Origin of the sequence: Flavobacterium sp. KMS (assembly GCF_000813005.1) — a bacterium.
GTDB lineage: Bacteria > Bacteroidota > Bacteroidia > Flavobacteriales > Flavobacteriaceae > Flavobacterium.
In genome coordinates this window covers 1-115,218 of sequence record NZ_JSYP01000013.1, presented here as the reverse complement: position 1 = coordinate 115,218, position 115,218 = coordinate 1, and the positions used below count along the sequence as shown (strand labels likewise).

Annotated in this window: 96 protein-coding genes; 42 read left to right on the top strand and 54 right to left on the bottom strand. The window is 32.5% G+C overall.

Going from position 1 to position 115,218, the window contains the following annotated elements:
* The first annotated feature begins 156 nt into the window (after positions 1-156).
* A complete protein-coding gene (locus OA93_RS14580; RefSeq protein ID WP_039114105.1) occupies positions 157-1,152 on the top strand; it encodes a metal-dependent hydrolase in 996 nt (331 codons plus the stop codon).
* A gap of 401 nt (positions 1,153-1,553) precedes the next feature.
* Positions 1,554-2,771, top strand: coding sequence for an erythromycin esterase family protein (locus tag OA93_RS14575; protein WP_039114104.1), 1,218 nt, complete (start codon positions 1,554-1,556; stop codon positions 2,769-2,771).
* Positions 2,772-2,887: 116 nt separating this feature from the next.
* Here OA93_RS14575 and OA93_RS14570 read toward each other — a convergent pair whose 3' ends face one another.
* The 7 genes from OA93_RS14570 to OA93_RS14540 all read right to left on the bottom strand — a co-directional run bounded on the left by OA93_RS14570 (position 2,888) and on the right by OA93_RS14540 (position 10,571).
* Positions 2,888-3,592: a hypothetical protein gene (locus OA93_RS14570; RefSeq protein ID WP_039114102.1), complete on the bottom strand. Its 705-nt coding sequence runs from the start codon at positions 3,590-3,592 to the stop codon at positions 2,888-2,890.
* A gap of 412 nt (positions 3,593-4,004) precedes the next feature.
* Positions 4,005-5,462 (bottom strand): glycosyltransferase family 2 protein, encoded by a 1,458-nt coding sequence (locus OA93_RS14565; protein ID WP_039114121.1) that lies wholly within the window; start codon positions 5,460-5,462, stop codon positions 4,005-4,007.
* A gap of 304 nt (positions 5,463-5,766) precedes the next feature.
* Positions 5,767-6,750: an AraC family transcriptional regulator gene (locus OA93_RS14560; RefSeq protein WP_131474480.1), complete on the bottom strand. Its 984-nt coding sequence runs from the start codon at positions 6,748-6,750 to the stop codon at positions 5,767-5,769.
* 197 nt (positions 6,751-6,947) lie between these two features.
* A complete protein-coding gene (locus OA93_RS14555; RefSeq protein WP_039114100.1) occupies positions 6,948-7,418 on the bottom strand; it encodes a helix-turn-helix domain-containing protein in 471 nt (156 codons plus the stop codon).
* Positions 7,419-7,771: 353 nt separating this feature from the next.
* A complete protein-coding gene (locus OA93_RS14550) occupies positions 7,772-8,266 on the bottom strand; it encodes a TlpA disulfide reductase family protein (RefSeq protein WP_039114098.1) in 495 nt (164 codons plus the stop codon).
* A gap of 461 nt (positions 8,267-8,727) precedes the next feature.
* Positions 8,728-10,320: a malate dehydrogenase (quinone) gene (gene mqo / locus OA93_RS14545; protein WP_039114096.1), complete on the bottom strand. Its 1,593-nt coding sequence runs from the start codon at positions 10,318-10,320 to the stop codon at positions 8,728-8,730.
* Positions 10,317-10,571 carry a hypothetical protein gene (locus tag OA93_RS14540; RefSeq protein WP_039114095.1) on the bottom strand — a complete coding sequence of 85 codons (255 nt, stop codon included), beginning with the start codon at positions 10,569-10,571 and terminating at the stop codon, positions 10,317-10,319. Before OA93_RS14540 ends, mqo begins: the two co-directional genes overlap by 4 nt.
* 370 nt (positions 10,572-10,941) lie before the next feature.
* On the opposite strand from OA93_RS14540, the gene nagA reads away from it, so the two are divergent.
* Positions 10,942-12,075: an N-acetylglucosamine-6-phosphate deacetylase gene (gene nagA / locus OA93_RS14535; RefSeq protein WP_039114094.1), complete on the top strand. Its 1,134-nt coding sequence runs from the start codon at positions 10,942-10,944 to the stop codon at positions 12,073-12,075.
* 354 nt (positions 12,076-12,429) lie between these two features.
* On the opposite strand, the gene OA93_RS14530 is transcribed toward nagA, so the two are convergent.
* Positions 12,430-12,798, bottom strand: coding sequence for a helix-turn-helix domain-containing protein (locus OA93_RS14530; protein ID WP_039114092.1), 369 nt, complete (start codon positions 12,796-12,798; stop codon positions 12,430-12,432).
* Between the two features lie 163 nt (positions 12,799-12,961).
* Here OA93_RS14530 and OA93_RS14525 point away from each other — a divergent pair, with 163 nt between their 5' ends.
* The gene (locus OA93_RS14525) at positions 12,962-13,492 is read left to right on the top strand and encodes an NAD(P)H-dependent oxidoreductase (RefSeq protein ID WP_039114091.1); all 531 of its coding nucleotides are present in this window, start codon (positions 12,962-12,964) and stop codon (positions 13,490-13,492) included.
* A gap of 180 nt (positions 13,493-13,672) precedes the next feature.
* On the opposite strand, the gene OA93_RS14520 is transcribed toward OA93_RS14525, so the two are convergent.
* Together OA93_RS14520 and OA93_RS14515 are read right to left on the bottom strand one after the other, a co-directional pair.
* Positions 13,673-14,155, bottom strand: a complete 483-nt coding sequence (locus OA93_RS14520) for a MarR family transcriptional regulator (protein WP_039114120.1) — start codon at positions 14,153-14,155, stop codon at positions 13,673-13,675.
* A gap of 5 nt (positions 14,156-14,160) precedes the next feature.
* Positions 14,161-14,649: a GNAT family N-acetyltransferase gene (locus OA93_RS14515; RefSeq protein WP_039114090.1), complete on the bottom strand. Its 489-nt coding sequence runs from the start codon at positions 14,647-14,649 to the stop codon at positions 14,161-14,163.
* Positions 14,650-15,047: 398 nt separating this feature from the next.
* Between OA93_RS14515 and OA93_RS14510 the strand changes: the two genes are divergently transcribed.
* The 11 genes from OA93_RS14510 (at position 15,048) to OA93_RS14460 (ending at position 23,561) form a co-directional block, all read left to right on the top strand.
* Entirely contained in the window at positions 15,048-15,425 is a 378-nt protein-coding gene (locus OA93_RS14510; RefSeq protein ID WP_039114089.1) for a hypothetical protein, read from the top strand.
* Between the two features lie 272 nt (positions 15,426-15,697).
* Positions 15,698-16,000, top strand: a complete 303-nt coding sequence (ureA, locus tag OA93_RS14505) for an urease subunit gamma (RefSeq protein ID WP_039114087.1) — start codon at positions 15,698-15,700, stop codon at positions 15,998-16,000.
* A gap of 17 nt (positions 16,001-16,017) precedes the next feature.
* Positions 16,018-16,398, top strand: a complete 381-nt coding sequence (gene ureB, locus OA93_RS14500) for an urease subunit beta (RefSeq protein WP_039114086.1) — start codon at positions 16,018-16,020, stop codon at positions 16,396-16,398.
* Positions 16,388-18,103 carry an urease subunit alpha gene (ureC, locus tag OA93_RS14495; protein WP_039114084.1) on the top strand — a complete coding sequence of 572 codons (1,716 nt, stop codon included), beginning with the start codon at positions 16,388-16,390 and terminating at the stop codon, positions 18,101-18,103. Before ureB ends, ureC begins: the two co-directional genes overlap by 11 nt.
* Before the next feature lie 35 nt (positions 18,104-18,138).
* On the top strand, positions 18,139-18,648 hold the full coding sequence (ureE, locus tag OA93_RS14490) for an urease accessory protein UreE (protein WP_039114083.1): 510 nt from the start codon (positions 18,139-18,141) through the stop codon (positions 18,646-18,648).
* Complete coding sequence (locus tag OA93_RS14485) at positions 18,638-19,327, top strand: urease accessory protein UreF (RefSeq protein ID WP_039114082.1); 690 nt, start codon at positions 18,638-18,640, stop codon at positions 19,325-19,327. The genes ureE and OA93_RS14485 overlap by 11 nt, the downstream gene beginning before the upstream one ends.
* A gap of 22 nt (positions 19,328-19,349) precedes the next feature.
* The gene (gene ureG, locus OA93_RS14480; RefSeq protein ID WP_039114119.1) at positions 19,350-19,988 is read left to right on the top strand and encodes an urease accessory protein UreG; all 639 of its coding nucleotides are present in this window, start codon (positions 19,350-19,352) and stop codon (positions 19,986-19,988) included.
* Positions 19,988-20,788, top strand: a complete 801-nt coding sequence (locus OA93_RS14475; protein WP_039114081.1) for an urease accessory protein UreD — start codon at positions 19,988-19,990, stop codon at positions 20,786-20,788. The genes ureG and OA93_RS14475 overlap by 1 nt, the downstream gene beginning before the upstream one ends.
* Positions 20,785-21,483, top strand: coding sequence for a sulfite exporter TauE/SafE family protein (locus tag OA93_RS14470; protein WP_039114079.1), 699 nt, complete (start codon positions 20,785-20,787; stop codon positions 21,481-21,483). Before OA93_RS14475 ends, OA93_RS14470 begins: the two co-directional genes overlap by 4 nt.
* Positions 21,484-21,559: 76 nt before the next feature.
* Positions 21,560-22,474 (top strand): urea transporter, encoded by a 915-nt coding sequence (locus OA93_RS14465; RefSeq protein ID WP_039114078.1) that lies wholly within the window; start codon positions 21,560-21,562, stop codon positions 22,472-22,474.
* A gap of 241 nt (positions 22,475-22,715) precedes the next feature.
* Complete coding sequence (locus OA93_RS14460; RefSeq protein ID WP_039114076.1) at positions 22,716-23,561, top strand: DMT family transporter; 846 nt, start codon at positions 22,716-22,718, stop codon at positions 23,559-23,561.
* 234 nt (positions 23,562-23,795) lie between these two features.
* On the opposite strand, the gene OA93_RS14455 is transcribed toward OA93_RS14460, so the two are convergent.
* Both OA93_RS14455 and OA93_RS14450 read right to left on the bottom strand, forming a co-directional pair.
* Entirely contained in the window at positions 23,796-25,112 is a 1,317-nt protein-coding gene (locus tag OA93_RS14455) for a hypothetical protein (protein ID WP_039114075.1), read from the bottom strand.
* A gap of 9 nt (positions 25,113-25,121) precedes the next feature.
* Entirely contained in the window at positions 25,122-27,707 is a 2,586-nt protein-coding gene (locus OA93_RS14450) for a TonB-dependent receptor (RefSeq protein ID WP_052259460.1), read from the bottom strand.
* Between the two features lie 170 nt (positions 27,708-27,877).
* Between OA93_RS14450 and OA93_RS14445 the strand changes: the two genes are divergently transcribed.
* Complete coding sequence (locus OA93_RS14445; protein WP_039114074.1) at positions 27,878-28,927, top strand: AraC family transcriptional regulator; 1,050 nt, start codon at positions 27,878-27,880, stop codon at positions 28,925-28,927.
* A gap of 201 nt (positions 28,928-29,128) precedes the next feature.
* Here the strand turns inward: OA93_RS14445 and OA93_RS14440 are convergent, their stop codons facing one another.
* The 5 genes from OA93_RS14440 to OA93_RS14415 all read right to left on the bottom strand — a co-directional run bounded on the left by OA93_RS14440 (position 29,129) and on the right by OA93_RS14415 (position 36,040).
* Positions 29,129-31,708, bottom strand: coding sequence for a CotH kinase family protein (locus OA93_RS14440; protein ID WP_039114073.1), 2,580 nt, complete (start codon positions 31,706-31,708; stop codon positions 29,129-29,131).
* Positions 31,709-31,861: 153 nt separating this feature from the next.
* Entirely contained in the window at positions 31,862-32,773 is a 912-nt protein-coding gene (locus tag OA93_RS14435; RefSeq protein WP_039114072.1) for a hypothetical protein, read from the bottom strand.
* Positions 32,774-32,856: 83 nt separating this feature from the next.
* Positions 32,857-33,327: an Mpo1-like protein gene (locus tag OA93_RS14430; protein ID WP_039114071.1), complete on the bottom strand. Its 471-nt coding sequence runs from the start codon at positions 33,325-33,327 to the stop codon at positions 32,857-32,859.
* 233 nt (positions 33,328-33,560) lie between these two features.
* The gene (locus OA93_RS14425; protein WP_039114070.1) at positions 33,561-34,043 is read right to left on the bottom strand and encodes a hypothetical protein; all 483 of its coding nucleotides are present in this window, start codon (positions 34,041-34,043) and stop codon (positions 33,561-33,563) included.
* Between the two features lie 761 nt (positions 34,044-34,804).
* Entirely contained in the window at positions 34,805-36,040 is a 1,236-nt protein-coding gene (locus OA93_RS14415; protein ID WP_039114068.1) for a TMEM143 family protein, read from the bottom strand.
* A 447-nt stretch (positions 36,041-36,487) separates the two neighbouring features.
* Here OA93_RS14415 and OA93_RS14410 point away from each other — a divergent pair, with 447 nt between their 5' ends.
* Complete coding sequence (locus tag OA93_RS14410; RefSeq protein ID WP_039114067.1) at positions 36,488-37,096, top strand: YkgJ family cysteine cluster protein; 609 nt, start codon at positions 36,488-36,490, stop codon at positions 37,094-37,096.
* A 104-nt stretch (positions 37,097-37,200) separates the two neighbouring features.
* On the opposite strand, the gene OA93_RS14405 is transcribed toward OA93_RS14410, so the two are convergent.
* Complete coding sequence (locus OA93_RS14405; RefSeq protein ID WP_039114065.1) at positions 37,201-37,725, bottom strand: hypothetical protein; 525 nt, start codon at positions 37,723-37,725, stop codon at positions 37,201-37,203.
* Between the two features lie 321 nt (positions 37,726-38,046).
* On the opposite strand from OA93_RS14405, the gene OA93_RS14400 reads away from it, so the two are divergent.
* Both OA93_RS14400 and OA93_RS14395 read left to right on the top strand, forming a co-directional pair.
* Positions 38,047-39,513: a glycoside hydrolase family 130 protein gene (locus OA93_RS14400; RefSeq protein WP_039114064.1), complete on the top strand. Its 1,467-nt coding sequence runs from the start codon at positions 38,047-38,049 to the stop codon at positions 39,511-39,513.
* Positions 39,514-39,729: 216 nt separating this feature from the next.
* The gene (locus OA93_RS14395) at positions 39,730-40,044 is read left to right on the top strand and encodes a GIY-YIG nuclease family protein (RefSeq protein WP_039114063.1); all 315 of its coding nucleotides are present in this window, start codon (positions 39,730-39,732) and stop codon (positions 40,042-40,044) included.
* Positions 40,045-40,426: 382 nt separating this feature from the next.
* Here the strand turns inward: OA93_RS14395 and OA93_RS14390 are convergent, their stop codons facing one another.
* The 11 genes from OA93_RS14390 to OA93_RS14340 form a co-directional block, all read right to left on the bottom strand.
* Entirely contained in the window at positions 40,427-41,428 is a 1,002-nt protein-coding gene (locus OA93_RS14390) for a N(4)-(beta-N-acetylglucosaminyl)-L-asparaginase (protein ID WP_039114117.1), read from the bottom strand.
* Positions 41,429-41,614: 186 nt separating this feature from the next.
* Positions 41,615-42,517 carry an ROK family protein gene (locus OA93_RS14385; protein ID WP_039114116.1) on the bottom strand — a complete coding sequence of 301 codons (903 nt, stop codon included), beginning with the start codon at positions 42,515-42,517 and terminating at the stop codon, positions 41,615-41,617.
* Between the two features lie 177 nt (positions 42,518-42,694).
* Positions 42,695-44,155, bottom strand: coding sequence for a glycoside hydrolase family 125 protein (locus OA93_RS14380; protein ID WP_039114115.1), 1,461 nt, complete (start codon positions 44,153-44,155; stop codon positions 42,695-42,697).
* 4 nt (positions 44,156-44,159) lie between these two features.
* The gene (locus OA93_RS14375; RefSeq protein ID WP_039114062.1) at positions 44,160-46,445 is read right to left on the bottom strand and encodes a GH92 family glycosyl hydrolase; all 2,286 of its coding nucleotides are present in this window, start codon (positions 46,443-46,445) and stop codon (positions 44,160-44,162) included.
* Positions 46,446-46,628: 183 nt separating this feature from the next.
* Positions 46,629-48,905: a GH92 family glycosyl hydrolase gene (locus tag OA93_RS14370; protein WP_039114061.1), complete on the bottom strand. Its 2,277-nt coding sequence runs from the start codon at positions 48,903-48,905 to the stop codon at positions 46,629-46,631.
* Positions 48,906-49,161: 256 nt separating this feature from the next.
* Positions 49,162-51,150 carry a glycoside hydrolase family 2 protein gene (locus tag OA93_RS14365; protein WP_039114060.1) on the bottom strand — a complete coding sequence of 663 codons (1,989 nt, stop codon included), beginning with the start codon at positions 51,148-51,150 and terminating at the stop codon, positions 49,162-49,164.
* A 647-nt stretch (positions 51,151-51,797) separates the two neighbouring features.
* On the bottom strand, positions 51,798-53,312 hold the full coding sequence (locus OA93_RS14360; RefSeq protein WP_039114114.1) for a SusD/RagB family nutrient-binding outer membrane lipoprotein: 1,515 nt from the start codon (positions 53,310-53,312) through the stop codon (positions 51,798-51,800).
* Between the two features lie 16 nt (positions 53,313-53,328).
* Complete coding sequence (locus OA93_RS14355) at positions 53,329-56,418, bottom strand: SusC/RagA family TonB-linked outer membrane protein (protein ID WP_240474734.1); 3,090 nt, start codon at positions 56,416-56,418, stop codon at positions 53,329-53,331.
* Between the two features lie 309 nt (positions 56,419-56,727).
* Positions 56,728-57,738, bottom strand: a complete 1,011-nt coding sequence (locus OA93_RS14350) for a LacI family DNA-binding transcriptional regulator (protein WP_039114058.1) — start codon at positions 57,736-57,738, stop codon at positions 56,728-56,730.
* 348 nt (positions 57,739-58,086) lie between these two features.
* Complete coding sequence (locus tag OA93_RS14345; protein WP_039114057.1) at positions 58,087-59,052, bottom strand: type I phosphomannose isomerase catalytic subunit; 966 nt, start codon at positions 59,050-59,052, stop codon at positions 58,087-58,089.
* 391 nt (positions 59,053-59,443) lie between these two features.
* Positions 59,444-61,546 carry a glycoside hydrolase family 97 protein gene (locus OA93_RS14340; protein WP_039114055.1) on the bottom strand — a complete coding sequence of 701 codons (2,103 nt, stop codon included), beginning with the start codon at positions 61,544-61,546 and terminating at the stop codon, positions 59,444-59,446.
* 268 nt (positions 61,547-61,814) lie between these two features.
* Between OA93_RS14340 and OA93_RS14335 the strand changes: the two genes are divergently transcribed.
* The 14 genes from OA93_RS14335 to OA93_RS14270 all read left to right on the top strand — a co-directional run bounded on the left by OA93_RS14335 (position 61,815) and on the right by OA93_RS14270 (position 77,914).
* Positions 61,815-62,171, top strand: a complete 357-nt coding sequence (locus tag OA93_RS14335; protein WP_039114054.1) for a DUF6769 family protein — start codon at positions 61,815-61,817, stop codon at positions 62,169-62,171.
* A gap of 164 nt (positions 62,172-62,335) precedes the next feature.
* Positions 62,336-62,698, top strand: coding sequence for a cation transporter (locus OA93_RS14330; protein WP_039114053.1), 363 nt, complete (start codon positions 62,336-62,338; stop codon positions 62,696-62,698).
* A 159-nt stretch (positions 62,699-62,857) separates the two neighbouring features.
* Positions 62,858-63,346 carry a TlpA disulfide reductase family protein gene (locus OA93_RS14325; RefSeq protein WP_240474733.1) on the top strand — a complete coding sequence of 163 codons (489 nt, stop codon included), beginning with the start codon at positions 62,858-62,860 and terminating at the stop codon, positions 63,344-63,346.
* A gap of 1 nt (position 63,347) precedes the next feature.
* The gene (locus OA93_RS14320; RefSeq protein ID WP_240474732.1) at positions 63,348-63,875 is read left to right on the top strand and encodes a heavy metal-associated domain-containing protein; all 528 of its coding nucleotides are present in this window, start codon (positions 63,348-63,350) and stop codon (positions 63,873-63,875) included.
* Positions 63,876-63,877: 2 nt separating this feature from the next.
* Entirely contained in the window at positions 63,878-64,684 is an 807-nt protein-coding gene (locus OA93_RS14315) for a hypothetical protein (protein ID WP_039114049.1), read from the top strand.
* A 348-nt stretch (positions 64,685-65,032) separates the two neighbouring features.
* A complete protein-coding gene (locus OA93_RS14310) occupies positions 65,033-65,392 on the top strand; it encodes a hypothetical protein (protein WP_039114048.1) in 360 nt (119 codons plus the stop codon).
* Positions 65,393-65,547: 155 nt separating this feature from the next.
* Positions 65,548-66,030, top strand: coding sequence for a TlpA disulfide reductase family protein (locus tag OA93_RS14305; protein WP_039114047.1), 483 nt, complete (start codon positions 65,548-65,550; stop codon positions 66,028-66,030).
* A gap of 72 nt (positions 66,031-66,102) precedes the next feature.
* A complete protein-coding gene (locus tag OA93_RS14300) occupies positions 66,103-68,073 on the top strand; it encodes a thioredoxin family protein (protein WP_039114046.1) in 1,971 nt (656 codons plus the stop codon).
* A 408-nt stretch (positions 68,074-68,481) separates the two neighbouring features.
* The gene (locus OA93_RS14295; protein ID WP_039114045.1) at positions 68,482-69,162 is read left to right on the top strand and encodes a response regulator transcription factor; all 681 of its coding nucleotides are present in this window, start codon (positions 68,482-68,484) and stop codon (positions 69,160-69,162) included.
* Entirely contained in the window at positions 69,159-70,544 is a 1,386-nt protein-coding gene (locus OA93_RS14290; RefSeq protein ID WP_039114044.1) for a HAMP domain-containing sensor histidine kinase, read from the top strand. Before OA93_RS14295 ends, OA93_RS14290 begins: the two co-directional genes overlap by 4 nt.
* A gap of 694 nt (positions 70,545-71,238) precedes the next feature.
* Positions 71,239-72,411 (top strand): efflux RND transporter periplasmic adaptor subunit, encoded by a 1,173-nt coding sequence (locus OA93_RS14285; protein ID WP_052259458.1) that lies wholly within the window; start codon positions 71,239-71,241, stop codon positions 72,409-72,411.
* Positions 72,412-72,820: 409 nt separating this feature from the next.
* On the top strand, positions 72,821-75,919 hold the full coding sequence (locus tag OA93_RS14280; RefSeq protein ID WP_039114043.1) for a CusA/CzcA family heavy metal efflux RND transporter: 3,099 nt from the start codon (positions 72,821-72,823) through the stop codon (positions 75,917-75,919).
* Positions 75,920-75,945: 26 nt separating this feature from the next.
* Complete coding sequence (locus OA93_RS14275) at positions 75,946-77,238, top strand: TolC family protein (protein WP_039114042.1); 1,293 nt, start codon at positions 75,946-75,948, stop codon at positions 77,236-77,238.
* Positions 77,239-77,254: 16 nt separating this feature from the next.
* Positions 77,255-77,914, top strand: a complete 660-nt coding sequence (locus OA93_RS14270; protein WP_082001822.1) for an outer membrane beta-barrel protein — start codon at positions 77,255-77,257, stop codon at positions 77,912-77,914.
* Between the two features lie 476 nt (positions 77,915-78,390).
* Here the strand turns inward: OA93_RS14270 and OA93_RS14265 are convergent, their stop codons facing one another.
* The 3 genes from OA93_RS14265 to OA93_RS14255 form a co-directional block, all read right to left on the bottom strand.
* Positions 78,391-79,773, bottom strand: a complete 1,383-nt coding sequence (locus OA93_RS14265) for a PepSY-associated TM helix domain-containing protein (RefSeq protein ID WP_039114041.1) — start codon at positions 79,771-79,773, stop codon at positions 78,391-78,393.
* 280 nt (positions 79,774-80,053) lie between these two features.
* Complete coding sequence (locus OA93_RS14260; protein ID WP_039114040.1) at positions 80,054-81,286, bottom strand: DUF4374 domain-containing protein; 1,233 nt, start codon at positions 81,284-81,286, stop codon at positions 80,054-80,056.
* A gap of 26 nt (positions 81,287-81,312) precedes the next feature.
* Positions 81,313-83,709 carry a TonB-dependent receptor gene (locus tag OA93_RS14255; protein ID WP_052259456.1) on the bottom strand — a complete coding sequence of 799 codons (2,397 nt, stop codon included), beginning with the start codon at positions 83,707-83,709 and terminating at the stop codon, positions 81,313-81,315.
* A gap of 108 nt (positions 83,710-83,817) precedes the next feature.
* Between OA93_RS14255 and OA93_RS14250 the strand changes: the two genes are divergently transcribed.
* The gene (locus tag OA93_RS14250; protein ID WP_039114039.1) at positions 83,818-84,849 is read left to right on the top strand and encodes an AraC family transcriptional regulator; all 1,032 of its coding nucleotides are present in this window, start codon (positions 83,818-83,820) and stop codon (positions 84,847-84,849) included.
* 299 nt (positions 84,850-85,148) lie between these two features.
* Here the strand turns inward: OA93_RS14250 and rclC are convergent, their stop codons facing one another.
* The 13 genes from rclC to OA93_RS14185 all read right to left on the bottom strand — a co-directional run bounded on the left by rclC (position 85,149) and on the right by OA93_RS14185 (position 98,695).
* Positions 85,149-85,706, bottom strand: a complete 558-nt coding sequence (gene rclC / locus OA93_RS14245) for a reactive chlorine resistance membrane protein RclC (protein WP_052259455.1) — start codon at positions 85,704-85,706, stop codon at positions 85,149-85,151.
* 82 nt (positions 85,707-85,788) lie between these two features.
* Positions 85,789-86,637, bottom strand: coding sequence for a helix-turn-helix domain-containing protein (locus tag OA93_RS14240; RefSeq protein WP_039114037.1), 849 nt, complete (start codon positions 86,635-86,637; stop codon positions 85,789-85,791).
* A gap of 7 nt (positions 86,638-86,644) precedes the next feature.
* Positions 86,645-86,992, bottom strand: a complete 348-nt coding sequence (locus OA93_RS14235) for a hypothetical protein (RefSeq protein WP_039114036.1) — start codon at positions 86,990-86,992, stop codon at positions 86,645-86,647.
* Between the two features lie 104 nt (positions 86,993-87,096).
* Entirely contained in the window at positions 87,097-87,336 is a 240-nt protein-coding gene (locus OA93_RS14230; RefSeq protein ID WP_039114035.1) for a hypothetical protein, read from the bottom strand.
* Between the two features lie 88 nt (positions 87,337-87,424).
* Positions 87,425-87,667: a hypothetical protein gene (locus OA93_RS14225; RefSeq protein WP_039114033.1), complete on the bottom strand. Its 243-nt coding sequence runs from the start codon at positions 87,665-87,667 to the stop codon at positions 87,425-87,427.
* A gap of 282 nt (positions 87,668-87,949) precedes the next feature.
* Positions 87,950-88,732 (bottom strand): hypothetical protein, encoded by a 783-nt coding sequence (locus OA93_RS14220; RefSeq protein WP_039114032.1) that lies wholly within the window; start codon positions 88,730-88,732, stop codon positions 87,950-87,952.
* Between the two features lie 198 nt (positions 88,733-88,930).
* Complete coding sequence (locus OA93_RS14215; RefSeq protein WP_039114031.1) at positions 88,931-89,143, bottom strand: DUF5808 domain-containing protein; 213 nt, start codon at positions 89,141-89,143, stop codon at positions 88,931-88,933.
* An 87-nt stretch (positions 89,144-89,230) separates the two neighbouring features.
* Entirely contained in the window at positions 89,231-90,580 is a 1,350-nt protein-coding gene (locus OA93_RS14210; RefSeq protein ID WP_039114030.1) for a DUF4302 domain-containing protein, read from the bottom strand.
* A gap of 44 nt (positions 90,581-90,624) precedes the next feature.
* A complete protein-coding gene (locus OA93_RS14205) occupies positions 90,625-91,491 on the bottom strand; it encodes a putative zinc-binding metallopeptidase (protein WP_039114029.1) in 867 nt (288 codons plus the stop codon).
* 19 nt (positions 91,492-91,510) lie between these two features.
* Positions 91,511-92,986 carry a RagB/SusD family nutrient uptake outer membrane protein gene (locus OA93_RS14200; protein ID WP_039114028.1) on the bottom strand — a complete coding sequence of 492 codons (1,476 nt, stop codon included), beginning with the start codon at positions 92,984-92,986 and terminating at the stop codon, positions 91,511-91,513.
* A gap of 12 nt (positions 92,987-92,998) precedes the next feature.
* A complete protein-coding gene (locus tag OA93_RS14195) occupies positions 92,999-96,706 on the bottom strand; it encodes a SusC/RagA family TonB-linked outer membrane protein (protein WP_082001821.1) in 3,708 nt (1,235 codons plus the stop codon).
* A gap of 154 nt (positions 96,707-96,860) precedes the next feature.
* The gene (locus tag OA93_RS14190) at positions 96,861-97,994 is read right to left on the bottom strand and encodes a FecR family protein (protein ID WP_039114027.1); all 1,134 of its coding nucleotides are present in this window, start codon (positions 97,992-97,994) and stop codon (positions 96,861-96,863) included.
* Positions 97,995-98,083: 89 nt separating this feature from the next.
* The gene (locus tag OA93_RS14185; RefSeq protein WP_039114026.1) at positions 98,084-98,695 is read right to left on the bottom strand and encodes a sigma-70 family RNA polymerase sigma factor; all 612 of its coding nucleotides are present in this window, start codon (positions 98,693-98,695) and stop codon (positions 98,084-98,086) included.
* Positions 98,696-99,449: 754 nt separating this feature from the next.
* On the opposite strand from OA93_RS14185, the gene OA93_RS14175 reads away from it, so the two are divergent.
* The gene (locus OA93_RS14175) at positions 99,450-100,319 is read left to right on the top strand and encodes a cupin-like domain-containing protein (RefSeq protein WP_039114023.1); all 870 of its coding nucleotides are present in this window, start codon (positions 99,450-99,452) and stop codon (positions 100,317-100,319) included.
* A 325-nt stretch (positions 100,320-100,644) separates the two neighbouring features.
* Here OA93_RS14175 and OA93_RS14170 read toward each other — a convergent pair whose 3' ends face one another.
* Positions 100,645-101,271 carry an alpha-ketoglutarate-dependent dioxygenase AlkB gene (locus OA93_RS14170; protein WP_039114022.1) on the bottom strand — a complete coding sequence of 209 codons (627 nt, stop codon included), beginning with the start codon at positions 101,269-101,271 and terminating at the stop codon, positions 100,645-100,647.
* A 119-nt stretch (positions 101,272-101,390) separates the two neighbouring features.
* Here OA93_RS14170 and OA93_RS14165 point away from each other — a divergent pair, with 119 nt between their 5' ends.
* Entirely contained in the window at positions 101,391-102,152 is a 762-nt protein-coding gene (locus OA93_RS14165; protein ID WP_039114021.1) for a LexA family transcriptional regulator, read from the top strand.
* Positions 102,153-102,159: 7 nt separating this feature from the next.
* Here the strand turns inward: OA93_RS14165 and OA93_RS14160 are convergent, their stop codons facing one another.
* Together OA93_RS14160 and OA93_RS14155 are read right to left on the bottom strand one after the other, a co-directional pair.
* Positions 102,160-102,573, bottom strand: a complete 414-nt coding sequence (locus tag OA93_RS14160) for a response regulator (RefSeq protein WP_039114019.1) — start codon at positions 102,571-102,573, stop codon at positions 102,160-102,162.
* 65 nt (positions 102,574-102,638) lie between these two features.
* Positions 102,639-104,054: a HAMP domain-containing sensor histidine kinase gene (locus tag OA93_RS14155; protein ID WP_039114018.1), complete on the bottom strand. Its 1,416-nt coding sequence runs from the start codon at positions 104,052-104,054 to the stop codon at positions 102,639-102,641.
* Between the two features lie 386 nt (positions 104,055-104,440).
* Here OA93_RS14155 and metN point away from each other — a divergent pair, with 386 nt between their 5' ends.
* Genes metN through metQ form a run of 3 tightly spaced genes read left to right on the top strand, consistent with a single transcriptional unit; the run spans position 104,441 to position 106,966 of the window.
* Entirely contained in the window at positions 104,441-105,472 is a 1,032-nt protein-coding gene (gene metN / locus OA93_RS14150; protein ID WP_039114017.1) for a methionine ABC transporter ATP-binding protein MetN, read from the top strand.
* Positions 105,465-106,118: a methionine ABC transporter permease MetI gene (gene metI / locus OA93_RS14145; RefSeq protein ID WP_039114016.1), complete on the top strand. Its 654-nt coding sequence runs from the start codon at positions 105,465-105,467 to the stop codon at positions 106,116-106,118. The genes metN and metI overlap by 8 nt, the downstream gene beginning before the upstream one ends.
* 29 nt (positions 106,119-106,147) lie before the next feature.
* Positions 106,148-106,966 carry a methionine ABC transporter substrate-binding lipoprotein MetQ gene (gene metQ, locus OA93_RS14140; protein WP_039114015.1) on the top strand — a complete coding sequence of 273 codons (819 nt, stop codon included), beginning with the start codon at positions 106,148-106,150 and terminating at the stop codon, positions 106,964-106,966.
* Positions 106,967-107,282: 316 nt separating this feature from the next.
* On the opposite strand, the gene OA93_RS14135 is transcribed toward metQ, so the two are convergent.
* Positions 107,283-108,278: an NADP-dependent oxidoreductase gene (locus OA93_RS14135; RefSeq protein ID WP_039114014.1), complete on the bottom strand. Its 996-nt coding sequence runs from the start codon at positions 108,276-108,278 to the stop codon at positions 107,283-107,285.
* Between the two features lie 92 nt (positions 108,279-108,370).
* Between OA93_RS14135 and OA93_RS14130 the strand changes: the two genes are divergently transcribed.
* Positions 108,371-108,745: a helix-turn-helix domain-containing protein gene (locus OA93_RS14130; protein WP_039114107.1), complete on the top strand. Its 375-nt coding sequence runs from the start codon at positions 108,371-108,373 to the stop codon at positions 108,743-108,745.
* On the opposite strand, the gene OA93_RS14125 is transcribed toward OA93_RS14130, so the two are convergent.
* The 4 genes from OA93_RS14125 to OA93_RS14110 form a co-directional block, all read right to left on the bottom strand.
* Positions 108,742-109,041: a hypothetical protein gene (locus tag OA93_RS14125; protein ID WP_039114013.1), complete on the bottom strand. Its 300-nt coding sequence runs from the start codon at positions 109,039-109,041 to the stop codon at positions 108,742-108,744. The genes OA93_RS14130 and OA93_RS14125 overlap by 4 nt on opposite strands.
* Positions 109,042-109,471: 430 nt before the next feature.
* Positions 109,472-110,830, bottom strand: coding sequence for an amidohydrolase (locus OA93_RS14120; RefSeq protein ID WP_039114012.1), 1,359 nt, complete (start codon positions 110,828-110,830; stop codon positions 109,472-109,474).
* Between the two features lie 10 nt (positions 110,831-110,840).
* Complete coding sequence (locus tag OA93_RS14115; protein ID WP_039114010.1) at positions 110,841-111,542, bottom strand: ankyrin repeat domain-containing protein; 702 nt, start codon at positions 111,540-111,542, stop codon at positions 110,841-110,843.
* A gap of 87 nt (positions 111,543-111,629) precedes the next feature.
* Positions 111,630-112,502 (bottom strand): AraC family transcriptional regulator, encoded by an 873-nt coding sequence (locus OA93_RS14110; protein ID WP_052259454.1) that lies wholly within the window; start codon positions 112,500-112,502, stop codon positions 111,630-111,632.
* Positions 112,503-112,899: 397 nt separating this feature from the next.
* Here OA93_RS14110 and OA93_RS14105 point away from each other — a divergent pair, with 397 nt between their 5' ends.
* Complete coding sequence (locus tag OA93_RS14105) at positions 112,900-113,484, top strand: hypothetical protein (RefSeq protein ID WP_039114009.1); 585 nt, start codon at positions 112,900-112,902, stop codon at positions 113,482-113,484.
* A gap of 4 nt (positions 113,485-113,488) precedes the next feature.
* Complete coding sequence (locus OA93_RS14100) at positions 113,489-114,313, top strand: hypothetical protein (RefSeq protein ID WP_039114008.1); 825 nt, start codon at positions 113,489-113,491, stop codon at positions 114,311-114,313.
* 92 nt (positions 114,314-114,405) lie between these two features.
* Here the strand turns inward: OA93_RS14100 and OA93_RS14095 are convergent.
* Positions 114,406-115,218, bottom strand: an 813-nt coding sequence (locus OA93_RS14095) for an OmpA family protein (RefSeq protein ID WP_039114007.1), incomplete at its 5' end; no start/stop codon positions are given.

The following is a 115,218-nucleotide window of genomic DNA, read 5'->3' as shown; positions in this document are numbered from 1 at the left end:
AAATCCGTTTTGATCCGCGTCTTTACTTTTGTAAATCCGTATCATCTGTGTCCCATTATAGACAATATTTGCTATAAACATTCCACTCCGATACAGTTGAAAAACATTTTAATACTTTAGATCTTTCTGTTTAAATTTGCTGTTCAACTACAACTCATGGATTCTTTTACTCAAATTGTGTTAGGAATTGCAACTGCCGAATTATGTGCAGGTGAAAAATTGCAACGCAAAACGATTTTATATGGTGCAATTCTAGGAACTATACCTGACTTAGATGTTTTGTTTGGGCAGTTTTTAAACCCAGTAGATGGTGTAGCAATTCATCGGGGATTAAGTCATTCCTTATTATTTTTTGGTTTACTATCGCCCATTTTAGGTTGGCTTATTTCTAAGATCGAACAAGAGAAAATTAATTTTCGTAGTGCTACTATTTTAGTATTTTGGTGTTTATTTACCCATGTATTACTGGATATGTTTACATCTTGGGGAACACAAATTTTCTGGCCTCTACCCGACCGAATTGCCTTAAAAACTATATTTGTAATTGATCCTTTATATACGCTTCCGTTGCTTATTTGTTTAATTATAGGATTGCGCAAACCTACTTTCGCTTTGCGAAAAAAATATGTTTTACGCGGAATATATATTAGTTCGTTTTATCTCTTGGTAACTTGTAGTTTAAAATTATATGCTTTACAACAATTTAAAAATGCATTGCAAGAACAACATATATCTTATAGTGATCTTATTGTAAAACCTACTGCCTTTAATTGCATTTTATGGAATGCTAATGTGGCTACAAAAGAAGCGTATCTATTAGGTGATTATTCCTTATTTGATAGCCAGCCGATAACTTTTGAACGTTATGAAAAAAACAATGCCTTATCGCAGCAGCTTACTGGCAATCCCGATTTTGAAACCTTAAAAAAAGTGAGCGAAGGATGGTTTATTGTAACCAAAAAAGATAACGAGTATTACTTTAATGATTTGCGCTTTGGCTTGCTTACTAAAGATCCCAAACAGCCTCAATTTGCCTTTAGCTATATTTTTAAGGATGAAAACGGAAAACTAAAGGCTCAAGAAGTTCCTAAGCAAAAACGTGATGGAAAAGCCTTAATGCAAGGAATCTTAAATCGGATAAAAGGAAATTAAAAAAGGAACTATTCCATTTTGAGAAATATAATATCATTTTGATAGTATTCATTTTATAAAAAAAACATTAAAAAAAACCATAAAACACTAACAAACAATCGTTTAATTCATTACAAAATTTACAGGTATTATGTTTGCTTCAATAATGAAAATCTAAATCATTATGAACAACTATCCTGAACAAAAAAGACTACTGCATCGTAATAAATTAAAGAGACTGGCTCGAATAAGAATGAAAATGACCACAACCCATTTGCTATTCATCACTTATGCTGTTGTGTTAGTTTTTATTGCAATTTTCAAGTTAACAGGTCAATAGCATAAATAATTATTAAAGTACAAAAGGTATTGCATTACATCATATAATTATTATTTGTATTTTAGTAATCAAAAACTACTATATGACCAAAAACTTCCTTTACTCCGTTTTGTTCAGTTGCTTTTTTTCTGTTTGTACTTTTGCTCAAGGACAATCCCTAAGCTGGATAAATTCTCATGCATTACCCATTACCGACAATGAGAATGACAATAAGGCTTATTACTCGCAGTTAACCAATCTGCTCAAGGATAACAAAATTTGTGGCCTGGGAGAAGCTTCTCACGGAACTCATGAATTTTATACCGAGAAGAATCGCATTATCAAATATCTAATCACAAATGCCCAATATAAATCGATTGGTTTTGAGTTTGGATATTCGGCGATAGAACCAATTAATGTTTATTTATTAACTGGAAAAGGAGATTTAAAACAACTCATGAAACCATTACGATTGTTTAATACAAAAGAAATATATGATTTATTTGAATGGGTAAAGACATATAATACCTCCAAAACTCCTAAGGATAAAGTTAATCTTTTTGGTTTTGACACTAATTATATCAAATCTGATATTGATGCGTCTGCCAACTTTTGTTCTGCTTATTTAACAAAAAATGCGTCTCTTTATACTAATGGATCAGCTGCAATACCAGTTTTAAAAAAGATAACAACTCCAGATTTTCCTCTATATGAATTATCTGATGATGAAACGGGAATTATTTCTCGCTTAAATACCGAAGTAAAACTTAAAGGCACATCGACAATTAAAGGTTTTAATGAATTTAAAAAATACATATCCCTTTTATACCAAGGCACATTATTATCTAATCCTTTGGCCAGAGATCAATTTATGGCCGAAAATCTTATCGATTTCCAACAAGAAACTAAAACCAAAACCATTATTTGGGGACACAATATCCATTTTGCAAAAGATACCAATATGCCTAAAGCAAAAGGAATGGGATATCATGTAAAAGAGAAATACGGCAATGAATATTACGCAATAGGTTTTGATACTTTTAAAGGAAAAGTGACTGTATTAGACGGCAATGATTATGTAGAACACAGTTTTGAAGCGCAACCAAAATCTTATTCGGCATTGTTTGCAGAAGCTAAGTTCCCTACTTTCTTTGTAGCCTTTGATACTGCCGAAGAAAGTCCTTTTTATAATGCAAATGGCAACATAACCAATATATACTCTAACTGGACTAATGTAATAGCATTACCTATGAAGCCCGGTATCGATTTTGATGCGTTGATTTTTATACGAGAAACTACTCCATCGATTATATTAAAGTAATTAATTTAACCATATAAGTGATGTAAGTAAATATAAGCTGGTCTTTTCTGCAAAACTTAAATGAACTTACATCACTTATATGGTTCGAGAAATAGTTATTTTCTTTTTATAAAATATTACTTTAAATCATCAAATTCCAGATACAATTGTTTTAAAAGAGTAATAGAATAATTCGTTCCATTTGCATCAACCTGAATATCATTTCCAGCTACTCCAATTGGACTATTTCCAGATTTATTCACATTGATTAAACTATATTTTTCATTTTTTATAAGTGTAGTCAAATCTATTTTTACTTCTAAAATCTGCTCGAAATCGGGTTTATTTATAAGCTCATGAACCATAAATTGTTCTTTTGCATTACCAAAAATTATAAAATTAGTTGCACTTGACTTTACTTCATCCGGATTAAACTTTTTATAAAAAATCACTTGTTTGATAGATACCACAACATCCGAAGCTATTTTCTTCCCTCCTCTTTCAAAATGACCTCTGTAAAGATTTGCTTTAAATGATTTAGGATTGTTAATCATATCTGGCAAAACAAACTTTTCGGGCTCAATCATATAAGTGTTATAATCCGGGTTCTTTTCCTGATCCTCTACAAATAGTTTCTTTGTTTTACTATCCAATTCTAGTTCCAAAATAATTTGATAATTATGTGGAGAATGAAACATTGGTAAGTGCGAAGCATAAATTTTTTCTTTCCCAAAAATCAACATTCCATGTGTCGACGGTTTATCTGTACTACTATTATGATGTTGCGCATTTGACAATGTAATGAAAAAGAAAAAAAGCAATGAAATTGAATAATATCTCATAATCTAAATTTAAAATATTTTTTGGCGAAGATAAAAAACACTCTAAAAAGTAATTGTTAACTAGTTGGTAAAAGATGAAATTAACTCTTTCGGATGCAATTACTGTTAAAAAATAGAGCGCAAGGTTTTATGCAAGGTGCACAAAGTTCTTCCTCAATATTGTCACCCTGAGGTACGAAGGGTCTTCGCAAGAAACTAACACAAACTTGTCTTACATTATCGAGCTACTAGTGGTGACCCTTCGTGCCTCAGGGTGACAAGTTTGAGAGTATATTGAGTATATGTTCTACAAAGCTGTTATCAGTTTTGTAGAATCGTTTTTACCCCAACGACACATCATAAAAAAAACGAGTTAAAATATTTTTATAAATATTTTAACTCGTTTGAGTTTATAAAATCACAATCGTTTTATCTATTTAACTTCAGATAAACCACGTGTTAACCAACCTCTTTTATTTGCTGTAATAATTGCATAAGGGGTAATCCAGAATAAACCAAAGGTGTAAAACACGCTATAAGAATATGCCCAGAATGACTCTGATACATTATGTCTTTTGGCATAAAATAAAGCCGAGAAACTAGATACAATCAATATACTTAAAAGCGTAGATCCTAAAAACAATAATGGATGTACTACTATAAAAAACAGCATAAATAACATGAATGGATATGCCATAACAATTTTAAGCGATTGATCTATAAATAATAATCTTGTACCAAATTTAGATCCTTTTCTAAAATCTTTAAAAACATATTGTGCCATCATTAAGTTCTCACGCACATTACTTCTTCCCCATCTGATGAACATTTTATATAAACCAGTATAATTTTCGGGTACGTTTGTTAATACGTATGAATTTCTTTGAAACAATACTTCATGTCCTTGTTTTAAGATCATGTTTGTCATTGCACGGTCTTCGCCAATGTCTGATGGTTGTCCCATAAAAGTTTGATCAATCCATTCCGGAAGGCATGCAAATACGGCATCACTACGATAAGCTGCTAAAGCTCCAGGAGTACAAAGTACAGATCCTAATACACTTTCGGCAGAACGCATGAATTCAAAACTCATTACGAAACTTACATTTAACATTTTAGGAAGTATTGCTTTTTTATTATTTAAAACAAGTACATTTCCTGCAACGGCTCCACAATTTTTATTTGTAATAAACGGACTTACTAAGTTTCTTACTGTATCTTTTTTTACTACTGAATCACTATCTACAGTCACAAAAATTTCTCCGTTACCAAGATTAAATCCACGGTGTAATGCATGACGTTTTCCTTGGTTTTTAGGCTGCTGATAGATAGATAAACGATCTCCTAATTTTACTTTTGCTTGTTGCATCCAGTACCAAGTATCATCTTTACTACCATCATCAATAGCAAGTATTTGCATTTTTTGCTCTGGATAATCGCTATCTGCTAAACTTACTAAAGTATCCCAAACCAGTTTACCTTCGTTGTAAGCAGGAACAATTATGGTACAAGTTGGCAATAACTCATCTGTAACAGATTCTATTGGTTTATATTTAAAATAAAGAAATAAATTAAATAAAAAAACACCCGTTTTAAAAAGAAAAAAGACTGTTGTTATAACCAAAAATGGATATCCCCACGTAGAATTTATTCTGTCTATATGAAATTGGTCAAAGTCTGATTGAAATTTATATACTAAGAAAGCTCCAGCAATCATTAATAAAAAAGTACTGATAAGTACCATAATCCCTAACGGACTTGATGTTTCTTTTATCGCTTTTGCGAATGATTTATCGTTAATACGAAAAAAAGAACCTGTTAATGAATCTCCGCTATTACCTGTATTGCTGCTTGTAGAGAATAATTGTTTTGAAATTGTTTCAGTTTTCATGCTTGTATTACTATCGTTTTCTATATTAAGGCTTTTATCTAAATGCCATCCTTTTTCGTTTCTTGTTCTCGTTTGTAAAGAATGGACAAATCCCAATTTAGCAAGCCCCGTGCCATTGTCCTTTTAAATAGAAATTGAGACGATTACGATAGTTTTTGTATATTAACTGTGTATAATTAGTATACAACTTGTGTAAAAATTATACACATTGTATCCATTTTTATAAAAATAGAAGTCCCTTTTTACGAAAGAATCAGGAATAAACCCTCTTGTATTTTGCAAAGATGATTATACGATTTTCATCTCATAATTGCTTGATAAAAGTACTGGGAGATATCCCAAAAAACTTTTTAAATTTTGCCCCAAAATAGGACGTATTTCCAAAATGCAATCTATCCGAAATTTGTAATATCGTTAGTTGTCTACCTTCAAGGAGTTCTTTTGCTCTATGCAATTTATTATTCATAAAGAACAAATTTGGCGTAGTTCCTGTTATTTCTTTAAAAAGAACTTTAAATTTTGATAGAGACATATTTGCATTAAAAGCCAGTTTTTTAATCGTGGGAAAATTACTTTCTACGTTATCCATTAAATACATTTGGCTAGAAATGATAGCATTAAAATCATTTCTATTAACTTCTTCGAGGATGATTCTTTTTTTTGATAATTTATTTAAATAGTTTGAAAGTAATAACTGAACACTTCCTTTTAGATTTAAATCAAATATTGCTCCTCCAACTTTTAGTTTGCGTAAATCGTTCAGAATATGATAACTCTCGTTGCTCATTCGGTCAAATTTTACAATCTCCCTATCTTCGTGATTCCTCTTTTTTTTAATACTATCAAAAGGAATATTATTCTTTTGAGCAAAAAATTGTAAGATATTTTTTTTTATAAAAACACAAAGCATATAAATTTTACTTCCTGCCTTAGCGTAAAAATCTGACTGTAAGGCACCATCCATAATTAGTAAATTATATTTCCAAAGCCCTAAGTCGTATACAATATCATCTTTTAAAATAGAAACTTCTCCTTCTGTCAGATTATAATACATCGCAACGAAATCATCTTTTACATTTTTCTGCGTTACCTGAAAATCAATATTATGAACCACATCTACATAAAACGCAACAATACCTTCATTACATTCTAGAAAATAACATGTTCCGGAATAATGACACTTCTTAGGAATAACTATAAAATTCCCTTCTATTTTAGCTCCAAGTTGCGCTGCAAAATGAGCAACCCAATCTAGATCTGCGCTACAAAAATGTTCAAATGTTTTCATAAAAACACCCGTTTTATAATTTAATTCATCTGAACAATTTAACCTCAACTATTTAATTTAAATAACAAATCAAAAAGAAACAATCGTACCAAAAGTGAATACTTAACTAAAACATCTAATATAAGCAATTGATTTTTCTTACATAATTTTCTAATGAAGAATACTCTGAATATTTATAATACAGAAATAAAATCTTCTTAACAACAACTCTTTTTTATAAATTTAATGTAGTCTGAAGGAGATTTTCCTGTATGTTTTATAAATGCCCTAAAACAAGTTGTTCTGGATTTAAATCCCGAATTCCAAGCCATTCCTTCAATAGTCAAATTATGATCAAAGTTGTCTATAAAATAACTTACTCTTTTTCTATTAATATAATCCTGAAAACGAAGGTTATATTGTGTATTAATCAAAATAGAAAGTTGATGTACAGGAATACTCGTTTTTTTAGATAAATCGCGAATAACAAGATTTCTATTCAAAAAAATCTTTTCTTTTATTACAACTTCGTTCAAAGCCAAAAGATATTCTTGCCTTTTCTGCTCATCAAATAAACTTAATGTTTGCAAAGTATTTTTTATAGATGTTTTTATAATCTTATTTTTATACTTCGCAAAAAGGAATAATCTATCAATAACTTTAGCACTATAAATCTGGAGTTTACGCATTTTTTTTAATCAACATTAAGAACTTTCTATTATTTATAACACGGCATATATAATAACAAACCTTAAATAAATAACCATACACAACTGTATCACAAACAAATACAGTTGCGTTTTTAGGCTTAGAAAATAAAATTATATTAGGAAGTAAAGGTCTAGAGTATTCTTTTATACATTGTTCACTAAAAAGCAATAATGTCTTGCGTTAAGCCATTTTTGATTTAAAACATAGGCAAAACTCAAAAAAATAAAGGCATAAAGGAGCTGTAATATTGCTTTACATTAGGAACTAGAAATACTAATCCTGAGCAATATAATGGAAAGGGAATTTGATAAAGAAGAAAATAAAAAGAAAACTAGTTAGCAGTTGTTAACGTTTTAATAAGCTCATCTAATTTACTACCATGAATATTTTTGGCAAGAATGATTCCGTTTTTATCAATTAAAAAATTAAGCGGAATTGCTTGAATTTTATAGTTTAATACAACAGGAGAATCCCAAAGTTTTAAATCACTTACTTGTATCCATGGTTGTTTTATTTTTGCCATTGCGCCTAACCAAGCCTGTTTTTTAGAGTCTAAAGAAACACCATAAATCAAAAACTTATTAGGATATTTTTGGTACAATTTTATTAATTCAGGTTGTTCCTTAACACAAGGTCCACACCATGATGCCCAAAAATCAACAAATACCAAAGATCCTCTTAAAGAGGAAAGAGTTACTACATTGCCTTTTGTATCCGGAAGATCTATATCTGGAATTATGTCTCCTACATCAAGACCTTCGGTTTGTGCATTGATACTCGTAAATGAGCAAATTAAAAATGTAAGCGTAAAAAATAAATTCTTCATAGGTTATAATATTTTCAGGGCATTGAAACAAAACAGTCTATCTAAAAAGAAATAGCACGATTAATAATAGTAGAATCGTTTTTATTTCTTGTGGCGAATTTATAAATATTTTTTTCCTTAACCTACATTAAAAAGTTCCTTCAATTATTAATTACTATGATTAATAATCGAAGGAACTCAATACTTTTTAAAACTAAATTCATGGCCACATTATAAAACAAAATAAGCATCTCAAATCTTAAAACAGCTTTTTTTGTTATTATAAAACTGACGTATTTAACATATAATTACGAACCAAAACCTTCTAATTTATTTTAGAAACACATTTTACCTACATTTTGTAATCTATTATTTCACTAAATAATAACGTAATACATTCTTTTTACGGCTATTTAAATTGCAAAAAAAATCCATACATCTTTTATAACGTATGGATAGATTCTTTAAAAATCAGAAATCAATTAAGGAGTCTCCGTTTTTGGAGCAACTGTATGGATTTCTTTCCAAACAATTCCGAGTTTCTCACTATTGTTTTTCCTTATTTTATTAGCGAGAGGAATATTATCTGATAATTTTAGTCCGTATGACGGAATCATCTCTTTTATTTTCTCTTGCCATTTTGGTGTCTTAAGTTCATTTTTAAAACATTTTTCTATTACCTTGAGCATAATCGAAACCGAGGTTGATGCTCCTGGCGATGCACCGAGTAAAGCAGCAACACTTCCGTCTGACGCTGTTACGACTTCGGTACCAAATTGTAAAATCCCCCTTTGTGTTGTATTGTCAATTTTTATAACCTGAACCCTTTGCCCTGCAATTTTTAAATCCCAATCTTCCATCTTGGCTTTAGGAAAATATTCCTGCAATGCCGCCAATCTTTGTTCGGGTGTAAGTACAACTTGTTCTACCAAATACTTTGTAAGCGGAACATTGTCAAGACCAGCTTCTAGCATAGGCCTTATATTATAGAAATTAAATGATGCAGGCAAATCTGCCCAAGTTCCGTTTTTAAGAAATTTGGATGAAAATCCTGCAAAAGGTCCAAATAAAAGTTCTTTTTTACCATCGATAACTCGCGTATCAAGATGCGGAACCGACATTGGTGGTGAACCTACCGAAGCTTTTCCATATACTTTGGCTTGATGCTGCGCTATTATTTTAGGATTATTACACACCAACCACTCCCCGCTTACAGGAAAACCTCCATAACCTTTTGCTTCAGGAATATGTGTTTTTTCTAGTAATGGGAGCGTTGCTCCTCCTGCTCCTATAAAAACAAACTTCGCATTAATGGTTTTGGTTATATTATTTTTTAAGTCTTTAATATACACTTTCCAAGTACCATCTTCATTCCTTTTAAAATTGGTTACTTCATGATTTACTTCCAACTTCATTTTTCCAGATTTTACAAGATTAGAAGTCAACTCATTAGTAAGTGCTCCATAATTAACATCGGTTCCAATATCAATTTTTGTAGCAGCAACTTTTTGCGAAGGATCTCTTCCGTTCATTACAAGCGGAATCCAATTATTGATTTGTTTTTGATCATCAGAAAATTCCATACCAGTAAAAAGGGGTTCTTTCTGCAATGCCAGGAATCTTTTCTTAAGGTATTTTACATTGTCTTCTCCTATCACAAAACTCATATGTGGCGTTGGATTAATGAAGGTTTTTGGTGGACCAATTTTATTATTTCCTACCAAATACGACCAAAACTCTTTTGAGATTTCAAAGGATTCATTTATCTCAACCGCTTTATGAGTATCAATACTACCATCTTTTAGTTCGGGTGTATAGTTGAGTTCGCATAGTGCAGAATGTCCTGTTCCGGCATTATTCCATGCCGATGAACTTTCCAGACCTACAGCATCAAGCCTTTCGTAGGCAACCATGGTCATGTCTGGATCAAGCTCATTTAGCATATTTGCCAAAGTCACACTCATGATTCCACCACCAACCAAAACTACATCTACTGTTTCGCCTTCGCTACTTTTCTTATCAGCGCATGATCCTAATATTAGAATGCATAACAAACAGATGAAATTCTTTTTCATTTGCTACTGATTTCAATTAGAATATTTATAATTTTTGAAAAAGAGAATAAAAATAAAAACAGAATAAATCCTGAAAAAAAAGTAGATGCTGGCAAAATCCATCCCCCAATTCCTCTTGGAGTCGCAATAAGATACACTGTCCCTATTAGTGTTACTAAACCAACAACATAAGCCAAAAACTGGAATATAGATGCTAGCGTTTTAAGTGTTTTTTGCTGTTTTAAAATGGTAATAGAAGTAGCTGTAGTCATAATTATTACATTTATAAGTTATTAATAATAAGATACTTAATTCCTATTAAAGATAAAAAAAATATCATTACCTCTAAAAATTAATAATGCTAATCGCCTAATTACTAACTATTAGCCAAACCCTAATGTGCATATTCGACTTTTATAAAATTGAAGTTTCCCATTTTGTATTCACAAATTATCTGTGAAATTTTGCTACTCTGGTGCCTTACGAAAATATATTTTTGATAAAAAAAACAATCTAATATTGAAAATCAAATCCTTATCATTGTTTAAGAAATATGCTAAGTTTGTATTACAAGATTAAATATAAAAAGTAGTGCAATTAATGTAAAATACTTAATTAAACATTAGCAATAAAATTATAAAAATGAAACAAGCCATTATCAATACAACTATACATACTGGTGACGAAATAATTAATAACGGTGTCATTATTATCGAAAACGGAACGATTCTTTCTGTTCAAAATGATATTCCAAATGATATTGAAACGATTGATTTACAAGGAAACCATATTGCGGCAGGATTTATCGATATTCAGATAAACGGTGGCGAAAAGCATTATTTTAGTCAGACACCAACCGAAGAAACAATTCAGGATATATATGATTCAAGTCTTAAATACGGAACAACTCATGTGCTTCCGTGTTTAATATCATCATCTAACGAAACGATTCTTAAAGGAATTGAAGCTGTGCGTAGTTACAGAAAAAAGCATAACAATGGCGTAATTGGAATGCATCTGGAAGGTTCTTTTTTAAATCCTTTAAAGCGTGGAGCACATAGTATTGACCAAGTGCGTAAACCAACTAATTCTGAGCTTGAAGAAATTATACGACATGGAAAAGATGTTATAAAAGTAATCACGATTGCCCCAGAATGTTTTACCGATGAACAACTGAATATGTTATTAGAAAGCGGAATTACAATTTCGATAGGACATTCGACCATTACCCACAAAGAAGCACAGGTTTACTTTTCGAAAGGGATAAAACTCGTTACCCATTTATTTAATGCCATGACACAATTTGGTCATCGCGAACCTGGTTTAGTTGGAGCAACTCTCGAAAATGAAAATGTTTATGCACCCGTGATTCTGGATGGCGCACATTGTGATTATGCTGCAGCAAAATTGGCTTATAAACTAAAACAAGATAAATTCTTCTTAATTAGTGATGCTACATTTCTTGGGCGTAAAGTTTCCTCTTTTGTATGGGATAATTTTAATGCTCATCTTGAAGATGGTTTTTATAGAAACGAAGAAGGGAGTCTTGCCGGAGCAAGTATATCGATGCTAGATGCAGTACAGAATGCTTATAATCATTTAGATGTTTCTGCAGATGAAGCGATAAAAATGGCAACTTCACACGTGGCAAATGCCATTGGCATGGGAGATAAACTTGGTAAAATAAAAACTGGATTCCCTGCAAGCTTTGTACAATTTAATACTGATTTATCGGTAATAGAAACATTGAATTTTGATACTGTTACGGTTATTTAACCGCAAAGGTCGCAAGGATTTACGCAAAGAACGCAAAGCTTTAAAATCTGTGGCAAAAAATTAAACGCAAAGGGCGCAAAGCTTTACCTCAATATTGTCACCCTGAGGAACGAAGGGTCTCCACGAGAAACTCCATAATCTTTGTCGAGTCACTAACAGAGACCCTTCCTGCGTCAGGGTGACAAGTTTGGGGTTACGTTGTGTGTTGAGTTTAAATACTACGTATATAGTTTTTATACTCAATAAAAATTCGTGGCAATTTGTGTAAAAAAAAATTAACCGCAAAGAACGCAATCCCGCCCCTTCGGGATACGCAAAGTTCGCTAAGCTTTATGTTGAAAAAAATTCGTGCCATTAATGCAACTCAAGGCTAACTTCTTTTTCTAATATTGTTTGTAACTGAGGTGCAAAACCTAGTCCCCACTTATCGAGTGCTACAATTAATGGCAAAAGAGATTCTCCTGTTTCGGTAAGATAATATTCTACTCGTAGCGGAACTTCTGTGTAAACTGTTTTACTTAAAAGTCCATGAAATTCCAGTTCTTTTAATTGGTTTTGTAATACGCGCTTGCTAATACCACTGATTTCTTTTACTAAATCTTTAGGGCGCTTTATCCCTTTAGAAATTTCATCTAGTAAACAAAACTTCCACTTAGAACCTACCACTTCCATTGCAACAGTAAGACCACAATTATAATCTATTGGAATTTTTCGTTGATACATATCTTTAGTTTCATTTGTTAATTTACAAAAGTAAAGATAAAATAGAGTTCTTACTTCAGTTTTCAATGGTGATTAATTTATCACTACATGATTAATTCGCCCCTTATTGATTAATCCCTCTATGTATTTGACCTTTGCAGTAGCAAATTTTAAAATTCATAACATGAAAACTTTAGTAATTATTATACATCCCGATTTAAAGAATTCGATTATAAACAAACGATGGATTGAGGAACTAAAAAAACATCCCGAAAAGTATCTCTTGCATGATTTACATAGTGAGTATCCAGATGAGAAAATTGATATTGAAAGAGAAAAACAGCTCTTAGAAACCCATGATTCAATTATATTTCAATTCCCTTTTTACTGGTTTAATTCACCGCCTTTATTCAAGAAATGGCTGGATGAAGTATTAACACACGGATGGGCATATGGCTCCAAAAGTGGATATAAACTAAGCAATAAAAAAATTGCTTTAAGCATCGCCGCAGGAATTAATGAAGAAGACTACAGTATAACAGGTAGATACAAATACACATTAGAGCAACTAACTGCTCCGTTTGAAGTTACTTTTAATTATATAAAAGCCGATTATAAACCGCTATTCGCTTTTTATGGTGCAGAAAATAATGCTACTCCAGAAAGGATAGAAAAAAGCGCACATGATTATATTTCATTTATAGAGCAATTATAAAATGATGATTTAACCTCTTGTTAGACGCACTGCGGTGCGTCTCTACGTTATATTGTAATCACACAAAGGTACATGCGTAAACAAAAATAAAATAACCTGTTGTTAGACGCACTACGGTGCGTCTCTACTTTATATTGTAATCGCACAAAAATATATGTGTAAAAACAATCATAAAACAGATTACAATTTACTTTCCTTTAATTGTAATGCTCTTTGTAAAAAACTCTGATTGGCAATTTTACTTTCAGCTTCATTAATAGCCTTCAATAAATTATTCTCATTATCGGTAATTTCATTGAGAACTTCTGAGATAATATCCCAAACAGGTTTCATTTTTAAAATAAGATCTTGTCCTTTTGGCGTAAGCACAATTAAACGTTTACGCTCATCTTCTTTATCTTTTTTGGAACGAATAAGTTTCTGTTTTTCTAATTCTTTTAGTAAACTAATTGTAGATGGATGCGTGTAACCAATCTCATTGGCAATTTCTACAATACTCAATACGCCTTTATTGTAAAGCGTGTAAATTACTGGAAACCATTTAGGTTCAAACTCAATATCAAATGATTTGTAGAGCAAAGCGCCGTCTTTACGCAATTGTTCGCTAAGGCGTTGTAGCCTTGTAGATAGTGCTAAAATCCCCGATTCGTCTATAATATTCATCATATCTAGTTTAATTTTAAATGACAAAACACATTATCGGCTCCCATTACAGGAAATGCCTCTGGAAGTGTTTTTTTCTCAATTCTTATAAAATTATTTCTCTCATAAAAACGTAAAGCTGCTTCTAATATCGAAACTGTTCCCAAATATAAATCAAGTATGTCATTTTCTTTGCTAAAAGCAATTAAAGTATCCAATAGCTGTTGGGCAATGAATAACTCTTTGCCTCTGAACTCTTTTTTTACAAACATCTTTCTTATTGCGCCTTCCCTATCATCATATCTTACCAAGGCTATAGTACCAACCAATTCTCCATCTACAAATGCTCCCCAAAAACAACCTCCTTTTTCATGATAAAAACTATTTATTTCAAGAAGATCAGGCTGATCTTGTAAAGTTATAGGAACATTAAATTCTTTTTGCTGAATGCTTAATATTAAATCAACTACTGCTTCTGAATAGTCATTATTGATAGGAACAATTATTGTTTTCATAGCCAAAATATTTTACAATTCAAAACTACGTAGTTAAATACATAAAACAAAATTATTCTAAAAAAAATATACTATTTGTAAAAATATAAACAATGATTTATCATCATAAAAAAAGAAACAACCAGAAATCATAATACCAATTATAAACGTCAATCAATATCAGTCATCTTTTATAGAAAATAGTTTACTCAAGTTTTTTTCAATCAAAACGGATAATCTAAACCCTATTTAAAAATCACATAAAACACTACAAATAAGATACTTACAGCGAAAATAAATCCTTTAAACAAAGACAATTTATTTTTTTAGTATTATATTTAACAAATCTTTAGCAGGTAGAGCAGCCTACAAATTACTAAAAACAGTAATTTTGTAAAGCAATTTCTACAAAAAAATAAATGCATAATCTAAAAAGCGAGATTTTAAAAATTAAGAATAAGACAAGATTTGTCCTATTCTTCTATTTTATATTTTTCCTGTTTTTTGGACAAAATTTGTTAGCAGATAATAACAAAGCAATACCATTATTTAAGAGTAGTCACAAAAAAGAAGTGTCTATTCAAAAAACCTTATCAGGAATAAATAATGATATTGATTCAATAATTTCAAATGAAGATTTAGATATAGAAAACCCATATTTCATTCCTTATGAAATTCTGGTTTACTTACAAACTAACTCATTTGATAATAGATTCTCACTTCTAAAAGAGAGTCCAAATAGTACGCAGTATAATTTACCGTTATTCTTACAATACCACGCAATAAAAATACCATAAACCTTCGGGTTAACTATTTTTAATACACAGAAACATAACTTCCAAAAGTGTAGAAAAGGTATTCTTATCAAAAAAACGCATAACTCTATGTGCTAACTTTTTGATGTTTTAAAATTGCCTGAAACTTAATTTCGGAATCTATCTCCCTGTGTATCAAGTGCCATTTTTACGAATTACACACAACAAATTACTTTACTGTTTTCCCCACTTTCGATGTACTCAAATTCGAAAGTAATTCACCGTATTCTTTAAACAATTTAAAAACAAAAAATATGCACTTAACTCCAAGAGAGACCGAGAAATTATTGGTCTTTTTAGCGTCCGAGGTCGCTTTAAAAAGAAAAGCTAGAGGATTAAAACTTAATTATCCCGAAACTATTGCAATCATAACAGCTTTTGTTATGGAAGGTGCCAGAGATGGCAATACTGTTGCCGAACTTATGCAAAGTGGTGCCAAAGTACTAACACGAGACGATGTAATGCCGGGTGTCCCAGAAATGATTCATGACATACAAGTAGAAGCAACTTTCCCAGACGGAACTAAACTGGTAACTGTTCACAACCCAATTCGTTAATCTAAAAAAAACAAAAAATGATACCAGGAGAAATATTTATAAAAGAAGGCGATATCATCTTAAATGAAGGTCGTGAAACAACTAGTATAAAAGTAATTAATACAGGAGACAGACCAATACAAATAGGTTCGCATTTTCACTTTTTTGAAGTAAACAGAGCCATGGAATTTGATAGAGAAAAAGCATTTTGTATGCGTTTAAACATTCCATCTGGCACTGCGGTTCGTTTTGAACCAGGCGAAGAAAAAGAAGTTAGCCTTGTAAAAATAGGTGGAAATCGCAGAATTATGGGACTAAATAATCTTGTAAACGGTGATGCCAATTCATCTCATAATAAAGACATGGCATTAAAATTAGCTGAGCAATTAAATTTTAAAAATACATCAAATGAGTCTTAAAATAAGTAGAGATAAATATGCTAATCTAGCAGGACCAACAACTGGAGACAAAATTAGATTAGGAGATACCGATTTAATAATAGAAATCGAAAAAGATTATGCGGTATATGGTGACGAAGTAATTTTTGGTGGAGGAAAAACAGTACGTGATGGTATGGGACAATCCACAACTTCTATCCGTGAGCAAGGTTCGTTAGACCTTTGTATTACAGGAGTTATTATTATTGATCACTGGGGAATTGTAAAAGCCGATGTAGGTGTTCGCGATGGTAAAATCGTAGGTATTGGTAAAGCTGGAAATCCAGATATTATGGATGGTGTAGATTCTAATCTTATCATTAGTGCCTCTACCGAAGTTCATGGTGGTAGCGGTTATATCCTTACTGCTGGCGGAATCGATACACACATTCATTTTATTTGTCCGCAACAAATAGAAACTGCTTTGTATAGTGGTATTACAACAATGATTGGTGGTGGAACCGGACCAAATGACGGAACTAATGCTACAACAATTACTCCTGGAAAATGGAATCTTGAAAAAATGCTTCAGGCTGCAGAAGAATATCCTATGAATTTAGGTTTCTTCGGAAAAGGAAACTGTTCTACATCTAAACCGTTAGTAGAACAAATTGAAGCTGGTGCATTAGGATTAAAAATTCATGAAGACTGGGGAGCAACTCCTGCAGTTATTGATGCATCTCTTACTGTAGCTGATGAATATGATGTGCAAGTTGCAATACATACAGATACCTTAAACGAAGCTGGTTTTCTAGAAGATACTATGACTGCGATTAATGGTCGTGTTATACATACTTTTCATACTGAAGGTGCTGGAGGCGGACACGCACCAGATATTATTAAAGCTGCAATGTATAAAAATGTTTTGCCAGCATCAACAAATCCTACAAGACCATTTACAGTAAATACTATAGATGAGCACATGGATATGTTAATGGTTTGTCATCACCTAAGTAAAAACATTCCTGAAGATGTTGCTTTTGCAGATTCTAGAATTCGTCCAGAAACTATTGCTGCCGAAGATATTCTACAAGATATGGGAGTATTTAGTATCATGAGTTCTGACTCGCAAGCTATGGGGCGTGTAGGTGAAGTCGTTACCAGAACTTGGCAAACGGCTAGCAAAATGCGTTCTCAAAGAGGATATTTAGAGCCAGATACTGAAAATGATAATTTCCGTGTAAAAAGATACATCTCTAAATACACTATTAACCCAGCAATTGCTCACGGTATTTCTGATTATGTAGGATCTATAGAAATAGGTAAAATAGCCGATTTTGTACTTTGGAAACCAGCATTATTTGGTGTAAAACCAGAAATAATTTATAAAGGAGGATTTATCGCTGCTGCAAAAATGGGAGATCCAAATGCTTCTATCCCTACTCCACAGCCTATTGTTTACAGAACAATGTTTGGTGCTCACGGAAAAGCTAAATACGGTACTTGTGCCACTTTTGTATCTCAAATTTCTATCGAAAAAGGAATTGTTGAAGAATATGGTTTACAAAAAATGGTTTTACCAGTAAGAAACTGCCGTAACATCTCTAAAGCAAATATGATTCATAATGATGGAACTCCTGATATTGAAGTAAATCCTGAGAATTACAAAGTATTGGTAGATGGTGTACATATTACGTGTGAACCTGCTACTAAATTGCCTTTGGCTCAATTGTATTTTATGTTTTAAGAGCTTAGCTAAAACTAAATTAAAAAAGTTATCACATGCTTATTAAAGAAATATTAGGTAATACTGCCCAGCAACCTTTAGGTAAACTAAAGGTTGACTTACTGGAAATAGAATGGTATGAATCTACCAAGCGCATCCAGCGAAAAACTAGCAATGGCGGTACCGAATTGTCTATAAAGTTCTTAAAAGAAGGACAACGATTACGTGATGGCGATATCCTTTATCAAGATAATGATACAGCTATTGTTGTGTACATAAAACCTTGCGAAGCTCTTGTAATAAAGCCTACTACGATGTTGCAAATGGGAACTGTTTGTTATGAAATTGGCAATAAACATATGCCACTTTTTATACAAGACGATAAAGTATTAATGCCTTTTGAAATGCCCATGTTTAGATGGTTAGAAGCCGCAGGTTACCAACCTACAAAGGAAGAACATCAATTACTGAATTTATTAAAATCAAACGTAGAACCTCACGGTCATGCGGGAAGTACCTCTTTATTCAGCAAAATTATTAATATCGCCTCAAAAAATGACCAGTAAATTTTTAGGCAGTTTACTGCATATAGCCGATCCCACATTGCCCATAGGAGGATTTTCACATTCTAATGGATTGGAAACTTATGTGCAAAACAATATCGTAAAAGATACCCCATCGGCAGAAATTTTCATTGAAAATATGCTTAAATACAACATCAAATTCAATGATGCTTCTTTTATGCGAATGGCTTATGAAAAAACGCTAAACAATGATTTGCAAGCCCTGATTCTTCTGGATCAGGAATGTACTGCATTAAAATCTTCCAGAGAAATGCGAGACGCCAGCCAAAAATTAGGGCTGCGATTCATTAAAATTTTCAGGCGACATAAAGAATTTGATCTGGCTTTGCAATACGAGCAAAGCATTTATAAAGGTGATACAACGGGACATTATGCTATTGCTTTTGGGATGTATGCCTGCTTAATGGAAATCCCTCTGGAAGAATCTTTGTTTGCCTTTTTTTACAACAGTTGCATCGGAATGATTACCAATAGTGTAAAATTAGTACCTCTGAGTCAGCTAGACGGACAAGATATGATGTTTCGCTTTCAGCCCAAAATAGCGCAATTGGTAGCAGAAACCCTTTGTTTAGATAAAAACTTAATCGGAATGTGCAGCATTGCTTTTGATATAAGAGCCATGCAACATGAGAGATTATATTCAAGACTATATATGTCTTAAAACAATAATATTTAGAATAAAAATGGAAGATAGAAAATATGTAAAAATAGGTGTCGCTGGTCCTGTAGGATCTGGAAAGACAGCACTTTTGGAAAGACTTTCCAGAAAAATAATGGACGATTATAATATCGGGGTAATTACCAATGATATCTATACTAAAGAAGATGCCGAATTTATGGCTAAAAACAGTCTTTTGCCAAAAGAAAAAATCATCGGAGTAGAAACTGGTGGATGCCCACACACGGCCATTCGCGAAGACGCAAGTATGAATTTAGAGGCTGTAGATGAACTGGCAAAACGCTTTCCTAATATCGAAATTATTTTAATCGAAAGTGGTGGTGATAACCTTTCGGCAACCTTTAGTCCAGATTTAGCCGATGTAACCATTTTTGTTATTGATGTATCTGGAGGTGAAAAAATTCCAAGAAAAGGTGGTCCTGGAATTACACGTTCTGATCTATTACTGATTAATAAAATTGACCTTGCTCCTATGGTTGGTGCAAGCTTAGAAGTAATGGAAAATGATGCTCGCAGAATGCGTCAGGGAAAACCATTTGTTTTTAGTAATCTTAAAACGGATGAAGGTCTTGACAGTATTATAGGATGGATTAAAAAATATGCCCTTTTAGAAGATGTCGAAGAACCAAAGTTATACCGCTAATGGATTCTAAATTAAGCATCGTAACAGGCTGTAGAGATGGAAACTCTTACATGAAAGATGTATATGTAACACCTCCTTTTCGCGTTGTTCCTGTGGGACAATTAAAAAAGGATGGTGGCGCATACTTAATGATAACCAGTTCGTCACCAGGAATTTTAAATGGTGATAATTATTATATTGATGTTCTGGTAGAAGAAAATGCCCGTTTGCAGCTATTATCACAATCCTACCAGCGTTTATTTAATATGGATGGTCATGCAACGCAAAATCTTGTTGCAAAAATGGAAGCAAACACTTCTTTCTTTTATGTACCACATCCGATTGTACCACATGAAAATTCAACATTTATAAGTACAAATACAATTTACATCGAAGATGATTGTGATCTTATGATGGGTGAAATAATTACTTGTGGAAGAAAACACCATGGAGAAGTTTTTAAATATTCTCATTTTCAGAATAAAACTGAAGTCTTCCATAAACAAAAATTAATTTTTAAAGACAATATTTTATTACGCCCCCAAATAATCCCATTAGATTCTATAGGCTGCTTAGAAACATTTACTCATCAAGGCACTTTAGTTTATCTGAATACTAAAAACATTAAAACTGATGATTTTATAGAAGAGATTTACGAAATGATGTCAACTGAAAAGGAGTTGGAATTCGGAATTTCATCTTTACAAAATGATGGTTTTGTTCTAAGATTATTAGGCCACGGAGGAGAACAAATGTTTAATTGCTTCCAGAAAATACAGAAAAAAGTATGGGCTTTTAAAACCGAAAATATTTTATCATGACAGAGACATTATGGGCATTATCGCTCACCGCCATATCCATTAGTTCCATACATACCATGTCGGGACCAGATCATTATTTACCTTTTATTGTATTATCACGTTCAAGAAAATGGTCTGCTTTTAAAACCTATATGCTCACAATAGTTTGTGGTTTTGGTCATGTTTTAAGTTCTGTAGTTCTTGGTCTGATTGCTGTGTTTTTAGGCTGGCAAATGAATAAAATAAGCTGGTTTCAGGATATACGCGGAAACATTTCTGGCTGGGCTTTATTGATTTTTGGACTCATTTATTTAATCTATGGAGTTTGGCAAGCTTATAAAAACAAACCTCATAAACATTTTGATGTTCTAGGTGAAGATGTTTATGTTTTTGAACACAAACATGGCGAAATTGTAATGCCTGATAAAAGAGTAAAAGTAACACCTTTGGTTCTATTTGCAATTTTTGTTATGGGTCCAAGCGAACCGTTGATTCCTCTACTCTTTTTCTCAGGAACACAGCGTTCTGTAACCGAAATCGTGGTACTTATTAGTGTCTTTACAATTTCTACCGTTCTAACCATGTTACTTATGGTAATCTTAGGTCGTTATGGATACAGCCTTATCAAGACTGAAAAACTAGAGCGCTACTCTAACGCAATAGGTGGTTTTGTAATTACAACTTGCGCATTCGGGATGGTATTCTTAGGATGGTAAACTGTTATAATTTCTTTATAAATAATTACAATTATAGCAAACAAAAAATCTACAAATTAGATAAAAAAAGAAAAAGATGAACAAAATAATAGAACAAAAATTTCCCCTTGCAAGTGAAGTTTTAAAAGGTGTTGGACAAATAATGCTGCAAGAAAACATCTATACTGGATTGCTTTTTACCATTGGACTTTTTGCAGGATCTGCATCAATGGGTATTGCAGTACTTCTTGCATCTTTAACAGGTACACTTACCGCTAAGGTTTTAAAATATGACAAAGAAGAAATTAAAATGGGATTATACGGATTCAGTCCGTCATTAGTAGGTGTTGCATTGGTTTTTTTATTCAAAAATGAAGTCATTATTTGGCTACTCGTTATTCTGGGATCTATTGCTGCTGCAATGCTTCAGCATTTCTTTATCAAAAGAAAAATTCCTGTTTTTACTTTCCCATTTATTTTTGTTACCTGGATTATAGTATCATTACTTCATCACTTTTCGAATATTCCTCCATCACCAGAATACCTAACCGTTCCTGATTTAACAGATATTGACGCTTTTTCTTCTGAGGTAAATGGTTTTGGAGAAGTAATTTTTCAGGCAAGTATTTGGGCAGGGCTTCTTTTCTTTATTGGAGTTTATATAAATTCGCCTATTGCTGCTTTATATGGTTTAATGGCTTCTGCAATAAGTTCGGCGCTTTCTTTTCATGGACACGAGCCTATTAATGAAATTCATATGGGATTATTTAGTTTTAATGCAGTACTGTGTGCCATTGTTTTTGCTGGAAATAAAAAAATAGATGGTGCTCTGGTTTTAATTTCAGTAGTAATCTGTGTCATAATCAATATCGGATTAGTAAATGCTAAAATTGAAATTCTTCAAAATGCTGGTGGTGCATTTACGCTACCATTTGTTTTGGCAACTTGCTTGGTTTTACCTCTTAAAAATTATATTTCAAGGAATGATTTTTTCGCCAAACTAGAGGATTAATTCTTGAGTTATATCATTAAACTAAAAAGTTAACCATATAAGAATATAACTTTCATGTAAACGAAACTTAAGTTTTCTTAAATGACTTATATGGTTAAAAAATCACCGAAAAACGCTTAAAAATATTGTAGTGTTTTTCCTGTAAAATATTCAAGAAAAGATTACAAATCATTTAACTTTTATTACAAAATTTTAAGTTAGTTTTTTTGTAATTTCGCGCCCTCATATTTTGAATCTTTCCATGAAAAACAAACTAATAAATATCCCTCCATTACCAGCAATTATCTTAGCAATTTTAAGTGTACAATGTGGAGCGGCCATTGCAAAAAGTCTATTCCCTGTTCTTGGTGCAGCTGGAACTGCATCGTTACGTATAGGAATTTCTGCAATAATATTATTATTAGTTTATAGACCAAACTTACGTATGATTACTCCTCCTCAATGGAAACTTGTAATTCCTTATGGTTTGTCTTTGGGAGCAATGAACTTAATTTTCTATCTAGCTATAGAACGAATTCCGGTAGGTCTTGGTGTTACATTAGAGTTTGTAGGACCTTTATTAGTAGCCGTTTTTGGTTCTAAGCGTTTAGTCGATTACTTATGGGTATTACTTGCTGCAATAGGAATTGCTCTTATTGCGCCGTGGTCTAGCAATGGTATCGATCTTGTTGGTGTTTTATTTGCATTATTAGCAGGTGTTTTCTGGGCAACATATATCATATTAGGAGGAAAAGTTTCCAGAGTTATGAAAGATGGTGATGCAGTATCAACAGGAATGTTATTTGCCTCTATACTTATCGTCCCTTTTGGAATCATGGAAAACGGATTAAGTAATCTTACACCTGGTTTATTAGGAATGGGTATTGCACTTGCACTTTTATCTAGCGCAATTCCGTTTACATTAGAAATGAAAGCACTAGGACAACTACCTCCGCGTACCTTTAGTATTTTAATGAGTTTAGAACCAGCTGCAGCCTCGATTTGTGCCTTTTTCTTTTTGCAAGAACACCTTACTATTAGCCAAATACTAGCTGTTGCCTTGGTAGTTATAGCTTCTGCTGGCGCAACAATGACTGCAAAAAAATAGAAATTTTAGTCCCGAGGCTCAAGGTAGATTTTAGATTACTTTGTGCCCTCTGTCCCTTTGCCTCTTAGAACCTCTGAACCTTTGCATCTTAGTGCCTTAGTGCCTTTTCAAAAAAAACCTTAGCACCTTACAAATAAACAAAGGTTCAAAAGTTACTCAGTTTATACATAAACCAAACAACCTTTGAACCTTTGCTTCTTAGTTCCTCTGTACCTTTCTTAAAATCTCAGAACCTTAAAAAATTCCAATATAATATTGATCTGCACCTGCTGTTATTCTTGCACCCAAAGTACCATTAGCATCTGTAGAATTTACATCAAACATATATATGTTACCCGGAGTTCCTACTGGAGTTAATGCAATATAAAATTTACCATTTTTAACAACTGAAAATTGGTATTGAGTTAACCATAATCCAGCAGGTACATTTAAGTCTACAATCCTATTGTTTTTAAGGTCGATTCTAGCCAATCCCCAAGGAGCAGAATAGCTTGGATCACCATTTTTATCAACACCAATCTGAATTTTTGTGTCACCTTTCTTTTCGTAAGGCATATATCCAATTCCGTTACCAGCATAGAACCAACCATTACTAGAAGCATCTCTACCTAACAATCCGCTTACGCTATATTTATAGGTTTCATCATATTTACCATTTATAATTTTCACGATATTTAAATCCTTACCGTTACTTACCATTTGCATGATTTCACCAGCTTCATTAAAGTGTTGTGTTGGTGTACGGTAACCATTTGTAGCTCCTTTAACTTGCGAAGTACTAATTACAGTAGCATTAGCTAAACTTGGATAGTCTAATACAAGAGTAAATGTTTTATCAGTTGCATCATTAGCACCAGTTGATGCATTAAATTTACTTACAGATGTACCGTAATACAATTTATTACCAGAAATAACCGGGCAATCAATACGATCAATATAATACCCCTCACTTGCCAAAGTTCCAGGAAGAACTACATCAATATCTTTCTTAAAGTTACTACCAAAATTCATGGCTTCTAAATCAAGAAGACCGATACTTGCAGTTATCTTATGTTTTAAAAACTCTGTATTATTAGCTCCTCCAAATACTTTAACAGAAGCAATACTATGAACAGATCCAACTTTATCAGTCATTTTTGTAAAACGTACTGCCTTAACCCCTAATGGAATAGAAGCATCAAAAGTTACTATTTTATTATAATTATCTCCACCATGGTACGTTAACTTATCAATAGTACCAATTGTATAATTAAGACTGTAAACAAGCGAACCATCTGTAGATGTAAATACTCTTGCTGTACGAGATGAAGTCATTGAATATCCTTTTTTAGAATATGAAATTTCACCTTGAGAAAGATCTGTAACCCCCTGAAGATAAGTACCAGAAATACTACCAGAACCACTAGCAAAAGCCAATTGAAAATCAGTTTTTACCTCTGGCGATGTAGGAGTGTCTCCATTATTATCATTACTACTACATGAGCCTAGTAGTGCTATTGCACAAGCACCTGATAGTAATGTACTTTTTAAATTTCTAAATTTAATTTTCATTGCGATTATTTATTTTGAAGTTAATGAATACGTTAATTTGGCAAAAAATGCCCTGCCTGGTTTTTGCAAACCAAAATTGTCAAATATCTGTTGATCAAATATGTTTTTCGCATCTACACTAATCGTAAATCTATTAGAAGGAAAAGTATAAGCGATTCCTAAACTATTAGAAAATTGTGTTGGAATATAGTCTAAGTTCTTACCTCCAACATTTGCCCAATTCCTAAGAAATTCATCTACATAACTGATGTTATAATAAATAGAAGCCTTAGCGTTTTTTGCAAATAAATCATCCTGATAATAAACTGCATTAATATTAAATTTAAACGAAGGCTCGTTTCTTATTTGCATACGATAAAATAAATATGGAGCACCATTGGCATCAAATTGAGTATTAAATAAAGACTCAAACTTGGACACATTAAATGAGAGATTAAACTTCTTGGCATAATCATAAATAATCTCAGCATCTATACCACGAGACATAACATTCTCAAGGTTTTCAAATTGCGAGTAAGTAAAACTTCCTGCCCTTATAGATTCCCTAATCATTCCTTTAGTGTCTCTATAAAAAAGAGAGGTATTTAGTCTAATAGAATGATCGCCAAATTTTAATCCAGACCAATTTACTCCAATGTTTACATTGTAACTCGTTTCAGGCTTAAGCTCTCCTGCCGGAGCAAGTAAATTATCATTAACATTACCAAACAATTCGTTAGGACTAGGTAATCGCATCGCTTTCTCTGCAGATCCTAACAAATACAAATTAGGATTTAATTCATAAGATAAAGTAATACCATATCCGCTAAAATCAGATTTTTTGGTAAATACTCTCATTTCGTAATTAGGCACTCCTGTAACAATATCTTTCCTATAAGGTTCATTTGAAGTTGCCTTTTGAAAATAATGCTTGTAAAAAATATTAGTTCTCAATTTCTGCGAAAAGGCCAAATTCTCATACGTAAACGAAACGATATTTTTTTCTAAATCCCTGGTATTCTCTAGTAATTGCAGACCCAAAGGTTGTAATTCATCCGATATACCACGTATAAAATTATTATACATATAATTGGCATATATCGTATTATTGCTATTTATTGTATATCCTAAGTTCGTACGAACAAACAAAGTCTTATCAGTATTAATACCTAGAGTTTTAGCACTTGCTACCTCTGCCCCACTACTATATTTTACATAAGTTCCGTCAGGATACATTATTGGTTTTCCTGTCCAATCATACATAACACCTACAGTATCTATAGCCTGCCTTTTTAAATAAGAATAACTTGCATCAACTTTTAGCGAAAATCCTTTTGTAAATAAATCACTCTTACTATAAGTTAATGTTGCAATGCTAGAATTACGTCTGGTATGGCGGTCACCATATACATTATCCATTGTAATACCATGCTGAACCTCTTTATAATCCTTAGATAAAATACCACCAATCATAAACCTATCTGCCCATTTAACATCTGTAAAACCAGCTTCAAACTTTACTCCAGATGATTTATAAGCATCATGAAAACGTTTTGCACGTTGATCAGTCTTCGTTTGTCCTGTGTAATCCTTAAAAGCGATACTTTTTCCCCAAACTTCATAATTATTATCGCTATAATTGTAAAATGCAGAAGCATCAACTGTTAACCCATTTTCTTTTCGGTAATTACCCGCTATATTCCATTGATGAGTATTAAAAGAACCCAATGAATAAGATGTAACAAGCGTGTTTCTAGTTTTCTTTTTAAGAATAATATTAATCGCTCCACCCAATGCATCTTCAGAAAGATTGGCAGGAACAACTCCTTTATAAACCTCGATACGGTCAATTAATGCTGGAGGAATGCTATTTAATGAATATGAAGAACCAAAGTTAGAAGCAGGAACACCATCAATAAAAACCTTTACAGCATTACCCGATAAACCATTAATATTATAATCAATCTTAGAACCCAATCCACCATCTTGCCTAATACGAACCCCTGCCGAACGATCCAGCAACTCATTAGTTTGTATAGACTGCAAAGCCATCTTTTGAGTATCAATAACATTTACAGCAAAACCCTTAGTTTCAACCTCTTTTTTCTCAGTCTTTACATTAATAACAACCTCTTTTAAGCCTAAACTTTCTGAAGGTTCAACAACCAGAATAATCCTTTCGTTGCTGCCTTTAAATTCTACATTAATGCTTTTTCTGGTAATCTCGATAGAACTTACCTCAATCTCATACTGCCCAAAAGCAAGACCTCTAAATTCAAACTTACCTTCATCATCTGTAATTACCTGATTCTTTGTGTTTTTAACAGCAACAGCTGCATAACTAATTGGTGTACCATTTTCTAGTTTTAAAACTCCCGAAAGAGTTCCGTTTTGAGCAAATGCCCCTGAAGGCAGAAAAAACATACCAACAAATAACAAACTATATTTTAGAGATTGTAATAAAGAGTTTTTCTCTTTTAAAGGCTGAATATTTGTATTGGTTACAAAAAAAAGTTTTTCTTTTAACCCAAATACATCATCGCATCCATTTGTAATACAATCAGTTATTATATTCTTGATTGCTATAAAACAATCGATGTAGTTTTTGAAACGCATTAAAAAGTAAAATTGGCATTGTTAATTTGCCTGCAAAATTACCTCTAGTCTCTCGGGTCAAGGGTGTCAATAAGGGATTATAACATACACAAAAAGGATTGTTTTTATTTAGACTCAATACAGATATTAAATATAAACGTATCTTTGTAACCAACATAGTAAGAATTAGAATGCAACTTAAAACCACGATAAAAGACATAGATTACAAGCTCTGTGACCAGACTTTTTTTGAAGAAAAAGATCACGCTTACGAAATTATTGAAGATATTATTACATTCAGTGATTCCAAATATGGCAGCATAAAAGATAGCCAAACTTTAGCAGGATCGTTTTTTATAAACTTTATCGAGGTGGATTTATTACAACCTATAAAAATTGAATATTTTACAGACGAACCAGTCATGCAGATGTTCTTTTTTATGAAAGGATGTACCAACATGATGCATCACCAAATACATTACTTACCCGCAGGTACAAAACTGGCTAAACTTCCCGCTACACCTACAGCAATAGAATACCTCTCGATATTAATCCCGCAAGATACCTACAACACACTAGTAGATTCTTTAGATCTGGATTTTGAATTCATCTCAACATATTCTAATGAAAATCCAGTAAAACAAGTAAAATATAGCGAGATTATGACGCCAGAGATTTTGGCTGTAGTAAGAGACATAAGCTCTTGCGAAAGAACTGGTCATTTTCGTAGAATGTACATGGAAACAAAAGTTTCTGAATTATTATTATTACAAGTAGAGCAATTAACTCAAGCACAAAAGATTTTACATTCAATTCCGAAAATTGATGTCGAAAGAATGCACCATGCCAGAGAAATAGTTACTCAAAACATTATGGCACCCTGCTCATTAATAGATCTTGCCCGAAAAGTAGGAACTAATGAATTTAAGCTAAAAAAATACTTTAAAGAAATATTTGGCACAACCGTTTTTGGTTATCTAAACGAACTAAAAATGACTGAAGCCAAACAAAAATTACTAAAAAGTGAACTAAATATATATCAAATAGCAGAATCGTTAGGTTATAAATCTCCTAATCATTTTAGTACAGCATTCCGTAAATATTTTGGGTATCCACCTAGTCAAATCAAGAATCAAAATAATTGCATAGGTTCAGGACTTATGAAAATAAAAGAAGTGGTAATAAGTATGTTCTGCCCTTTTGTAACAGAATTATCGGCACTAGACCTATTAATTATCTAGGTTTATTATTACCCTGAATATTTTTATAAGGAGCTAATTCCAGCTATCCACTCTATCTTTTCTTTGTTAAAGAAACAAAGAAAAGGATGCCGTTACTATCTGGGCTAAAAAACAATAAACTCAAAAAATATTCAAAAAAAGCGCAAAGTCATAGACAATGCGCTTTTTTAAAACCTTTTGTTTAGTAAAATTAATTAGTTTTTATTTAATAATCTTTTTAACTACTACTCCATTATCCGTGTAAATACGCAACAAGTAAACACCTTTACTTAAAAAAGAAACATCAAGAGGCATTTCCTCTGGTACAACTCTCTTTACTAAAGAACCATTTATAGCGTAAAATTCGACTGCTAATATCGTATTTCCATCAGCAGTAATCGTAAGGATATCTTCCGTAATTGGCACAGGATATATTCTAACATCGCTTGCTACCAACTGTTTATTTAATTCCTCGATAACAACTTTGTTCTCAGATAAATTCACATCCGAGGATTTCATTACATTCTCATCTGCATCTGCAGTACTATCTTCATCATTCTTTTTAGTTTCAGAACTTACAGTATCATTATCATAAACAGCAGTAATAACAACATTTGTTGCTTTAGCAGGAATTACTCCAGAATAAGTAACACCAAATTCTTGACTACTTACATTATCTATTTTAATATCCCAATATCTAAAAGTATGACCTGCTTTAGGTTTAACCTCCAAAGAATAAGAAAGACTTTGCAAATATTTTCCTTTAAAATTATTCAACAATTTAATAGTATTTAACAATACATCCCCTTTAGAAAAATCATTATTTACATTCAATGCCATCTCATTACCACTCAAACCAAAAGAAGATTTTACGTGTTTAGTAGCATAGGGTTGTCTTTTAATCCAATAATCTTTCATCGTTTGGATATTTTTTTTCCAAGTTGCTAAAGTCGGAACCGAAGAATGAACATCATGTGTATAACCTATTTCATTTTCAATCTTTTTTGCAAGACTATCAGTAATAGGTGTTGTTCTGGTAGGATCAAATGTTTGATATGCATGAACAATATACTGACCTGCAAATTTTTGCTTAAACGTTGCATTTTTGCACAGACTATAAAAAACATAACCCATTGAGCTTGTAGAACTCTTTTGTGTACGATTTATGTTATTATCCGCAGATGAATAAACTATTAAAGCCAAATCGGCATCATGCAATATATAACGCCATTTTGTTTTATTAGCATAAGGTCTCCATGCTTTAATGTTATTATCAGGCTGATCCCTATTATTAATATAAGTTTGTACTAAAAAATAATTTAGTACTTCTGGCTCATCAATATACTTCTCTACATATTTAAGATAATTTGCTTCAGTTTTAAGATCATTTGCTTTAAGATAACTTACCATTTCATTCCACTGATTCATGTTTCCCTGAGAAGCACGAATAGTAGAATAATCGTTATGTTTACCTAACAAATCGTATTCGTTAGTCTCCAAACCATAATTAGATTCCAGATAATCCTTTTGAGTTCTTTCTCTAATATTCATCAAGCCATTATAATTACCATTAATATACACAACAGCAGGCTCATAAGCTCTACGGTCTATATCCATTTGATCTTTTATCAAAACATGAACTAATGCATCCTGCAGCATCGTTTTTTTTCCATCCTGTCCCGAAGTTCTTAATGTAACCGACTTTCTTTTTTGACCTTTCTTTTCATTAAAAAAGTCATATTTCATTCGATTATTTCCCTGAAATCTTTTGTCTGCTATAATATTAAATTGTTTGTGCTCTTTTGCACGCTGACTAGCTGCAAATATCTCAACATTCATTTGATAGTTAAAATTAGACGCTCCATTTTGAGTTGGAAAAAACTCAACATTAGAAGGTCTTTTCATAACCTTATTATTATAATTTCTCCATATTCCCAACGTTCCATCATTTCGATATTTTTCATTCAAAGAAACCGAAAAAACAGGCAAATCAATATTTCGTTTATTTTGCAAATAAGATTGAGTAACAACAGTACTTGGTAAATAACCAGGTGCATAAACTTTTGCTCTAATAACAGCATTAGTAACAGAGATTGCGCCATTATAAAGCAACGCTTTTCCAGTAAGCATTTTAGATGCATCAGTTACCTGAGTTGTTGCATCAAAAGGTTCGTCACCATTTAATGTATAATAAATTAAAGCTCCAGGAGTTTTACTCGTTAATGTAATTTGTTTCGTCCCACTAATAAATCCTCCCGCTTCACTAAACAAAGGTTGTTCAGCCTGTTTACTTGCAGGAAAACCTTTAGCATTAGTTGTTTTAGGGGTAGGATAACTCATAAGACTCCATTCACTACCACCATCAGTAGTTCTGCCATACGATATATTACCGTTATTTAAAGGAGGATAAGTTATTTTATCTACAAGATTTTTACTGGCATCAAACATATAGATAGTTCCACCTTTAGGCTCCAACCTAAAACTTGCATTTGTGCTTGTATTAGTTTCATCAAAATAAACTAGCAAATATCCTACTTTAGAAATACTAGCCTTAGAGCTTGTAATTTGCCATTTAGTAGGCAAATTGATATCATCAGAAAAATAATAATTTCGAAAGCTAACTGTAGTATTCGCTGGATTATATAATTCTATCCAATCCGAAAAGTTGTATTGTGTAGGATCATAACTCATGGTATTACTCGCCATGACCTCATTTATTTTAATCTGTGCAGTTGTAGAAATTGATACTAAAACTATCAATAAAAAAAAACGCTTAAAAATTTGGTGTAAAGTTCTATTCATAAAGGTTTATTTAAGTTAAAAAATTTAACTCCAAAAATGCCTTTATTTTTTTTCCTCTTTAACTATAAAAAGTTTTATAATTAATAAATTAGGACAATTATTTAATCATTAAAATATAGATTCTTTAAACTTTTTCTTCATTTACTCTCAATATTATTTAAATACTACATTATGAGCTATTTCTTTAAAACCAATTAGCTCATTATCAAAATCAGAATAAGCAACTCCTTCTAAAGCCAAAGCCTTATTTTCATTTCTTAATACAAGTAGATAAACTAAAACTTTTTTCCCCTTTAGAAAACCATAAACTTCAATTTCATATGCGTCATACCCATTCACGCGTTCCGTTTTAATATTCTTTTCTTCAAGAACTATAAAGCTATTTTGTATCAAACCATTAAATATACTTTCCGACAATTCTTTTTTAGTCAAACCCGAATCACCAGGGAGAGGTGTAATTAAGAACATAGGCTCATTTTCATAAGACTTCTTAACTACTCCACCAGTAGAATAGGTAAACATATTCCCTGATGCTTGCGCAAATTTAAATTTTGATTTATTATTATTTACTTTAAAAAAAGCTAAATTCAAGTAATCTACCTTAAGCTCTTTGTTATATTTTATAGAAAAAATAGCTTTTTTTATTTGATCAGCTGTTGTTTTATCATTTGCAGGAAATATTGCCATAACCATATCACAAAATGTAGAATCTCCAAAAACTACATTCATAGCTTCCTGATTATCCTGACCTTGCATATGAATATATTTAGCCTGATAGCCATCGAGTTTAAATTCTTTATACTCAAAAACTTTAACTCCTCTATCTTCAAATCCTTTTTTAGAAAAATCTCTTGAATTACTATCGAAGTTCCCTCCTACCAAATCTGATATCTGAATCATCGCATTAGTACCTTTTTCAAGTCCGATGATACTTTTGGATAGTTTAAAATCTTGAGGTGCTTCAATAGAAACTTTTGTTGAAGGAATACTTATCCTTTTTTTCTCTTCTTCCTTACAGCTAATCAAGGTAAGAGTAAAAAGGAATAATACGTAAATTTTGTTCATGGAGTATTTATAAAATTCAAATAATTTTGTTCATAAACTAAGTAGCCTTTGCCTCTCTGTACCTTTGAACCTCAGCACCTTTTTTAAACCCTTTTCTTCGAGAATAAATTCTCAACCACCCAAGCTGGACCAATCATTAAAAACTGAAGATCTTTTAAGAAAGAAGGCTTTTTACCCTCTATATTGTGTCCATAAAACTGCCCAATCCACGCAATAACGAAAACACCAATAGAAAATATCCATAACGGAAAAACTTGTCCTATATAATAATTTACAACCAGACAAATAGCCGAGAAAATTGCAATCTTAAAAGCCATTGCAACCGACAATCGAATATAGAAAACGAGTACAAAAAGTAACACAACCACAGCCCAATTTTCGATTATTGGAGCATTCAATTTTAGAGTATTTGCAATTAAACCACTCGGAATACTCATTAATAAACCTACAATCGAAAAGAAAATTGCAGGAACACATACATAATGTATCGCTTTATTCTTTGGGTTTTGGTGACTTACTGCATATTCATCAAACCATTGTTCTAACGTTCTCATATTTCAGGATTTAGGTATACGTAAATCTAATAAAATTTATGAAAGATACAAAAAAGGTTTTTTAAAGAAGGTACTAAGGTTCTAAGAGGCAAAGGTACAAAGGTTTTTTTGAGAAAGGTTCTGAGGTACTAAGGTTTTGAGGTGCTAAGGCTTTTAGTTTGCGGATAAAATGATTATGATACTATCACCCTATAAAAGTTCTTAAACTTATACAAGATAACTACCGCATTTCTTTATTCTTTAAAAAAGTGTTTATACCTTAAACAATCCTTTTTTAAATAAATATTTTTATCAGAAAGAAAACTTGTAAAACAATACTTGTTGCATAAAAAGTCAAATTTAGCAACACCTATTAACTCTTTCTTGTTGTAAAAAATCAAAATATCTTGATAACAGTTTAAACATCTATAGTCAGGGAAATATTTTCCAGGATTTTTATCTGTCAGAAAATCTTTTATATTGGCCTCAAAATCGTTACTTATTTCTCTTTTTAAAAATCCATACTGAGCTAATTTTGTATAATTGAATTTATTTTTTTCCTGCACAAAATCAGAATAATAAATATCAAACCTATCTGTATTATCTGGTGGACCAGCCAATTTATAAAAGCTACTGTGATAATACTCTACCTCATCAAATATTAATACATTATTTTTATCTTTTTGACAACTCAAAAAAAGTACACCTGCTAACATTAATAGAATCTTTTTTGTCATGATTGATTTCATATTTATCATTCCTTTTTTTTCACAATTATTTACTCATTCTTAAATATTAGTACCAAATTGAATATAAACAAATACCCAAAATAAAAGCGGAATTAAGCTAAAAATAATCCAGATGAATTTATATTTCGTTTTCAAATTAATATCTCTTTTTAAAAATAAAATCAAAACAATAAAGGATAAAACTAAAGAAAGCAACTCAAAGGAAAAACATAAAATCCCTCCCGTTTGATAAATCCATCTGAACTCATCAATAAACCTAAATTGCTGTGTGAATTTGAGAATAGCAAATCCCGATAAAAACAATGTTATTATAAAAACAGAAATAGGTTTGAGATTATTCATCAGATATATTACTAATCTTTTTAAATTTAATACTTAAACGAAATATACATAAAAGTTAGAACCAATAAATTAAGAATAAATCTATTCGATATTATAAAGGCATCCCCTTAATTTTAAATCAATGCTGAAAAATACAATTATACCTAAAGTTGTTTGAATGAGACAAAAAAGTTTCTGAAGCTCTAAGTTTCAAAAATTAATTTGTTTGCGGATAAAATAAACGATAGCAAACTAGTAAAATAATATTCACGAGTAGATTGACAAACAAATTCTCCAATCTTGTCTTTCTGAACGGAGTGAAGAATCTCCATAAGCAGTTCCTCAAACTATGTCGAGTTACTTATGTATCACAATCCTTTTACTCGCAAACTAAGCAACCTTTGTACCTCAGTACCTTAGTACCTTTTCTAAAAAACCTCTGTACCTTTCCTAAAAACACTATTCCACAATTCATCAATCTTAATGAGCGCTTTGTCAAGCGAGATAACTTCCCATTTTCCATTTGCTTCTATACCAAGACCAATATTTTTTAATTTCAACAAAGCATCATTTACATCAAAATCTAAATCAGTATTTAGCTTTGTCATAAACCAAGATTCAATTTGATAATCGAGTTCATCTGCAGTTAAAGGATTCTTATTTCTTTCTAAAAATGCATAAGCCAAGATAGTTTCCTTAAGTACTTCCTCCTCTGATGAGTTTAATAAAGAGTAAAAAGCACCGCTATTATTTCCTAGATTCTTAAAGTAAAGACTATCAGAAAGCATCTTAGAATATTTTATCTTCTTATTCACAAAATTGCTATACTGTCTAAATAAATATGCAGATAAAATCCCTAATGCAATTAAACCCTGATTTAGCGAAGCTTTACTATTTAGCAAGTCGAGAGTTTCTCCCGATTTGTATGCAGCATACATACGAATCAATGCCGGAATTACGGTAGTACTTAATAACGAAACTCCACCAAAAATACCAGGAACCCACAACAATAGTTTGTCTGTAGTAGACATCTTGGGGATTGCATTTGGAAATATCGTTTCGAGGTCATTTTTAGGAACGCGCTTAAAGATTTTTAAAACCACAGAACCAGGCTCAATAGACATTTTTCCTAATTTTACTTTTTTCTCTCTAAGATAATCGGCATCATTATAATTAAGATAAATCATGACACGATCATAATATTCTATCTCAATTTCTTTCTTCCAGAAGATAAATCTAGTTACCTTTTCTTTTGCCTTATGATTGCCTCTAACATATAATTCGTAATCTTTAAAAGCATTAAAATCTATTGCTAAATTTAGACCTATTAAATCTGAATCTTTAAAAGCCTTATCTAATGTTTCCTTATCAATGCGACTATAATTACCATGTTCCAAAACTGTAACAAGGGTTTCTTTAAAAACAGAAAAATCACTCTTGCCTATAAAACTTTCACGTTCTTTCGGGCTTAAATCAGGATCGAATAGAGCATAATTTTGTTTTAAATTTCGGTTAAGATTAAAAGCTTCATAATGATAATAGTGCTCTATAATATCGAATAATTTTATAAAATCATCGACCTTTTTTTGGTCTTCACTAAAAGTTGCAATTTGTTGTTCGAGTAAGAACTCCTTGTTAAAGGGAATATAATGTTCTCGGTTCATATAAAATTTGGGGGCTTATTTTAAAGGTTCAAAGGTACAAAGGATTTTAGTTTCTGAGGTACAAAGGTTCTAAGAAACAGAGGAACAAAGACTATTTAGTTTGCGGATAAAGTATAATGCTAAAGAGCTTTCTCTACACAAACTAAATAGTCTTTGTTCCTCAGAACCTTTGACCCTTTCTAAATTAAAAAAAACCTCTGAGAGTAACTTGAGAAGCTACTTATACAGATTCTAAGACTATTTCTTTTAGAAACAAATATAATAACTAAAAAAAAACTATTTTATTCATAAACGAAGCTGCCTTTGTTCCTCTGTTTCTTAGTACCTTAGTACCTTTCCTAAAAAACCTTTGTTCCTTTGCTTCTCTGCTCCTTTGAACCTTTCTAAATTAAAAAAAACACCTAATGTAGCATGAGCCATTTCTATTAGCCTACCTTACACAAAAAAATGGCAATAGAACATAAAGTTCGGCTCGTAGAAGCATTGTTTGACCGCCTTGAAATTGAAATTACAGCTTTTCAATCTGAAACACATATATTTTGTAACGCTGGTTGTGGAAAATGTTGTTCTAAACCTAATATAGAAGCTTCACCCCTAGAATTTTTGCCCTGGGCATTTCATTTGTTTTTAAATGGTTTGGCTGAAGAAACTTTAGCAGAATTAAACAATACATCCAACAAAAATTGCCACTTATACCGCCCACTTTCTGTTTTGGAACATCATAAAGGAAAATGTAGCAATTATCGTTATCGCGGCTTAATATGTCGCCTTTTTGGTTATGCCGCAAATACCGATAAATACGGAAAACTGCGATTGGCAACCTGCAAAATCATAAAAGAAGAACAACAAGATAACTTTAATACAGCCGAAGAATTGATTAATAAAGGACAGTACGTGCCTATTTTTACTGATTATTATATGCAATTAGCACAAATAGACCTCAAAATGGGAATTACATTGCTCCCTATAAATGAGGCTTTAAAAATGGCCATCGAAGAAGTCTTACATTATTATGCCTACAGACCATTTCCTGGTGGATTAGAGAATATTGCTTAGTTTTTTTTAGGTACAGAGGTTCTGAGGGACTAAGGTTCAAAGATTCAGAGATACAAATCTTCTTTTAAAAGATTAAACCTTAGTTTTTATCTCTTACTAACATATTATGGTCTTGCTTTTTGAAAAATTCTATATACTTCTAACCAATAGAAAATAATCAATGAAAAGACCATCAAGCCTATATTTAACTGAATTGATAAAATACGATCTAAAAAAATCCAGTTATCTTTAATTGATTTTTCATTCGGATTAGCAATAAAACCTTTCTTCTTCTCTTTATTAACCCAAGCGTAATAATAAACATTTGATCCATTAAGAGAATCCCTAACAAATTCAACAGGAATATCATTCTCAAAAAGAGCGCTTCCGTCAGGATTGTTTAAATCAAAAGTAGTTTTATAATTATCAAATTTCTTAGAAAAACCATAAGTAAGATATGTCCGTGTTTTACGTCTTAGCTTTTTGGAATAAATAGAGTCTATCAAAACATATTCTTTAGTATATTTTTTAGAATCAGAATACATTTCTTTATTCTTAAAATAAAATGACAAATTCTTTCCTGTTAATGCTATTGCTATTATAAATGTAAAAGTCGAAAAAAGTAATAAAATAAGTTTGATTCTGTCCATAAATAAGCAATCTAGAAGATGAATTTTTGAGGTTTATTAATTTCAAACTGCAAGGTAAAATTTTATCTTTCGCTTTAACTTTTTTAAAATCCTTTTTCGGAAACAGATGAAAAGAATTCTATTTTCTACAACAGCATTGACCCTCTAAACCATTCCTTTTGTAAACCAAACACTTACCCTAATTTTATTTATTATTTTTTCGTAAATTTGGAATAATCCCTTTATCAGAAGTTTATACTTCCTAAGATTCCTAGATTTTTAAAGTTGATTTGTTCCAAAATAAATAGCGTTCCTATTTTATTCTAATTAAAACATAAAACTATGCGAGTACCTGTCATCCGAAAAAATATACGATTTATCCCAGATTCCAAAAGAGTTGTTGCCCGATATTTTATGAATGGTGATGAACGGACAATCCAAATGGTTGCGCGCATAATGACACTCGATGAAAAACAAGTTGTAGAAACCTTAGAACATACACTTCGTGAATTTGCAAGACGTCACCGAAATATTTCAAGCATCTTTCTTAAACATTCCGGAAAAATAAGAGGTATAATCGAAGGCATGAAAATAGACTATGAAACCATGTCTCTCGACCGAAAAATGCTTATAGGTTCTTACTGCACGATGGAATATGCTATTGAATCGGCTGCTATTTTCAACCCATCTATTGTCGAAGATTTAGATCAATCGGATCTTCAAATAGGCGAAAAACGAGTTATTATTTCATTCCGTGCCACAGGCGAAGGACATATTTCGTCAATTGTTTTTAGGAGAGGAATTCTCGATAAAGATAACAACCTCCAAGTAATGAAAATTGGGCATAATATCGATAAAGCCGAGATTGAGCACAAAAGCCTATACAACAAAGAACGATTCCTCTTAAAATTGTCCGAAATGCATACGCATGACAAATACATAGCGCAAATTATGCAGGATTTGCCTAATGAATTTGAATATGCTGTATTAAAAAGTATGGTAAATATCGCATTAAGCGATCCATCAATTCGTCAGGAAAGGAGAACAGCGCTCGAAGAAATAATTTGGTTAGCCGATTCTTTTTATGATTTACAATTCAAACACGACTCCGATATTACCGAACGCGTTATATTCCCAATATCTGACTCTGAAAGCAAAGGAATCGAAGATGCTCGTTTTGTACGTTTTGTAGATGATGATGGCTCCAATCGGGTTATGGCAACTTATACAGCTTATAATGGGCATACCATACTCCCAAAACTTATTTCTACCGAAGACTTTTATACCTTCAGGGTAATGCCACTGCATGGCGCAGGTGCGCAAAATAAAAACCTGGCGTTATTTCCCCGAAAAATAAAAGGCAAATATGCCATGCTTTCCCGTATCGATGGCGTAAACAATTACATCATGTATTCCGACAGAGCCACACAATGGGACAATCCTATCCTACTCCAAGAACCACGTTATACTTGGGAATTTACACAAATAGGAAACTGCGGATCTCCACTCTGGACTCAAGAAGGCTGGCTCGTAATAACCCACGGCGTAGGTGCTATGCGACGCTATTGCATAGGCGCATCACTATTTGACCTTGATGACCCTTCCAAAGAAATCGGAAGACTTAAAGAACCACTACTTTCGCCACTCGAAGATGAGCGAGAAGGTTATGTACCAAATGTGGTGTATTCCTGTGGCGCAATTATCCACAACAACAGCCTAATATTACCCTACGCCGTATCCGATTATTCATCGACCTACGCCATCGTCGATATGGTAGAATTAATAACTGCTTTAAAAGACAGTAAATAATAATCTGAATTTGGAACAGCACGATTGTTCTCAGTCTTGTCTCCCTGAGGTACGAAGGGTCTCCATTAGTGACTCGACAAACATTATGGAGTTTCTTGTGGAGATTGCTTCGCCAGTTCGCTATCGCTCGTGTCTTCCTGCGTCAAAAAGACAAGATTGAGGGAATAAAAAAATAAGTTTTAACTTACTTAAACTTAAAAACATTAATTTCGTTTAATGCAACCAAATGAAGGATACCACACTTATTATATCTACATAATTACAAACAAAGCAAAAACTGTTTTGTATACTGGAGTCACAAATAATTTAAAAATTAGATTAGGACAACATAAAGAAAATATTTTAGTGGGTAATAAAACTTTTGCGTCTAAATATGATGTCCATTTTTTACTTTATTTTGAGAAATTTACTTGGATTCAGGAAGCAATTGCAAGAGAAAAAGAAATAAAAGGATGGAAAAGAGATAAAAAAATACAACTTATAAAATCAATAAATCCTGATTTGAATTTCTTAGATTACTTATTTGAATAGTTTTAAATCTACAAGATTGTCAATTATACAATTACGCAAAACAACCACAATCTTGTCTCCCTGACGAAGGGTCTCCGCTAGTAGTTCGACAAAGATTATGGAATTTCTTGTGGAGATTCTTCGTTCCTCAGAAAGACAAGATTGAGCGTAAAACAAAGGGTCTCCACTAGTGACTCGACAAACATTATGGAGATTCTTGTGGAGATTGCTTCGCCAGTTCGCTATCGCTCGTGTCTTCCTTCGTCAGAAAGACAAGATTGGGGGCAAAACAATATTATTAACATCACAATTACACAAAATAACCACAAACTTGTCACCCTGAGGTACGAAGGGGCTCCGTGAGTAACTCGCCAAAGATTGGGGTAAAATAAGTTCGTAAATTCTACTTCAAAAAATAATCGGCATCGATTAATCGGTTGCCAGTATCGTCATAAACAGCATAATTAAAACCGCCCTGAATACAATACGAGCCGTACTCTCCTGCTTTATTCAAAGCGATAAAACCTACTTGAATATCTTTTAAATCTTTGTTTCTATTCTTCGTTAGTTTTACGATTCTGGCTACGGCTTCTTCGCAGGCTTTTTGAGGTGATTTTCCTTGACGCATTAATTCAACAACAAGGTGACAACCCGAAATCCTTATTACTTCTTCGCCGTGTCCTGTGGCAGTTGCAGCGCCAATTTCGTTATCAACATATAAACCCGCTCCTATAATTGGCGAATCTCCTAAGCGTCCATGCATTTTAAAAGCCATTCCGCTTGTAGTACACGCACCCGAAAGATTTCCATTGGCATCCAGAGCAATCATCCCGATTGTATCGTGATTTTCGATATTGGCAATTGGTTTGTATTTACTGTCTTTCAGCCACTCTTTCCATTCTTTTTCGGACTCTTCTGTTAGCAGATTTTCTTTTTTGAAACCTTGTGCTAATGCAAATTGCAAAGCTCCATCCCCAACCAACATTACGTGTGGTGTTTTTTCCATTACAGCTCTTGCAACAGATATAGGATGTTTTATAAACTCTAAACAACCAACTGAACCTATGTTGGCATTTTCATCCATAATACAAGCATCTAGTGTTACACGACCATCTCTATCAGGGCGTCCACCATAACCTACGCTTCGCTCTTTTGGATCGCCTTCGGGAATTTTAACTCCGGCTTCTACAGCATCCAGAGCAGTTCCTTTATTTTTTAGAACTTCCCAAGCAGCTTCGTTTGCAGGAATTCCAAACTTCCAAGTAGAAAGTACAATTGGTTTCTTTACTTTTTTAGATACCAATATCTTTTCTTCTTCTTGGTCTGTATTAAAAGATTGCAATGCTACAGCAACTGAAGCTATTGCTGCTGTTTTTATAAAATTTCTGCGGTTTGAGTTTGTCATATTAAATATTTTTAAACTATATAAGTTATATAAGATCATTTAAGTGGGCTGTTTATAGCAACTCAAAATTAAATCATATAAGTAATATTTAGAACATTTACAGTTATTTATAGCTACTAAAAAATTTAAACCAAGTTATCAAAAATTCTTTTACATGAACTTATATAACTTATATGGTTTAACTTATTAAGCTTTATAAAGCAAACTTGTCGCTCCTAATAAAGCTGCAATTTCATTATCTGTAGAAATAGAAACATCGACTTTACTTCCTGCTTCTTTTATTTTTTTAATGAAAGTAGGCAAGAAAAACTCACTTGCATTTGCAATTTTCCCTCCAATAATAAAACTATCAGCAGAGAATTTTTCTAACCACGGAATAACAATCGCAGCTAAATCTTCTCCCATTTCTTCGAATACTTTTATTGCCATTTCATCTTCGGCTTTAGCCAAATTAAAAAGCTCTAATCCGTTGTTGAGTTTTTTTCCGCTTAAAGCGAAATAACCAACTATAAGTCCTCGTGCCGAAACATAATCTTCTGCTATTCCATCTTTATATGGTTGGTCATATATTTCGCCATCTTTAGGAACTAAATCCCCTGTACAAATCGATTCTCCTTTATCTATAAAACAAGCTCCAAGTCCTGTACCAAGTGTGATTGCCATTACTTTTTTAGAAAGATTATCTGAATCTTTAAAGACTTCGCCTTTACCAAAACATACCGCATCATTTTCAAAAAGAATTGGAAAATCTGTCGAAAGATTTAATTTATCCTGAAATAAATTACGAACGTTTAATCCGTAAAAATGCTCGTATTTAGATTGTCCTTTTATCCAACAAACTCCATTAATATAATCAAACGGACCTGGCATACAAACTGCTAATCCTGTCGGTTTTTCTACTTTAGAATTTTCTATAGAAGTTCTAATTGCTTTTTCCCAAATAGTCATCACTTCTTCTACCGGCAAATTAGAGTCAAATGATTCTTTATGCAGCGAAAAATCAATCACTTTCATGCTTACTATATCTATAATTGCTGCGGTAATATGTGTGCCCCCAATGTCTAATCCAACGGCATATTCTTTATTCATTCTTGTTTTTTTTTGGAATTGAACCATTAAGAGATTAAGATTTTTTTACCATTAAGGGATTAAGTTTATTAAGTATTGTTGCTTAATTTTTCTTAATTTCTTAATGGTAAATATTCTCTCGATTTAAAAAAATAAGTTTTTTTTAAATCTCTTAATGGTAAATATATTTTTAGTTTTTTAAATGTTTTTGTCTTTTAAAATTTGTGGATAATGGATGCTTGTATGTACTATCATTTCTCCAAATAATGTATTCGCCCATGCAAACCATTTTCGAGTAAACTTAGTAACATCGTCTTTATGAAATGACTCGTGCATAAATCCTGTATCGGCATTTGTTTTTATCAAATTACTAATACACGCTTTTATCTCTTTTTCGTCGACACTAGTAATGGCTCTCAAAACAATACTCATAGGCCAGATGGTATCTGTTCCTGTATGTGGTCCTCCTACTCCTTCGCCTGCTTTTCCTTTATAGAAAAACGGATTGTTTTCTGAAAGTACCACTTTACGCGTATTCAAATATAACGGACTATCTGGTTCTATGGCTCCTAAATATGGTAATGATAATAAGGATGGAACATTGGCATCATCCATCATGTGGAAACTTCCGTAACCATTAACTTCAAAAGCAATAATTTTTCCGAATTTTGGATGTTCGATTATTCCGTTTTCTTCTAATCCTTTCTGAACTTGTCCTTGTAATTCTTTGGCTTTAGCCACTAAATCATTGTCTTTTAATGCTGGCAAAGAGAATATTTCCTGAAGATATCCAAGTACTTCAATCGCAAACATATTACTCGGAATTAAATATCCAAACAATGTACTGTCATCACTTGGTCTGAAAGTTGAAACGATTAATCCGCATGGTTTTACAGGATACCCGTAACCGCTTAATGGTACACCATCGGTAGCCCAAGCTGTTACTCTCTGAAAATTGTATGGTCCTTTATCTGTCCAACGTTGTTGCTCTTTAAAAGTTTGTAATACCAAAAGCATGGCTTCTTTCCACTTACTGTCAAATAAACTAATATCTCCAGTTTCTTTCCAATATCCGTGCGCCAATCGTATTGGGTAACATAAACTGTCAATCTCCCATTTGCGCTCATGGATTCCAGGTTGCATTTTGGTCATATCATTTTTCCACTCACTTACCTGATTAAAATCTTTGTAAAAAGCATTTGCATAAGGATCAAGCAAAATACATTTTGTCTGACGGTTGATTACTCCTTTTACTAATTCTGCCAGTTTTTTATCTTCTTTTACAAAAGGAATATACGGCCATATTTGCGCTGTACTATCACGCAACCACATAGCATCAATATCTCCTGTGATAACATACGTATCTGGTTTTCCGTCGATGATTTCAAAATCGACAGTTGTGTCTAATGTATTTGGAAAACAATTTTCAAACAACCAAGCCAATTCTGGGTTTGCAATTTGTTTTTTGATTCTTACAATTGCTGCTTCAACAGCTTTACTTGTAAATTTTCTTTCTGCTAAAGGTGGTCTTTTGGTAATAAAATCTTTTAATGCAAAATTGAAAGCATCCGACTGCATTCCGAAAACATCAGATTGAAGTGCCAATAATCCTGCTGAAAAAATCCCTGTGTTTTTTATAAATTTTCTACGTGATTGCATAGTATTATTTTGAAGTTGAATAAGAATATGGATAGGCACTTGCTGAAGTTCCTCTTTGTAAATTAGGTTTACTGGTCATGTCAAAATTTAATTCACCGCCTTTTAAAATATCAAAATGATTGATATAATTTTTGGTGTGAGTTGCATTATTCCATTTTAAATCCTGAACATATTTATTAGTTTCAGAATTATTTGGAGCATTTATAATAAGCTCCTTTCCGTTTTCTAACTGTAATGTTACTTTCTTAAATAATGGTGCTCCCAGAACATATTCGTCTGTTCCCGGGCAAACTGGATAGAATCCCATTGCTGAGAAAACATACCAAGCCGAAGTTTGTCCGTTATCCTCGTCTCCGCAATATCCATCTGGAGTTGGTTTATACAAACGGTTCATTACTTCTCTTGACCAATATTGTGTTTTCCAAGGTTCGCCAGCATAATTATACAAATAAATCATGTGCTGAATTGGTTGGTTTCCGTGTGCATATTGTCCCATATTCATAATTTGCATTTCGCGAATTTCATGAATAACTGCCCCATAATAACTATCATCAAAAACTGGTGGAGTGGTGAAAACTGCGTCTAATTTGGCTGTAAATTTTTTCTCGCCTCCAATTAAATCAATTAAACCATTTATGTCGTGAAATACACTCCAGCTGTAATGCCACGCATTTCCTTCGGTAAAAGCATCTCCCCATTTAAACGGATTGAAATTTTTAGGGAAACTTCCGTCTTTATTTCTACCGCTCATTAATCCGATTTCTGGATTATAAAGTTTTTTATAATTCATCATTCGTTTTTCGAATAAACTAATTTCTTTTTTCGGGCGGTTTAGGGCTTTCGCCAATTTCCAAATCGTGAAATCATCATAAGCATATTCTAGTGTTCTGGCTGCATTTTCGTTGATTTTTACATCATAAGGAACATACCCTAAAGTGTTGTAATACTCCACTCCTTTTCTTCCCACAGCTTCTAACGGACCTTCGTTATTGGCTCCATGCAACAAGGCTTCGTATAATTTATTGATGTCATATCCTCGTAATCCTTTTATATAAGCATCAGAAACTACAGAAGCCGAATTGTTTCCTACCATTACGTTTCTAAACCCTGGACTTGACCATTCTGGCAAGAATCCGCCTTCTTTATAATCGTTGATTAATCCTTCTTGCATTTCTTTGTTTATAGAAGGATAAACTAAATTAAGCAAAGGATATAAAGCACGGAATGTATCCCAAAACCCTGTTCCTGCGTACATATAACCCGGCAATACTTTGCCATTATAAGGACTATAGTGTACAATTTCTCCCTTAGCGTCTATTTCGTATTGTTTTTGAGGAAAACAAACAGTACGGTATAAACAAGAGTAGAATGTTTTTAATTGTTCATCACTTCCGCCTTCAGCAGTTAATTTTCCCAGAACTTTATTCCATTCTTGCTTAGATTCGGCTACTGTTTCATCAAAAGATGCTTTTCCTAACTCGCTATTCAAATTTAATTCGGCTTGCTCTATACTGATAAAAGATGATGATACTTTTACATTTACTTTCTCGCCTTTTTTGGTTTTAAATCCAACTATTGCGCCTACATGATTATCTTTTAATTCTAGTTTGTCTTTTTCCAGAACTTTATCATGCCATGTATAATTTGTTGCAAATGGTTTATCGAATTGTAATACAAAATAATTTTTGAAATTCTCAGGAACTCCTCCACTATTACGAGTTGTATATCCTATGATTTTATTTTCTGACGGAATTATTTTGATATAAGAACCTTTGTCAAATGCATCGATTACAATAGAAGATTGCTCGTTTTCTGGGAATGTAATCTGAAAATGTGCTGCTCTTTCGGTTGCTGTAATTTCGGTTGTAACATCATAATCGGCTAGATATACGCTGTAATAATAGGGCTTTGAAACCTCGGCTTTGTGGCTAAACCAACTTCCTCTTTCGTCTTCTGTAAAAGCTAATTTTCCTGTTACTGGCATGATCGAAAACTGCCCGTAATCATTCATCCAAGGCGAAGGCTGATGTGTTTGTTTGAATCCTCTAATCTTTTCGGCGGTGTAAACATACGCCCATCCGTCACCCATTTTTCCTGTTTGTGGTGTCCAGAAATTCATTCCCCAAGGTCGGCAAATTGCAGGATAGGTATTTCCGTTAGAAAGACTGTGTAAAGATTGTGTTCCCATTAAAGGATTAACATATTCTACCGGATCTAACGTTTTAACTTGGGCATTTACGAAAACGCAACATTGCATTATCCCTAAAAAAATTAAACTCTTTATTTTCATATTTTATTTTTTTTGCTTTAGGCTTTAAGCTATAGGCTTTAGGCTAAAAACTGTGACTATAAACTGCAACTGAACTCTTCTTATTCCTTTAGTCTAAATCTCGATTTGCTAAGCTTTGTCAAAGTTTAAAACTTTGACAAAGCTATCGTAAGTCTGAAAACTGCGACTAAAAACTGAAAACTCCTAAAGTGGTCTATCTTCTTTCTTTACTCCAAAAGTCGTTGAAGGTTTACTTCCCATATACAATTTTAATTCTCCTCCTTTTACAATCATATCGTGTGTGATGTATGATTTTGTGTATGGTTTTCCGTTGTACTCGGCTTTTTTGATATAGATATTGGTTTTACTATTATCTATTGCTTTTAATGTAAATGAAATTCCTTCTTTGTGATGGATTGTCGCTGTGTTTACTAATGGACTTCCTAAAACGTAAATTCCATTTGCTGGATTAACGGAATAGAATCCCATTGATGAGAATACATACCAAGCCGACATTTGTCCTAAATCCTCATTCCCGCATAATCCATCTGGTTTTGTCGAGTAGAATTTATCATCGATTTCACGGATTAATTTGGCTGTTTTCCAAGGTTGTCCTGCGTATGCATACAAATACGGAATATGGTGATTTGGCTCGTTTCCTTGCGCATATTGACCAATTAATCCGCTGATATCTGGTGAAATTTCTTCGCCTTCTACTTTATCTGTTATCAGGAAAAGTGAATCTAATTTGGCTAAAAATTTATCTTCGCTTCCAAATAATTCGATTAAACCGTAAGGGTCTTGTGGAACTAACCATGTGTATTGCCAAGCATTTCCCTCTACATAATCGTCTTTACGATGTGCTGATGAAAGTGGGTTGAATGGCGTTCTCCAATTTCCATCGGTTAATTTTCCTCTCATAAATGTAGTTTCTTTATCGAAATACAATTTGTACAAATTGGCTCTTTTTGAGAAATAATTATAGTCATCGGTTTTGCCTAATGATTTTGCCATTAATGCTACACAATAATCATCAATAGCATATTCTAGAGCATTACCAACTGATTCTAATATTTTATCGGCTGGAATATATTCTAGTTTTTGAACATAATCCATTCCGTCACGAGTTTGCATCGCAGTTTTTTTGATGGCTTCATACGCTAATGTGGTATCGTAATCTCTATACCCTTTCATGTAAGCATCTACAATAACTGCAATCGAATGATTCCCATTCATTGTATTGGTTTCATTCCCCATTAAATGCCAAACTGGTAATCGCCCTTGTTGCTCGTAGATTGCTAAAAATGATTTAACAATATCATTGATTTTATCTGGCTGCGTAATGGTATATAATGGATGTAAACCACGGTAGGTATCCCAAAGTGAAAAAGTCGTATAATTGGTAAAACCTGCTTTTTCGTATACTTTTTTATCTGTTCCTCTGTAATCTCCGTTTACATCATTAAAAATTGATGGTGCAAACATAGTATGATATAAAGCTGTGTAAAAAACTTTTGTTGTTTTATCGTCTGCTTTTATCTGAATTTTATTTAGCTCTTTATTCCATTTTGAAGTCGCTTCTTTTGCTACAGCATTAAAATCCCAACCCGGAATCTCCGCTTTGATATTCGCGGAAGCGTTCTCATAACTTACCGGAGAAATCCCAACTTTTACTAAAACTTGTTTGTTTTTTAAAGCTTTAAAATCCAAAACTGCTTTCATACGTACTGCTTCGCCTTCGCTTCCTGCAACAGCGGTAGTATTATCATACAATGCCATACTTGTAATTGGCTCAGAGAATTCCATCGTAAAGAAAATGCGCTGATCTGCAGCCCAACCCGCAGAATATCTATATCCTACAAGTGTTGTTTCGTTTATTTTTTTGATGAACGTTTTTACTGGTTTGTCCCAACCCACACCATCGGCTAGATCTAATAAAACGTGATTATCTGTAGCAGTATTAAATGTGTATTTATGAAATCCTACTCTTTCACTTGCTGTTAGCTCTGCTTTAATTTTGTATTTATCAAGAATAACGCTGTAATACCCTGCTTTGGTTACTTCGTTTTTATGAGAGAAATATGAGCCATAACCTGTTGCCATATCTTCTTTTGTTCCTTTGGTAAGTGGAACTTTTCCTGATACTGGCAACAACAGAATATCGTTTAAATCTCCAATTCCTGTTCCGCTTAAATGTGTGTGCGTGAATCCTAATATGGTATTACTTGCGTAGTTGTATCCGCTACACCAATCCCAACCCTCAAAAACATTTACGGGTCCTAATTGCACTGCTCCAAAAGGAACATTGGCACCAACAAATACGTGTCCGTGCCCCGCTGATCCTATCAATGGATTTACATATTGGGTGTAATCTATACTAGTTTGTTTTGCTTTCTTTTCCTGTGAAATTACAGGATTAGCAAAAAATAGATTTAAAGCGATAATACCACTAAAAGCTATTTTGTTATATATTTTAAACATATTTTATTTTTTTATTTGACTTGTGTAATGGCACGCGGATGACACGGATTAAACAGATTTACGCGGATATTTTTTTAATCTTTGAACATAAAAATTTAACCGCAAAGTTCGCAATCCCGAAGCGTCGGGATACGCAAAGCTCGCAAAGTTTCCCCTTTGAACCTTTAGACGCACTGCGGTGCGTCTCTACAGAAAACCTATGAACCTCTTTTTATTCACAATAAAAGAAACCTTTGCACCTCAGAACCTCAGAACCTTAGTACCTTTTAAGAACATCATAAAGAGAATAAACCTTAACCTCTGGCTTAGCTATTTTCCCTTCGAACGTAATTGTTCTTTCTTCTCCTGCTTTTAAGTCGATGTAGTTATCGCTCCATTTGCCTGTGTATCCTTTTATGGAAACATTTACATATTTAGCAAATTTTGATGCTTTTAGAGTCAGTTTGTTTCCTTGTACTTTCCAAGTGATTTTTGGGTCTTCGAGTTTTAAATCTATCGGACGTGTCAAATCAATTGTCGCAGTTATATCATCTCTGTAAGCTTCTTTCATGGCGTACCAAGCAGCTTTGGGTTGTCGATCATAATAATCGGTTACACTCCAACTTGCTACTGGCCAACAATCGTTAAGTTGCCAAACCAATGTTCCCATATTGTAAGGGGCTTTAGAACGGTGAATTCCGATAATGTTTTTAAGCGAATAATATTGTAAACACTGTGTGAGGTACGTATAATCCTCGACATTCATTTTCTTTATTTTGGTCGAATCAATAAAATATCTATTCAAATAAGAATCTAATTTCATAAATCCTTTTCCTGCCTTTTGGTGTGCTTGCAGAATATCTGAATATAAATATCGGTCTTCTGGTTTTGTAAATCTTTCAATAGAAGAATAATTTGGCATCGCCTGCATTCCGTATTCACTCACAAAACGACCAGTTTTTTTCTGTACTGCTTCTATATCTTCTAATCCCCACCAAGTTCCCCAATAATGGCTATCTCCTTCAGTAATACTTTTTTCTTTAGACCAATGAAATAATGGTGATGAACTAATGTATGGTCTTTTATTATCGACTTCTTTTACCCATTTTGGGATGCTATCCTGAAACAAACGAACATAATCTTTCCATAAACGTGTCGAATCTTGTTTGGACATATTCATGCTTTTTTGCCAACCCCAGTTTTTAAATGCTTCGTCGGCTTCGTTATTTCCGCACCACAATACAATACTCGGATGATGACGCAAACGCTTTACTTGATATTGCACTTCTTTTTTTACATTGTCAAAGAAAGCATCATCTCCTGGTACCATCGTTCCTGCAAACATAAAGTCTTGCCAAACATTAATTCCGTATTTATCGCATAAGTCATAAAAATAATCATCTTCATAAACTCCTCCTCCCCAAATACGTAACATATTCATATTGGCATCTTTTGCCATACCAACTACTTTTTCATATTCTTTTTTGGTCACTCTGGAAAGAAATGCATCCGAAGGAATATAGTTTGCTCCTTTCATATACACTGGCTTTCCGTCGATTTTAAAGTAAAATGATTTACCTAAACTATCCGGTTGTTGCACCAACTCTATCTTACGATTAAGCACATATGGTTTCTCTGGAGTTTTTTCGTCATAAGCTTCCAATCGTGGTGTTTTCCATATTCCGCAAGTAGTGAATTTTGGTCCCCAATCCCATCCAAAATGGTATTGCGCTTTACGCACATAAGCACGAGGATTGTCTGGAATTACAAATGGTAAATCTTTCTTTGCAAGTGAATCGACTACATTTTGCGCCGATTTAAATACGATTACCAAATCATTATTCCCTGATTTGATTATTTTCTTTACATCAACTCTCCATTGGCGGAACATATTATCGGCTTTTAAAACCAATTGATTGTTCAGGTAAACAGTTGCATAAGTATCTAGTCCATCAAAAACTAGTTCTGCATATTTTTTCTTAAACGTTGCTGGTGTAACCTGAAAAGTTGTTTTATACTCCCAATCTTTCTTTTCTATCCATTCTAGTTTTTTCTCATTGTCCCGATAAAATGGATCTGGGATTAATTTGTTGTTTAACAAATCGGTATGAATCTCTCCAGGAACTGTTGCCGGATTCCACTTTTCAGTTTTTACTTCCCGATATTGCCAATCTTTTTTTATATCTATATTTTGTGCATTTAATGCAAATGAAAAATTTGCAAGACATATGCCGACAAACCAATAAAAGCTTTTTTTACATTCCATTTTTACTGAGTAATAAAATTATTATTTATGTCTAATTTTTAAGTGTGTGTTTGCAAATAGCAAAAGGTAATTTAACCGTTGGCAGTGGGAGAAGGGTAATTGTTTACACAATTAACTCCTTCTCTTTTTAGGTTTTATATCCTAGAATAAGAGTAACTAACAAAAATATCTAGACATTATTTCCTTTTTTACGGCTGCCAAACTTATATTAATTTTGGTCTCGATAGCTATTTTACTGTCTGAGCATAATTTTAAAAAGCAAACACGAATTTCACAAATTGACACGAATTAGTTTGTGAAATAAATTTCACAAACTAAGTTAACTCTTAAAATCTGTGGAAATTCGTGAAATTCGTGTTCAAAATTTATTTATAATATTTGTGCCCATATAGTAAGCTAACTATCAGTATTAGATTTTAGATTGCTCAAAAAACCATTTAATTATTTTAAGATCTTTGGAAAGTAATTCCATCTTTTTCAGCAAAAAGCAGTTGTACTGATTGCGAAAAAAAAGGTACTAAAAAACAATATATTAACCTCTTTATAACAAATGTTTTTTTTTATAAAAATCAAAATAGAAACTTAAAAATAAGCCGGGAGGGTATATCCTACCCGACTTATTCTAACTAATCAACCAAATTAATTATTTATTTATCCCACCAAATTCTAGTTGTCATTAAATCTAACCCTTGACGTTGTATTGCTTCTTTGTAGTTTGCTCCGTTTGTAATTAACTCCGATTGATCGTATATTAATCTTCTTGGGATTGTACCGTCTGTTTCTCCTAAAGGATCATTTACTGGTACTAAAACTGGATATCCTGTTCTTCTCCATTCTGAGAATGCTTCGAAACCATTAAATAGTAAAACAATCCATTTTTGAGTAATAATTTGCTCTATTTTCTCTGCTTCTGTTCCAGTAGCTTTAAATGGATTTGCTGTAATATAATCGTTATACTCTGCAATGGTAACTGCTGGTACTTTGTCTCCAAAAATTGATAGGATTTGCATCGCTCCTTTTACTCCATCTTCGTAATGTTGCTGAGCTGTTCCTGATACATTCCAACCTTTTGCTGCTGCTTCTGCCAATAAAAATTCTACTTCGGCATAAGACATGATTAAAGTTGGTGCATCTAAACGCAATACGGTAGAAGTATTAGGATCTGAGAAAAGTTTTTTGTCTCCACCCGGAAACTCTTTTGCATCATTTGCAAGTCCTTGCTGATCTGCAGGATTATTATTTCCTGAAGCTTCTAATTTTGCATAAACTCTTAAACGTGGATCGTTTGTATTCTTTAATAAATCTATAAAAGTTTTACTGTATTTTATATTTGATTCTCCTCCGTTTAAGTCATTTATAACCCAAGATGATGTTATTGGGTTTGTTCTAACTCCTTGTGGTCCTGCATCATGTTTTAACACTGCACTATCAATATTAGAATTAAAAACTCCTTTTGCAAAAGCTTTTTCTACATATTGTTTTGATTTTGCAGGATCTACTTTAGACAAACGCATTGCAACTCTTAACATTAATGAGTTTGCAAACTTTTTCCATTTTGCTACATCACTTTGGTAAAATAAATCGGCATTACCTACAAAAGGTTTATTAGCATCTAATGCGTCTCCTGCTTCATCCAACTCTTTTAATAAATCATTGTAAATGACTTGTTGTGTGTCGTATTTAGGAGCAAAAATATTTCCGTTAAATCCTTGTCCTGCTTCAAAATATGGAACCTCTCCATACGTATCTGTCAGTTTCTGGAACATGAATACTTTCATGATTCTACATGCCTGAATCATATTTGAATTTTCTGCAGTTTCTGGTAAAACAGACATCAACTGAAGAATTTGATTTAATCCTTTACCGTATGATTCTCCAAACAATGAACCTGAATATTCTGATGAATACGAATATTTTGAACCTGGCCCTCCTAATGAAGAAAAGTGTTGTACTATTTGTGCAGCATATCCATTATTTCCTCTTGTGTTAGAATAATCTTGTCCGTCGATATATATTTCAGCAAGTGTGAACATCGATTTTGGTGCTGGATCTATTAATGCATTTGGATTCTTGTTTAAATCCTCGAATCCTTCATCGCATGCTGTGAATGTCATTGCACTAACAATAGCGATACAGAATATTTTTATATATTTATTTTTCATCTTTCTATTTTTATTATTAGAATTTGACATTAAGTGTTACACCATAATTTCTAGTTAAAGGCATAGAAGCTCTTTCAAGTCCTTGCGCATTGCTATTAGAATAATTTGACTCTGGGTCAATGTTTGGTGTTGCGCTATAAATTGTCCATAAATTATGAGCAGAAAATGCTAAACTAATAGATTGAAATGGTGAATGCGCTAGATATGCTTTTGGGAAATTGTAGCTAAAAGAAACTGCTCTTAGCTTAACAAAATCAGCATCATAAACAAAATTAGATGTTATATCGCTATAACTTCTCCAATAATCGTATGCCGAAACGTGTGCGCTTACGCTATTTCCAATAGGTCCAACTCCCTCTACGTCAAATCCAGTTTCACGTCCTTCAACAGTCTTATCCGTCAATCCATAACGTGTTCCTAACTGGTTTGTGGCCGAATAGATTTCTCCTCCAAATTTAGCGTCTACAAAAACCGAAAGTGTTAAGTTTTTATAAGTAAAATCATTAGATAATCCCATAGACGTTGGAGCTACTCCTTGTCCTGCAATGATTAAATCTCCTCTCATGAATTTACCATTAGAATCTAATGCAATGTTTCCTTTTTCGGTTCTTAAATAATCATATGCTTTAATTACTCCAAAAGGCTGTCCTTTTTCTAAAACTACCGAAGCTCTGGAATCTCTATTTCCTTCTAATGTTTTGGTATTAATTTTGTCTGATAAACTCAATACTTCACTATTATTGTAAGCAAAATTATAACCTACATTCCAACTAAAATTTTCTGTTTTTATCGCTTTTAGATTTACTGCAAACTCAACCCCTTTATTTAAAATCTCTCCCACATTAATCTTGGTTGTTCTGTAACCCGAACTTTGAGAAATGTCTGCATCAGTAATATCATTCGTTGTTTTCTTGTAGTAGAAAGTTAAATCTGTACTAAGTCTATTATTGAAGAATGTGTTTTCGAAACCAAACTCAATTGTACTTACATTATAAGGTTTTAGGAATTTATTAGGAACTGTTTCTCCTTTAATACCCAAAATTGGCTGTCCTAATGCATCTGTTTGTCCGTCTGGTGCAGTATAATTCAATGATAAAGCATACGCTTCTTGCAATCCACCTCCTACGTTACCCCAACCTGCTCTAAATTTACCGTATGACATCCACTCTGGAAAATCGATAACTTCTGAGTAAACAAAACTTGTACTTACAGATGGGTAAAATGTACTGTTATTAGCAGGGTCTAAAGTAGAGAACCAATCTTCACGTCCTGTAACATTTAGATATAAGAAATTTTTATATCCTATATCGGCAGAATAAAAAAGAGAGTTTACTTCGGTTTCACCATATAATTTCTCCGTTTTGTCTGGCATCGTATTTCCATAAAAGTATTTAAACGGAACGATAAAGTTGTTCCCTTTCATTTTAATACCACTAAATCTGTTATGCTGACGGTTTGCTCCAATAAAAGCATCTAATGAAAAGTCTTTACCGATATCGCCTTTATATCCTAAATAACCCGATGCGTTAACTTCTGAACGGTTTTCAATCCTGTTTTCATAAGATCCTCCTGGGTTATAATTAATTCCTGTAGGTTCTATTTCAGTATATTCGTAATTAATATCATCAATTCCAATTACTGCTTTAGCGTAAATTTTGTTTGTGATGTTATAGTTTACTTTCGCAGAACCAATAAAACGTTTTCTAAGGTCATCGTTTAATGTTTCTTGTGTTGCAAAATATGGGTTAGTTTGGTACGTATTTGCTCCAAAATAGTCAGCTTCTCCTCCGTTTTCATCATATCCGTTACTTAACCATCTAATATCTGATCCTGGAGTTAAAAATGTAGTAGGAAAAGATGCATTTCTTGGTGAATCATTCAAATAAGGTCTGTTATGACTTTTCTCAGAAATATATTGTGCATTAGTTTCAATACTTACTTTTTCATTTACTGTAGAGTTTAAACTCAAAGCAACGTTGCTTCTTCCAAAATCTGTTCCTGGTAAGATTGACTCATCTTTTGTATTTCCAAATGACAATCTAAAATTTGTATTCTCGTTACCTCCAGATACTGCTAAAGTATTACTGAAAGAAAATCCTGTTCTGTAAAAGTTTTTCACATTATCTTTTCCGTAGGCTTGGTATGGTCTAGTTTGCCCATCAAGAGAAAGTGAAGGTGTTCCGTCATATTTATCTCCCCAAGCAAAATAGTAAGAATCTCTAAGTTCTTGCAAGTTATTAAATCTTGTAGCAACTCCATTTACTGGTGCCCCCGCTCCGTATTGGTCTTGCCATTTTAATAAACTTACTGGTGTATTAAATGTAGCGTTTGTGCTAAAATCTACTCCAATTCCTTTTCCTGCTTTTCCTTTTTTAGTTGTAATTAAGATTACTCCATTTGAACCTCTATATCCATAAAGTGCAGATGCCGCACTACCTTTTAATACTGACATAGATGCAATATCATCTGGGTTAAATGATGACATACCATCACCTTTGTCTGCTCCACCCCACATATTTGCATTTCCTTGCTGGCTATTATCAATAGGAATACCATCTACTACATACAAAGGTTGGTTAAGTCCTGAAGCCGAAGTTGCTCCACGAATTACTACACGACTTGAACCTGATGGTCCAGAAGCTGGTGCAGAAACATTCACCCCTGCTATTTTACCCTGAAGTGCATTTCCTAAGTTGATTTCTTTGGTTTTTGTCAAATCATCTCCTTTGAGTTCTCCAACTGCATATCCTAAACTTTTCTTTTGTTTTTTTACTCCAAATGAAGTAATCACAACATCTTTTAATTCTTCTACGCTAGATAGTAATAATATATTAATAGTATTTTCTTTTTCTCCTACTTCTATATATCGTGTAACATAACCAATAGATGATACTGTTATACTAATTCTTCCTTCCGGAACTGTCATTGAAAAACGTCCATCGGTATCCGTTATAGCACTAATGGATTTTCCTTTTACCTTTATTGTTGCAGAAACAATTCCCTTGTTATCTGCATCTGCTACTATGCCTGTTATTGATCGATTTTGTGCCACAGCCCCTAAGCTTGTCAACAATACCATTCCTAACACTGCTAAAATTTGTTTCATACGCATTCGTTTTGGTTTATTTGTTTTGATTTGTTTTTGTGTTTGACTTGTTTGTTTTTAAAATATTAATAAAAAATATGAACTCAATTTTAATATGCCATTCGTAATCTCTAAACTATGAATGTCATTGATTAGCATCAACTTGATACTTCTGCCATTTTGCTAAATCGATATAGTAAACTGATCAAAAAATTTTAATAATTCTTCTTTTTTGATAAATTAAAACTTACTAAAACGATTTAGTAAAAAGAATAAAAAAAAACCAAAGTTCCCTTCATTCTTTTTTTTAGAAAATGGCATTTTATTATATTATACCGATTCTCTTATTATTAAATTTCCTTTTTTACGTATTCCTTCAATAACAAAAGGTTTAATCCCTGTCATTTGATCCATCAATAATTTTATTGCATTTTCGGCGATTTCTTTAATCGGTTGTGCAATAACGGATATCGTTGGTGTATGTAATCGAAAACTATCGTGATCATCAAAACTTATAACCGAAACATCTTCTGGAATCCTAAACTTCATTCCTCTAAAAGCCTGAAGTCCTGCTAATCCCATATAATTCGCCAAAAACAATACGGCATCGATCTTTGGGTTCTTTGTGAAAAAACTGAATATATCGGCAATTTTACTTTCCTCACTACTATTGTAATCCATGTGGAGAACAAGGGAATCATTATAAATACCTTCTTCTTTTAAAGCATCTCTATATCCCTCTTCTCTAAGCTTCATCTGGATCATTCCAGAATTAGTATTAACAACAGCAATATTTTTTCTTCCTTTATTTAATAGAAATTTAGTTGCAGAATGTGAACCTTCGTAATTATCCATAACTACATGACTTACTTTCTGGTTAGGAAAATATCTATCTATTAATACAACTGGTTTTTGCAATTTTAAAAGTAGGTCTATGCTTTTTTCCAACTTTTCTGTTGGTGTAATTATAAAACCATCCACATTAGCTTGCAAAAGACTATGTATCAATTCTTCAGAACGTTCATCATCACCACCTGTACTACAATAAAAAACTCTATAATCAATACTCTTAGCTTCATCCTCTATAACTCTGGCAAGATCTGCAAAGAACTGATTCGAAATATCTTCAACAATAAGTCCGATAGATCTAGTTTTTCCTGTTCTAAGACTTGTCGCAATCATGCTAGGTCGATAATTAAGCTTTTCGGCAACTTCTTGCACTTTTTTAATTACCGCAGGACTAATGCCCATTTTTTCGCCTTTATCATTAATGACAAAAGATACAGTAGATATAGACACTTGCGCCTCAGTGGCAATATCCTTAATAGTAATCTTTTTCATCTAGCGAGTTAATTTTTATTAAGCTGTTATTAATTATATCACAAATATATATAAAAATAGTTACTAAAACGATTTTGTAATTATTTTTTTGAATAAAACATTATTTTATAGACACTTCTAAGAATTATCATCAGTAATCATAAGTGTTTACCGATTAATTAGCATATTTACTTAGTGATCAGTATTTAGTAGCAGTATTCAGTTTACAGTCTCAGTAACAGTATTCAGTAGCAGTGTTCAGTCTCAAAACCTTTGCCTCTTTGTGCCTTAGAATCTCAGTACCTTTGCCACTCAGTACCTTTGCCACTCAGTACCTTTGTCTCTTTGAACTTTTGAACCTTTGAACCTCTAAATAAAAACTTCCAAAATTGATGCTTCTCCATTTAGCACATAAGCATCCATAGCTGCAGGAATTAAAACTGTATCTCCTTTTTTATATTGATACGTTACATTTTCATATCTAATTTCAAAAGTACCTTCAATACACATATAGACTGTAAAAGTATCTCCTTTTTTATTTACTTTCACTACTCCGTTTAGCGGAATATAATTTGTTGTAAAATAAGGACAATCTACAACTACATTAGATTTATTTACAGTCTTTTCATACTTCTTGTACGTATCAACTTTATTATAATTAATGGCGTCTAAAGCTAAATCAACATGTAATTCTCTTTTATTTCCCTGTGCATCTACTCTATCAAAATCATATAAACGATACGTAATGTCTGATGTTTGCTGAATCTCCGCAACAACCAATCCTGCTCCAATAGCGTGAACAGTTCCTGTTTCCAGAAAAAACACATCACCCGCTTTGGCTTTTACATCATCAAGAATAGAAACCAACGTTTTATTGTTTAGATTCTCTAGATATTCTTCTTTACTTGAATCTTCTTTAAAACCAACAATAATCCTTGCATCGGTATCAGCTTGCATAACATACCACATTTCGGTTTTACCAAATGAATTATGGCGTTCTTTTGCCAACTGATCATTAGGATGTACTTGTATCGATAAATCTTCGCGAGCATCTAGGTATTTAAACAATAATGGAAATTGATTCCCGAATCGACTATAAACAGCTGTTCCCAGAATTTCGTTAGGCAATGCATCAATTAAATCTGTTAATGATTTTCCTTTTAATTCGCCATTGGCAACAACACTTATATCTCCTTCTACTGTAGATAATTCCCAACTCTCTCCCGTAATTTTAGAAATGATAGGTTTGTTAAGGACTGTTTTTAATTTTTCGCCACCCCAAATTCTCTCTTTTAAGATTGGTTCAAATTGTAAAGGGTAAATTTTTATGCTCATTTTTTGTGTCATTGCGAGGAACGAAGCAATCTCATCCTCAGGTTAATATTTATTATTTTGTTATTAATTCCATGGATTGTCTAAAAGGGAACGCGGATGACGCGGATTCGCTATCGCGAAAACACAGATAAAAACGGATTTTTAAAACAATATCTGTTTTGTCTTTTTACCACAAATTGCACAAATTTTCTCAAATTATTTTTCATCTAACTTAAATCTGCCAAATCTGCGTGAAACAAAAATCTTTTTAATCCTTTTAATCTGTGGCTAAACTTTTTCTCTCGCAGATTAAGCAGATTTTTTAATCAATGCTTAAAATAAAAAATCCGTTTTTATCAGCGTCTTTCCTTTAGGAAATCCGCGTCATCCGCGTACCATTCTCAAACAAAATCTATTTTATGGAAATTGCCACACCACCACTTGCTGCTAATTTTTGTTTTAGTTTAGTTTTACTGTTTACAGTTATTTTTCGGATGTTGTACGATTGCGGATTGGTTTTATAATCAGTCGTTTTTCCGTCTTCATAAATCGTTGCAGTAAATGATTTTCCTTTTGGTAAAAAGCTAAAATCAATTATAGCCGTACGTGAGTTTTCATCGGTGATTCCGCCTACAAACCATTCTTGTTTCCCTTTGGTTTTTCGGGCAATCGTGATATAATCTCCAGGTTCAGCTTCGAGGATGTATGTTTCGTCCCAATCTAGGGCAACATCTTTTATAAACTGAAATGCATCTGGAAAACGCATATAATTTTCGGGTAAATCGGCAGCCATTTGCAACGGACTGTACATGGTAACATACAATGCCAATTGTTTTACTAATGTTGTGCTTAACTTATTCTTTTTGGATCCATAAACCGATAAATCTCCCTGAAAAATTCCTGGTGTATAATCCATTGGACCTCCCATTAATCGGGTAAAAGGTAAGATTGTAGTATGATCTGGATGAATTCCTTCCATAGCTTCAAACTCTGTTCCTCGTGCCGATTCCTGAGCAAACCAGTTAGGATAAGTTCGGTGCAAACCTGTAGGTCGAACTGCTTCATGAGAATCTACCATAATCTTATGCTTCGCAGCTTCTTTGGCAACATATGTATAATGATTCACCATTTGCTGTCCGTCGTGATGCTCTCCTCTTGGAATAATTGGTCCAACATATCCTGTTTTAACCGCATTATAATTATTATCGACCATAAAATTTAATGCGTCATTTAATTGTCGCTCATATTCCCCAGTCGAAGATGTAGTTTCATGATGCATAACAATCTTCACGTTTTTTTTACTTGCATAATCGCTTAAATCTTTTACATCAAAATCAGGATATGCTTTGGTAAAACTATAAATACGTTCTTTCTTAAAAGCCGTATTATCTTCCCATCCTTCATTCCAACCTTCAACCAAAACAGCATCAAAACCGTTTGCAGCAGCAAAATCTATATATTCTTTTACATGTTTCGTATTTGCACCATGGGTTTTATTGGGTTTTAATTTAGAGAAATCGGTAGAACCAATAACAACATCTTGATTATCTGAGTACGCCCAAGTAGATCCTCCACCTGTAAAATATTCCCACCAAACACCAATATATTTCACTGGTTTAATCCAAGAAGTATCTCCAAAATTACATGGTTCGTTAAGGTTCAATATCATCTTTGAAGCCAAAATATTTCTAGCATCATCACTTACAACAATTGTTCGCCAAGGCGTAAAGCTTCCTGTTTGTATATATCCTTTGTTACCTAAAGCGTCAGGAACAAGATGTGAACTCAGTGAATAGGTTTTATCATCGACATTAAGACACATTGCAGGATAATTTTTTAAAGCTGCTTCGTGGATATTGATATAAAGTCCTGCATCGGTCTTTATCATTAAAGGTGTTTGTGTAGCCAGATTTTTAATAGTCGTTTGTGCAGCCAAAGAAACATGAGTTGCATTATATACCAAAGATTGCATCTCGGATATTTTAGAAGTTGTATAACTATATTCATTGGTATCATAATCTCCCGGAATCCAAAAAAGTTTATGATCTCCTGTCAAGTTAAACTCGGTTGTTTCTTCCTGAATAATAAAGTGGCGCAAATTATCTTGTACAGGAAATTCGTATCTAAACCCTAAACCATCATTAAACAAACGGAAATAAATTGATATTTTTCGTTTGCTTTTCTCTTGAACAAGCTCGGCTTTTAATTCATTATAGTGATTTTGTATTTCTTTTTGCTCCCCTAAAACAGGTTTCCAAGTACTATTTTCTGACTGAAATTTGGTGTCTGAAATCTTGAAATCTTTATTAAGCATAATATCAGATTTTATGATAAAGCCTAATTTACTTTCCTTAATCACTTCTTTTTTCTTATAACTCAAAGAGTAAATTGGCGTTCCTTCAGGATTTAAATGAAACTCTAAAATCAAATTTCCATCGGGCGATTTAAGTTCCTGAGCATTCACAAATGCAGTTGAAACAAAAGTAAAAAAGCAGATAAAAAGTATATTTTTCATAATTTTAAGAAAGTTATATGAATTGCTAAATCGATTTAGCAAACATAATAAAAAATGTCATACTTGCATACTTAATACAAAAATTATGATTATAAAATAATTAATCTCGCATGAATATGAGAATATATCTAGTTAGTATTCAAAAAATTATAAATAATTACAAACCTAAAACCAAGCATTAAAAAGTACTAAAAATCAATCAACCCAAAAGGTTTATAAAAAAATTAACAACTACGACAGCCAAGAAAAAGTATCTTTGCCCTCAACTATGACAAAAAAGTTCTACATATTGCTACTCGTTACGCTTGGTTTCCTTATGGGACCAACGCTTACTTATGCGCATGGAACAAAAAATGAAATGTCATGTTGCAAAAAAGAATCTACAACAAAAGACTGTTGCAAGAAAAAGCATTCTAATAAAAAAGAGCATAATTGCGATAACAGTTGTTCAGGGAATTCTTGTGGTTCTACAACTGCAAACTGTGGCTTTTCGCCAATGGCACTTTTTCAAACAGAAAACAATTCACTTTTTAGTTTTTCTGAAAGAAAGCAAAATTACTATTATTCTGAAATCTTTATTTCTTCAGATTTCCGTTCTATCTGGCTTCCACCTAAAATAAGCTAGATTTAATTTCCCGACAGCCATAAGTCTGTCTCATTCAAAGTCATTTTAAGGCTTTAAATCAAAAAAAACATTTTTTAATCCCAATTCTATTCGCAGAAATAGCTGTATTTGCTATAGTTTCTGTTATGTTTTAGGATTAATCCATCCAAAAAAAAATACATACAATGAACTCAATAAAAAAATTATTGATGGTAATGACTCTATTACTATCAGTTACTTACGCCAGCGCGCAAATAAAAAACAAATCTACCGAAACTGTAAAAATCAATGGTAACTGCAGTATGTGCAAGAAAACCATCGAAACTGCAGCAAACTTAAATAAAGAAGCCAAAGTAAACTGGAATGAAAATACTAAAACGGCAACTATTACTTACGATAACAAGAAAACTAATCTTGATGCTATACTAAAACGTGTTGCTGATGCAGGATATGATAATGAAAAATTTACTGCACCAAATACAGTTTATGATGAACTACACGGATGTTGTCAATATGATAGAGACGCAAGCCCAAAAAAGGTGCAATAATCTTAATCATTTAAATAACCATGTTTGCCTGTAATGCTAAATGGAGCACAGATTGAACCATATAAGTCATTTAAGAAAATATAAGTTTTAGATGCTTCTCTTAAATGAACTTACATTACTTACATGGTTAGCCTACACACAAACATTAAAAAAAATATCATGTTCAAAATAAAAAATATAATCACATTATTCGTCCTTGTAGCGACTGTTTCTATAGCAAGTGCACAAATAAAAATAGGAGATTCTTTTCCAGACGTTCAGCTTCAAAACAATAAAAATGCTACCGTTAAACTAAATTCTTTTAAAGGAAAAACAGTTTTAGTAGACTTTTGGGCTTCTTGGTGTGCTCCTTGCCGAATGGCTAATAAAAAATTGGTAAAACTATATGACCAATACAAAGGTCAGAACTTTGAGATTGTTGGAATATCAATTGACATCGACAAAACAAAATGGTTAAAAGCGATTGAAAAAGATAAAATGAAACACCAGCAATTAATCGACCCTAAAGGTTTTGATGCTAAAACGGCTGTAACTTTTGGAGTTGATGCTTTGCCATCGACCTATCTTTTTGATGCATCAGGAAAACTGATTGCTATAAACCCAACTGAAGCGCAAATAATTGCTCAAATCAAAAAAAACAAAAAATAAAATGAAAGCCTTACATATAAAATTCATAGCCGCGGCACTTTTAACAGTAATAACAAGTGTAAATTCTTATTCTCAAATCACTAAAGCCGAAATAATGGCAACAGGATTAACTTGTTCTATGTGTTCTAATGCCATAAACAAACAATTAAAATCTTTTACAGAAGTAGATAGTATCGCTACAGACTTAAACACAAATACGTTTACAGTTTACTTTAAAAAAGATAATTCATTACAACCTAAAGTATTAAAAAAAGCAGTTGAAAAAGCTGGTTTCTTCGTAGGTTCATTGGTGTTAACAGCTAAATTTCATACTGATAAAATCGAAGATAATACAACCTTAAAAGTTGATGATGCTACTTATACTTTCATCGATATTAAAAACCCAGTAGCTCATGCTGAAGCAAAATACAGAGTTCTGGATAAAGGTTTTGTAACCCAAAAAGAGTACAAAAAACTAGTTAAATCATATTCTAAGTATCCTGGTTATGCTACAGAAAATGAGGATGAATATTACTTAAAAGCATTATAAAAATGAAATATCTATCATTAATCTTCATCTTCTTTATTTCTTATAATATAGATGCTCAAGAATTATTTGTAGTAACCGAACCCGCTAGTAACGCTCCGGCGGGTTCTATCGGGGTTCGTGTTGGGCAATCACTTATGGATAACAAACATGAAAGTGGTTCTATGTACAATTTAACGCCTGAAGTTACTTGGGGAATTAATAAAAATCTGATGGTTCGTACCTCAGCGTTTTTAAGCAACCAAGAAAACGGATTGGGTCTTAAAGGTGGTGGTTTTTATGCCAAATACAGATTCTTTTCTGTAGATGATTTACAGAGTCATTTCAGGATGGCTGCCTTTGGACGATACAGCTATAATAACTCATTTTTTAATCAGGAAGCTATAGACCTGGCCAACGGAAATTCTGGTTACGAAGCTGGTTTAGTAGCAACTCAATTAATTCATAAAGTTGCCTTGAGTTCATCTGTAAGTTATGTGCGTGCGCTTAACAACCCAGATTATAGCTTTCCAGATGCTTTGGGTAAAAATGCTGTAAACTATACGTTTTCGGTTGGTAAATTAATGTATCCAAAAAAATATACAAGTTATAAGCAAACCAATATTAATGCAATGTTGGAATTTACGGGACAAACGATTACTGAAAACGGAAAATCATATATGGATGTAGTTCCTTCTATTCAGTTTATCATCAACAGTCAGGCGAGAATTGACCTTGCTTACAAAAAAGAATTGTATAGCTCTATGCAACGTGCCGCATCTGATGGTGTTTTCTTAAAATTGGAATATACTTTTTTTAACGTGACTAAATAATTTTAATCTATGGTGAATTTTATTTCACGCAGATTTAAAAAGATCTAAGCTGATACAGGCAGATTCATTTATAACCTAGACTTAATCTGCTTTAATCTGTAAGATCTGCGTGAAACAATAAAAATTGGTTAGAAAAACTTTATATAGAGATCTCTTTTTAGCTGTGTAAAAGGTCGTTTTACTCAAAAAATAAGGTCTCATTCCAAGCCTAACAGGTTTCTAAAACTTGTTAGGTTTATTTCTATAAAAGTCTAATTACCATCAGAACAAAACCTTCTGATTAAACGCATAACTTTTACATCAATATTAACACCCATCTGATAATTAAATTTTATTTTCGTGTTTCTTATGGCAAAAAAATTCTACATACTATTAATTATAACGTTAGGTTTCTTTATGGGACCTACGCTTAATTTTGCACGTGGAATTAAAACAGAAAAGATATGTTTTAAAAACAAAACATTCTTAAAAGCCGCTTGTAAAGAAACAGACTTTAAAACAAAAGAACACAGATGTGCTAATGGTTGCATAGAAAGTGCCGCAGATTGTCCTGTAGTTTACTGTAGTTATTTTTCACCAATGATTTCTTTTCAAATAGACAATCATTCATTTTTTAATTTTTCTGAAAGAAAGCAAAACTATTATTATTCAGAAATCTTTATTTCTTCAGATTTCCGTTCTATCTGGCTTCCGCCAAAAATAAGCTAGATTCCTTTTGCGACAGCCATAAATGCGTTTTATCCAAAACCATATTAAAGCTGTAAATCATTAAAAAAAATCCAATCCTATTCAGGGAATATAGCAGTATTTGTTATGTTTTCTGCTGTGCTTTGGAATTAACTCTTTCAAAATTACAAAAAACAATGAATTCAATAAAAAATATATTGATAGCAATAACCTTATTATTAGCTATCACTTCCGTTAATGCGCAAATCAAGAAAGGTGATGCATATCCAAATATCCAATTACTGAATAATAAGAATAAAGTAATCAAACTAAATTCTTATACAGGAAAAACAGTTTTAGTAGAATTTTGGGCATCTTGGTGTCCGTATTGCCGAATAGCCAACAAAGATTTGGTGAAGCTATATGACAAATACAAAGGGCAAAATTTTGAAATTGTTGGAATATCAGTAGATATTGAGAAAGCAAAATGGTTACAAGCCATTGAGAAAGACAAACTGAAACACCCCCAATTAATAGATCCAAAAGGATTTGATGCAAAATCGGTAGCAATATTTGGAGTAAAAGGAATACCAAGTACCTATCTTTTTAGTACTTCAGGGAAATTAATTGCCATCAATCCAACAGAAGCACAAATTATTGCTCAAATCAAAAAACAATAATTATATCAATATATAACACTATATAAAAATCAAATTATCACCAGAACAACTCGTTCTGATTAAACTTATAAAATGAAGAAAATCTTATATTTATTATTACTGGTTTTTGCTTTTGCCAAAGTCCAGGCACAGATTATAAACCCTGTAAAATGGGAAGCTTCAATGGAGAAAAAATCCACCTCAGAATTCGTTCTTTCTTTTAAAGGAGCTATCGAATCGGGTTGGCATGTATATTCTCAATTCACTCCCGAAGATGGTCCGCTACCTGCCGAATTCCTTTTTCATGATAACAAGAACAATTATGAACTTGTTGGAAAAGCAACCGAAAGCGAAACTAAACGAGCCTTTAATGAAATCTTTGGCGTAGATGAAATCTTCTTTTCAGATAAAGTAGTTTTTACTCAATTAGTCAAACAAATTAATCCTAAGAAAGAAACAATACAAGTAGAGCTAGCTTATCAGGTTTGTAAAGAAAACTGCATTAGCGAAACGAAATATTTTGAGTTTAATCTTAAAACGCTCGAGGCAAAAGAAATACAAGCTGCTGATATTACAAACGAAAAAACGACCAAAGTTGATGTAAATACTGGGGTAGAAAAGCAACCAGAATCGGATAAATCTGACTCTAGTTTATACATGATTTTCTTTATTGCTTTCTTATCTGGTTTTGCAGCATTGCTTACACCTTGTGTATTCCCAATGATCCCAATGACGGTAAGTTTCTTTACAAAACAAAGTAAAACCAAAGCCAAAGGAATCAAGAATGCAATTATATATGGCGTTTCTATCATCTTGATTTATGTATTTCTAGGAAGCGTAATTACTTTACTATTTGGTGCCGATGCTCTAAATGCTTTGTCAACCAACGTTTGGTTTAATGTTATTTTCTTTGTGTTATTGGTCGTATTTGCTTTATCTTTTTTAGGTGCCTTCGAAATCATGTTACCTAATTCCTGGGCTAATAAAGTCGATCGTCAAGCGGATAAAGGAGGAATATTAGGAATCGTGTTCATGGCATTGGCACTAGCAATCGTTTCTTTTTCTTGTACTGGACCAATTATTGGAACTTTACTTGTAGAAGCAGCATCTAAAGGCGGTATTGCTCCAATTGTAGGAATGCTAGGTTTTTCATCTGCTTTAGCATTACCATTTATGTTGTTTGCTATGTTCCCCGGTTGGTTAAATACATTACCAAAATCTGGTGGATGGTTAAATACAGTAAAAGTATTTTTAGGTTTTCTAGAACTGGCTTTAGCTTTTAAGTTTTTATCAAATGCCGATTTGGTTCTGCAATTACATTGGTTTGAAAGAGAAATTTTCTTAGCCATTTGGATAGCGATATTCGGTACATTGGCATTCTACTTATTCGGAAAAATAACCTTGCCACATGATTCTCCTACAACTTCTATTTCGGTAGGAAGATTGTCTATAGGATTAGTTGTATTGGTATTTACCATTTATATGATTCCGGGATTATGGGGCGCACCTTTAAAACTAATAAGTGGCTTCCCTCCTCCTATGACGTATAGCGAATCTCCTTATGGTGTAGGTGGCTCAAACAAGCAAACGGCTTCGACAATAGCATTACCAGACGGAGCACATAAAGGTCCGCATGATATCATGGCATTTACCGATTATGAAAAAGGATTGGCCTACGCCAAAAGTGTAAACAAACCAATTCTCTTAGATTTTACAGGATTTGCTTGTGTAAATTGCCGAAAAATGGAAGATTACGTTTGGTCTGATCCACGTATTTTATCAATCTTAAATAATGAAGTTGTACTGATTTCATTATATGTTGATGATAAAAGAGAATTACCTATCGAGGAACAATATGTATCGAAAGAAACAGGCAAAAAGATAAAATCAATAGGTAATAAATGGAGTGATTTTCAGATTACCCGTTATAAAGCAAATGCTCAGCCGTATTACATTATATTAGATACTAATGAACAAAGCTTAAATAAACCTACTGGATATACGCCAGACATTACTGAATATGAACAATGGTTGAAATCTGGAATTCAAGGATTTAAAAAATAGGTTTAAAGAATTAACCGCTGAGTTTGCAAAGGGTTACGCAAAGTACACGAAGTTTTAAAATCTGTGGCTAAAGATGGAACGCGGATGACGCGGATTCGCTATCGCGAAAACACGGATTAAAACGGATTTTTAAAAAATTAAAATCTTTTAATCTGTGGCTAAAGAAGTTTCAGTACAAGTATACAGTCTCAGGATCTTTGCTCCTCTGTACCTTTGAACCTTTGCATCTCTGAACCTTTGCCTCTCTGAACCTCAGAACCTTTGCAACTTAATAAAAAAGGCTATCCGAAAATAATTTGGATAGCCTTTTTTGTAATAATTTCATTACTAGAATCATCATAGACAAAAAATATCTTATTTTTTATATTTGAAGGCTAATCTAAAAAAGGAAATAGTAACTTTATAACGATGAATATTTTAGTAATAGAAGACAACCAAAGAGTAGCAGAACTAATCCTAAGAGGACTTGAAGAACATGGATTTATACCTACAATCGCTTATGATGGTCGCTCAGGGAAAAAGTTAGCCCTTAGTAATCAGTATGATTTGATTATAACAGATATTATTTTGCCAAAACTCGACGGACTTGATTTATGTAAAGAAATACGATTAGTAAAACCCGATTTACCTATAATAATGCTGACAGCTTTGGGCACAACCGACGATAAAGTAGAAGGTTTTGATGCCGGAGCAGATGATTATCTGACTAAGCCTTTTGAAATGAGAGAGCTTTTAGTACGAATAAGAGCTTTATTAAAACGTAGTAATAACAACATAAATAATACTGGATTTATCTTAAAATATGCCGATCTTGAAATGAATCTGCAAACTAAAAGCATAATAAGAAATGAGACTGCAATAAACCTTACTCCAAAAGAATTTAAACTCTTGGAATATATGCTGCAAAATTCTGAGCGTGTTTTATCCCGAACAGAAATTGCTGAAAAAGTATGGGATACCCATTTTGATACAGGCACCAATTTTATTGATGTATATATAAACTATCTGAGAAAAAAAATTGATAAAGATTTTGATAAAAAACTCATTCATACCCGATCTGGCATGGGATTTATTTTAAAAGCAGAATGAAAATCAGAACTCGATTAACCATATTATTTACATTCATAACAGCCACTATCTTATTAGTGTTTGCTTCTATTATACTTATTTCTGCTAGAGAAAATAGAGAGAAAGAATTTTATGCATTATTAAAAAAAGAAGCAATTACAAAAGCCAATTTATTCTTTAATGCCAAAGTAAATAGTAAAACATTACAAAACATTTACAGAAACAATAGAGAAACATTAAACGAAGTAGAAGTTGCCATTTACACAACTTCATTTCATTTATTGTATCATGATGCTGTAGACATTGATGTTGTAAAAGAAACAAGACCAATGATAGATGAAATCGCTAAAAAAAGCGAAATACAATTTTATCTAAATGATTGGCAAGTAATTGGAATTAAATATAAATTTCAGGAAAAAGAATATATTGTTACTGCTGCGGCTTACGATGGTTTTGGGTATATCAAGCTAAATAATTTGCTTAAAACCTGTATTATTGTTTTCATAATATCCATTTTACTGCTTTATATGATTGGTCGTTTTTTTTCAAAAAAAGCGTTCGAACCTATTGTTAAAATGACCGATAAAGCCAAAACAATTTCAGCCACAAATCTGGATTTACGATTATACACAAACGAAAGTAAAGACGAAATTTCTGAACTAGCAACGACCTTTAACAAAATGCTGAATCGTTTAGAAAACTCATTTGATTCTCAAAAACAGTTTGTTTCTAATATTTCTCACGAACTCCGAACACCACTTTCGGCTATTATTGCAGAACTAGAACTATCAACTCATAAGGAACGTAATAATGACGAATATAAAGTTGTTATCCTTAACACCCTACAAGATGCCAAAAAGCTAGCTAAACTATCTAATAGTTTGCTAGATTTTGCCAAAGCAAATTATGATCCTTCAGAAATTGCATTCAAACAAGTTCGCATCGATGAGATTTTACTTGATGCCAGACAACAAGTCCAAAAATCAAATCCTTCTTATAATATTGCAATTCATTTTGAAAGTGATTTTGAAGATGACTATCAAATTTCGATAAATGGAAACGAATACTTACTAAATGTAGCATTTATAAACCTTTTTGAAAATGGTTGTAAATTCTCTGAAACCAAACAAAGCAAAGTTATTGTATCACTCGAAAAAGAGAAGATTATTTTGCAGTTTATCGACAATGGTATTGGTATTCTGGAAGAGGATTTAAAACATATTTTTAAGCCATTCTACCGAGGATTAAATAAAATCTATGCAGATGGTAATGGTATTGGATTGTCTTTAACCCAAAAAATTATCTTACTTCATAAAGGAACTATCTCCGTTACTTCCGATAAAAAATCAGGTACTATATTTACTGTTGAGCTTTATCATGGCATAAAAAACGCTATAGATTAAAATACTTCTAGTAAGAATTCTAGTCCTGCAAGTTTTTTTTCAATCTTGTAGGTTTAATTTTAAAGCATAAGGAAAATAGGTGTCACTGAAGCTTATATAGCAAATTCACTCCATCTATTACTTTTTTTCTCACGCAGATTTCAAAGGATTTAAGCCGATGAGCGCAGATTTATTTAGAACTAATTTTAAATCAAATCTGCCATAATCTGCCTAATCTGCGTGAAAAAATATTTTAACTTTTCAAATCTGTAATAAAAATAATTATACCTACAAGGTTGAAAAAAAACCTTGCAGGATAACTGAAATCTCGTTTCTAATAAAATTCTAATTTTTTTCTAAAACATCTCTAACGGCCCCTCTTCAGGGGTTGTTCTATTTTTGCACCATTATAAACGGAAAATAATTTATTCAATAATATCAAAATGGATATCCCTCCTCCTCCCAGTAAACAAAAATTATAAATTTCGCTTCTGCAGATATGTCATTGACTTTTTCGCAGCAGCGAATTAAAATCAAAAAATCATGTCAAAAAACTTCTTTAAAACTCCACTTAAAAAATTTAATGCTGATTAAAAATTAGTATTAAAAACACCTAACTCAATCTTTAATATTACTTGTGTCTCAACTTTATTAGAGATACAGACTTGTTATTGCTTGTTAATACAATTCGTAAAATATATTAATAAAAACTACTATGATTCCTAAAAGAAACCAGAACTGCAGAATCCAGAAAATTAAAGCTTTAAACAGAAAATTAGAATATCCGAATATTATAATTTATTTCATGATAATCACATTTTTCACTGCTTGCAATGATAAAAAAGCTGTAACCGAAAATGAGAATTATTCTTTAAAAAGTGATACAATTATTGTTCCTGCAACATCGACAATTACTCCCAAATTAAAACTTGAAACGGTCAAGAATGAGCCTTATCAATTAGAACTAATAACGGCAGGAACTGTAAAAGCTATTCCTAATTTTTATGCCGAAATTGCTCCTCCGTTTTCTGGCAGAGTTACTAAAGTATATTTAAAACTAGGAATGAAAACTCAGGCAGGAACGCCCCTTTTTGAAATGGTTTCACCAGATTTTATCGATGCTCAAAAGAACTTCTTTCAGGCAAAATCAGCTTATCAGGTTGCTAAACTTTCATTAAAACGTCAGCAAGATTTAAAAAGTAATGGAGTTGGTTCACAAAAGGATTTAGAAGAAGCCGAAACCAACTTTGAAGTCAACGAAAAAGAATATCAAAATGCAATTGCAAGCCTAAAAATATTTGGAGTAAATGTGAATAAACTAGTCTTTGGTCAGCCACTTGTAATCACCTCTCCTATTGCTGGAGAAATTATTACAAACGAAGTCGTAATGGGACAATATATAAAAGCTGATGATACGCCCAAAGCTAAAGTAGCCGATTTAAAAAAGGTATGGGTTGCAGGACAGGTTAAAGAAAAAGACATTCGTTTTATACATGAATTAGATGGTGCCGAAATTCAGGTTGCTTCCTATCCCGATAAAAAAATTACAGGAAAAATATATCATGTCGATGAAATGGTTGACGAAGCTACCCGAAGCGTACAAGTATTAATAGAATGTGCCAATAATGACCATGCCCTAAAACCGGGTATGTATGTAACTGTAAAATTTATTGATACTCCCGAAAATACTTTGTTTGTACCTGCTAAAGCTGTCTTACAATTTAATGACAAAAGTTTTGTCCTTGTACAGATTACCAAAGGAAAATACGCCAGACGCTATGTAGAAACTGGAATTTCCAACAAAGGAAAAATAGCAATCCTATCCGGATTAAATCCTAATGAAACAATTATAAGCGAAGGTGCTTTTTATCTGCTTGAAGCGAAATAAAGTCAAGAGGTTCTGAGTTGCAAAGGGACAAAGGGACAAAGGTTTTCTGTAGATAGCGTTAAAAATCTTTTGAATTTTTCTGTCTAGTCTGTGCAAAAAAAATTAACCGCAAAGCACGCAAAAATTTACTCCAATCTTGTCATTTCGACGAAGGAGAAATCTTCGTGAGAAACTCCATAATCTTTGTCGAGCTACTGGTGGAGGTTCTTCCTACGTCAGAAAGACAAGTTTGTGGTAAAAAAACTAACCATTAAGATATTAAGAAAAATTAAGCTTTGCTCTTAATAGAACTTAATTCCTTAATGGTAAAAAAATCTTTTAATCCTTTTAATCTGTGGCGAAAAATTAACTACAAAAGACACCTTAGAACCTTAGTTCCTCAGCGTCTTTAAACCTTATAATAAAAAAAATGAAAAAAAATATATTTGAAACAACAATAGCAAAACGCTGGCTAATTCTAGCGTTATTTTTACTCCTATCCTTATTTGGGTATTATTCATGGACACAACTTTCGGTAGAAGCTTACCCAGACATTGGCGATGTAACCTCGCAAGTGGTAACGCAAGTTCCGGGATTGGCTGCAGAAGAAATAGAACAGCAAATTACAATTCCGATAGAACGTGCCATAAATGGTTTACCTGGCATGCATGTTATGCGAAGCAAAAGCACTTTTGGTTTATCTATGGTAACCATTGTTTTTGATGATGGTGTCGAAGATTACTTTGCCCGAACAAGAATTCAGGAACGCTTAAACGACGTCGAATTACCTTATGGAGCAACACCCGGTTTAGACCCGCTTACATCTCCTACTGGCGAGATTTACCGCTATATCATCGAAAGCAAAAGTCATGATTTACGAGAATTAAGTGAATTACAAGAATACACTATTATCCCTCGTATCAAACAAGTTTCGGGTGTTGCCGATGTTACCAATTTTGGAGGAATCACAACTCAATATCAAGTTGAACTTGATCCTCGCAAAATAGAGCAATATGGTTTATCTCTAAGTGAAGTAACCGAAACTATCGAAAAGAATAATGCCAATGTTGGCGGAAGCGTCATTAATCGCGGAGATCAATCGTATGTGGTACGCGGAATAGGTTTGGTGAAAAATTTGGAAGATATTGGGCGCATAGTCGTGAAATCGGTAAATGGTGTTCCTATCTATTTAAATGATATTGGTACATTAAAATACGGAAATCTTGAGCGTAAAGGTGCTCTAGGATATTCAGACAAACGTGGTGCCGATTATTCGGATAATATTGAAGGGATTGTGCTTTTGCTAAAAAACCAAAACCCATCGGTAGTTTTAAAAGGTGTAAACGAAGCAGTTGATGATTTAAACAAAAATTACCTTCCTGAAGGTGTTCAGATTCATGCTTTTTTGGACAGAACCGATTTGGTTGATACAACACTTACAACCGTTTCTCATACTTTACTGGAAGGGATGTTACTGGTAATTATTGTATTAATCGTTTTTCTGGGTAGTTGGAGAGGCGCATTATTAGTCGCGATTACAATTCCTATTTCGCTTTTGATTGCATTTATCTTAATGAAATTAACCAACATTCCTGCCAATTTACTTTCATTGGGAGCAATAGATTTTGGAATTATTGTAGATGGCGCAATTGTAATGATGGAAACTATTCTGAAAAAACGAGAAGATAATGAAGCCGAAGAACTCACAGAAAAAAGCATTGCCGAGAGAGTAAAAAGTGTCGCTCGTCCTATCTTTTTTGCCTCCTTAATTATCATTACTGCTTATTTGCCATTATTTGCTTTTGAGCGTGTCGAGAAGAAACTATTCACACCAATGGCATTTACTGTTGGGTATGCTCTTTTTGGAGCGTTATTGGTAGCATTATTACTTATTCCGGGACTGGCTTATTTTATTTATCGCAAACCACAAAAAATGTATCATAATAAGTGGCTGGATAAACTGACTAATTCCTATCATAACAGAATTCTAAAAATAATGAAGACTCCAAAAAAGGTATTTGCTCCTTTAATTGGTGTATTGTCCCTTGCTTTTATTCTTACTGTAATGGTCGGAAAAGATTTTTTACCACCACTGGATGAAGGTTCAATTTGGCTACAGGTTTCGTTACCACCAGGTATTACTTTAGAGAAATCAAAAGAAATGAGTGATACGCTTCGTCATCGGACTTTAAAACATGATGAAGTAACTTATATGATGGTTCAGGCAGGACGCAATGATGATGGAACAGATGCTTGGACACCTTCACATTACGAATGCAGTATTGGCTTAAAGCCTTATAGTCAGTGGAAATCGGGTAAAACCAAAGCCGATTTAATCAAAGAACTTGCTGCTGAATATGCTACAATGCCTGGATATAATGTTGGTTTTTCGCAACCTATGATTGATGGCGTAATGGATAAAATCTCTGGAGCGCATAGCGAATTGGTCGTAAAAATATATGGGGAAAATTATAAAGAAACCCGCAGAATTGCCGAGGATATTATTAAAACCCTAAAAAATGTAAAAGGCGCTGTAGATCTTGCTATAGATCAAGAACCACCATTACCACAAATACAAGTTATTGCCGACCGCCAGAAAATCGCTCAATACGGATTGAACGTAGATGATGTATCAGAATTGATAGAAGTTGCAATGGGAGGAAAAGCTGTTTCGCAAATTTTTGTAGGTAATAAAGTTTATGATATTATAACGAGATACAATGAAGAAAGTCGCAATAATCCTGAAAAAATAGGAAACCTAATGTTGACGAATTCCGAAGGCATAAAAATTCCATTATCTCAAGTATGCGATATCAAACTCAATACTGGAGAAAGTACTATTGCCAGAGAAATGAACAAACGCCATCTTACGGTTCGGTTAAACTTAAGAGGAGCCGATTTAAGTTCTTTTCTTAAAGAAGCACAAGCTAAAATTGAACAAAATGTAAAATACGACCATGAGCAATTTAAAATAAAATGGGGCGGGCAATTTGAAAATCAAGAACGCGCCTATAGCCATTTGGCAATAATAGTTCCACTGGCTTTGGCATTAATGTTTGTATTATTATATGGTGCATTTGGGAAATTCCGTCAGGCAGGATTACTAATGAGTATCGTTCCGCTGGCATTATTTGGAGGAATGCTGGCCCTTAATGTTCGTGACATGACGCTCAATGTATCATCTGCCGTAGGTTTTATAGCCTTATTTGGAGTTGCAATACAAAACGGAGTCATCATGATTTCGCATATTAATCAACTTCGTAAAAACGGAATGGATTTACTCAGCGCAGTAACAAATGGTGCTAAACAACGCTTCCGCCCTGTATTAATGACTGCAACTGTTGCCGTATTAGGATTATTACCTGCTTCATTAGCAACTGGTATAGGCAGCGATGTACAGCGACCTCTTGCAACGGTAATTGTTTACGGACTGATGTTCTCTACAATACTAACACTATTCGTTTTACCATCTCTTTATTATCTCATCGAGAAAAAATTTGATACAGAAAACAGAATACTACAACATTAAATCGATAATCTATAAAACGATACATTATGATTAAAAATATAAAATATAAATGGGTATTTCTTTTGTTAATGCTGAATATTTCGGCAGTAATAAATGCTCAAATTGATACCACATTTACACAAGTAAAAATGAATTATCCTGATTTCTTATCCTTAGTAAATAAGAACAATTTAGGATATGCAGCCGAAAAATTTAATATGAATATAGCTGAAGCTAATGTAGAAGCTTCAAAAGTATTTCCTGATCCTGAACTCGCTATTGGAGCTAGTGATAATGGACAACGCAGAATGCAAATGGGCTATGGTTTTTCGACTGAATTAAGTTGGACATTGGAACTTGGCGGAAAACGAAAAGCTCGAATAAATGTAGCAAAAAGTACTAGCGAACTAACAAAAGCTTTATTAGAAGATTATTTTCGTAACCTACGTGCCGATGCAACTTTAAATTATTTAACCAGCTTAAAGCAAAAGGAAATATTTAAGGTACAATTAAACTCTTATACGATTCTTAATAATATAGCTGTAGCCGATAGTATTCGGTTTAAATTGGGTAGCATAACCGAAATTGATGCACGCCAAAGTAAACTAGAAGCCAATACGATGCTAAATGAGGTGTACCAAAGCGAAGCCGATTGGAAGACTACTCTATTAGAACTGGGAACCTTGGTAGGAAATCAAAAAGCAGATACTTTGTATTCACCTATTGGGGATTTAGCAAAATTCGATCGCTTATTTGATTTGAATGAACTTATAATTTCTGCCGAAAACAATCGAGCCGATTTATTGGCTGCACTTAAAAATAAAAATGTATCACAGGATATTTTAAAATTAGCCAAGGCAAATAGAGTTCTGGATTTAGGATTAAATATAGGAGTAGAAAGTGCTTCTGTAGTAACAAATAGTGTTGCTCCTACCCCATCTTCTTCGGCTGTTTCTGGAGGTATTTCTATTCCGCTTAAGTTTTCTAATCGAAATAAAGGCGAATTAAAAGCAGCTGAATATAGTGTGCAACAAGCTGATGTATTGTACAAACAAACAGAATTACAAATCCAGATAGAAGTACGAAAAGCATGGTTTAATTATCTCACTACACAAAAACAAGTACGCCAATTTAATACTGGTTTATTGGCCGATGCGCAACGTTTGCTAGATGGAAAGGTTTATAGCTACAAACGCGGTGAAACCAGTTTACTCGAAGTATTAAACGCGCAACGAACCTATAATGAAACTCAACTTAATTATTATGAAACTCTATATAATTATGCTGCAGCACTGGTTGAACTAGAAAAAGCAGCTGGTATTTGGGATATTAATTTTTAAAATAATACTTATAACAATGAAAAATACATATACAATTTGCATCATGCTTTTTTTTATACTCAAAATTAGCGCGCAACAAGATGGTCTCACCTTTGGTATAAGTGGTGGCATAAACTGGACATCATTAACAGGTAGAGATGTTGATAGTTTATCTAATGATGGATCTCAGAAAAGTTTAATCGGACAATCAATCGGGATTACGCTCGACAATAAAACATCTAAATACTTCGGACTGAAACACGAATTATTTTACAGCCAGCGAATAATGTCTATCAAAATCGATGATGGAATAAATCCCGAATTCTCAAGTAAATTTAAACGTCAGTATATTGATATATTTCCTGTGAGTCCAACTTTATATTACAAAGGATTACAAGTTTATGCAGGACCGTATCTGGGCGTTTTATTAAATGCTTCCATACAACGTAAAGATGCCGATGGAAACCTATATACCGATAAATCGATTTATGGTTCTGGCGAAGCTTCTAGTAATTATAGTCAGAAAATGGATGCTGGGTTTGTTGCAGGTTTAAATTACGAATTCAAAAATGGAATTAATATTGGCGGAAGATTTATTCGTGGCTTTGTGCCAATAATAGAAAATGCTAACACAAAACAACAATTGAAAATTTATAATGAAAGCTTTTTTGTTATGATAGGATATAGTTTTTATTAAGTTACTAAGACTCTGAGGCACTAAGGTTCTGAGAGGCAAAGTGACAAAGGTTTCTTGTATTGCGAATAAAAAAGGCTCATAGGTTTTCTGTAGAGGCGCACTGCAGTGCATCTTCAATAGATATTAAAGCTTAAAATCTTTGCGTCCTTTGCGTATCCCGACGCTTCGGGATTGCGACCTTTGCGGTTAATTTTTTTGCCACAGATTAAAAAGTTTTTTTTTACCATTAAGGGATTAAGAAAATTTAAGCTTTGTTTTTAATGGAACTTAATGTCTTAATGGTTAGTTTTTTCACCACAAACTTGTCTTTCTGACGTAGGAAGAAACTCCACAATCTTTGTCGAGTTTCTTGCGGAGATTTCTCCTTTGTCGAAATGACAATATTGGGGATTTTCTATAAATATAACGTCCCGTTGGGACTTGTTCATAATGAAACCTAATTTTCTTAATCCCTTAATGGTAAAAAAATATTTTATCTAAAATGACATTTCTTCTTCTAGCACTTTTGGTGCTGGAACAGCTTTAGAAGCTACTTTGGGCGTTGGGGTTGCTTTTCCTTTTTTGCTGAATTTTTGTTTTCCCCACCAAATTAAAAATCCTGTAATAGGTAAACTGGCAGAAATTAAACTTGCGAAAAAAGCTAAAATTTTTCCTGTAAGTCCCAAGACTGCTCCTACGTGAATATCATAATTCATTCGGCGTATTTTATCTGGAACGCTGGCATCTTCGTACTTTCCAGAAAAAGGGGTTTTGATTGTAATGTCTTTGAGTGATTGCTGATCGAAACTATAGCGATCCATATTGTAAAAGGTATTGCTTTTTTTGTAAACAAAAGCTCCAATAGGATCTGATGGTTTTTCGGGCATTGATATTAAAATCCCAGCTGCCTGAGGACTTTCTTTTACTAATTTAAGCATCACTTTATCTACTGTAGAAACATGAAATGCTTTAACGGTTGTTGTATCTGATTTAGGTGATTCTCTATTTTCTACTAATGGTTTTCCTCCAGAAGTTACCCAATATAATGATTTGCTAAACCAGCCAAAACTCCAAACTAAACCTGTTAATGAAATAAATAATAAAAAAAACATACTGTAAAAACCAAGTACATTATGCATATCATAATTTACACGTTTAAAACTAGCCGACCATTTAATTTTGAAACTCTTATCACGGATCGATTTAATCCATTTTGTTGGCCACCATAAAATTATTCCTGTAATTAATATTACTACAAAAATTAAAATAGCAACTCCTACAATAGGACGACCAATATCATAAGGCAACCATAAAGCACGGTGTCCATTAAGCATAAATCTAAAAAAATCGGGGTCTTCTCTAGAAAATGCTTTAACATTAAGAACTTGTCCTGTATAAGGATTCATATACACATTAAAAGTAGTACCGCTTCGTCTTTTTTTACGTTTTGGTTCTTTATCTTTAGGCTTGTCATTTGAAGCCAGATTACCAGCTTTTACTTGTTTTTTCTCTTTTTGTGCTTCTTCTTCCTTACCTTTATTATCTTCTTTCTTTTCTTTTTTAGCAACAAAATATCCCACAATTGCTGCTTCGTCTTTTTCTCCAAAAGTAACACTGGTGGCTTTTTTGCCTTTCATTTCCTTATCGGCAATACTTATAAGTTGCGATGGCAACAAATAGGCTTTTTCCTGTGGAGTTACAAAACGCCAATCTTCTATAAAATCTTTTATTTCATGCTCAAAAACGTACATGCAGCCAGTAAGACTGACAATCACCACAATGATACCAGATCCTAATCCTAACCACAAATGCAGCCAGGCTGCAGTGCGTTTGAAAAGTGACTTTTTACTTTTTTTCTTTTTTTGAGTAGAAGTAGACATGTTTTTGAAATCTATAAAAATTATGTAATAAGAACCATAAGCTCTAAAGGCAAAAGGTTAGCAAAAAATAACATCTGAAAACGCAAATTTATAAATTTACTTTTATTTAATAAGACTAATTATAAATAATTTTCATATCAGAATAACAATAATTTATCACTTAAATTATCTTTATACACCTATGCTTACAGGGCTTACTAAGGATTAGTAAACAAGTTTTATGTTGTTTACTAAATTTATAAAATGCCGTTTCAAAATTGAAACGGCATTTTTAATCACATTAATATTTTAATTTAGCAATAGCTGTAATTTCTCCACCTTCTACTTTCATACCTTTAGTAGCAACTCCTGTTGAACCATTAATTGTATAAATCCAGTTACCATCTGGTGTATTAATACCTAATATAAGTGAGTTATTATCTTCTGTAGTAATATTATAATTTGTAGTAGTTGATTTAATTACCTCAGGTCCATTAGTAACCCACTTAAAAGTTTGAGCGTACACATCGGCTACAGCCAATTTAGCCACTCCGTTATTTTTACCAGCATTACCATACATTTGTAATAACACTTTTCCTTTACCAATATAACTGCTTGAAGAAATTTTATGTCCGCCAGATTTTTCTTCTACATTAAAGAAATAAGACTGATCAAATTCTGTAGTTCCTTTTTTAATTTTCACTACCGCAGATGGTTTAGTCGAAGTTATAACACTATTACTTGTTGCAACTGCACTAGAAAAACCGTATGCGTCTCCATTTTCATCTTGGATTAATCCATTTGAAAAGTAATCTCCTAAATAACTTGTACGGTTATCTTTAATTACTTTTTCTAATTTTAATTCTGGGTAGTTATATACTGCAACCCACGTACTATCTGGATATTTAGTTCCGAAGGTATCAACCTCGTCTCCTTTAATACTCATGTATGGCATATATACCTTATCTCCTACCTGTGTTGCCCATGTATAATGTGCTCTTTCTCCGTTTTTAGCCAGTTTTATGATATCTTGTTGTGCTCCACCCACGATAAGTGATGATGTTGCATCAATTCTATACATAGATGCTATAGATGACGCACCTCTTCTTGGTATTTTTATTGTTAAAATTTCTTTGTTTACTGCTGCAAAAACCTGTACTGTTTCAGCTTGAAAGTTAGATGTTTTAGTCAATTTACCCTCAGCTGTCAATGCATAAGTAGTAACTGCTCCCGGATTTCCTTGTCCGTAAAGTAAACTAAAAAATTTATTCTGGTTTGTAATATAAAAACGGTACGAACCATCTTGCTCTAATCCGTTACCAGTTGTTGTAATAGATCCTTTAGTAATATCATCTGTAGTTAATAAATAATCAGCAATTCCTTCTGCCCCTGTAGTTGCTGTAATAATATATTTTGTTTTTTCTGTTCCTGTGCTTGGTGTTCCTCCATCTGGAGAGCTAGAGTCACTGCTACAAGAAAATGACGTAAAGGCTATTAAAGCAGCGAATATCGCTAATGTGCTAGTTTTTTTCATAATGATTATTGTTTGATTTATTTGAATTATTTATTTGATTTGGTAAAGAAATACCTGAATTTTATATTGAATGAACGACTTGGTTTTTGCAACGAAAAGTTGTCGTAAAGCTTATTATCTAATACATTTTTACATTCTAAAGCAATATTATATTTACCATCTGCAAAAGTGTATACTGCATTTAAATCATGATTAAATTGTTGCGGTATATCTAGTTTACCATCCTTAATACCTTGGCTTGGCCATGACAAATAATAAGTGTGTACGTATAAAAAATTATAACCAATAGATAAATTATTTCCCTTTTTTATGAAGTCATAAAAGAAAACGGAGGCATCGGCATTACCAAAAAGATAAGGGATATTAGGAACTCTGTCTTTATAATATGCTGATTCAACATTTTTGCCTGGCTCATATTGTGTCATATTACGAATATTTTGATACGTCATGTTCACACCAGCAGTAAATCTATTTTTATAAGAATATCTCACTTCACCATCTATACCAAAATTTGTAACCCCTTTTTGGTTAACGTTAGTGATCATCGTTTGATTTAAATTCATTTCTGAACGAATAAAATCGGTTGCATCACGATATAAAAAATTAACATCAAATGTCATTGCATTGACTTTCTTGAAGCTAGTTTGATAACTTAATCCTACATTAAAATTATTACTCGTTTCTGGCTTAAGGCTACTATTCCCTGCCACATTATCATTAACATTTCCGAATAATTCATCAGGAGTTGGCAATCTGTAACTTTTTTCGAAAGATCCTTTTATCTGTAAATTATGCTTTAAGTAATAACTGCTTGCAGCACCATATCCAAACAAGTTTTTATTATCTGCATGCTCTATATAGGCAATATCTCCCCAATTCCCCGAAGGGTTATAACTCTCGGAATAGGTATTTCTCAAAGAATAATTTTTAACAAATACTGAAGTACTCCATTTTGCGTTATAATCAAATTTATAACCTGCACCTATAATATTTTTTTGAGATTTCTTCGGTTGCTGATATAGTAGTGATTCAGGAACCAACTCATCACTTTCTTTACGATTAAAGGTGTTAAAAGTGTTGTTCAGCATAAACGAATGTCTATCGTTTAAACGGTAAGTAAAATTTGCTGTAGCGATTCCATTATTGTTTTTGAACTTACGTAACGTACGACTACGCTCTCCTCCTAAACCAGGTATTACTATATAATCTCCAAACCAATTATATCTTCGAAAAACCGTATCAACATTTTGCTCTTCACCAAAATTAAAATTACCAGTAACGCTAACATCTAAACCTTTTGTAAAGAAATCTTTTACCTGATATTTTACAGTTGGCATCAAGATATTTCCTTTACCATACACTTGGCCAAATACGCTAGTCATACGTGCTCCTGTTTGTATATCTGCTCTATTCTCACCAGCTGTAAAACCAAACAATAATTTATCGGCATATTTTTTTCCAGTTATACCTACATTCAGTATTACGGTTTCATTACGATATTTATCATGAAATCTTCTTACACGAGCATTTGGAAAATAAGCACCCGTATTTAAATCTGCGGCTTCTACATTTACCCAATAATTATTGTCTGAGTAATTCTGAAATGCATTTATCTCGGTAGTAAAACCACTCTTGGCAGTATATCCTGCATTTATTGTTGTTCGATGCGTGTTAAATGATCCAAAAGAATATGAAGCATCAAGATAAGTACGAGGTTTAGAATTGGTAACAATATTAATGGCTCCACCAAGTGCATCTCCACCTAACCAAATAGGCACAACCCCTTTATAAACTTCGATTCTATCGGCAAGATTAACAGGAATATTATTCAGTTGGAACGATGATCCAAAATTATCCATCGGTACTCCGTCAATAAAAACTTTTATCTGATTCCCTGAAAACCCATTAATAGAAAGCTGCGATTTAGAACCTACTCCTCCTGATTCACGAACACGAACACCCGAAACTCTATCTAAAGCATGTGATAAGTCTAGTGTCGAATTGTGTAGTTTTTTTGCATCGATTGCTGTTACGCTATATGATTGTTTATTTATTTTCTCCGTTTGGGTGCGTCCCATTACTGTTATATTTTCTAATTCGTTTAATTCACTTTCTAAACGAACGGAGAAAATTATTTCGCTTGTCCCCTTAACTTCGATGTGTTTTTTTGAAGTTGAAAACCCTATTGCGGAAACTTTTAAAACATAATTTCCTGCTGCAACATTTTTAAAATTATATTTTCCGTTTTCATCGGACATAATGATAAAATCTGTTTTTTCTAAACTTACTGTTGCAAATGGAATACTCTGTCCTGAACTCTCCGAAATCTGTCCTGAGACTGCTATCCCCTTATTTTGTTGGGCAAATGAAAAGAAGGATACTAAAAAAAATATACTTAAAATTGAAAATTTATGAGTTGACATATGTTTACTTAGACTAATTATAAATAACTTTGCAGCAAAAGTACCACGAACGTCTCCTTTTTATATAGGGAAAAACGGATTATTATTTTGTAAAAACGGATTATTATTTTGAAAATTAAATCGAAACTTCTCAGTCACGAACACCCAATAATTTCTATTGCGGTTTATGATGGCTATGACCCAAAAAGTCACTTGGCAGACGAAAATGTATTTATAAAAAATGAAACTTTAGAAGAAATAAAAAGTCATCATTTAATAACTGATGGTCTTGTGATTCTTGATACTCAAATGTATTTTTCTGAACCACAAACGGCATTATTTGAGATTACTTGTGAATCGATTGTGATGAATTTTATATGCTGTAATAATGTCGAAACCTACATTGATCAACTAGAAACTGAAAAATATTCAAGAGAAAACACTCATAATATTTTCTATACTTCAAATTATAAAGCCACATTTAAAATTCCGCCATTTGAGCAAATAAATTACTTTTCAATAATCTTATCAAAAGATTTTTATTACAATATTATCAATGAAGATTGGGAACTTCATCAAAAATTCTCAAAGAATATTCTCTTAAAAAAATCCAGTTATTTAACTTCTAGATATATTCCTTTTACATCATCGATACAATGGGTTATTCATGAAATTAAAAATTGTAATCGACAAGGCGCTTTAAAAAGAATGTATATCGAAACTAAAATTAAAGAACTATTAATTTTACAATTGGAAGCCCTTATTGAGAAGGCAATTCCAAAGGATTTAATAGACGAAGAGGATTATACTAAACTACTAGAAGCCAAGTTAATCCTGGATAAAGATTACGTACATGCCCCTACTCTTCCTGAACTCTCGAGAATGATTTCTCTTAATGAATTCAAGCTAAAAAAAGGATTTAAAGCGTGTTTTGGAACTACTGTAAAAAGTTATATTATCGAGCTTAGGATGAAACATGCCAAAGAATTATTTAAATCTAAAACAATAAGTGTTAGCGAAGTAGCTTACAAATGTGGCTATAAAGATGTGTCGCATTTCTCTGCTGCTTTTAAATCTTTCTATGGTTTTTCTCCGCAAAAATTTAAACTTAATTGGAATAAAATTACTTCTTGGTTATCTGGTTTTTTATTACTTGGTTAACATCGTAAAACGTTTATCGTTTGAGTCAATGTCATTAGGCAAAGCTTTATAACAAATTATGACTAAATTTTCGCGCAAAGCCGCAAAGCCGCAGAGAAAATCTATGCTAACTTGGCGGCTTTGCGACTTTGCAAGAGATCTATTCCGTACTGTATTAATTATGTTTTTCTTGACTTTAATGACGATGAACTAAAACAATAGTTATTCATTTTTATTTACTGAACAACATAATTAATAGAACATACCTAACAGATTTTAAAAACCTTTTGAGATAATCAAATTGCAAAAAAAACTGAAAATTAATTTCTTTGGGTAATTATTCTTTTGGCACAATCGGACGCACATAATAATCCACCGGCCATCATAATAACATCTTTAATTACCAATCGTCCTGCTCCTGATAAATAGGGAAACCCATGTGTAGAACTACCCAAATCAGGAACCCAAGTTTCGGGTGTTGTAATTAAAAAAGTTAGCGTAACCAATGCCATACCAGCAGTTAGAATTCCTCCTACAAGTCCTAAACGAACATTAAAAATTCCAAATAAGGTTAGCAATCCTATAATTATAATTACTGTACCCAATATGTACGAAAAAATATAAGTACCGTTATCGTTATGCCATTTGATATTTTCCTCGACTACTTCGCCTTCTTTATTTTTGTGATCTTTATACTCGCTCGGATTGTTATAAAAGAAACTCATTAATGGGCTATTTGCAACAAAAGGTACAATTCCATCTGCTTCATATTGAAAAACTTTAAGTCCGCCAATCCACACCATTACAATAAAAATGGCTATTCGCATTAAATTAAAAAACTGATTTTGTAGATTTGATAAGGTCGATAATATGTTCATACTTTTATTTGTTAATGATATTTACATTTAAATGCCAAAATTAACTACTCTATGATCTGCTCACAATGGACAAATATGGCTATTACCTAGACGAATCTGCAACGATAGATATACCAACATTTTCTCGAAATGCAGTTGGTGTAATTCCTGTATGCTTTTTAAAATAGCGACTGAAATAATTTTCGTCATCGAAATTTAGCTCAGCTGCAATTTGTTTCATGCTTTTATAACTAAGATGAATTAACTTTTTTGCCTCAAGTATAACTCTTTCCTGAATTAATATAGATGGTGTTTTTAGAAAATAATGCTTACTTAATTTCGAAAAATTATTAGGCGAAATCCCCATTTGCATAGCATAAAAAGAGGGCTGTCTTTCTTTACGAAAGTTATTTTCTAATAAATCTTTAAACTGAATTAATGGGTGATGTATGTTCTTTTCTTCATGAACAAGATTATCTTCTGATTTTATTTTGCTACATAATGCTAATATTAATTGCAAATAAGAACGTACAACTGCCATAGCATAACTACTAGTATTTTCAAGTTCTATAATTAGTTTTCCTAAAATATAATCTAATTCAATATAATCTTCAGTCGCAAGATTTACATAAGGTTTCTGATAAATATTATTGAATAAAAGTCCGTTACAGGCAACCTCTTTTTTATGATATTCTATACAATAAAAATCACCGTGAAATTGTAATCTTCTGGTTTTAATGGGCTTTTTTATGTCAAAATGAATAATTTGGTATGGTGTTGTAAACAGTATAATTTTACCTTCAAAAGTGTATTCTACCAAATCTACGCTAACTTTTCCATTGCCTTCCAATAGAAAAATACTGTACATTGGTGAATTACCATTCAGGTTAATATAGTCTGTATCGCATTCCTGAACGGTACAATTTTCATGGTCAAATTCGTTATCTTTCATTAATTTTCTATTTATTCTTGCTGTACCATTTTATCTTAAAATAGTTTTCATTTCTAGTTTTATCTACTGAATCATTTTTACGAAGCTTGGCACCAATTGCAACTAATTCCCAAAAAGAAGTTGAATCTTCGGGATATGGAATCTTATAAAAATTAGTTTTATCTCCATATTTACAAATCACGGCATTGATATAATCCAGCACATGAAATGTATTAAAACTTTCTCTAAATTCAGGTCGAACTTCATCATTATTTGCAAAACATACTGCTCCTATAGCATAAGAATCTGATATAAAAGGGATACCAATTATCTTTTCTATCTTATCTAAAACGTCTTTATCAAAGTTAGGAATCATATGTATTGTGTAAATATTTTTTTAATTTATGATGAGAAATGGCATTAAAACTAAAAAACCGTTTCAAATTACGAAACGGCTTTTTTATCTTTTTTCAATATTTATTAGCATCCAGTTACACTTCCATCCTCTAAAAGTGTTGGTAGGCAAGGTCTTTCTTGAGGACCAATACATGGATAATTAGGATAGTCATAAGGATTAACACCTGGACCTGAAGGCGCCCAGTCACCATCAGAACATCTAGGTACAGATATCGGGCCATTATAACCTTTACCAATTGTGTTTTTTTGTTGATCTTTACTTAGTAATTCTACTCCATTTAAATTCAAAATTGTTTTTAACATAGCAACTTAAATTATAAAATTTTTAGATTTATCAATCATTTTGAGTCCATTGATTTTTAGACTTTTTAATATAGAGAATCCTATTTATTTAGCATTCAGTTACGGTACCGTCTGCATGAAATGTAGGAAAACAAGGTTCTGTTACTGGTTCAGCAATATCTGCACATGGATAATTAGGGTAATATGCAGGATTAGCTCCTGGAGGTGCCCAATTACCATCTGAACATCTAGGAGTATTTCCCGACCCTCTTTGTCCTTTGCCGACAATGTTTTTTTGTTGATTTTTACTTAGTAATTCTACTCCATTTAAATTCAAAATTGTTTTTAACATAGTAACTTAAATTATAAAATTTTTTAGATTCATCAATCATTTTAAGTCCATTGATTTTTAGACTTTTAAGTAATTAAATATAAGAAATTACTTTTAAACAGAAACACTTTTTTTATGTAAATTATCTAATAAAACAATTAAAAAAAACTAACTTTTTTTGCGACAAGAAATACCTATAAACAAAAAAAGCAGCAAACTTACGCTTGCTGCTTTTTTGGAAAATTAACTTATATTATATTAGTTGGGTATTTTCTTTTAGGAACTAAACTTAGAGATTCTATACTAGTACGTATATTCATAAGTTTCTCCATTACTAACTTTTTTCGTCAAGAAGTTGTTTGTATCATAAGTATTCTCGTAAGTATGAGTTCCTACAATTACGTCTCCTTCTTTTTCTATTAGTTTAGTAAAATTATTTACTGTATTAGCTTCCTGATCAAAAGCTTCAGAATCTAATAACTGTGCATATCCTAAAATATTTTTAAACGGACTATTTTTAGTATCATACTCAAATAAATTGATACTATCATTAAATTCTACCTTAACTATATTACCACTAGCATCTAAAGTAAATATGCTCGAAGAATCTAATGTTTCTACTTGATCAGTCGAAATTAAAAAAGTAGCAGTCGAAATTGTTCCATTTGCATTATAAGTATAATCTTTTCTTCTCTTAGAAGAATTACCAGATGGAGTTTCCAGATACGATTTTAATTTATTGTTTTCATAAGTAAAAACCGTAGTTGTAAGCAATACATTTTGTTCATAATATTCGGTTTTGGTAATTAAATTCCCTGTGTAGGTAAATAAAGTTTTATGACCTCCATCAGCTACAAGACTCACAATTTTATTTTCATTATAAGTATAGGTAGTCGTCGAATTTTCTTCTGGATGAGATGCATATGTATACTTCTCTGTTTTAGGTAAAATAACTGTTTCAACGGTAGGAAGGATAGGAATGACAGGAACGTCAGAAATGATAGAAGCAGCATTGTCATCAGTATCACTAGAGCAAGAAGTAAATACTAAACTTGCAGCACAAAATAAAAGTAAAAGTTTTTTCATTGGTTTTGGGGTTTTAAATTTTGCACAAAAATATAATAATATCTATAATAATAAACTTGTTTTTATGCTGTTTTAAACTGTACCACTTTTAATTCTTTTTGTTCTTGAACCGATATCCTAATGCTATTAACACAACCAAAATCGATAAAATAAATATTGAATTATTCATAAAATTTCACTTTCTATTTTAATTATTATTTAATGATATTTTGATAAAATATAAATCACTACAAGTAAGATTAACAAAAAGAAAACTGAATTTGGATTTGCAAAATTTATTGTCCAGCCTAATTGTTTTATTCTCTTTGGAGGAAGTATTCTTTTGTCTTCTTTATTAAAATAAAAAATTCCCCAAATCCAATTTGATGGATCTTGATGCCACTTATCTTTGGTTTCTTTACTTGGTTCCATAAATTTTACTTTTTGTTATACATTAAAAAAAACAAAAGGACTATCTTTTTATGACAGCCCTTTTGTAAAATTATTTTTTGCATTTAACTATTGAAAAGCATATGTTGCTAATCTGAAATTACTAGCAGCTGAAGTAAAAGTATAAACTGTATTAGGTACTCCTCCTAGTTTATAAGTTTCTTTTTTAAAGTATAAACCTTTTGGATTTGTTAGTTCCTGATCAAATTTCTTTAATAATACTGGCTCAGCAATAAGTGCAGTTGCAGTTTGCCAAGAAATATGTTTAAGGACAATTGTTTTATTTACGGCATCCTCAACAACTTCTACATTATGATATAGTGTCGCTTTTCCTCCTGTGAATGTATATACTATATACGTACTTCCTGCATCATTAAATTGAAATTGAACTCTGTTAACCTTTTGTGCTGCAGGTAAACTAGCATTAATTTCATTCAATAATGTTTTACATAAAAGAGAATTTCCAGCCGTATTACTCAAATACTGTGCAATGTATCCAAATGCTGTTGCTGGTTGTCCATCTAAAATGATTTTATAATCATCTGTTAAAACTAACGGTTTTGTAGTGTACTTAATAGTAGCAGATACCCCATTTGTTCCAGTTGCTGTGAAGCTACCATCCGCATCGTTATAAACAAATTCAGACAAAGCTTGATCTTTAACTACAATAGCAGGGCTTACTATCATTCCTGTTGCAGAATAACCAACACCTACATTATAACTTTCAGAAAAACCAGCTGTAATAGGATCAGCAGTGGCAAAACGAGTCGCATCATCAAAATTAAAATCAAACTGACGTACAGTTGTTCCATCATTTGTTTCTAATAATCTAAAAAGTGGTCGTGTATTTGCTCCAATTACATTCTGCTCCATTATTGTATTTTGTGGTAAGTTATCCCAATCGGCAGCAGTAGCTTTTACAAAACGTAATTCTATAGACTTTCTGTTGGTTCTAAAGATAATATCTCCTTTATCTTCTCCATAAAATAAAAACTGAAAATCACCCAGATATCCTTGACCTTTCAAATCTTCCGTTGGGTATGATCTTGAGTCAGATAAAAGGTGTATTCTGTTAGCAGTAGTAAAAACTACACTTACAGTACTCCCTAATTGAATCTCGTATTGACTATCATACTTTTTTGTATCACTGTCAAAATCTGATGCCATTGTTACTTTCCCTCCAGGAGAGAATTTAAATAAATGTGTATATCCTCCTAATTGTGTATTATCAGTAAAATAAACGGCTTTCCATCCATACTCTGATGCCAGCAATAACTCATCTAATTTTTTAGACTGAGCATTTGTTCTTGCAGTAGGTGTTTGATCAAACTTTTCCTCAGTATCACCGTTACTGCAAGCAACTAATTGAATTGCTACAAAAGCAACAATTAGCAACTTATATAAATATTTTATTTTCATAATGTTATTTTAAGTTAATGTTTTAGAACTTAATAGTATAATTACTAATTGCCATTAATTACAATTGTAGTATTTTTTTCAGCCTCGTCTCTTAATGCATAGAAATCCATATCAAAGGCATCTTTAAAATACTTCACTACAATAGCTTCTTTCTTTTTAATATCTTCTCTTCCTTTCGGACTTGTTATACTTGCTAAAATAGCTGCATATTCTGCCTTAGAGCTAATTAAGATTATAGAAGCCGTTTCAGCAAAATCTTCAACAATATTGTTTCTTGCATAATTCGTTATAAATCCTAATTCTCTCGATGCCGAATTAGTTTCTAAATGCCAGGTTGCTGTATATCCTGAAGGAGTTAATTTACCCCAAGCTTGCTCATCAAAAGGTTTGTTCTGATTTAAAATATGAACATACTCATGCTGAATAGTATGAATAAACTCCGAAACTATTGCACGATTTTGTCTGTTGATATAATCTACTTCAAAAAGTGTAATTCTCTGTCCTCCTTCTGCAATTCCTAATGTTCTGGTACCATTGTCATTCATATTTACTCCACCAACTAAAACAACTTCTCTTGGTGCAATTTTCTTAACAAAATCAGCTCCACCGATGGTTGCGTAACTAGACAACCATATTTTTTGAACAATTTCTAAGGCTGGCTGCACTTTATCGATCGTTGGAGGAAATAAAAACCTACTATTATCAACCGTGTTCTGATTCCATTTGTATCGTGCATTAATATTGTACGGAATAAGGTAATTTGTAGTAATCCATTTATCTAAATCTGTTTGAACTGGCTGAGTAAAATCTAACTGGCTTTCACCCGGTTGATCCTCATGAGCACAACCAGAAAAAATCATAACTACTCCAGCAATTAATGCTAATTTTTTATATTGGTTTAATATTTTCATAATACTTTATATTAAATTTTTATCTAGGATTTATTTCAACTCCGTTGCTTGATGCACTTAGCGGTATTTGTAACGCTCTGCGTTTATCATCTTTAACTAATGTGTTTGACGGACTATTGAAAATATCATGCTTCACTACAAGATTAAAACGCTTCACATCCAACCATCTCATACCTTCATGAATAAATTCTCTTCTTTTAGCCTCAGCAATAGCTTTTACATACGATGTCTGCACTGGAGTCATAGTATAAAATGGTGTATACTCATCTGTAATAACTGGATATTTAGCAACAATTTTTGCCTCTGTTAACTTATCAGTTGCTGCATTATAAGCCTTTGTTCTCATTCCTAAAAAGAACTCTAACTCTGTATTTGCTTCAGCAATTCTGTTAGACATAACAAGTGCTTCAATTCTGTTTAAATAAAATTCATCGTTTGTAAAAAGCACTGTCCCTAAATAAGGTTCTCCAATTGCAGCTGTTAGGTTAGTATACTTGAAATATTCTTTGTACTTAGGACGGAAATCTGTCTTACTGTTATAAGAGTATGTAGTATAGTACCAAGCTTTGTTATATATATTTGTTGCGTTCCCAAAAATTTCAATCGCTTGATTTGAACCTAAATAAAATCTATTTTGTTGAGTCGCTCTAGAATAAATAGAATAAGATGAAATTACTAATAAGTTTGTAGGATGTTCAGCTTTTGCATAATCGATAAACTGTACGTTTGGATCTAAACTTGTATATGCTAAATAATCTCTGATTTTTCCAGCAGGTTTTGATCCTAATCCTTCTGTAACCTCTAGTACTTTAGCCCAGTCCCCTTTTATAAGATAAAAACGGCTTGCAAATGCTTTTCCTGCTTCTCTATTAAAATGAAATTTTGGTTCTTTATACTCGTTTGTTACATATTTCAAACCTTCTTCTATATCTTGTTGAATGAAATCATAAACTTCTGCAACAGTATTTCTTGTATATTTTTTAATTAATACTTCTTCTGGTTCGTTTACGTACGGAATACCTAAATCAGTCGCAGCAGTAGCTGGATTGTATCGATTAGACCAGAATGTCACTAACATAAAATGAGAATAGGCTCTTGCCAATAATGCTTCTCCTCTTTGTGAATTTAAATTAGAAGGATACCCTAACTGTTTAATAGCCTGCAATGCCTTGTTAGCATGCGCAATAGCTCTATAACATGCATCCCAATAGTTTGCCTGAGTGTCTATATTAGTTTCATCCTGCATTTCCCAATTATAATTCTGCAGGTTTTTAGGTAATGTCTCTGTTAATCTTCCATCAGTAACGTTATCAGACATTGTTTCGGCAAAATCCATATAAGTTCCACCTACTGGATAGGCATTTACCAATAATTCTGATATTTTTTCCGGAGTATCTATTTGTGTTCTGTTATCTGGTGTTTCCGAAAGAAACTCATCGCAACTACTAATACCTAGAAGTAATAATAATGCTAGCGCTATTTTTATATTTTTCATAATTTAATACTATTATAATGAAATATTTAAAGTAAATGTGTACTGAGAAGTTATAGGAAATGCTACTCCTCCTGTATTACGGAATTCAGGATCCTGACCGTTTAATCTTTTATCAGAATAAATTAACCAAGGGTTAACTGCAGATCCTTTAAGAGTAAAAGTATTTACACCAATTTTTCTCTTAAAATCTTTAGGAAATTCCCAGCTTAATGAAATGTTTTTCAATCGTACAAAATCACCATCAGCTATTCTAACATCTGAATAATTGTAAGTGTTATATGCTCTTGCAAGCGTACGTGCACCATCATAATTAGCATTTAATCTCTTATCTGCAATAACTGGAACATTAGTAATGTTTTCGTCACCTGGATTGATCCATCTGTTAGTAAAGTCTTTTGTAAATACTGTTAAATCATCATATTCACTATCATAAATAGGGTTTAAACGAACTTTATTTCCTGCAGATCCTACGAAGAAAACATATAATGACCAGTTTTTATAAGTAAAAGTATTAGCAAGTCCAAATGATTTATTTGGCTCTATTGATCCTTCGTATTTTAAATAATCTGTTACGTTATTATTATCCTGAAAATTAGCTCCAGTAATGTTATTTGCCGCTCCATCCTGCATTTTAAATGTTGGAAGACCTTGATTATTTAAACCTGTAAATTGGTAAGAATAAATAGAGTTTCTAGGACGTCCTATAGCGTTTCCTCCGTTTCCATCAATTAAATCAAAAGCAGTTGGTTGGTTTTCTAACTTCGTTATTTCCTGATTAAATACTGAAAAATTGAATGTTGTAGACCATTTAAAATCTTTACTTACGATATTTTGCGTTGTTAAACCAATCTCTAAACCTTTGGTTTCCATGTTTGCATTATTACCTTGTTTAATTTTTTGTCCACCAATACCTGATGTTACAACATAATCAACTAAGTCAAAAGCTTTACGTCTGTAAACATCAGTTACTAATTGTACTCTGTTATTAAACAATCCTAAATCTAAACCAATGTTAGTTTCAAATTGTTTCTCCCAAGTTAAATCACCATTTTGTAGTTGATCGATTTCAATACCTGTTTCTCTATCATTTAAGTTTAAACGATTAGCTATCATACTCTTATATATAGCCAAAGAGTTTGTTGCTGGTCCAGCAGTTGCTGTTAAACCATACGAACCTCTTAGTGCTAAATTGTTTATAGCTTTTAAGTTTTGCATGAATTTTTCTTCAGTAACATTCCATTTACCACTAAAAGTATATGTTGGTAACCATCTAGAAGAACCACTATTTCCTTGTCTGTTAGAACCATCATAACGTCCTGTAACAGAAGCAGTATAACGACGATCAAAAGTATAACCTACTTTCCCGAAGAAACCTACAGTTCTTTCTTTTTCTGCATTAAATGCAAAATAAGAGTTCCCTTCATTAATTACTTTTTCGATCATTCTAGGATCTGTAAAAGCGGTAAGACCTCTGTCATACTGAATACCTGCAGCTGTAAAATTATCGCTGTTTCTATCTAATGATCTTAACTCAGTACCAAAAAATCCTTCTACTTCATGTTTGTCATTAAATGTATTTCTATAATTCACACTATTTCTAATGTTATAAGAAGTCATATCATTTGTAAACTTTCTCAAGAATCCTCCATTAGGTAAAACTGATACTGGTGGTATAGATATATCATTTGGATTCTTGTATAAGAAGATATTTGCATCTCTTACAATTGTAGTTTCCATTGCGTTATAAGCTCCAACAACATTTGAATCTTCTAAAATTTTATGCTCTCTAGTTGTATTTGCATAACGAGCAGATCCAGTAAGGTTATAAGTTAAATGTTTGTTTATTTTATAATCTAAATCCACCTGAAAACGGATATCTTTTACATTAATATCCAAATAGTTATTTTCTAACTCATTAATAATGTTCATAGGAGCCCAGTTATTACGATAGTATTCCAGGTTTCCTTTTTCATCATAAGGTCTTAACGTTCTGCTTGTATTTAAAACATAGCTAAATGGGTTAATATCAAAATCTCTGGTAACTTTTCCAAAAACCTCATCCTTTTGGCTTTCGTATGTACCCGGAGCTTGTTGATCTCTAACAGATGCCATTGTAGATAAAGTAATATTTAAGTTGTCATTTATATAAAATGTTCCTTTAATATTTGTAGATAATTGTTTCACTTGATCAGCAATAGTCCATCCCGGATCTGTATAATATCCTAAAGACGCATAAAATGTATTGTTTTTTCCTCCTCCAGAAAAACTCAAAGAGTGGCTTTGTGTAATAGATGGTCTAAATAAAACTTTAAACCAATCTGTATTAGCTGATTCATATTTTTTCAAAAAGTTATTACGACTTACAGGATCATTGTTTACTAAATAACCACCAGTTTCTGGTACGTAAGTATTAATAGCTTTTCCTAGAATATTATATACTCCACCGTATCTTCCTTGTACAGTTGATGGCAAATCTAAATACCCTTTAGATTCCATTTCTTTAAAAATACTCATAGATTCTTGTGAGTTCAAGATATCATATTGAGTATAATTTGGTACTGATCTAACAGTTTGCTCTAAAGAGTAGCTTACTTTTAAAGGAGAATCTCTACGTCCTTGTTTAGTTGTTACAACTACAACTCCATTTAAAGATCTTGATCCGTAAATAGATGTAGCCGAAGCATCTTTAAGAATTTCAATACTCTGAATATCGTTAGAGTTTAATCCTGCAACAGATGAACTTAATAATGTTTCTGAGTTTCCAGAAGCTAAATCTGCAAATGAAATATTGATAATATCTTCTTGTACAACACCATCAATAACCCATAAAGGTTTTGTATCTCCAAAAATTGAAGATGATCCACGCACAGTAATTTTAGGAGCAGTACCAAATGTTCCAGTAACGTTTTGTACTGTAACACCCGCAGCTTTTCCTTCAATCATTCTACTGATATCTACAACTCCATCAACTTTTAATTCAGTTCCCGAAATTTTACTAATCGCTCCTGTAAAAGTTCTTTTAGATGTTTTTTCGTAACCTGTAGTAACCACAACCTCTTTTAAGTTTTGTCCTTGTTCACTTAAAGTAATTGTAAGTGGTGAGTTTGTTATATTTACTTCTTTTGTTTCCATACCTACGTAAGAAACAACCAATTTTGTAGTGTTAGCTGGCATATCGATAGTAAAATTACCATCGAAATCTGTAAGTACTGCAACCTTGCTTCCTTTTGCAAGTACAGTCGCTCCTGGTAACGGATCACCACTTTGGTCTACAACTTTTCCTTTTACAACTGGAATAAATAAACTCTCAAACAATGAGCTTGGGAGGTCTATATCTTCAAAGTTAGCTGCTTGTGAGCTATCTTTTTGCAAGATAATTTGATTACTTACCTCAGAGTAAGTAATATTAAATGGTTTTAGTACTCTATTAAGAATACTAGATAAAGTTTCATCATTGGCTTCGATACTCACTTTCTGATTCAATTGAGTCATTCTTGAGTTGTACGAAAACTTAACTTTAGCTGATTTTTCAAGCTTAGATAACGCGTTATCCAAACTCAAATTAACAACGTCAATAGTCACCTTCGTATCCAATTTCCTTTGTCCTTTCACACTATTTGCCATAGTGACAGTTGAAAAGACAAATGCCAAGACAAACTGAAATAATGTTATTTTCATGATTCGAAAGAGTAATCGTTGTTTAACAACATGTTTTTTCATAATTTTGGTTTGTTTAATTAATACTATTTACTGGGTATTGAGGAACATTACAAATTGCCCTTTACAGAGAGCAACTTGATATTATCTAAGCGTCGAAAATGTTACAGCATCTTCGGCGCTTTTCTTTATATATTTATTACATAAGCACTAGGGTTTATTCACATCCATTAGATGTAATAATGATCTGATTTCCATTCATTTCATAACTTGTATTATTACCGAGGCTTTTACAAATAATTTTTAGTTTCTCTGGTAATGGTTGATCACTCAACGAAGTAGTAAGATGGCAATCTTTTAATTTCGAATAAGGAAAATCAATTTTCACCAAATACGCTTGTTCTATTGTCCTAAATATTTGGGTAACAGGAATATCATTAAACTCAAAACTTAATTGTTCGATATTACCTACCGAGTGCGCCAAAGATTCATCTAGTGTGATATCGGTGATTTTATTAAAAGTAAATTCCTCACGTACAAAACGCAGCGCTTGGTTAGGTAACAAAATAACTTCTTCTCCTTTAGAGCTTGATTTTGAATTTGTAATTAATTCGTTAGACTTTACCGTTACTTTTCCTGTACGTACAAGTACCTCAACATTAGGCTGATCAGAATATGCTTTAATCCTGAAACTTGTTCCTACAACTCGGGTAACTATCTCATTGGCGAAGACGAAAAATGGTTTTTTGGGATTCTTACTAATTTCAAAAAAGCCTTCGCCAGATAGATAAACTTTTCTTTCGTTTCCTATAAATATTTTAGGATAACTAAGCTTACTGTTTGGTTTTAACAAAACAGAACTGCCATCAGATAAAGTTATAATTTGTGATTTGTTTGTATTATTTGTTTGTTCTACTAATCCTTCATTATTCTCACTTACCAATTCTTTATAAGTAACAACTTCAGTATTAATAGTACTATTTGTGTTGCTGGTATAAAACCAACTAGCAACTAATCCAAAAAACAAAACTGCTGCAGCTCCACTAAACCAATAATTCTTCCAAAGTTTAAGTACTGGAGAATTTGTAGCTTTTTCAGCAATTTCTTTTCTTTCGATTTTATTCCAAGTAGATTCTAATGCAGATTGAATATCTGCCGGAGATAAAGTAGTTTCTGGAACATTCATGGCTAGCAACCATAATCGTGCTTCTTCTACCAATTTGGCACGTTTAGGATTTTCTAGAGTCCATTCTTCCCAGCGATCAGAATCATCTTCAGATTGTACCCACAATCGAAATGATTCGTCAGCCAAAAAATCTTCTACTTCTGTATAATTGTTACGTTCTTGCATCTAAAAATAAGGTTACAAAAACATAGAGGACACTTTTTTATTTATATACTCACCAAATTATGATTTTTTTTACATTTAATTAAAAAAAACTAAAAAAGGCTTGATGATAACAGCAATAAAAGGGAAAGATTGCCTTTCCATTCTTTGCGAAGATTTAATAAAGCGCGATGCAACAAGTTATTTGCCGATTGGTAATTAACATCCAGCATGTCGGCAATTTGCTCCACACTAAGTCCCTCATTATATCTTAAATACAAAGCTTCTTTTTGCCTTCCTGGTAAAGCATTTAATAATTTATTAAGATGTGATACTTTGCCCAACGTTTCTTCATCGGCAATAAGTTGATGCTCTACCGAAAAATCAAATAAAAATTCAATGGAGTCTGTAGATGTTGTTTTACGAAAAATATGATCACGTTCATGAAGTCTGGCAATTCGCTTACGTACGCTTGATAGCAAATATGCTTTTACAACAACCGAGTCATTTAGTGATTCTCTGTAAACCCAAACATCCGTAAATACATCCTGCACGCAGTCTTGTACTTTTTCGGCAAAGGGAGACAGTGAATTCCCGTAACGAACTAAATGAGCATAATGCTTTTCAAAAAGTAATGAAAAAGCCTTTTCATCTCCCGCTTTCAGATTATTCCATAGTATGGAATCATCAAGAACATCTACTTGTGTTATTGTTTGGCTTTTCATAATTTGGTTTTGGTTAATTGGTAATTTTCAATGCGAATATGCTGACGTACAAGCCGGTCGAAATTCTCATTAAAGTTTTTTGGTTTAAGAATTTTAATGCTAACAAATAAAAACCTACAATTTATTTTTTTGATGAATTGATGTTCTACTGTATTTTTTAATTTATAAGTAGAAGTCAATTTAACAAATGATTTTATTTTTATTAACATTTCAATGAATTTCAATCTTAATAGCATTGCGTTAAATCAAGCAAATACTCTTATTTACAACACTTTACAACCTTTACTATCAGAGGACATTTTAGTAATAGGCTCTTTTTTATTAAACAAAACATCCTAAAACATAAAAGTTAATTTTAACCTTATATTTAATGTTTTATTAACAAACATAAACAATTATGAATAGAAAAATAATTTATAATCACAAATTTTTAAAGAAATGTAACAATCAAAATGAAATTGCATTTTTTTATAGAAATTTACTTTTTTTGAGCATGTAAATTAAAAATTCAATAACTTTAGGTTAACAAATAATCCACCGAAAAACTAAAAAACCTTAAGGAATATGCCTTGTTAGTAGATAACCAAATTCTATAATAATATAATTTCATCTCTCTAAACACATTAAATACTATAATCTTCTTACAGTTTATACGTTTATCTTGTTGTAAATAATACCGAATATCTCTAACTTATATAATAAAAACCAAGAATATGTGACTTTATAATTTTCGAACAATTTTAAAATTTTAATTATGGCATTTGAATATATAGAAATTGAAAGAGTAGAAAAACTTACAAAAAAAGAATTTATCGAAAACTATTATAAGCCTCAAAAGCCAGTAGTTATAACCAATCAAATAGAAGATTGGCCTGCATTTACAAAATGGAATTTTGATTTTTTAAGAGAAGTTGCAGGCGATAAGACTGTTCCTTTATACGACAATCGTAAAACCGACCATACTAAGAAAGTCAATGAACCAGATTTTACAATGACTATGTCCGAGTATATTGATATACTCGAAAAAGGACCTACACATTTACGCATATTTTTATATAATTTAATGAAAGATGTGCCTTCTATGAAAACCGATATACGATGGCCTAAATTAGGTCTTCGGTTGATAAAGAGTTTACCGCTAGTTTTTTTTGGTGGTCAGAATGCTAAAGTTTTTATGCATTATGATATTGATTTCCCTAATATATTTCATATTCATTTCCAAGGAAAAAAACAATGTGTTTTAGTAGATCCTAAAGAAACAAAATACATGTATCGTCTTCCCTATTCCTGGATTTGTAATGAAGATATCGATTTTGATAATCCTGATTATGAAAAATTTCCAGCTCTTAAATTAGTAAAACCATATATTACTAATTTGCAACATGGCGAAATGCTGTATATGCCCGAAGGTTGGTGGCATTACATGAAATATATCACTCCGGGATTCTCCTTAAGTCTGCGTTCTTTATCCGGAAGACCTACCAATGTACTAAAGGCATTGACAAATGTAGCCATTATTCGTTATTATGATAACTGGATGCGAAAACGCAAAGGACAAGCCTGGCTGGATTATAAAGACGAAGAATCTATTCGCAGAACAAATGCTTTGCTACAGGAACAATGATTTTACCATTAAGAGATTAAGAAAAATTAAGCTTTGTTCTATTACCACAAAATTGTCACCCTGACAATTTTGTGAGTTTCTTGTGGAGATTCTTCGACTCCGTCTCAGAATGACAATATTGAGGAAAAACTTTGTGATCTTTGCGTAAACCTTTGCGAACTTTGCGGTTAATTTTTGCCACGAATTTTTTACAATTAATAGATTAAGAAAAATTAAGTTTTGTTATTAATGTAACTTTATTTCTTAATGGTTCAATTTTTATTTTAAAACAGTTTTAAAACTTTGCGCTCTTTACGGTTAACTTTTTTCTTCACAGACTAAAAAATCATAACTTCCTGTCTACAATCCTAAAAGTAAGATTAATTCTTGGCAGAATATCTTTTGTAGTTTTAGGAACCTGATGTTGCCAAAAACTTTGTGTTGTTCCGCCCATCAATAAATATGAACCATGATGTAACGGAATTTCTAATTGTGGAATTTCTTTTTTAAATTTATGTCGCAACTTAAAAATTCTTGTTTCACCAAAACTTACTGAGGCAATAATAGCATCTTTTCCAAAATTTTGCTCCCTGTCGCTATGCCAACTTACTCCATCTTTTCCGTTTCGATATAAATTGAGCAGAACACTATTAAATTTAACTCCTGTCTCTGCTTCTACTCGTTCCTTAATCAACAATAATTCGGGTGTCCAATCTGGGCGATCCTGTTCTGCACCAATATTATTTTTATCCTCATACCAAGAAATCATTCTAGGCACTTTAAGCGTTTTATCATAAATCTCCATTTCATATTCACGCCATGCTGTTGTGTTGAGCAAAACATTATAATATAAATCAGCCTCTTCTTTTGTAAAAAGAGTATCACACAATATCAATTCTGTATCTGGAAGATCAAAAACCTTTTTCTCCCTATTACCACTTGTAAATATCTCGGTATCATTAAAAAGTAACATGCTTCTTGAATTAAGTGAAATGAACTAATAATTAGTCTCTTTGTTTTTATATAAAACAAAATTAGTATATATCGTCACAAATTTCATATATTTACTGTGACGAATTATCCCATTAACATATGTCTTTATTTTCTGATAATATTAAATACCTTAGAGCCCGAAAAGAAATTTCACAACGTGAAGTTGCCGAAGGCTTGCTCATATCCCGTGATCGTTATGCCAAATATGAAGATGGAAAAAACTCTCCTCCTCCAGAAATATTAGTAGCCATATCGCGCTTTTTTCATATTAGTATCGATATTTTACTTTCGGTAGAAATGAAAAAGATTCCTATGGGAGAATTGCTAAAACTGGGAGATAATCGGATACTATTACCTATTACGGTAGACCGAAATGGCGATAATTTAATAGAAATTATTCCGCATAAAGCAAAAGCTGGGTATCTTACTGGTTATGCCGACCCTGAGTTTATAGAAAATCTACAACATATATCGCTTCCGTTTTTAGGACACGGAAAACACAGGGCTTTTCCTGTAGAGGGCGATTCTATGCCGCCTCACGAAAATGGTTCTTTTATAGTTGGACGTTATATAGAAAATTTAGGCGAAGTCCTGGATGGCAGAACCTATATACTTATTACAAAAACTGATGGTATTGTTTACAAACGTCTTAACAAAAATGGAAAGAATGATTTAATGGCACATTCTGATAATACTTTTTATCCTCCATATTTAGTAAAGGCATCAAATATTCTAGAAATTTGGGAATATGTATGCAACATTGGTCGAAATGATAAAGAGCAAAAATCTTCAGAAATCGACGATGTCAAAACAATGTTTTTGGAATTAAAAAACGAAATTCAAGCATTAAAGAATAGATGATTTTATGCTATCCCATTTTTCTTTTTAAAGTTGGATATAATATATCTCCAAACTCTTTTATCGCGATTGGCTTGCTTAAAAATTCAGTTACATACTGATTGCTTTTAATACGTTTTATCTCTTCTCTTACTAACGAAGATGAAAGTACGAAGATTTGGGTTTCATATTTTAGATCATCCGAAAGCTTATCGTAAGCCAGCAAAAATTCAAAGCCGTTCATGATTGGCATCTGTATGTCTAAAAGAATAACTAGAGATTGGTTAAAATTCTTCCTATGATTTATAATCCATTCTATTCCCTCTTTACCATTATTAACAGTATTTACATTTGTTACGTCAAGCACTTTTTTTAGTAATTGTTTTATAACAAGTTTATCGATATCACTATCTTCTATTAGCAAAAAAACATATTTAAATTCCATATATAGATCCTATTTTTTTTTAGAAATATGTTATCAAGTTTATAATTTTAAATCATACGCAGCTCCTACAATTTAGGAATCGTTACAGTAAATTTACTTCCAATTGTAAATTCAGACTCTAACTCAATTGTTCCATTAAGGCTTTTTATAGCTTCTTGTGCTATATAAAGACCTAACCCAGACCCTTTATTACTATCTACAACATAAAACATTTCGAATATATGCCCCTTTGATTCTGGTTTAATCCCAATTCCGTTATCAGTTACTTCAATTTTATAAAAATTCCCTTCAAGATAAGTCTTAATCGAGATACGCATTACATCTTTACTTTCATCAGCATACTTTATGGCATTCGACAGCAAATTATTTACAATGATTTTTAGCCTAAGACTATCACTCTGAACTTTGTCTGCCATAATATCTATATCAAGCATAATACGATCTGCATTTTTTATATGCGTATGCTGTATTATTGCTCCTTCAAATAAACTTACCAGACTTACGGTTTCTAAAACAACATCTTTTCTTTTATTTTTAGAGTAATCAATAATATCATTTATAAACTGATCTTGCTTAATTAAGCTTTGACTCATCAGGTTCAGATATTCTCTTATCTGCTCTAAGTCGTCTTCCATTTGTGTAATCTCGATTAATCCTTTAAGCGAAGTAATCGGAGATCTTAAATCATGTGAAGCACTATAAACAAATCTATCTAGTTCTTTATTTGCAAGCGTTAAATTTTCATTCTTAACTTCAATTTCTCTTTTTGATGCTATTATCCTTTTTACCATTATCGAATAGTAAATGCAAACACTACTTATAATGATTAGAATAAAAAATATATTCGTAAAAATTAATCGATCCTTAATTGTTCGTGTTCCCTCACCTAAGGTATTCGAAAAATTACGCTCATTTATGGTTAACCTATCACTTATTATACTAATTAAGCTTAGAAAAGCTTTTTGATCCTCAGGCTTTAAACTAGAACTCTTTATTTTTTTATCAATCTCTTTACCTATCTCAGCTATCTGATTAATTAATTGATCGGCTTGCTCCCATTCTTTGATTGCTTTGGCTAAAAAAGAAACTGATCTAAAGTTTCTAAACAGCCATATCATATCATCTAAATCCTTTTCGTGATTGCGTCCGTCTCTTAATCCTTTTTTAATGATTTTAATATCTCCATTAACTAAAAGTAAGATTCTGGCAATCCCATCACCTTGCGGAACCTTTAATTCTTCTTCGTAAAGCTTCCATTGCTCTTTATCTCCTGTGTACAAATACGTAATAAGGTGTCTTACTGCGTCTTTCTGTCCTTTTGAATAATGTGATTCCCCATTAACATAAGCTCTGTTAGCAGATAAAATCTTGATGGTGAAAAAGTTAATAAAAATTAATAATGTACATGATAAAAATACTATAAGTAAAAGAATGTAGACATTAGGAAGTTTTAGGTTTTCTATAATTTTGTTATTCGGCATATTTTAAATAAATCATTTAGAGGCGACATTTAATACCAAGCAATTTTAAATCAATCTAAAATTAAGCATTTATTATACAATTCTAACAAAAATAAAAATCTTAAATAACATATTTAACAAGTCTTATTTTATGTATAATACTAATTTAACTATTATAGTGAAAAAAATGCATGCTGTAAATCAAGCTATAAAGTGCAATTAGCCCTAAAAATTAACATTTTATTGTTATTCTACTTAACCCATAGATTTTAATATAAACTAAATCTGACTTACATTTGCACCATAATTTAAAGGTCACAAATAAATAAGAAGAGCTAAATCATTTTTAATTCTCTAATAATTAAGTGCTTCCTTTACATTATTTAATGATTACAAATAGCTAGAATATGATAGAATTAAAAAATATAACCAAGAAATTTTACAAAACCGGGAGGGAGATTACTGCACTAAAAGGTGTATCTCTGCATGTACCCGAAGGTAAAATTTTTGGTGTAATTGGTACTTCGGGAGCGGGAAAAAGTACACTTATACGTTGTATTAACTTATTAGAAAAACCAACTTCAGGAGATGTAATCGTTGGAGGGAAATCGTTATTACAACTATCTAATGCCGAATTGGCTCAGGAAAGAAGACAAATCGGAATGATTTTTCAGCATTTTAATTTACTATCATCCAGAACTGTTTTTGATAATGTTGCTTTTCCACTGGAATTAGCCGGGGTTTCTAAAAATCAAATTAAAGACAGAGTAAAAGAATTATTAGAGCTTGTAGGTCTTGAAGAAAAAATAAATGATTATCCAGCAAGTCTTTCTGGTGGTCAAAAACAACGTGTTGCCATTGCAAGAACTTTAGCAAACAATCCTAAAGTATTACTATGTGATGAAGCTACAAGTGCACTGGATCCTGGAACTACAAGATCTATTTTAAACTTATTAAAAGACATTAACAAACGCTTAAATATTACCATATTACTTATTACACACCAAATGGAAGTTGTAAAAGCAATTTGCGATGAAGTTGCTGTAATTAGTAATGGTGAATTAATTGAGCAAGGAACAATTGGCGAAATATTTGCAAATCCTAAGCATGCTCTAACAAGCGAATTTATTGCCTCTTCGTTACATATTGATATTCCAGATTTATATCAGGAACGTCTTTCGGCAGTGTATAAAAAAGGACTGAATCCTTTATTGCGTTTGGAGTTAAACGGTAAATCGGTAAATGAACCTATTCTTACTCAAGCAGCAAGAAAGTTTAATGTTAATGCTAATATTATAACGGCTCAAACTGCATTTGCTGGCGATGTAAATTTTGGAATTCTTATCGTAGAACTTTCAGGTGATGAAAGTGAGCAAAACCAAGCAATTAATTTTTTTAAAGAGAAACATATTAAAACTGAAATATTAGGCTATGTCTGAATCTATTATAACATTATTATTAAAAGGCACATTAGAAACCATTACCATGACTTTGCTTTCTGGTTTCTTCGGTTTTCTTTTAGGTCTTCCGGCAGGTATATTTTTATTCCTAACACGCAAAGGGCAAATTATGGAGCATGTTTTATTTAACCGAATTTTATCGGTTGTTGTAAACATATTCAGATCAATTCCTTTCATTATTTTAATCGTTTGGATGATTCCTTTTACCAGAGCATTGGTAGGAACTTCTATCGGAGTAAGTGCTGCATTGGTACCGCTTAGTATTGGAGCTGCACCTTTTATTGCAAGATTAGTCGAAAACAGTCTTTTAGGCTTACCTTCGGGATTAATAGAAGCTGCGAGAGCATTAGGCGCAACTCCTTTTCAGATTGTTTATAAAGTATTATTGCCAGAAGCGCTTCCGTCGATTATCAATGCTGCTTCGATTACCTTAATTACACTTGTAGGTTATTCTGCAATGGGCGGTGCTGTAGGTGCTGGTGGTTTAGGACAAATTGGGTATCAATATGGTTATATCGGTTATGATGCTACAATCATGAATACTGTATTAGTTCTTCTTGTTGCGCTTGTATTTATCATACAATTTGCAGGAGATGCACTTTCTAAACGCTTTGATCACAGATAAAAAAATAATTTTAATATTAAAATAAGAACATGAATACAAGAAATAAATTTTCAATACTAGCCGGAATAGCATTACTTACATTAGTATTTGCAAACTGTGGAAAAGAGAAAAAAAACGATCCTAATCATATCATAGTTGGAGTTGCTGCAGGACCAGAATTTGCAGTTGCTCAAGCTGCTCAAAAAGTGGCAAAAGAAAAATACGGACTGGATGTAGAGCTTATTACATTTAACGATTATGTGGTTCCGAACGAAGCATTAAATCAAGGTGATATTGATGTAAACGCTTTTCAGCACAAGCCTTATCTTGACGAACAATCTAAACAAAGAGGTTATAAACTAGCTATTATCGGGAAGACCTTTGTTTATCCTATTGCTGGATATTCTAAAAAAATAAAAACTCTAGCCGAATTACAGCCAGAAAGCACTATTATAATTCCTAATGATCCAACTAATGGTGGTCGTTCGTTATTATTATTGCAAAAAAATGGTCTTATAAAACTTAAAGATGGTGTTGGGCTTTTGCCAAAGGTGACTGATATTGCAGAAAACCCTAAGAACCTAAAAATAATGGAACTAGAAGCACCACAAATAGCCAGAGCGCTAGATGATGCTAATGTAACTATTGCGATTATCAACAATACATTCTCTTCTCAAGCTGGCCTTGTACCATCAAAAGATGCTTTATTTGTAGAAGATAAAGATTCTCCTTACGTAAACTTAATCGTTTCCAGAGAGGATAATAAAAACGAAGAAAAAGTTAAAAAATTTCTTAAAGCATTCCAATCTGAAGAAGTTGAAAAAGCTGCTGAAAAAGAATTTAAAGGTGGCGCTGTTAAGGGCTGGTAGGTTTTAGTATTAAGTCGCAGTATTAAGTACCAGTACTCAGTTACAGTTACAGTTACAGTTACAGTTACAGTTACAGTTACAGTTACAGTTACAGTTACAGTTACAGTTACAGTTACAGTTACAGTTACAGTTACAGTTACAGTTACAGCAAAAGGCAGATATTTAAAAATATCTGCCTTTTGCTTTTTTTTAATACTCCTAAAAACTGCCACTAAAAACTGCCACTAAAAACTGGTACTAAATACTGCCACTGGTACTAAAAACTGGTTACTAAAAACTGAAAACTAGTACTAAATACTGCGACTGAAAACTGGTACTAAATACTCACTTGCATGATTAATTTCTTGCCTTTTGTTTTATTCAAGCGAAGAATTTCGTGTGCTTTGGTTACAGTTTCAATATTTAACTCACCGATAATTTCAATATTTGGCGGGGTTACCGATTTCTCTTTTATTAATCGAACTAGCTCTGACAATCCGTTTTTATAATACCCATACTCTTTTTCTACAGAATAGGTGTAATTAGAAATATTCATGATTATAGCTCCTTTATTAAATAGCGTTTCTCTGGATTCTTCGGTAGAAAGTGCAGTGACATCCAGAAACGTTCCATTTGATTTTAAAAGCTTGGCTGCAATTTCTCCTATTTTATTTCCGACTAAATCCACTACAAAATCAAACTTTTGCTGGTTATTTTTTGCTAAAGAAAAAGTTGCTACATCATCTGTTTTATAATTAATAATTTGACTCTCCTTTACTCCTATTTCTTTTAATGATTGAATGCTTTCTTCATTTCCGGCTGTAACAATAAAGTTTGTGAATTTATTTGCTAAGAGAATTTTCACCAGCATTGCACCAACTCCTCCTGCTGCACCAGTTATTAAAACCGAATCGGAATTTTGTAATTTCATTCGGTTAAAAGATTGCAAGGCTGTTAATCCTGCCGAAGGAATTCCTGCTGCTTGCGCAAAAGATAAAAAGTTAGGTTTATGTACCACAACAGATTCTCTAATAGCGATATATTCAGCATAAGTTCCATTTGACCCCATACTTCCTGAACCTGAAAATACAGCATCGCCGACTTTAAAATCTTTGACATTTTCTCCAACCTCAACTACAATACCCGAAAGTTCTCGTCCTAAAATTGGAGAATGCATTAGTTTTCTTTCCAGTTCATTTTCTAACATCTGATAATCGATTGGATTAAATCCCGAAGCGATAATCTTTATCAATACTTCGCCTTCTTTTATTGTTGGCGTATTGACATTTTCTAAATGTAATTTGCCTTCTTTATCTGCTATAATTGCTTTCATATTTATAGATTTAAAACACAAAAATATTCTGAATATCATTTATATTTACTATCCGTTAACTAATGGTTACTAGTTACCTTAAAGAAACTATTATGGCAAAAATTAAAAGAGATGGTGTTTTGCGTGAAGCAAATTGTACAGAGGAACTACTTGCAATGCGAGATAGTCTGGACGTTTTGGGTGGAAAATGGAAACTGATGATTTTAAGATTCTTAACGAACAGAACGCATCAAGTTATTCATTTTAAAAAAATGCAACGCGAAATCGAAGGAATCTCTGCTAAAATGTTGAGTAAAGAACTCAAAGACTTAGAGGTTAATTTGCTTATTACAAGAGTGGTTCAGAATACTAGACCAATTACTGTTGCTTACTCAGTTACTGAATACGGAAAATCAGTTTTGCCCGTTACCGAAACCTTGGTACAATGGGGATTAAACCATCGCGAAAAAATTATTGAATCGATTTAATTAGTTAAGTCCAACGTTTTAATAACTACAATAATCAGAATTCCCATTAATGCCATTCCGAATAAATAATCGGCTATTGTTTCTAATTTTCTCTCTAATTTTTCTTTTAATGTCTTAATGGATAAAAAGGAAAAGAAGCAGGAAAAAATAAGAAATATAGCTATGATCGATGTGAATTCGTCTATATAAGTCGTTTCTGATTTATTTGTGATATGCAAAGACGTTATAACAATAAGACAAAAACCCAAAAGATTTGCCGATGTGTTTAATATGTGTTGTGAGGTTTTATTAGCCATATCGTAATCATTTTAATTACAAAATTATAAAGCTACATTTTTATTATGAAGAAGGAGTAATTGTTAATTGATAATTATTCGTTGTTGGTTGATAGTTGTTGGTTGTTGGTTGATAGTTGATAATTGTTATCAATCTTTGTCAGGCTGAGCGGAGTCGAAGCCTTATGCGCCCTTCGACTTCGCTCAGGGTGACATGCGGTTAGTTTATGGTGTAACATCTTTACTTCTTAACTCACAAGAAACTCAACAAAGATTGTCGAGCTACTCGTGAAGATTGCTTCGCCAGTTCGCTATCGCTCGTGTCTTCCTTCGTCAGGAAGACAAGTTTGGGGGTTAGTTTATGTGTAAACCTATATTGCGTAGACGCACTGCGGTGCTTCTCTACAGAAAAGCCTTTGAACCTCTGAACCTCAGAACCTTTGAACCTCCTCTAACCCATCTCCCCCGCTATCATTTTTCCATTAAAAAACACGCCTTCTCTTTTTGGCAAACGGGCAACTGCTTCGGCTGAACAACTTGCTTTTACCAGAATAAAATTAGCATCATTTCCTACTGCTGGCCATACTCTGGTTCCTGCGTCGTTAAGAGGTAATATCTCGTTTGTAGTGGCAATATGTAAGGCCCGACTTAAGCTATATTCATCTGTCCAACCATATAGTTGTGCACATAATTTTGCTTTTTCGAGCATATCACAAGTCCCAAAAGGCATCCAGTGATCTACGATACTATCAGTTCCTGTCATTAATTTTACACCGTATTTTTTTAAAGTCGGAATTGGCATAATTGTTCTTCCAATAGGAATTGTCGAAACTACTCCTATACCAAGTGCTCCCATTTGTTCAGCTACTTTTTCCAGATCTTTGGGTTCCATTTTTGCAAGAGCAAAACCATGGCTTATATATGTTTTTCCTTGTAGTTGTTTATTTTCTTCGGTTCTTTTAATAATATACTCTATAGCGGCTTGCCCTGACGGAAGTCCTTCGTGCAAATGGATATCTATGCCTTTATTGGTATCTATTGCAATTTGAAACATGGTATCCAGCGATTTTTCCATATTACCATCTACACTTGTTGGATCTAATCCACCGATGAAGTCTACTCCCATTGCAGCAGCTTCTCGCAATAATGGTTCTGATTGTGAGTATAAAATTCCGTGTTGCGGAAAAGCAACAATTTCCCACCCAAAACTGTCTTTGTTATTATCTAATGCTGCAAGCAAATGTTCTAAACTTTTAAGTCCGCTAACAGGATCAATATTGCATTGACAACGGGCAAAATAACTCCCTTGGCTTTGCATTAGCTTTATTGCTTCTTCTGCTTTATGCTGAGAATCTGTAAGCAATTGCGGTATTATCTTTTGCTCCAGCGTTATCATATCTTTTACGGTATATCCTTTTCTTGGCGCAGCATTCCAGTTTCCTCCGTAATAGGTTTTATCAATATGAATGTGCATATCACGTAATCCCGGAAGCATCAGAAGTCCTTTGGCATCGACCGTTTTTAATTTTGTAACTGGTTTGCCTGTAGTAATATTTTTTATTTTACCATCGCCAATATGCAAATTATATAAACCCGTTTTGGTGGCTACTACTTCGTTTTTATCATTATATTCAAAGCCTTCTTCTAGTCTTACATTAACTAAAATATATTCTTTTAAATCCTTATTTTTTTTATCCTCAGCTTCTGTTTGTGTCATTGCTGTAGCACCAATTCCAGAAAACAATGCAGCTCCTGTTGCAGCGGCTCCAAGTCCTAAGAATTTTTTTCGGCTTATTATATTCTCTTCCATAAATTATATTTTATTTTGCTCCGGCTTGTTGTAGTATTTTAATCATTTCTGTATAGCCTAATTTCTTAGCATGTCCTAATGGTGTTACGCCGTACTTATCGCCAATATTTACATTACAGCCACCATCTATTAAAGCTTTTACGATACTTACATGCACTGCCCCGCCATCGCTAAGCAAAACTGCTTCTAACAATGCTGTCCATTTTAAATTATTAATATGGTCTATAGGAAAGTTTGGTGTATTTACTAAAAGTTTTACCACCTCCAGATGTCCTTTTTCTGCTGCTGGAATAAGTGCTGAACCTCCATAACGGTTATATACTCTGAAATTTACGCCGTGTTGTAAAGCTAGTTTTACTACTTCAAGATTTCCTTCTGCACCAGCGTATAAAAACGGACTATTTAGCATATCATCTTGTGCATTTACATCGGCACCTGCTTCAATTAATAATCTTGCTATTTCGTTATTATTGTCATAAACAGCTCTCATTAAAGGGGTTTCTCCGTCTTTGTTTTTTATTTCTAATGAGAGTTTCTCTTTTAAAAGTGTAGTTACACTAACAACATCTCTGGTTTCGACTGCTTCAAAAAGTGTTTTACTATTCATTTTTTCTGTTTTTATATCTGCTTGTTTAGAAGAACATCCGGCTAATAGCAGGATATTCAAAACCAAACAGTATAGCAAATTGCGTCTGTTTTGTATTTTTTCCATGTTTTTTTAAATCATAATTGCTTCTGCAAACAATAATTATTTATCATTTACAAAAATCGTTTAGAATTTTAAACAGCAATGGTATTTTTAATGAGAAGGATGGTAAAGATTATAACTTTCTTTAAAATCGCCTGGTGTTTTCCCAGCATATTTCTTAAATACTTTACTAAAATAGCCATTATCATTAAAGCCTAATTGATACGCTATTTCTTTTATAGATAAGTCGGTACTTGTAAGCAATCGTTTGGCTTCGAGAATTGTTCGCTCTTTTATTACATCACTAGCCGACGTTTTTAAAAACTTTTGAGAAAGTATATTAAGATAGTTTGGTGTAATGTTGAGTTTATTGGCATAAAAATTTACTGAGGTTTCTGTTTGGAAATTTTTATCTATTAGTGTGTTGAAGTTTTTTATTACTTTTTCTGGTCTTGCCGAAAAACTATATTCTGGAAATTGTTTGAGATAGTCTTTTTGCAATAGCTTAAATAATAAATGCAATCGAAGTAAAACTGTTTCTTTTGTAAGCAAATCATTTTGAGGTAATGCAATTTCTATTTCATGCAAATGCTTTTTAAATTCTTGAAATTCTTCTTGAGTTAAAGAAAGGCAAGATGGAACGCTTTGCTCAAAAAATGGAAGTTGTGATAAATTTGAAAAAATAGTTATTATCTCTGATGATACCATAAGTTGGAATCCTGTTGTATTTACATTAAGCGACCAATTATGTACTTGCCCTGGTCGTATAAAATATACCTGATTATCGGCTACTGTATGTTGTGTAAAATCTATGCTATGAAATCCTGAACCTTTCTCTACAAAGAACACCATATAAAAATCATGTTTATGTGGTTGCTCAAATGCATTACGCCCTTTTACACTATGCTGAAATAGTGTAATACCCAAAGTTTCTTCGCCAAGTATATTGCCTACTGATAAAGTGGGAATAGGAAATTTGTTCAAGTGTATGGTATATTAGTTATGTATTTTCAAAAATATATAAATAAAGTTATAAAGCCCCACTATCAGTGCTCTTTTCTGAGATTAGCTATTTTGCCGTTATTAATTATGAGTACTTACTACTTTTAATCTATTATCCAAAAACTTGAGCAAATAATTATATATACATCAAAGAACTCTATTTTTTTTTATCTAATTCGTATAAATATCTATGAATCAACAAACTACATGTAAATATCACAAGAAACATGTCAAAATAAATAAAAAAAACAACTACATTTGATTCACTACCACACTGATACTTAACTATTTAAAATAGTATCATCCTCTAAAAACATTTTCTTCAAAATTTCCCCCATCTATTTTAGGAATAAAATCTAACCATTTAATAACTACTACAATGAAAGAAACATTATTAAAAAATTTAGAAAAAACAAGAGGTAATGATATTTTCCCCTCCTTAGAATTAAAAGAAGAAATTGTCAATGCTTTTTTTCCAGAAAGCACTTCTTCTCTTACCCAAAATTTATCTAATGTAACTGGTGCTTTTTATGGCTTGTTATTAAAAGATATTGGAGAAACTTATGGTTATGATAAAATGGACAACCATTCGAAAAGATTATTCTATGAATTAGGAAAATTAAAAACAATACAGACATTTGGTGTACATCCCAAATTAGAGAAAGATACGAGAGCATTTGCTGCTGTAGTAATTTATGCGCTATACAACTCTAGTCCTGAGTATAACTTTAAAATAATAAAATACACTCCTAATAACACTATTATTGAACTAACGGGAGTTGATCGGTATTTAAGAATATTGACTGAATTAGGTATAGAAAAACATATAACTATTCCAACTCTTTTACCATTTGTAGAAGGGATTAAAGAGATTGTAAATATCAATTGTGAAATAGAATATACTTTTGAAATAACCGATCAAAATTTCAACATTAAATCTGTGTATAACATCAAACAATTGTAATATCATGATACTTAAGCCCCAAAAAAACATAGCTGAATTAATAGGCGAAACGCCTCCTTATTTGTTTGAAAATGCAGATAAAATTATATTCAACCAAAGTGATACTGAAATTCCACTTTACAAATCATTTCAATCTTTTGACAAGGAAAATTTCACCGATCTTCTTAAAATCCTCTCCACATTGGGAAGTCTAAATTTAGCCAATAAATTGAATTCAAATGAGAAGAATTATTTTCTTGGTGAAAAAGTAAGGATAAGAAAAATTTCCTATAACCAGCCATCGGGATCATTAAGTGCCAAAATAACATCTCAATTAGAAAACATTCAAAAAGGAAGGGCTTTAATAGAAGTTGTAGATGAAAAGACTAAAATATTTCAAATGGAAATTGATTATTTCATCATAGATGAACCATCATTTAAGAAAATATTTGATTCTCATTATTCTGCAGGAGAGAACAATCCTCTTACGACCGTATTACCTAATTCTTCTTTTGAATATGTGAGTGATGATGAGTTTAATATAAATATTGACGTTTTTACCCGAAATCACTGTTCTGGACATTTTAATAATTATGAAATTGTTCCTGCTGTATTTATGGGTAAATGTATCCTGAAAAACATTTTTAAAACACATCCCGATAGTAATACGGAAATAGATAATATGGAAATATTTTTAAACAAAGCGATGCCTGTAAACACAGCATTTAAAGTGAATATAAAAACGCAAAATTTGTCAAAGAGTTTAAAAAAATATAAATGTACTGTAAGTGATTCCAATAACGAATATGGGCATTATTTTATTACATTAAAAAATTTATTTTTAAACTAAAATAAAGAAAAGAGGTTTAGCTTTAATCAAAGCTAAACCTCTTTATGGCTAAATAAATTCATTTTTTGACAATCTTTTATTCAACATCAATATTACTTATTATTAAAATTTATTATAAACTCGGAGCGTCTGTTTAGTTGATGCTCTTTGTCTGTGCATTTTACTCCATCGCTACATTTATTAATTAATTGACTTTCTCCATATCCTTTACCAGTTACTCTACTTGGTCTGGCTCCTTTGTTTAGGAGATAATCTACTGTTGCTTTGGCTCTTCTTTCGGATAATTTAAGGTTATACTCATTATCTCCTCGACTATCCGTATGCGATCTAATATCAACTGTTATTGTTGGATAATCTTTTAGAACTTGTACAATCTTATTCAACTCTTTTTCGGAAACAGGTTTGATTCTTGTATCATCAAAATCAAAATAAATTGGTTTTAATCCTAGCTTTTTTGTTAGATCTGATCCGTCTGTAATCGATTTGTTATCTTCGGTTGTAAGCTCACTCGCATTAGGATCTGTATCAAGATATTTATTGATTTCAATCATTTGATTTTCATTCTTTTGAACAATCTTCAAATCTTCTTTTCCTTGCAGATATCCTACCTTATCATACGTTAGGTGATAATCTCCCGGAGGAACTTTTATAAGATATTCTCCTGCATTATCGGTATAATAATCATCTATCTTTTTTTGATTGGAATCAAACAATGAGATTTTAGTTTTTGGTAATAATTCGCTATATTTTTTATCATATACTTTTCCAAAAACAAGAACATCATACTTTATTTTTAAAGGTTCTAGCTCTACAAAACTATAAATTTGGTCATCGCCTGTTCTATTAGAAGCAAAATATCCTTTGCGTGTTTGCGGATTAATTATAAGTCCAAAATCATCTCCGGG

Excerpts from the sequence above, each read along its gene's own strand:
- OA93_RS14105 (WP_039114009.1), top strand. The coding sequence starts at position 112,900 with ATGAAAGAAACATTATTAAAAAATTTAGAAAAAACAAGAGGTAATGAT.
- OA93_RS14100 (WP_039114008.1), top strand. The coding sequence starts at position 113,489 with ATGATACTTAAGCCCCAAAAAAACATAGCTGAATTAATAGGCGAAACG.
- OA93_RS14340 (WP_039114055.1), bottom strand. The coding sequence starts at position 61,546 with ATGAAAAATATACTTTTTATCTGCTTTTTTACTTTTGTTTCAACTGCA.
- OA93_RS14225 (WP_039114033.1), bottom strand. The coding sequence starts at position 87,667 with ATGTTAAAAACAATTTTGAATTTAAATGGAGTAGAATTACTAAGTAAA.
- ureE (WP_039114083.1), top strand. The coding sequence starts at position 18,139 with ATGCTTATTAAAGAAATATTAGGTAATACTGCCCAGCAACCTTTAGGT.
- OA93_RS14275 (WP_039114042.1), top strand. The coding sequence starts at position 75,946 with ATGATTAAAAATATAAAATATAAATGGGTATTTCTTTTGTTAATGCTG.
- OA93_RS14240 (WP_039114037.1), bottom strand. The coding sequence starts at position 86,637 with ATGAAAGATAACGAATTTGACCATGAAAATTGTACCGTTCAGGAATGC.
- OA93_RS14290 (WP_039114044.1), top strand. The coding sequence starts at position 69,159 with ATGAAAATCAGAACTCGATTAACCATATTATTTACATTCATAACAGCC.
- OA93_RS14425 (WP_039114070.1), bottom strand. The coding sequence starts at position 34,043 with ATGACAAAAAAGATTCTATTAATGTTAGCAGGTGTACTTTTTTTGAGT.
- OA93_RS14220 (WP_039114032.1), bottom strand. The coding sequence starts at position 88,732 with ATGAAAAAACTTTTACTTTTATTTTGTGCTGCAAGTTTAGTATTTACT.
- OA93_RS14200 (WP_039114028.1), bottom strand. The coding sequence starts at position 92,986 with ATGAAAAATATAAAAATAGCGCTAGCATTATTATTACTTCTAGGTATT.
- OA93_RS14300 (WP_039114046.1), top strand. The coding sequence starts at position 66,103 with ATGAAGAAAATCTTATATTTATTATTACTGGTTTTTGCTTTTGCCAAA.
- OA93_RS14470 (WP_039114079.1), top strand. The coding sequence starts at position 20,785 with ATGACAGAGACATTATGGGCATTATCGCTCACCGCCATATCCATTAGT.
- OA93_RS14345 (WP_039114057.1), bottom strand. The coding sequence starts at position 59,052 with ATGAGCATAAAAATTTACCCTTTACAATTTGAACCAATCTTAAAAGAG.
- OA93_RS14120 (WP_039114012.1), bottom strand. The coding sequence starts at position 110,830 with ATGGAAGAGAATATAATAAGCCGAAAAAAATTCTTAGGACTTGGAGCC.
- OA93_RS14575 (WP_039114104.1), top strand. The coding sequence starts at position 1,554 with ATGACCAAAAACTTCCTTTACTCCGTTTTGTTCAGTTGCTTTTTTTCT.
- OA93_RS14455 (WP_039114075.1), bottom strand. The coding sequence starts at position 25,112 with ATGAAAATTAAATTTAGAAATTTAAAAAGTACATTACTATCAGGTGCT.
- OA93_RS14210 (WP_039114030.1), bottom strand. The coding sequence starts at position 90,580 with ATGAAAATAAAATATTTATATAAGTTGCTAATTGTTGCTTTTGTAGCA.
- OA93_RS14390 (WP_039114117.1), bottom strand. The coding sequence starts at position 41,428 with ATGACAAACTCAAACCGCAGAAATTTTATAAAAACAGCAGCAATAGCT.
- OA93_RS14195 (WP_082001821.1), bottom strand. The coding sequence starts at position 96,706 with ATGAAAAAACATGTTGTTAAACAACGATTACTCTTTCGAATCATGAAA.
- metQ (WP_039114015.1), top strand. The coding sequence starts at position 106,148 with ATGAATACAAGAAATAAATTTTCAATACTAGCCGGAATAGCATTACTT.
- OA93_RS14405 (WP_039114065.1), bottom strand. The coding sequence starts at position 37,725 with ATGGACAGAATCAAACTTATTTTATTACTTTTTTCGACTTTTACATTT.
- OA93_RS14305 (WP_039114047.1), top strand. The coding sequence starts at position 65,548 with ATGAATTCAATAAAAAATATATTGATAGCAATAACCTTATTATTAGCT.
- OA93_RS14520 (WP_039114120.1), bottom strand. The coding sequence starts at position 14,155 with ATGAATATTATAGACGAATCGGGGATTTTAGCACTATCTACAAGGCTA.
- OA93_RS14385 (WP_039114116.1), bottom strand. The coding sequence starts at position 42,517 with ATGAATAAAGAATATGCCGTTGGATTAGACATTGGGGGCACACATATT.
- OA93_RS14485 (WP_039114082.1), top strand. The coding sequence starts at position 18,638 with ATGACCAGTAAATTTTTAGGCAGTTTACTGCATATAGCCGATCCCACA.
- ureG (WP_039114119.1), top strand. The coding sequence starts at position 19,350 with ATGGAAGATAGAAAATATGTAAAAATAGGTGTCGCTGGTCCTGTAGGA.
- OA93_RS14325 (WP_240474733.1), top strand. The coding sequence starts at position 62,858 with ATGTTCAAAATAAAAAATATAATCACATTATTCGTCCTTGTAGCGACT.
- OA93_RS14320 (WP_240474732.1), top strand. The coding sequence starts at position 63,348 with ATGAAAGCCTTACATATAAAATTCATAGCCGCGGCACTTTTAACAGTA.
- OA93_RS14410 (WP_039114067.1), top strand. The coding sequence starts at position 36,488 with ATGGCAATAGAACATAAAGTTCGGCTCGTAGAAGCATTGTTTGACCGC.
- OA93_RS14375 (WP_039114062.1), bottom strand. The coding sequence starts at position 46,445 with ATGAAAATAAAGAGTTTAATTTTTTTAGGGATAATGCAATGTTGCGTT.
- OA93_RS14280 (WP_039114043.1), top strand. The coding sequence starts at position 72,821 with ATGAAAAAAAATATATTTGAAACAACAATAGCAAAACGCTGGCTAATT.
- OA93_RS14400 (WP_039114064.1), top strand. The coding sequence starts at position 38,047 with ATGCGAGTACCTGTCATCCGAAAAAATATACGATTTATCCCAGATTCC.
- OA93_RS14555 (WP_039114100.1), bottom strand. The coding sequence starts at position 7,418 with ATGCGTAAACTCCAGATTTATAGTGCTAAAGTTATTGATAGATTATTC.
- OA93_RS14235 (WP_039114036.1), bottom strand. The coding sequence starts at position 86,992 with ATGATTCCTAACTTTGATAAAGACGTTTTAGATAAGATAGAAAAGATA.
- OA93_RS14515 (WP_039114090.1), bottom strand. The coding sequence starts at position 14,649 with ATGAAAACAATAATTGTTCCTATCAATAATGACTATTCAGAAGCAGTA.
- OA93_RS14255 (WP_052259456.1), bottom strand. The coding sequence starts at position 83,709 with ATGTCAACTCATAAATTTTCAATTTTAAGTATATTTTTTTTAGTATCC.
- OA93_RS14155 (WP_039114018.1), bottom strand. The coding sequence starts at position 104,054 with ATGCCGAATAACAAAATTATAGAAAACCTAAAACTTCCTAATGTCTAC.
- OA93_RS14170 (WP_039114022.1), bottom strand. The coding sequence starts at position 101,271 with ATGTTACTTTTTAATGATACCGAGATATTTACAAGTGGTAATAGGGAG.
- OA93_RS14370 (WP_039114061.1), bottom strand. The coding sequence starts at position 48,905 with ATGTTTAAAATATATAACAAAATAGCTTTTAGTGGTATTATCGCTTTA.
- ureB (WP_039114086.1), top strand. The coding sequence starts at position 16,018 with ATGATACCAGGAGAAATATTTATAAAAGAAGGCGATATCATCTTAAAT.
- OA93_RS14355 (WP_240474734.1), bottom strand. The coding sequence starts at position 56,418 with ATGAAACAAATTTTAGCAGTGTTAGGAATGGTATTGTTGACAAGCTTA.
- OA93_RS14310 (WP_039114048.1), top strand. The coding sequence starts at position 65,033 with ATGGCAAAAAAATTCTACATACTATTAATTATAACGTTAGGTTTCTTT.
- OA93_RS14205 (WP_039114029.1), bottom strand. The coding sequence starts at position 91,491 with ATGAAAATATTAAACCAATATAAAAAATTAGCATTAATTGCTGGAGTA.
- rclC (WP_052259455.1), bottom strand. The coding sequence starts at position 85,706 with ATGAACATATTATCGACCTTATCAAATCTACAAAATCAGTTTTTTAAT.
- OA93_RS14175 (WP_039114023.1), top strand. The coding sequence starts at position 99,450 with ATGGCATTTGAATATATAGAAATTGAAAGAGTAGAAAAACTTACAAAA.
- OA93_RS14350 (WP_039114058.1), bottom strand. The coding sequence starts at position 57,738 with ATGAAAAAGATTACTATTAAGGATATTGCCACTGAGGCGCAAGTGTCT.
- ureC (WP_039114084.1), top strand. The coding sequence starts at position 16,388 with ATGAGTCTTAAAATAAGTAGAGATAAATATGCTAATCTAGCAGGACCA.
- OA93_RS14360 (WP_039114114.1), bottom strand. The coding sequence starts at position 53,312 with ATGAAAAATAAATATATAAAAATATTCTGTATCGCTATTGTTAGTGCA.
- OA93_RS14215 (WP_039114031.1), bottom strand. The coding sequence starts at position 89,143 with ATGGAACCAAGTAAAGAAACCAAAGATAAGTGGCATCAAGATCCATCA.
- metN (WP_039114017.1), top strand. The coding sequence starts at position 104,441 with ATGATAGAATTAAAAAATATAACCAAGAAATTTTACAAAACCGGGAGG.
- OA93_RS14475 (WP_039114081.1), top strand. The coding sequence starts at position 19,988 with ATGGATTCTAAATTAAGCATCGTAACAGGCTGTAGAGATGGAAACTCT.
- OA93_RS14415 (WP_039114068.1), bottom strand. The coding sequence starts at position 36,040 with ATGAACCGAGAACATTATATTCCCTTTAACAAGGAGTTCTTACTCGAA.
- OA93_RS14510 (WP_039114089.1), top strand. The coding sequence starts at position 15,048 with ATGCATAATCTAAAAAGCGAGATTTTAAAAATTAAGAATAAGACAAGA.
- mqo (WP_039114096.1), bottom strand. The coding sequence starts at position 10,320 with ATGAAAAAGAATTTCATCTGTTTGTTATGCATTCTAATATTAGGATCA.
- OA93_RS14460 (WP_039114076.1), top strand. The coding sequence starts at position 22,716 with ATGAAAAACAAACTAATAAATATCCCTCCATTACCAGCAATTATCTTA.
- OA93_RS14165 (WP_039114021.1), top strand. The coding sequence starts at position 101,391 with ATGTCTTTATTTTCTGATAATATTAAATACCTTAGAGCCCGAAAAGAA.
- OA93_RS14550 (WP_039114098.1), bottom strand. The coding sequence starts at position 8,266 with ATGAAGAATTTATTTTTTACGCTTACATTTTTAATTTGCTCATTTACG.
- OA93_RS14335 (WP_039114054.1), top strand. The coding sequence starts at position 61,815 with ATGACAAAAAAGTTCTACATATTGCTACTCGTTACGCTTGGTTTCCTT.
- OA93_RS14330 (WP_039114053.1), top strand. The coding sequence starts at position 62,336 with ATGAACTCAATAAAAAAATTATTGATGGTAATGACTCTATTACTATCA.
- OA93_RS14440 (WP_039114073.1), bottom strand. The coding sequence starts at position 31,708 with ATGAATAGAACTTTACACCAAATTTTTAAGCGTTTTTTTTTATTGATA.
- nagA (WP_039114094.1), top strand. The coding sequence starts at position 10,942 with ATGAAACAAGCCATTATCAATACAACTATACATACTGGTGACGAAATA.
- OA93_RS14160 (WP_039114019.1), bottom strand. The coding sequence starts at position 102,573 with ATGGAATTTAAATATGTTTTTTTGCTAATAGAAGATAGTGATATCGAT.
- OA93_RS14560 (WP_131474480.1), bottom strand. The coding sequence starts at position 6,750 with ATGAAAACATTTGAACATTTTTGTAGCGCAGATCTAGATTGGGTTGCT.
- OA93_RS14130 (WP_039114107.1), top strand. The coding sequence starts at position 108,371 with ATGGCAAAAATTAAAAGAGATGGTGTTTTGCGTGAAGCAAATTGTACA.
- OA93_RS14115 (WP_039114010.1), bottom strand. The coding sequence starts at position 111,542 with ATGGAAAAAATACAAAACAGACGCAATTTGCTATACTGTTTGGTTTTG.
- OA93_RS14580 (WP_039114105.1), top strand. The coding sequence starts at position 157 with ATGGATTCTTTTACTCAAATTGTGTTAGGAATTGCAACTGCCGAATTA.
- OA93_RS14185 (WP_039114026.1), bottom strand. The coding sequence starts at position 98,695 with ATGAAAAGCCAAACAATAACACAAGTAGATGTTCTTGATGATTCCATA.
- OA93_RS14380 (WP_039114115.1), bottom strand. The coding sequence starts at position 44,155 with ATGCAATCACGTAGAAAATTTATAAAAAACACAGGGATTTTTTCAGCA.
- OA93_RS14465 (WP_039114078.1), top strand. The coding sequence starts at position 21,560 with ATGAACAAAATAATAGAACAAAAATTTCCCCTTGCAAGTGAAGTTTTA.
- OA93_RS14365 (WP_039114060.1), bottom strand. The coding sequence starts at position 51,150 with ATGGAATGTAAAAAAAGCTTTTATTGGTTTGTCGGCATATGTCTTGCA.
- OA93_RS14430 (WP_039114071.1), bottom strand. The coding sequence starts at position 33,327 with ATGAGAACGTTAGAACAATGGTTTGATGAATATGCAGTAAGTCACCAA.
- OA93_RS14530 (WP_039114092.1), bottom strand. The coding sequence starts at position 12,798 with ATGTATCAACGAAAAATTCCAATAGATTATAATTGTGGTCTTACTGTT.
- OA93_RS14265 (WP_039114041.1), bottom strand. The coding sequence starts at position 79,773 with ATGTCTACTTCTACTCAAAAAAAGAAAAAAAGTAAAAAGTCACTTTTC.
- OA93_RS14230 (WP_039114035.1), bottom strand. The coding sequence starts at position 87,336 with ATGTTAAAAACAATTTTGAATTTAAATGGAGTAGAATTACTAAGTAAA.
- OA93_RS14435 (WP_039114072.1), bottom strand. The coding sequence starts at position 32,773 with ATGAACAAAATTTACGTATTATTCCTTTTTACTCTTACCTTGATTAGC.
- OA93_RS14450 (WP_052259460.1), bottom strand. The coding sequence starts at position 27,707 with ATGCGTTTCAAAAACTACATCGATTGTTTTATAGCAATCAAGAATATA.
- OA93_RS14315 (WP_039114049.1), top strand. The coding sequence starts at position 63,878 with ATGAAATATCTATCATTAATCTTCATCTTCTTTATTTCTTATAATATA.
- OA93_RS14565 (WP_039114121.1), bottom strand. The coding sequence starts at position 5,462 with ATGAAAACTGAAACAATTTCAAAACAATTATTCTCTACAAGCAGCAAT.
- OA93_RS14190 (WP_039114027.1), bottom strand. The coding sequence starts at position 97,994 with ATGCAAGAACGTAACAATTATACAGAAGTAGAAGATTTTTTGGCTGAC.
- OA93_RS14135 (WP_039114014.1), bottom strand. The coding sequence starts at position 108,278 with ATGAAAGCAATTATAGCAGATAAAGAAGGCAAATTACATTTAGAAAAT.
- OA93_RS14285 (WP_052259458.1), top strand. The coding sequence starts at position 71,239 with ATGATTCCTAAAAGAAACCAGAACTGCAGAATCCAGAAAATTAAAGCT.
- OA93_RS14570 (WP_039114102.1), bottom strand. The coding sequence starts at position 3,592 with ATGAGATATTATTCAATTTCATTGCTTTTTTTCTTTTTCATTACATTG.
- OA93_RS14260 (WP_039114040.1), bottom strand. The coding sequence starts at position 81,286 with ATGAAAAAAACTAGCACATTAGCGATATTCGCTGCTTTAATAGCCTTT.
- OA93_RS14525 (WP_039114091.1), top strand. The coding sequence starts at position 12,962 with ATGAAAACTTTAGTAATTATTATACATCCCGATTTAAAGAATTCGATT.
- OA93_RS14295 (WP_039114045.1), top strand. The coding sequence starts at position 68,482 with ATGAATATTTTAGTAATAGAAGACAACCAAAGAGTAGCAGAACTAATC.
- OA93_RS14125 (WP_039114013.1), bottom strand. The coding sequence starts at position 109,041 with ATGGCTAATAAAACCTCACAACACATATTAAACACATCGGCAAATCTT.
- ureA (WP_039114087.1), top strand. The coding sequence starts at position 15,698 with ATGCACTTAACTCCAAGAGAGACCGAGAAATTATTGGTCTTTTTAGCG.
- metI (WP_039114016.1), top strand. The coding sequence starts at position 105,465 with ATGTCTGAATCTATTATAACATTATTATTAAAAGGCACATTAGAAACC.
- OA93_RS14445 (WP_039114074.1), top strand. The coding sequence starts at position 27,878 with ATGCAACTTAAAACCACGATAAAAGACATAGATTACAAGCTCTGTGAC.
- OA93_RS14540 (WP_039114095.1), bottom strand. The coding sequence starts at position 10,571 with ATGACTACAGCTACTTCTATTACCATTTTAAAACAGCAAAAAACACTT.
- OA93_RS14270 (WP_082001822.1), top strand. The coding sequence starts at position 77,255 with ATGAAAAATACATATACAATTTGCATCATGCTTTTTTTTATACTCAAA.
- OA93_RS14395 (WP_039114063.1), top strand. The coding sequence starts at position 39,730 with ATGCAACCAAATGAAGGATACCACACTTATTATATCTACATAATTACA.